The organism is Chitinophaga sedimenti (assembly GCF_023156195.1).
Classification (GTDB): Bacteria; Bacteroidota; Bacteroidia; order Chitinophagales; family Chitinophagaceae; genus Chitinophaga; species Chitinophaga sedimenti.
The window spans coordinates 4,415,313-4,526,528 of the sequence record NZ_JAKUKA010000001.1; the positions used below are offsets into that span (position 1 = coordinate 4,415,313).

The window sequence follows — 111,216 nt, forward strand, 5'->3', positions numbered from 1 at the left end:
GAAAGTTACATTGGGACCGATAAAAACGTTATCCTCGATCCTAATACCGTCCCAAACCTGCACGCCCGACTTAATTGTAACATTGTTTCCAATAACAACATCATTTTCAACGAAGCAGTTAAAGTTAATGTTACAATTCTCACCAATCGTTGCGCCTGCCAATACAACACAAAATTGCCAGATCATGGTTCCATCGCCGATATTGAGAGATTGCACATCTGCGGTAGGATGTATTTTTATAGCCATTTGTAATTTATGTTAAGCGCCTCGGTAAGTTTTAAATTCATCATAATCGCGGATATAGTCTGCTTCCTCATAAAGCTCTGAAGCCAACGCCAAACACACCGCCCCACTTGAGAAATTATGTATTTCACGCCATATTCCCTGCTTTATATGTAAAGCATAGTTAGGCCGGTTCAGAGCAATTGTTTTACGGGTAACCCCATCATCAATTAAAACATCAAAGCTTCCGCTAGCTGCAATTACGAATGTCTCCAGGTTACGGTGTGCGTGTCCGGCCCTACTTTCTCCACCAGGAACATCATACAGATAATATACCCGCTTTATCTGGAAGGGGATGTGAAATTCGTTTTCCACAACAGTTATATTACCCGCCCTGTTTCGAATTTTGGCAAGCTCCACTATTCCGCATTCAAACACGTTGTATTTCTCATGCATTTTTGTAATGTTTGAAAGATTCGTAGTCACGAATATAGTCGTCTTCGCTGAACGCAGTATTGCTCAGTACCATCGCAACGGAATTAGTTGAAAAATTTTCCATATGACGCCATAAGCCGTTAGGAATATAAAGCCCGTAGTAAGATCTATTAAGTGTCACTTTTTGTTTGGACCTTCCATCATCTACAATCACGTCAAAGCTTCCGCTTAATGCGATGATAAGTTCCTGCTGCATTTTAAATGCATGCCCTCCCCGGATCTCGCCGCCAGGCACGTCATAAATCCAATACACGCGATTGATCGCGAAGGGGAAATGCCTTTCGTTTTCTGCGAAAGATAAATTGCCGCGCAGATCCAGATGCTTGGGTAATTCGAGTATTTGAATATTGTTTATCTCCACAATTTATCTTTTTTACAACCTAGCATCTACCAAGTTTCTATCCAGGAATGCTTTTGTATCGAATACAATTGCCTTTTCTCCAAACTTCATTATAGCATAATCAAGGTTGCGAAACTCCTCATGGGACACAGCCAGTATTATCGCATCGTATTTATGTTCGATATCTGATATCATTTGAATACCATATTCTTCATGCACTTCATCAATATCTGCATGAGGATCATATACATCAACATGAAGGCCAAATTGTATTAACTCTCTATAAATGTCAACCACGCGTGAGTTTCTGATATCTGGACAGTTTTCTTTAAATGTTACACCCAGTATCAACGCCCGGGCGCCATCTATCTTATGCCCCTTTTTAATCATTAGCTTAACAAGCTTGTTGGCGACAAACATTCCCATGTTGTCATTAACACGCCTTCCAGACAATATAACCTGAGGATGATAGCCAAGTGACTCTGCCTTATGGGCTAAATAATACGGATCTACGCCAATGCAATGGCCACCTACAAGCCCGGGCTTAAATTTTAAAAAATTCCATTTGGTAGCTGCGGCCTCTATTACGTCGTTAGTATCTATATTCATCCGATCAAAGATCAGCGCCAACTCGTTCACGAAACTTATGTTAACATCCCTTTGCGCATTTTCGATCGCTTTAGATGCCTCGGCCACCTTTATACTTGGCGCTTTATGTGTGCCTGCAACGATGATGCTGCCGTAAATCCTGTCAACGAGATCAGCAATTGCCGGTGTTGAGCCCGAAGTGACCTTCCGAATTTTTGTAAGCGTATTAACTTTATCACCCGGGTTGATCCGTTCCGGAGAATAACCACAGAAAAAATCTACATTAAATTTCAAACCGGAGCTCTTTTCAAGTACAGGTACACAATCTTCTTCCGTACAACCTGGATATACAGTTGATTCATAAATGACCAAATCTCCTTCCTTAAGTATTTTACCCAACATCTCCGAAGCTCGAAGAAGAGGTTGCAAATCAGGGGCTTTAAATTGGTCTATAGGAGTAGGAACTGTTACAATAAATACATTATATGCGCTAAGTTCTGATATGTCATTAGAAAATCTTAACCGCCCATCGGATGTCCCATTCATAGCACATCGCAACTGTTCGATGTCAGCTTCTCTGGTATGATCTATCCCATCGGCGAGTTCAGATACTCGTGAGGAATTGATGTCGAACCCCAGCACGTCAAATTTCTTTGCAAATTCAATTGCCAGCGGCAAGCCTACATAGCCAAGTCCTATTACTGCTATTTTCAATTGAGCGCCCGTCATAGTTTTTAATTATATCATTAGTTGCCTGTAAAACCTTCTGATTGCTAAAGCAATCAGCACTAAAAACCCGCTAACATGCCTCCTGTGATTATACCTTTAACCTTGCCAAGCCGAATTTTTTTAAGCGGGAACACCGGAGTATCTATGATCTGAATAATTGGAGTTTCCTGAGCCATTGTCAATTTACTAAACTCAAGATTTTTAATTACCTCAGCGTACATTGTTTGCACTACCATTTTATCTCTTGTTTCCATCTCTAATGGAACTCTGGCCAAACTCCTGGCTGGATTTAAGTTTAAGTCTTGGGCTGCAGCGGTAGCATATGTTTTCCTGTTTAACAGCCTTTCCAGTGAATCTGCCTTAGTCTGTAAAACGTCGACATTCGCTTTGGAGCGCTGGGTTTTAGTTTTTGTATAAAAAGCGGTAGCAACATCTACCAAACGCTCGCAAAACAATTTTGCGAAGTAGGGATCTGCCGAAGTAACACTTACAGCAATAAAACTCAGTTTTTATCCGGCTTTCCGACATTCAGTTCGGTTTTAACCAATCGATCATAAATGAGGAGCATTATGCTGTCCTGATAAAACGTAAAAGAAGAACGCGCTACGTCAGGATTGTACGAAATCGTTGATAGTTCTCGTGAATCTTTCCATTGATCCCGAAAACCATTAGCAGTTAAGTAATAGTCAGCCAAACTTTGCTCCTTTCCTTTGATGTTTACTTTTGAAAGCAGCGCCTCTTCCACAATTAGTCTTGATTTTAAAAACGCAAGAATGTTATCTCCGGAGAATACACCACTACTCGCACCGCCTCCTAAATCAAAGCCCATTTGACTTGCAAGCCCCATAATATTTCCAAGGCCGGGACCTTTACTGTCTTCGAGCACAAATGTAAGTTCAGCGGCATATTTCGTGGGTTTAAGTATGGAATAGGACAAGCCGACTAAAGCTCCAACCAAACCGCCGATAAGGATAATTATCCAGTTACGCAAAAAATACCGGTACCAATCGATTAACATTTGAAATACGACTTTTACCGGAATTTCATTGCTATAAGGGGCCTTTTCCTGCAATTGCTCCATAATGTTTGAGCTTATTTTATCTTATCAAGAATTGTAACGATGATCAAGGCAAATGACGCTATTCCAGTGGTTAGTCCAACAACTTCAGCCCCAGTCAAGCCCTTGCCTTCCTTCTTTGTCGGCACATAAATTTCGGCGCCAGGCTTAACTTTGGGATAACTATTAAAAACAACACCCGTTTCGTACTTTTCACTTCTCCATTTGCGTAAACGACGTAACTTTTACGCCTAAGGCCCGAGCTTGTGAAACCACCCGCACCACGAACATAGTCTCTGAACGTGTAGTTCTTATCAAAGCGAACTTTCTTCGGAAAATATACTTCGCCAAACATTTGCACTGTCTGCATACGTTTCGGGATGCGTATCACATCACCCTCTTCTAAAAGCAGATCATATTTCGATCCGGGATTCTCCAAAACTCTTTCTAACTGTATGCCTAAAAGCTGCTCCTTTTTGGAAATCGTATTTTGAACTTTTGATATCGCGGTGGTATCCTTCAGCGAACTATAAAATAAGTCAAGTTTACTACTCAATAAAGCACTATCACCTTCGTTCAAAAAGGTTTTTCTCAGTAATACGGCACCTTCCGCGTAGGCCTCTTGCCGCAGCCCGCCTGCCCGTTTCAACAGGTCAGAGATCCGTTCAGCCCTTGAATTGATCGTATACCAGCCAGGGTATAGCACCTCTCCATCCAAATACACATTTCCCTGCTCATTATATATCGGTGATCTTCTAATCGTAACCTCATCAAACGGTTGTAATACAAAACCTGCGTTCTCAGATCGCAGGTCCGGCGTAATATCGAACTGTCTGATAATTGCCAACGTCGTATCCGTCCCGTTGTATGTTACGTTCCGCAGCCTACGCGATATTTCCACGTGCTGCAATGAAGCCGCATCTCTTAATCCGCCGGCCAATAAAATCAAGTCTTCCAGGTGCATACTATCTGCATAAGCAAAATATCCACCTTTGTTCACCTCACCGGAAATCTTCACCTGGTACGACTCTTTTAAATCCGCCTTGTTGAAGATAAACACGCTATCCTCCCGCTGCAGCACCTGTGATTGTGGCCCGCTCAGCACCTTCTCCACATCAAATGCCACATAAGCGGGCGAACGATCGGCCTGCAAACGCCGGATCAACCCCCGATTAAGCGCCGCCTCTTCACGTACCCCGTCCGCTTTTTTAATCAGGTCTGCCAGCGTCATGCCCTGCGTGAGAGCATAGTCTCCAGGATGAAAAACCGCACCAGAGATAGTAACCCGGTTCGTATAGGTATTCAAGATAGAATCCACATAAAAACGGTCACCGGATTTCAAAGAGAAGCTCCCAATCTGGGACGAAGGTACGGTCAATACCTCGCGTTCCTTTTTATTAATGCGTTGTACATTTATGTTATCGCGGTAAGCCAGATCAGTATAACCACCCGCAAAATCCAGGATCGTCTGCAACGTTTCGCCTTCTTTGGCTTCAAAAATAGCCGGGCGCTTTACCTGTCCGGCTAACTCCACGCGGGTAGTATAGGGGTTTACGCGTACAATGTCCTGGTCGCGCAATACCACATTATTAGTTAGGTCGCCTTTAGACAAAAAGTCGTAAAGATCAAAAGTGGCGATCAGCTTACCGTTACGGATTACCCGGATGTTACGGAACGAACCATTTTCAGTGGGGCCACCCGAAACATACAGCGCATTCGCCACCGTGGCCAGCGAAGGCAAGGTATAAGTAGCCGGCGCCATCACCTCACCGATCAGCAATACTTTAATAGAACGGATATTACCCAGGGATATGCTTACAAAGGTATTACCCGATCGGATACCGCCGTAGATAGTGGCCAGCTGTTTGGTAATGCGTTCTCTCGCTTCGTCCATCGACAGGCCATTTACGAATACCGGCCCGAGGTTAGGGATTCGGATGTACCCCTCTGGCGTTACCTTCAGCCGATGCTGCACTTCCGAGTAGCCATACACATCAATCAGTATTTCATCGCCCGCAGCCAGCTGGTAATTGCCTGGCGTAGCCATACGGAGATTGGGTTCGAATGAAAGATTTTTATTGGAGAACAATTCTGAACCAAATATGCGGCGACGACGTTGCAATGCTTTTAATTCGTCGTGAGTCATCGGCGTGCTGGTAGCTTCATCCACTGTACGCGTATCGGAATCTGTGACGGTATTGTCGGATTTTGTAGTAGTTGTCAATTCCTTTTCGAGGTTGAGCGCCACGATCCTTTGTTTCAGTTTCTGCACCTCAGAGGCAGGAATTCCCTTCTGCTGTGCATACGCATCAATCTGCGAAATGTCCATTTTGTTCCGCTTCATCTCCGCCACAATCTGCCGCACCTGGTCGTCGCTCAGATTTTCGACTTTCATCTGCTTCATGGCTTCAGACGACATAGTGGATACACGGGCGTTAACACACAGGGTAACAAGCACGAACAATTGAAGCAACAAAAGTTTTTTAATCATAAGACGTATAACTTCTCGAATTTTGGAAACACATTTCCGCCCCAATTGGGATTGGGGTAGTAAAAATGCAGGCAAATTTATTAAAAATAGCAGATAAATGTCAGGAGATTGAAAATCAATTCTTCTTCTACACTCAAAACGACCTGAACAAGAAACATGTTATATTTAATACGATATGTACAGCAAAATAAATGAGCACAATAAACACCTACCGCAGATAAACATTATTACCAGCCCCCAAACGCTTGTTACAACATCTAACATTGGATAATACTAGTTTCGCTCTAAAACAGCACAAACCCCGCCAATCCTTGTCAAAATCGAAACTCCCCGAACCATCCGCCCCCAATTCCCGTATATTCATATAACAAAATCACCACGCATCTGTATAAATCTTAATTCATATCCCAAAATAGTTAAACAACTTAAAGATGCGCCCGCTGCTACAATAGCACATTTGTACTTTTTAGTTGTCATTTTTACAGTTGATTTCTAGCACTTTAAACGTCTTTTGCACCTTTGTGTGATACAAAAAAAAGCCGTCTGTTTTCTTGGGCCGTAACGCTTTTTTGTTTAAATTAGTATTGTAACCATTTAAACACTATCTATATGTCATCCGCTGAATTTAACACCCTATTACTCAGCAATGCTGATTTCCTCAAACCATTCGCGATTACCCTCACAAAGGACGCGGAATCAGCCAAAGACCTGTACCAGGAAACCATGTTCCGGGCCATTTCCAACCAGGAAAAATACCACGCCGGAACAAACATCAGGGCCTGGCTGTACACCATCATGAGGAACATATTCATCAACAATTACCGGCGAAAGAGTAAACAACACCTCTGCTTCGACAATTCCGGGAACGACTTCCTCCTCAACTCGCACCAGGCCATTATCTGCAACCAGGCCGAGTCGGGGCTCCGGGTTAAGGACATCCAACTTGCCGTTCACCAGCTGCCGGTCATCTTCAAAAAGCCCTTTTTATTGTTTCTCGACGGGTTTAAGTATTTCGAAATCGCAGATATCCTGCACGAACCCCTCGGAACAATTAAAAGCCGCATCCACTTCGCCCGGAAGATGTTGAAAGCGCAGGTGATGCACCACTAACACCCAAATAAACAAACCACCGTATCTTATCTATTCTTCAAGTACCGTTAATTAACCCAGACAACTGTAGATCATTTTTACGTAACACCCGAAAAACAATCGTATTTCTTCATCAAAAACACGTCACTACTGCTGCCAACCAGCAGGAAATGCTTTTATCAAACAGGAATAAGCGTAACTTAGGCTTTGTTAAACTTAACCCGTAACCGCCTATGTTAAGCGATACGATCGCCGCCGCCGTTGTTTTAGTTAATGAAAACGACGAGCCGGTAGGTACCATGGAAAAGCTGGAAGCCCACCAACGAGGTTTGCTGCACCGCGCCTTCTCTGTTTTCGTGTTTAACCAACGCGGAGAAATGCTGCTGCAACAACGTGCCGCCGGCAAATACCACTCTCAGGCTTGTGGACCAACACCTGCTGCAGCCATCCTGCGCCCGGCGAAAGGGTAGATGCGGCCGCACACCGCCGGCTGGTAGAAGAAATGGGATTCGACTGCCCCCTGCAGGCAGCCTTTAATTTTACGTACCGTGCCGAATTTGACAACGGGCTCATAGAACATGAATTCGATCATGTATTCGTTGGCCGCTGGGAGGGAGAAATTACGCCCAACCCCGAAGAAGTAGGCAGCTATCGCTATATAACGCTTACGGACATCCGCAGATGGATGGCGGAGCGCCCGGAAGATTTTACGCCCTGGTTTAAGATCGCCCTGCCGGAAGTAGAAAAGTACTTCCAGCGCTTGTAAAGTTTTTTTAAGTCATCTTTTATTCTTCTTTTCAGCCGCAGTTGTGTCACTCACTTCAGCCGCATCACTTTACCCGTCACAACACACATTAACATTTTCTGTATCAACCCTTTCGTAAATTAAGGATTCAACAAACCGAATATACGAATGGGTATCATGAACTCCGTTATCAAGTTCACGGGACCGCTGGACGACGTTATCGCCTACAACGTAAGAGGCAAAATACGCATGCGCCGACGGCCCAAAAAGGTACGCCAGACCGGCGCCACCAAACGCGCCGCCCGCGACTTCGGCGCCGCCAGTCATGCCGCCGCCGTTATCCGCAAAGGCGTAAATGCCGAAGTACAATTGTACCGCGATCACACCTTCCTCAACCGCCTGAACAAGGCCATGGTCGGCGTCGTTAAGTCGGACCTCGTCCGCAACGCGGGCCGCAGGCAGGTGACCACCGGCAACCTCCATGCGCTCGAACACTTCCGCATCAACCAGCATTGCGGCGTAAGCTGCCACTACACCGTACAACGCCTGTACGACGGAAATTTGCAGGTAACACTCAGCAACTTGCTGTCACAGTTCAATTCCAAAGTGCGGCACATGCAGTTCCGCGCGTTCGCGCTCTTCCCGGACATAGAACGTGGCCAGTGTGCCGCCGCCACCAGCGAAATCGTTACCCTCAGCTTCGAGCAGGCCAGCGATATCACTGCTTTCTGTCTTACCATCCCCGTTGCGCACAACGGCGCCGCCATCGTAGTACTCGAGGCCATCGCCTGCGTAGAAGACTGTGGCAAACTGCGCCACATGGGATATCGCGATTACAACGCCGCGGATATCATCGCCATCGTGCCCGCCGCTAAAAAACAAACCGGCAAGCCCTCACAGCCGCCGGCATCCAACGAATCCCTTCCACCGTCCGCTCCCGGCAATACGGCAAAAGGCGCTAATCCCGGCTAGTTTAATAGCTGTTGATCATGGTCGCCTATAACGTACAGGCGGCCCGCCCCCTTATGCCCATACCCCTCAAAATGCCTCCTTTCGCTTACTTTTTACCTTCCACACCGCCCATCAACCCTAAAAACACCTGCTAATCGCGACAAATTTGTGCGCGCGCACCTGATCGTCGGCATTTTTGCACAAATCCGCATCAACACCGGATCTAGTCCACCTTAAGTCCACCTTATCTCCAAATACAGCGGTCTTATAGCTGCTATATATCCGCCTTTATCTGGTGCTTAGCCCGATGTTAGCTGCTGTTTAATGCAGTCTGGCTCCGATACGGGATGGCGTCGCTACTTGTTATTCACGCTCCGGCGAGCTGGCGTCGCCGCGAGCACCTCGTCCCTCCATACCAATACCAACTGCCACCCCGACAAACAAAAAAGGCCGCCCAAACAGGCGGCCCTCCTTATTATTGGTACTTACTCCCCATCAGCCATCCTCACAATAGTCGGCTGAAAACGGGCGAGGACTTTCACCAGGTCGGTTTGCGCCCCCATTACTTCATTAATGTTTTTATACGCCATCGGCGCTTCGTCCAGGCCTCCGCCAATCAGCGTTACGCCATGGTCTCGCAGCATTTTATCCATCGCGCTCCGTGTTACGGACTGCATCGCCGCGCTCCGCGACATCGCTCTACCGGCACCATGCGATGCGGAATCCAGCGAAGCGGCTTCACCGCGACCACGCACAATGTAACCCGGTGCGGTCATAGAACCCGGAATGATCCCCAGCACGCCTCTACCGGCTGGTGTAGCGCCTTTACGGTGCACGATCATCTCCTTACCATTATGCTTTTCCTTCCACGCAAAGTTGTGGTGATTTTCCACCCGGGCCAGTATTTCGGCGCCCATGGCTTTAACCAACCGTTCGTGAATCAGATGATGACAGGCCGAAGCATAATCTCCCGCCAGGTTCATCGACAACCAGTATTCCTGTCCTGCTTCGGTATCCATATCCAACCACGCCAGGTGCTGTACTTCCCGCGGCAGCGGACACAGTTCCTTCGCCAGCCTGGTATAATGGCCCGCAATCTGCGCGCCCATTCCACGGGATCCGGAGTGGGTTAAGATCGCCGTGTAGTCACCTACCGGCAGGTTCCATTCGTTGTTAGGATCAGTGATCTGCACCACTCCCCATTCCACGAAGTGGTTCCCGGAACCGGAGGTTCCCAGTTGTCCCACCGCTTTATCGTGCAGGAACTTCAACAGCGGCAGTTCCCGGAACTCTTTACGTTCTAACACCGCGGCATCGGGCGTATGTTTCCAGGCAGCACCGGCGCCGAATTTGGTATTATCGGTCAGCACTTTCACATACTTCTGGTACTCGGCCTGCTGTTGTTTCACCGGCAGGTCCGGGATGGACAAGCACATCCGGCAACCAATGTCCACCCCAACCCCATAAGGGATCACGGCGTTTTCAGTAGCCAGTACGCCACCGATCGGCAAACCATAACCATGGTGCGCATCCGGCATCAGTGCACCGGCAACCGCCACGGGCAGCCGTACCGCCTGTTCCATCTGGCGGATGGCGGCAGAATCAATAAATTGCGCGCCATATACGGCGTATTGTATACCGGTATCACGCAGTTCCCGGGCTTCTTCCTCTTTCTTTTCTACCAGGCGTGCTGCGATCTTCCCTAATATTTCATCTTGTTCGTAAGCCTCCGGTTCGGCCAGTACTTTGGACAGTACCGCCAATGCATCTTCCATGGTGGAATGCTTGTAATGCGATTCCATTACCCCAATGGCGATGCTGATCACGGGGCTTTCGGGATAACCAATGTTACGGAGGTCTTTACCTCTCAGTTTTAATTTTGCCATTCGATATTTATTGATGAACACGCGGCAATTGGCTTTACCGGTGTGTTAAATGTAAGGTGATTTGAAGGGCGGGTACGGGCAACAAAAAGGCCCGGCTTTTTATCGCCGGGCCGTTATATGTAGTCGTTCACTATTATTTATAGAAACGCGCATAACCTGCCCGGGACCCGCCTGTCGTCAATACGGCGCGAAGTCATGTTTATGTTAATCCGGGTCATAGTTATTTGTTTTAAAGTTTGATAAGTAAGCACACACGGGCGCTGAATTGCAATCACAACCCGTGTATACGTTTATGTTAGGAAGCCAGTGCCTCAGCTTCTGACTCCTCAAATTGTGCTTCCAGCTTCTGCATCTGGCGGATGTGACGCTGGATATGCTTGGTGAGGAAATAGATGTACTGGTATATATCCAGTTTGCCGAGATTATTCACACTCATATTGATGCTGACCAGCCTTCCTTCCCCGTTTTTCAGCAGGGAGAGGTTGTACATGCACTGGGCATATTGCTGTTTCAGCAGCGCGCGTACTTCGGACATCGCTTTCAGACCGGTCGGCTCCATATGCTCGGGCCGTACCCAGTTGAAGCTGCCGTCGCCAATTTCGTCGAGTTCGCGGAACTTTTCTTCGTAGTTGGCAGGGGGCATCACGATCAGGCCATTTACACGGCGATCCAGTGCGCGACGGGTGCTTTTGTTAATAATCAGGAGCAAAAAATAGTTGGCTAAACTGATGTGCTCCAGTACTTCCCTGGCATTCCAGTGGTCTAACGTGGGTTTGAAGTGCAGCAGGGAATGATCCTGATCGAACCAGCGATCAATCTCCCTAAAGTTTTCAACCAGGGCCTCTCTTACAAGTTGTACTACATTTCTCATGGGCTCAAGTTTTTGGGGGCAAGCCACTTCTTAAAAATTAAAGCGCGTACCGGTTAATATATAATTACTGTTCCATCCTATGTTTTCGTGTCGGCCTCTAAAAGAAAAAACCCGGCCAACTTTTTCAGCGGACCGGGCATCTATAATGAAAAACCTTTGTTTACATCATAATATACCTCACCCGCCCGGTTTTTTGAATAAAAACCTGCATCCATGTCTTTCGACAAGCGTTCTGCGACAGTGAATAAATCAACTCCTTTTGCATCATCACGTATAAAAAAGAGGTCCCACATTCCTGCGGGACCTCTTTGTTATATCTTCAAGTAATTTTTTTACTACTTAGTATTATAACATGCCCGCTTCCCCGCCGCCAGCTTTGCTTGCGTGCGTGAATCGATCTGCTTCATATATTGACAATTGTGTAACACTTCTTTTTACTGCTATTCTATTTAACTCTGCAACAAAGATAGCATCTTTTTTCTATGCTACACAATTTTTGCAAGTAAAAAAATCGTTAATTGAAAAAAATTTCTTAAACCGGCCGCTTACGCCCTTTTAAATAGCCCTTAAAACAATTTCAACTGCACCTGCGGCCGCTCAAACGCCGATGTATTAAACTCAAACTTCTCCAGGTTCAACCCAAGCTTCTTCGTATGTATCCGGAACTGCTGGCTGATCATCTCCGAAATATTGCCACTGCCCTTCATCCTGCGGCCCCATTCACTGTCGTTTACTTTCCCCGTGCAGTCCTTCCACCATATGCCATACTTTATCCGCCCGGTCGGGGAAGTTTTTATACAGCCAATCATTAAAAATCAGTTTAACAGCATCGTTCAGCCGCGCCACCGTGTAACCCGCATACTTAGCGCCGTTCTGCGCCGCCATTTCCAGTATCTGCGGCATTTCATGATCGTTCAGCCCGGGAATTAACGGCGCGGTCATTACGCCCACGGGAATACCAGGTCACAGAGGTCCTTTATTACTTTTAAACGTTGTAATCCGGTAGCCGTACGCGGCTCCATCTTCAGGCGCAGATCTTCCTGCAGTGTGGTCACGGAAATGAATACACACACGAGGTTTTGTTCGGCCAGCCGTTGCAGTATATATTTATCGCGCAGCACCAGTGCATTCTTTGTGATAATGCCTACAGGCTGCTTATACTCCAGAGCTATCTCCAGCAGCTGCCGCGTTATCCACATCTTACGTTCCAGCGGCTGGTAGCAATCCGTATTACCGGAAAGCGACAACGGCTTGCACGACCAGTTCTTGTTATCCGGGAACTTCTTCAGCAACTCCGGCGCATTTCTCTTTACTATAATCTTGCGCTCGAAATCAAGCCCGGCACTAAAGCCCCAGTACTGGTGCGAGTTACGCGCATAACAGTAAACACATCCGTGTTCACAGCCCTGGTAAGGATTAATGGAATACCACATCCCCACATCCGGACTATCCACCTTATTTACCAGCGTTTTGGCATGTTCTTCAAATATTTGCGTAGGCACATCGGCCTGCCACCACTCATCTATGCCCTCTGCATGCTCCTGCTGGTAATCTCCTTTCAGGAAACGGTTTTTCGGATTAATCTGCGCGCCTCTTCCTTTGTAATATGGGTTCTCGGAAGGATTATCGTTGAACGGCAAAGTCATTTTTACTGCTAATAATTTTAGTAAAACTAACTAATTTTATTAGTATGTAAAAATTAATTTTCCGTTTAAATGATTTCCATTTGCTGCATCAGGAACGTGGCATTTTTATTCCGCGCCACCCCTTCGCGCATGCGGTAATCAAAGTGCAGATCGCCGTTTTCAAGGCTGCTTTCGAAACAGAAGTTGCGGATAAATCCCGGATGTTGCTGCTCCAGCGCGCCCAGCTCCAGGTCGTGTGTAGCAATCATGCCCAGGCAGTTGTAGGAAAGGAAATGTTTGATCAGTCTCAGCGAACCGGTGAGTTTATCTTCAGAGTTCGTTCCCTTTAAAATTTCATCCAGGATGATAAATGCACGCTCCCCGGTTTTCAGTATTTGTATGATATGTTGCAGGCGTAATAATTCCGCCTGGAAGTAGGAGGTATGCCGCGCAATGGAATCTTTAATGCGCATCGATGTCATAATACGGGCCGGCGTACAGGTGAAGCTACCCGCGCAGACCGGCGTACCCTGCATGGCCAGCAGAAGGTTTACGCCCACGCTGCGCAGGAAAGTACTTTTGCCCGACATGTTAGACCCTGTAATGATCAGGAACTGCGCCCCTTCGCCGATCTTCACCTCATTGGTCACACATTCGGAAGCCGGTATCAATGGGTGCCCGATCGCAGTGCCACTCACCGTCGCAGCACCATCTTCCACATGCGGGTAGATGTAAGACGGATGGTTATAAGCAAAAGTGGCAAAGCTGTTCAGCGATTCAAGACGGGCAATTACCTCCAGCCAGGAAGGCATGCGCAGTTTGTATCTTTCTTTCCAGTTTTCGAGCGCAAACGCGCAATGGATATCGTACAAAAACAAGAGGTTCACCACCACCGCTATCAGTACATTTAATCGCTGGTCAAGGAGGTTGCCCGTCCGCGCCAGCTGCCGCAATGCCACATCCGCCTCGTCCGCCGTGTGCTTGTACTGCTTCAGCAAAGCCGACTGCCACGGCGCTTCCCGCACCTGCTCCAACATATTCGCAAATTTGTGCAACACCCGTTCTTTACTACCCAGGTGTATATACATCTCATTCACCTTTTTCACATGTGTAGCCAGCATTGCGGCATTCACCAACAGCAACAGCGATACGGGAAAATAATTCCCGCTCATTGCCCAATACACGATCGCCGCCAGCATCAACACCGGTAATACCAGACTCGCCACACGCAGCCAGCGCTTACCTACGAATTGAGAGGGCATATCGAACCAGCGTTGCAGCCCCCGCACATCTTCCGGCTTTTCCTGCGCCATGATAGCTTGTGCGGTATAGAGCTGCCTGAGGTCCAGTTGCGGCGCCAGCTCCTTCACCGCCTCCTGCAGCTCGTGAACGGCTGCCGCCTGCTGTACCGGGTGCTTCAATGCCATGGCCAGCGCACGTTCGCCCATCAGCGTACCGGTACGGTTAATATGTTGAAACAGCGACGATGGTCCAAATACGTCCAGGTCGCCCGCAAAATCATGTTGATCATCTATAAATGCCGAGCCGTCCGGGAAACCCGCAGTATTCGTGGTCGCCAGCGCCAGTTCTTTTTCGTTCAGGTCGAGCAGGGTACGGGCCAGCAACAGCTTATCCTGTGTACGCTGATACCGCACCAGGGAATACACGAAAACGACGATGAAGCCGAATATGACCAGCAGCCAGGGGGTAGAAAAATCAGTCGTAAAGTATTCGTATCCTGCGCCAACCGCCAGCAGGAAACACGCCAGGCGCACGAAACTCAGTAGCCGCAGCTGTTTTTCCTGTTGTTTAATGGCCTGGGCCAGTTGCTGTGTCTTTTGTTGATAGGTATGTGCTGGGTTCATAATTTCCGGTCTCCTTGTAACAGCAAATTAAGGGAATTACGGTCATAAAAAAACCACCGGACGTCCAGGGGCGCCGGTGGTAACCAAATCCAAATACAAGAAAGGAACTTAGTTCACAATGTTTTTACCATCTATTTCTTTGCCGTAACGATCTTTGGTAGCGCGGGCAGCCTGCGACAGCACCCTTATCAGCTGGTAAGACGTTAACGGCCGGTCTTTATACACACCCAACGTTTCATCGCCCACCACCGGGGTAGTACAGGCGACGACCATCCATGCCCGTTTCGATGAAAGCCAGCTGCAGTCCCGGCACGCTGATCAGCCCGAAACTTTGCCCCTGGCTTAGTTTACGTGCATTGTTCACGACTGCGGCATGCCCCTGGTCAAATCCCGCGATCTGCCAGCGCTCACCCATACCTGTTATTTTAACGGTCGATTTTACCGCCCCCTGTACCGCCAGCGGGTACACCAGTTCCTGCTGTCCCACTTCCTCATAACGGGAAAGTGGATTAAGTGTATCTACCGCGGCAGCACTGTCGGCCGCCAGCAGTTTATCGAAACTCAGTACCTGCACCTTTACCGGCTCTTCGGCCTTCGCTTCTTTAGCTTCCGCTACGGTAGCAAAGCCAAAGGTTTTAACGTGCGCGTCGGTGAGTTGCTGCAGGTCTCGCAATGCTGCATCCAGCGCTTTTTGTGGAGAATTCATAACGATGGTAGTATCATTCGGACCGCCATTACCGCCCGAACGCCCGCCGGTACAGGCCAGCAAACATAGCAGGAACGCGGCCGGCGATAAACGATATATTGTCTGAAGTTTCATGATCGTGCGTTTTAAGGGGTTTAACGGAATTTAAAATCAAACATGGTGCGCCAGTGGTCGGTGCTGCCCGAATTAGCGTACTCCTGGTAGGTAATCGACCTGTCCGTGCCTTCACACGGCGCCCAGGGATCGCGGAGAAACAGGTAGTTGCTGCTGCCGATGGTAGCATAACCATAAATCACCAGCACGTGCCCCACACCGCCTGTTTTAGGCCCGTAAGCGTAGGCCAGCGGTTGTTTGCGGCAGTAAATATATTTGGTCAGACTATCCCAGGGTAAAGGCGTGGTTGATTCCCTGAAGTTAAAGCCGCTTTCGGAGAACATCGTCCAGCCGGGCATGTTGCAGGCGGCGTTTTTCGGGCAATTGCCGCTACAGCAATCCGTTCTGCCGAAACGTTGATTGGCCAGGTCGCACTGTTGTACGCCATGTCCGAAAAGTGGTGATCATTTGTGTAGTGGCGGCCCAACACCAGTTATTGGTTTGCTGCGAGATCAGCGGTACGGCCTGGGATCCAACATTGGCCGGCTTGCAACACGCGGCCAAATAAAGGCAGCTCCCGAGTAGCAGGGAAATCTGCCAATGAAATTGTTTTTTCATTGAGGTTTGCTTTTTGAGGTTACAGATAAATAATAAACGTGGTTATGCGACTCGACGACTATCATAAAGATAAGTCCTTATTTAATACTGCGAGCAAAGTGCGTTGTCACGCAGAAATTTAAAAAGCCCGGGCATTACACCTGCGGGCTTTCTAACTCGATAGTAAAAATTACATATTCCTCCGGTACTTTCCGCCCACTTCATACAGCGCATGCGTGATCTGTCCCAGCGTACAATACTTCACGGTTTCCATCAACTCCGCGAACAAGTTCTCGTTACGGATCGCCGCTTCCTGCAAGCGTTTTAGCATCATCGCGCTCTTGTCTGCATGACGTGCTTTGAACGCATCGCCCGCATGGATCTGGAACTCTTTTTCCTCCGTGGTCGAACGGATCACTTCCGCCGGAATAATGGTCGGCGAACCGTTTTTATTCAGGAAAGTATTTACGCCGATGATCGGGTATTCGCCGGTGTGTTTCAGCGATTCGTAGTACAGACTTTCTTCCCGGATCTTGTTGCGCTGGTACATGCGTTCCATGGAGCCCAGCACGCCGCCACGTTCAGTGATACGGTTAAACTCCAGCATCACGGCCTCTTCCACCAGGTCGGTCAGTTCTTCGAGGAAGAAGCTGCCCTGGTTCGGGTTCTCGTTTTTAGCAGTACCCAGCTCGCGATTGATGATCAGCTGGATCGCCATCGCGCGGCGTACGCTTTCTTCCGTGGGCGTAGTAATAGCCTCGTCGTAAGCGTTCGTGTGCAGCGAGTTGCAGTTATCATAAATCGCGTACAGCGCCTGCAACGTGGTGCGGATATCATTAAAGTCAATTTCCTGTGTGCAGGCTGCGGCCGGAAGTCTGAATGTGGTACTTCAGCTTCTGCGAACGATCGTTGCCTTTGTATTTATACTTGATGGCTTTTGCCCAGATCCTGCGCGCCACACGGCCGATCACCGCATATTCCGGGTCCATGCCGTTGCTGAAAAAGAACGACAGATTCGGTGCAAAGTCATCGATATTCATACCGCGGCTCAGGTAATATTCCACGTATGTAAAGCCGTTCGCGAGGGTAAACGCCAGTTGTGTGATGGGATTGGCGCCGGCTTCCGCGATGTGGTAGCCTGAAATACTCACCGAGTAAAAGTTTCTTACTTTCTGGTGGATGAAAAATTCCTGCACATCGCCCATCAGCTTCAAGGCAAACTCCGTGGAAAAGATGCAGGTATTCTGCGCCTGGTCTTCTTTCAGAATATCTGCCTGCACCGTACCGCGCACGGTGCTGAGCGCATGCGCTTTTATCCTTTCGTACACTTCCGGTTCCAGCACATCACTGCCCGAAACACCCAGCAGCGCAAGGCCTAAACCATTGTTGCCGTGCGGCAGGTCGCCATTATACACCGGCAACGGATGGTCTTTAAATTTATGTTCAAGGATGCCGCGCACCTTTTCCTGCAATCCTTCTTTTTCGATGTACTGCTCGCATTGCTGGTCAATAGCGGCATTCATGAAAAAGGCGAGCAGTATCGGGGCGGGACCGTTAATCGTCATGGATACCGAGGTTTTCGGATCGCAGAGATCGAAGCCGCTGTACAGCTTCTTGGCATCATCTACCGTTGCGATGCTCACGCCGGAGTTGCCGATCTTGCCGTAAATATCCGGGCGCTCTGCGGGGTCCTCGCCGTACAGGGTAACGCTGTCAAATGCAGTAGACAACCGTTTCGCCGGTTGCTCCACCGATACGTAGTGAAAACGTTTATTTGTACGCTCCGGGCCACCTTCGCCCGCAAACATACGCGTAGGGTCTTCGCCTTCGCGTTTAAGCGGAAACACACCTGCTGCGTAAGGGAATTCGCCGGGCAGGTTTTCGGTGAGCTGCCAGCGTAAAATATCTCCCCAATCAGAAAACTTAGGCAAACTCAATTTCGGTATGCGCGACTGCGACAGGCTGGTAGTGAACAACGGCAGCTTGATCACCTTATCCCTTACCTGGAAGGCGTAATGATCGGCCGTATACTTTTGCACGAGTTCATCCCAACCGGTAATCAGTTTTTACATTCAGGATTCAATTGTTCCTGCAGATGTGCGTTCACGGCTTTCAATGCTTCGTTATCCTGCATTTCCGGCAGGGCCAGCACGCCTTCCGTTTTATACCACTGGCTTGCGATGGCGCATTGTTCTTTCACCCACTTGCCGTAATCTTCGATCGTACTTACAATTTCGGCGAGATAACGCACCCGAGAAGGGGGAATGATCGCATCTTCCAGGTTGCCGCTCCCCGTGCCTTCTTTGTGGGCATCGGAGAAACGGAGGCCACATTTATCTTCCACCACTTTCATCAAAATGTCGAACAGGCGGTTGCAACCGGCGTTATTGAATTTTGAGGCAATGGTGCCTACAACGGGCAGTTCATCGTCTTTCGCGTTCCACAGGCTGTGGTTGCGTTTATATTGTTTGCGCACGTCGTGAAGGGCATCCAGCGCGCCGGCTTTATCAAATTTGTTGATGGTAATCACATCGGCATAATCCAGCATGTTGATTTTCTCGAGCTGCGATGCGGCGCCGTATTCAGGCGTCATTACGTACAACGACAAATCACAATAGTCAACGATCGCGGTATCGCTCTGCCCGATGCCCGATGTTTCCAGGATAATAAAATCGAAGCCCGCCAGTTTGCAGATGTCGATCGCCTCCTGTATATGTTCGCTGATCGCCTTATCGCTTTCGCGGGTGGCCAGTGAGCGCATATAAGCACGCGGATGATGAATGCTGTTCATGCGGATACGGTCGCCCAGCAAAGCGCCGCCGGTTTTTTTCTTCGATGGATCAACAGAAATAACCGCGATGGTTTTATCATCGTAATGATATAAGAAGCGCCGCACCAGTTCATCGGTCACACTACTTTTACCGGCGCCGCCGGTGCCGGTAATACCCAATACCGCTACCGGGTGCGCATTTTCCGCTTCCTCTTCCTCTACACCCGCAGCTGCCAGTTTTTGCTGTAATTGCGGAATACGCTGGCCATGTTCAGCCTGCGTAATAGCCCGCGCGATCAGCGGCGCATCAGCCGTTTCAATGTTGCGGTTTATGGCAGGCAACAAAAAGTCGCACTGTTTGATCAGGTCCTCGATCATGCCTTCCAGCCCCATCTGCCGTCCATCGTCCGGTGAATAAATGCGGGAAATGCCATAGGCATGCATTTCTTCAATTTCCGTTGGCAGAATGGTACCGCCGCCGCCACCGAATATCTTAATATGTCCGCAGCCTTTCTGCTGCAGCAAATCATACATGTATTTAAAAAACTCCACGTGTCCGCCCTGGTAAGAAGTGACCGCAATCCCCTGCGCATCTTCCTGGATGGCACAGTCCACGATTTCCGCTGCGGAGCGGTTATGCCCGAGGTGAATTACCTCCGCGCCCTTCGACTGCATAATGCGCCGCATGATGTTAATCGCCGCATCGTGCCCGTCGAAAAGAGAGGCCGCTGTTACAATACGAACTTTATTGATTGGTGTATATGACATAATAACGTGTTTCGCAACATTGCAAGTTACGAAAATAAGCTCCTGTGCGGGTATAAATGCAATTAAGGCGCAGATTTAGAATAGATTGAAGTCACCGGAAGCATTGTTGGACAAATCAAAAAATTTCACGGTAACCGCTGAACAGGCACAAACAAAAATCCCCTGCGTTGACAAAAACGCAGGGGATCATACAAATAGAAAGCAGTAATGAAAATTAGTGAAACTCAAATTTCACAACGTGGAACTTACAATAACTTAAAAGAAATAAAGTGGAATTTATAAAAGTAATGTGCTGATATAAAAAGCTTGTTTTTATATGCTATATGTTAACGTACCTTCTAGCAATTTAAATTCTGGTTACTTGATTTGCCGCTACTACTACTGTCTTCTGCTGGTCGAAAATATCCGCCGTATTTGTGTGTGCGTATATTTAACACAATCTTAATTCTTTTTTCCATACCGTCAAACTTTTTTCAATAATTACTGAAAATTCTATAAAAATCATCTCAACTGATACTTTCATAGCACCCGGTATATTTCAGAATTCTCAATACAGTAAAGCGTTTTAAAGGAAAAAAGGCAATGATGCATCTTTATCATAAATGTTAAAAAAACATTAGGACAAAAAAGGCATTTTGGGTGATTTTTCGTTCAACCAGACTAAACGGAAGGCCCTTTTTAGGGTGTTTTGATTACACTTATTAAAAACCGAGGGTCTTTTTGTCCTTTGATCGTACTTCCCGGCATCGAACCGATAGAGGCGGGCGGGTCGGTGTGGAACGCTGTCTTCTTCTTCGTTTAAGTCGATAAGGATATCCATGTTGAAGAACTTCTTCCGGAAGTTGCGGCGGTCGAGTTTTACGTCCAAAATGGTTTCGTAAAGGTGCTGCAATGTGCGCAGGGAGAACTTATCGGGCAGCAGGTCCATACCAATGGGACGGTCGATCACCTTGTGCTGCAGGCGCCGGTAACAGGCATCCAGAATGTCTTTATGATAAGGCAATAACGGCGGCAGGCGCTTCAGCGGAAACCACCTGAGCGGATTGTCGAATGGGGCGTGCGCGGCGTTGACGAGACTGTAATAAGCTACAGATACGAGGCTGCCTACCGGCGAACGGTGCATGGTACCAAAGGCGTGCACCTGCTCCAGGTCCAGGCCGCTCAATCCTTCATGTGGACTTAACACCCGCCAGGCAGCCGCTTCCAGCGTTTCTGCGGGCATTACCGTGTCGCCGGGCAACATCCAGCAACCCTGGTGCTCTGGCTCCAATGATGGTAACAATAATACTTTCAGCGTTTCATCCTCCCAACCAAAAATCACGCAGTCAACGGAAACCGCCATTTTAAAGTGCTCTCGTAGCTCCCCTTTGGGGGATTTTCTGCGGTGTATGTGTTCATAATCGTGGAATGTTCAACGGATAATCTCCATCCGGGGCAATAACAATAACAAACAAAAGGTAATTAATTTTTCACAGACAAAAGGGGGACATTTTTACACTTATTCGTTTGTCCCAAATACTTTTTCCCGGCCACAAATGTGCTTAATACACGCACTTTCAATATGTCCATCACCGGCACCCGCATCAGGTCGTGGTCTAATATGATAAAGTCGGCCCGCTTGCCGTTTTCCAGGCTGCCTTTCTCCGACTCTTCAAACGCAGCCTTCGCCGCCCATACGGTCATGCCCCGCAATGCCTGCTCGCGCGAAAGGGCGTTTTCCGGCTGAAAGCCGCCCCGGGATAATTATTCGCATCCACACGTCCCACGGCGGCTAAAAAGGTCTTCAAGGGGCTGATATCTTCCACCGGGAAATCTGTGCCCAGCGGCAGCCAGCCATTTTGCTCCAGTAGTTGTTGATAGGCATAAGCTGTTTTCACCCGTACAGATCCCAGCCTGTCGCCTGCCCAATACATATCGGATGTGGCATGCGTGGGTTGCACCGAAGGCACCACACTGCAATTGCCGAACATGCCGAAGTCGGCACTGTCTACCACTTGCGCGTGTTCTATACGCCAGCGTTTATCGTTTTTGCCTTTCAGTACCTGCGCATAAATGCGGAGTATTTCGCGGTTGGCAGAATCGCCAATGGCATGGGTGCACATCTGTATTTTGGTGTTGGCCATCTCGGCGGCCTTCTCCGCGAAGTAGTCTTTATCTTTCAAGAGAAATCCCTTCCAGCCCGCTTTATCGGCATAGTCGTGCAACAGGCAGGCGCCACGGGAACCGAGCGCACCATCCGCATAATACTTCATACCGCCGATGTTGATGCGATCGGTTTTGTACACGCCCCGCTTTTTCAGCCAGCTCCAGTTGTGATCGTTATCACTGAGCATGACGTATACGGGAAGAAACAGTTTAGCGGCACGTTGCAGGCTGTCGAGCAGCAGGGCTTCACGCAATTCCAGGCCGCAATCGGATACGCCGGTAAGTCCCGCTGCGAAGCAGTTCTGTTCGGCCTGCCGCCAGCTTTTTCGTATTGTTCAATCGTCGGCGTCGGAATTTTTGCCCATACCAGGTCAACCGCATTATCCACGAGTATTCCCGTTAGTTTGCCTGCTTTGGTTTCGATGATGCCGCCCTGCAACGTTTGTCCCGCTTTTACATCCGCTGCGTCCAGCGCTGCCTGGTTCGCAATCGCGGCATGCCCGTCAATGCGCGAAAGTATTACCGGCGTGTTGGGAAAGGCGCTGTCCAGCTTCGCTTTATCGGGAAAGTTTTTGACGGCCCAGTCGTTCTGGTCCCAGCCACGGCCCGTTATCCGGGAGTTTGGGTTGGCGGCGGCGAACGCGATCACTTTGTTCACCACCTCCTGCCAGCTGCCGGTACCTTGCAGCTGTACCTGCTGCAGGCTCAGCGCGTAACCGGTAAAGTGCGAATGCGCATCGATAAAGCCCGGGTACACGAACTTTCCGCCGGCATCTTTTGTTTCAAAGGCGTCGTAATGCTTTATCAGGTCGGCACTTTTGCCCACCGCCACGATGTGCCCATCGTTGACAGCCGGGCTTCGGCCACCGCAAATGAATCGTTAACGGTGTAAACGACAGCGTTGTGCAGCAGCAGATCTACTTTGGGTTTGGATTGGCAGGCGGCGAATATCAGGCAGCATAACAGCGGGCAGAGGCGTTGCGTCATAACATAATTTTAGGGCGATAACTAATGTAAAGTTTAAATTTACGCCACAGATCTCATCTATGTACACGAAAGAAACGGAAATAAATTTAGTGCAGCAGGCAAAAGAGCTGCTTAGCCTGTTACCCGAAGAGGGACTGATCAACAAGAGCGCCACGGACACCGTGGAGGAACTACGCCGCGTGATCCGCTATAACGACTACCGCTACTACATCCAGGACGATCCCGTGTTGTCCGACTTTGAATACGACCAGCTGTTCGCCTGGTTGAAAAAGCTTGAAAGGACTTACCCGGAGCTGGTAACGGCCGACTCACCCACTGCCCGCGTGGCACAGGGATTGTCGAAAAACTTCCCAACGGTACAGCACCTGGTTCCGATGCTGAGCCTCGAGAACTCGTACAATGAAGACGATCTCACCGATTGGGACCGTAAAACCCGCGAGCTGACCGGCCTCTCTGAGATCGAGTATTGCATCGAGCCGAAGTTCGACGGGGCGAGTATTTCACTGATTTACGAAAACGACCTGCTCACGCGTGGCGCTACCCGCGGCGATGGCGTAGCGGGCGACGATATTACCACCAACATCCGCCAGATCCGTACGATCCCCTTGTCGGCGCCGTTTTCGAGCTACGGCATCCAGCAGATAGAGATCAGGGGCGAGGTGCTCATCAACAAAAACACCTTTAAGAAATTCAACGACCAGCGCATTGCCGAAAACCTGCCGCCACTGGCCAATCCGCGCAACGCGGCCTCGGGCTCGCTGCGCATGGTAGATCCGAACGAAGTGGCCAAACGCGGGCTGGAAGCGTTTCTGTATCACATGAGTTACCATGTGATGTTGGACGGTCAAACCGAACCCGAAATTCTGCAAACGCATAGCGGAACGCTGGACCTGCTGTACACGCTCGGTTTCCGCAGTCCGGCGAAAGAGAAGATCGTGGTCAAAGGCGTGAAAGCAGTAATCGATTACGTGCATGAATTTGAAGCGCGCCGTGACGAACTGCCGTATGAGATCGACGGCATGGTGATCAAAGTAAATAATTATGAGTTGCAGGATAAGATGGGGATGACCACCCACCACCCCCGCTGGGCCATGGCGTTTAAGTTCAAAGCCAGGCAGGCGACCAGCAAACTGCGCAACGTAGAGTTCCAGGTGGGGCGCACCGGCAGCATTACTCCGGTGGCCAAAATCGATCCCGTTCCCATCGGTGGGGTGATGGTAGGTTCCATGTCGCTCTTTAACGAAGATGTAATCCGCGAAAAGGATTTAAAAATAGGGGACACTGTTCTTGTAGAGCGCGCCGGCGATGTGATCCCTTACATCGTGAAGTCCATGGCCGATTTGCGCAATGGCTCCGAAAAGGATATCATCTTCCCGAAAACCTGCCCCGTTTGTTCACACGAACTGTATAAGCCCGAAGGTGAAAGCGTTTGGCGCTGCAACAACATCAACTGCGAAGCACAGGTGGTGGAGCGCATCATTCACTTCGTGAGCAAAGATGCCATGGACATCCGCAGCTTCGGCGAAAGCAACGTGCGTAAATTCTACGGCCTCGGCATCCTTAAAGATGTGCCGGGGGTATATGAAATGGACTTCTCCCAGATTGAGCAGATGGAAGGCTTCGGCGCAAAATCCATCACCAATCTTAAAACCGCGATAGAAAACTCTAAAACACAACCGCTCCACCGCTTAATATTCGGGCTGGGCATTCGTTACGTCGGCGAAACCACTGCTAAAACACTGGCCCATGCGGTAAAAGATCTTATCGACCTGAAAGATTATACCGAAGAACAGCTGCTGGCGCTGGAAGATATCGGACCCAAAGTAGCGGGCTCTATCCGCCAGTTTTTCAGCGATGAGGGCAACGTGCAGATGTTAGAGAAACTGCGCAGTCTCGGGGTAAACCTGCAAAATACGCAGGGCAGCCTGTCTGCCGAAGGCACCCTAAGCGGACAAACCTTCCTGTTCACCGGCACCCTCGCTAAACTGAAACGCAGCGATGCTGAAGCCATGGTGGAACAGCACGGTGGTAAATTATTGAGCGGCGTAAGCAGCAAACTTAATTACCTCGTAGTAGGCGAAGATGCCGGCAGCAAACTGGAGAAAGCGAAAAAGATCACCTCCATCAAAATATTAACGGAAGACGAGTTCATTAAACTGGTAGAAAGCTGATGCAACTGAGCGACGAACATTATATGCAGCAGGCGCTGAAAGAAGCGCGCCTGGCGGGCGAAGATGGCGAAGTGCCCATTGGCGCCGTAGTAGTCATGAACGGGCAGATCATCGGGCGCGGGCACAACCAGGTAGAGCGTTTGAACGATTGTACCGCGCATGCGGAAATGATCGCCATCACAGCTGCGTTCAATACCCTTGGCAGTAAATACCTGATGGAAGCCACCATTTATGTAACGCTGGAACCCTGCGTGATGTGCTCCGGCGCATTATACTGGAGCAAAATCGGCCGCGTGGTGTATGGTGCGCAGGACGATAAAAATGGCTACCGGCGGGTAACGGGAGACAAATCGCCCTTTCATCCCAAAACAAAAATTGAATACGGGTTGATGGCAGACGATTGCTTAAAACTGGTGAAGGATTTCTTCGCGGCCAAAAGATAAAACAAAAAGGACCGGCGCTTGCCGGTCCTTTTTGTTTATGCCATTTGTTTGTTTTCCATCAACTTATTCAGACTCATTAACTGCTTCATCGTTTTGTCCATGCCTTCGGACGAACCATCGAGGAAGATCACGTTGCCTTTGGAGTTTTCCGAGAAGTGTTTAATGGCTTCGGTCCACATAGAAAAGAGGATCACCGACGTGTCGAGGTTGGCCTGCTGCATTTCTTTCGCCGCCATAGACATACCTTTGGCCACTTCTTCGCGGAACAGTGCTACACCCTGCCCCCGCAGCTGCGCCGCCTGCCTTTCTGCTTCCGCGGCGATTTTGATCGCGTTACCATCTGCTTCGGCCGCCTTGGTTTTAGTGATAAGCAGCGCCTGGCCTTCGTTTTCGGCCGCGGCTTTCAGGTTGTTAGAGGCCACCACCTGCGCCATGGAGCGGATGATCGCATCATCAAAAGTAATATCGTTCATCTGGAGGTCCTGCAGGTGAAAGCCCCACTCTTCCAGTATCTGGTCGATCTGTTCCTTTACGTGCTCGGTAATATCGCGGCGCAGGCCCGGGACTTCGCTCTGCCTTTTAGTGGCCACAAAACCACGGATAGACCCTTCGATGGTACGCACCAGGGCCTGCATGAAACTGCGCTCGTCCATGAACTTGAAGGCCACGTTTTTAATCGTTTGTTCCTCCTGGTTCAGTACAGAATACAGCAACATGGCTTTAAAATACACGTTCGCCTGGTCCACGGTAATGGCCGGAACTCCAGTTCAACGGAGCGGTTCTGGATCGAGATGCGCTTAAATACCTTTTCGATGAGGGGAATCTTAAAATTCAACCCGGGGAACAGGATGCGGTTATACTTACCAAAAATGGTCGTAACGCCAATGGTTCCCTGCTGCACCGTTACGAAGCAGGTAAACAAGATGAGCACAACCAGGGCGATAATGACAGGTAACAGGATATTATCCATAGCTTGAGATGATTTTAACTACAGTATAAATGTAATATAAAATCAATCACAATCTGTCAAATCGGTAAACAGGGGTTTTGCGGGGGATGGGGCGCTTACATCGGTTGCCATGTGCCGGACTTCAAACAAGTTTGTTGGGTTAACAAACAATGAATGAAAGTCCGGTCTCTTTAATGGCAAAGCAGTACTGCTGTACTACTGTATCTTCTGGCATTTTCTTAAGTATATGAATGCATCGTCTAACTCGATCTGTTTTAATTGATAAGCCAGGCGGGTCTTCAAATCCTCCGTTTCTTCCTTGATTTTTTTGTACTGGTCTTTTAAGGCCTCATATCTTGCTATAATCTCTTCGGATGTGGCATTTTCTTCGAGATCCAGGATAAAATAGGCTTGTTCGTCGGTTATCATAGTGATAAGTAAAGTTATTACTAAGCTATCTAAAATGAACTCCTCAATATCGCGTACTAAATTACTTGAGATTAACACGCCAGGAAATACCCAAGCTTGGGTATTTTTCAGGGCTTTATGTTAAGAAAAATATAAATAATATCGGCCTTCAAATCCAATGTCAGGTTGCGTTTACGGGAGCTTTATGTTAAAAAAATAATACAAAAATATTGATTAAGGGGCAATTGAGGCTATTACTGGATACCTGTTTGTTTGGCCAGGGCCACCAGTTCTGATGTATTTCTCACCTTTAGTTTTAACCTTATATTTTTCCGGTGTGTCTCTACCGTATAGCGGCTCAGGCTTAATTTTTCCGCTATCTCTTTATTGTTGAAGCCTTGCGCGGCCAGGGTAAAAATTACCTTTTCCCTGTTCGTCAATTTATTAATTACGTCTTCGTTGCGACGCCGCAGTACATCCCGCAAGGCTTCGCTGATCTGGCTGCTGGTATCAGTTGCCAGCGAAAAATCAAGGAAGGTGCAGATGACGTCTACCACGTTGCCCTGTTCATCGAAAGTGTATGGCTGGCCGAGACCTACCACCCAAAACCAATAATCGGTGTCTTTCTTTTTAACACGCAATACACCTCCGAACAGGTTTTTATTTTCCCGGAAAGACTGGATGGAAACGGCAGTGATCATAGCATCGTCGGGGTGCATAATACTGGGGAAAAAACTGGGGCCTAATGATTTGATTTCATCGAGGCTGTAACCGATTGTGTCTTCCATCGTTTTGTTACACCACGTAACAGACTGCTGGTCAATATTCGAAATATACACCATTGCAGGCATCTGCTGAACAATGGATTGATACTGCTGTAACTGGCTGCCTAGTCGAGCATTCTCCGATAGCTGCGCATCTGGAGAGTCGCGGTGTGCTGTGCCCCTGGTCCTGCATATTTTATCTTTTAAACAAACAATAGTGAAACTAACGGTTTACGACTATACGAATATAGTAAAAAGTAATTTAACCGTTGTAACACTTATATGTAAATATAACACTAATGTAATGCGAGCCAGTCTCACTCCTCGTATAGGGGTCCCTCCTTCTTGCTGTTCTGATTTCGGACGTTAACAGAGGGGTTACATATTTACTAATTTAATACAAAAATGCTTACGATGCGTTAAACCTTTTGTCATTTATGCTATTAGGTACTAAATTTGATGACTTTTAAGACTTAATCGATTATTATTTAACCAATAAAAATTGGATCATGGCATTTACACTCCCAAGCTTACCGTATGCTTTCGATGCGCTGGAGCCGCACTTTGATAAACAAACAATGGAAATCCACCATGGCAAGCACCATCAGGCTTATGTAGATAACCTGAATAAAGCGGTGGCGGGTACCGAAAATGAAAATAAATCGCTGGAAGAACTGGTGGCTAATGCTGGTAAAATCAGCCCTGCTGTACGTAACAACGGCGGCGGTCACTGGAACCACAGCTTCTTCTGGACCAGCCTCGCACCTAATGCAGGCGGCGCTCCCTCCGGCAAACTGGCCGACGCTATCAACAGTGCTTTCGGTTCTTTCGACGCGTTCAAAGAGAAATTTAACGCTGCCGGCATGACCCGTTTCGGTTCTGGCTGGGCATGGTTGCTGGCGAAAGACGGCAAACTGGAAATCAGCTCTACGCCTAACCAGGACAACCTGATGATGGATGTTGCCGAAGTAAAAGGCACTCCGCTGTTGGGCGTGGACGTTTGGGAACATGCTTATTACCTGAAATACCAGAACCGTCGCGCCGAATACCTGACCGCTTTCTGGAACCTGGTAAAATGGGATGAAATTGCAAAACGTTTCGACGCTGCTAAATAAGGCTCATCTTATTTGAAAGAAAGGGAGAAGCGATGTGCTTCTCCCTTTTTTATGCTGCTACTACAGTTCTTTTATTTTTACATTTTTGAACCAGATTTCGCTGCCGTGGTCCTGTAAGGCAATGTGCCCTTTCTTGGCCATACCGTATCCCTTCGCATCCTTCCATTTGCCCGTAGCTTTCGCCTTGTTCCAATCATCGCTCCACATCTCGGTTTCAGCGGTTTTCTGCCCGTTTAGCCAATGCTCCACATGCCCTTTGTTCACGACAATTTTAGTGTGGTTCCATTCGCCGATGGGCTTCGCAGCCATTACCAGCGGCGGGTTCATGGCGTAGTTAGCGCCCGTTTTCTGCCAGTCTTCCAGCTTCTCCGGGAAGTTGTTATCGTCGATGATCTGGTACTCGGGGCCGCTCAGGTAGGGCGCGTCAAACTCCTCGGTAACGAGGTACAATATGCCGCTGTTGCCCTGTGGCGCCAGTTTCCAGTCTGCTTCAAATTCAAAGTTGCCGTACTCGCCGGTGGTGATCAGGTCGCCACGCAGATCGCTTTTATCGGTGCTGCTGCCTTTGCAGTGCATCGTGCCGCTATCGGCCGACCAGGTATTGGAAGTACGGTCTTTATACACCCGCCATCCGTCAAGCGAGCTGCCGTTAAACAGCAGCTTCCAGCCCTGCGCAGTTTCGTCGGCCGTAAGGGTATTGTCTGCCGAAGGCGCCGTTGTAGCGGTGGTGTCACCCGTAGTGGTCACGGAATCTTTGTTATTGGTGTTGCCGGCATTACCGCAGGCCATAAATGTTACGGCTGCTGCCGCGATTACAATCTGTTTCATATTTTATTTTGATACGGTTTTCAGGTTTTTCGGATCCCAATAAATGATTTTGTTGGAGAAGTAACTGTCGTTACACAGCAGTGCAGGAGCAGCTGCACGGTAGCCAAACAGTGCATCTTCGCTCACTTTGCCGCCTGTACGCATCGCGTTAAACAGGTTGTAGAAGTGATCGAAGTGCGCGCCTTTGTAACCTTCTTCCGCAGCATATTCCAGCTTGTCGGGGTCCAGCATCTGTTTGCGTTCGTACACGTACTGTTTGCCATTTTGCTGGCCCTGTTTCGTTTGTAGCAACGGATCGTCCGATGCGGCATATGTTTTATTGCGATACAGCGTTACTTTATCCCACTCTACCGTCATAGAACCTTCACTGCCCACCATACGCAGGTAGTTGGTACCACCGGTACCGTCCACGAAGTTTACGCGCAGCGACAGGTTAAAGGCAGGATGGATATTGGTTTCAGGATAGTCGAACATACCAAGCATAATGTCCGGTACTTCGCGGCCATCTTTCCAGTAACGCAGACCGCCCGTTGCCATGATCTTTTCCGGGCCCATAGAACCGGTTACCAGGTGCAGGCTGGAAAACAGGTGTACGAACAGGTCGCCGGATACGCCGGTACCATAATCGCGGTAGTTACGCCAGCGGAAAAAGCGCAATGGATCAAACTTACGTTTAGTGGTATTAGAAAGATAAGTATCCCAGCCTACTGTTTTTTCTGAAGCATCTGCAGGAATAGGGTATTGCCATGCGCCGAAGGGCGACATACGCGCCCAGAAGCCTTCTGCATAGTTTAATTGTCCTATGGCGCCTTCTTTCAGCAGCTGACGGGCTTTTTCGTTACCCAGTGAGCTTACGCCCCGGCTGCCTACCTGGAATACTACTTTGTTTTTGTTTTGTGCTTCCACAACGGCAGGACCTTCGCTCACGTCATGCACCATCGGCTTTTCGCAATACACGGATTTGCCTTTGTTCATGGCCGCAACAGAAATGTCTTTGTGCCAGTGGTCAGGTGTAGCAATAATCACCGCGTCGATGTCTTTACGCTCAAGGATTTCGCGGTAGTCGCGGGTGGTGTAAATGTCTGCACCGTATTTTTTTTTCGCATCCGCCAGGCGGCCGTCATACAGGTCGCAGGCGGCGACGAGTTTTACGCCGGGTACGGTAATAGCCGTATTAGCATCGGCAGTACCCATACCACCGGCGCCGATCAGCGCAATCTGGATGTTATCGTTCGGACTATAGTGTCCTTTTTCGCGCGACAGCAGCATGAGGTTGCGCTGCCTGTCGGCCGCTGTAATGATGTTCGGGAGCAAAGTAGCGCCCACCATGCTTTTGGCTAGTTTGGTAATAAAGCCGCGGCGTGAGTTCCCTTCGGAGTTCATAGACATAATTCGTTAGCTTTTTCGTGAGTAATGGTTCATGACGTAGGGTTTAAATTACCGCAAACGTTCTGTAAATCATAATTTAATTACGTGCGGGAGGGGAGATAGCCCCTAAACGGAGCCGCCGGAGCGGCATAAAAAAAAGCCCCGCATCCTCAGATGCAGGGCTTCCATAAAGTGTATAATTTACTTCTTTGCCAACGTCAGCAACGCATGGTATTTCGCCGGCTGTTGCAGCAACGACACCGCTTCCAGCACATCGTTATCCCAGGCCAGGCCCGTTTCAATACGGCCTCTCTGGAGGTAATAGCGATTCATGATTTCCTCCTCCAGCAACTGGCGGATCTCGGTTTTATTCTTGAGCAGGTCCTGCTTTTTATCGTGTTTCATTTTCGCCTGCAGCGCATCAAACTCTTTGGATACGGCATCGTAGTATTTCTCTTTACGGGCCGTGTTGCTGAAGTTCTCTAATGCTTCTTCACTGCGGGTTTTATAGCTGTAGTCCTTGCCATCGAGGTAACGTACAAAATCGTCGAACTCGGCTTCGGTGAGCTTAAACTCACTGATGGCGGGCGTTTTTGGATGCGCATAATAGTACTGCGTCGCATAATCGAAGATGTACTGTTTACGGAGCAGCGTAATCGCTACCTGGCTAATGGTTTCAGCTTCTGTTTTGTCATCGGGTTCAATGCCACCACCGTCTTTCACCGGTCGACCAGCCACGGTGGCAAAGGCTTTACGGAGACTGTCCGGCACAAATTCCGCCTCACCGTCCTCGTTGCGATGCGAGTAATCAATCGCCTGGATACAACGTCCGCTGGGCGTATAATACTTCGCAGTGGTCACTTTCAGCTTAGCGTTGTAAGGCAGCGGGCGCGTGGTTTGCACCAGGCCTTTTCCGTAGGAACGCTGTCCTACCACTACGCCGCGGTCCAGGTCCTGCACGGCGCCGGCCACTATTTCGGAAGCCGAAGCGGAGGTGCGGCTGGTGAGTACTACCAGGGGCAGTTGTATGTCGGAAGGCGCCTGCGTGGTGCGGTATTCGCGGTCCCAGCTTTTTACCTTGCCTTTGGTGCTGACGATCAGTTTATTTTTATCGATGAAGATATTCGACACCGCTACGGCTTCCTCCAGCAGGCCGCCGGGATTGCCGCGCAGATCCAGGATCACGCCTTTCATCGTTGGGTTGTTCTGCTTTAATTTTTCGAAGGCTTCCTGTACGAGGTGACCGCTGTTCTCCGTGAACTGTGTCATCTTGATATAACCGATACCGGGTTTTACGATCCCGGAGAAGCTCACCGGGCGTACCGCAATTTCTTCCCGGTTAATTTTCACCGTTTTCTGCGTATTGGTCAGCGGATGACGTACGGTCATTTCCAGGGGTGTACCCGCCGCGCCTTTCAGGATGCGGCTGATGTTTTCCTGCTCCCAGCCTTTGACGCTTTTCCCGTCGAGGGAAAGGATCACGTCGCCGGCGTGGATGCCTGCGCGGTGCATCGGACTGCCCTCGTACACATCGGTAATGGCGGTAGAGTCGCCCCGGGTAAAGATGGAGATGCCTACGCCGCCGTATTTGCCGGTAGCCATGAACTTCAGGTCGTCCAGGTTTTCTTCGGAAACGAAATCGGTGTACGGGTCCGTTTCCTCCAACATGGCCTCTATGCCTCTTTGCATGAGTTTTTCGGCCGGCAGGTCATCTACGTAGTACGTATTCAGCTCGCGGTAGAAAGCCGCGAAAATATCGAGGTTTTTAGCGATCTGGAAGTATTTGTCGTTATCGGAGAAGGCGGTAATGCCGATACTCACGACCAGGAGGGTGATAGCGACGCGTTTATGGAGCTTCCTCATAGGTGTAATTTATGTATAACGATTTCAAAATCAAGGAACGGGATCGTAACCATGGCCGCCCCAGGGATTGCACGAGAGGATGCGGCGAATAGTAAGATAAGCTCCTTTAAAAATACCATATTTCCGGAATGCCTCCAGGCCGTACTGCGAACAGGTGGGCGTGTAGCGGCATTTGTTTGCCCCTAATAACGGGGAAATGCCCCATTGGTATATTTTGATGAGAAAAATAAACGGGTAACTCAGCAAAATCAGGAAACGCCTCATAGTCCGGATCATTAGTTGGTAAAGGCCGGGGAATTACTTTCCGTCGGCCGCAATTTCTTTCTGCAAGCGATTTAAAATTACCGAAAATTTATGGCGCAGGGTGGCCAGGTCGGCTATTTTTTTATCGGTATAGATGAAAAAGACGGCTACCTGTTTATCCCGGGCTTTAACGGCGTCGTACAGCGCCTGCTTTTGCATGCGGTAACATTCGCGGCTCAGGCGTTTAATGCGGTTACGGTCTACCGCATGGGGAAAATTGCGGCTGGACACGGTAAAGCCTGCCTGTACGGGGTACTTGTTTACAGGCAGCTGCGTGGGCATATAAATCACGCGGTATGGAAAAACAGAAAACGCTTTTCCGTTTCGAAAAAGCGTTTCAATCAGTTTCCTGCTCTTTAACCTTTCTTCCTTGTTAAAAGAATAAGTTCTTATGATACAGTGGTATTTATCTCAAATAGATTACTTCAGCTTGCGCTCGTCGGAAACTGTCAGTTTCTTTCTACCTTTAGCCCTGCGAGACGCCAATACTTTACGGCCGTTAGCAGTTTCCATTCTCTTTCTGAAACCGTGAACGCTCTTTCTGCGTCTATTATGCGGTTGAAAAGTACGTTTCATCTTAAATTTTTTGTTTTTTTCCTGTACTAATTAACCCATCCAACCGGACAGGATACTATCACCCCGTTTTAAAACGGAAGGCAAAGGTAGGAGAAATTATTCGAAATATCAATGCCCTTTGCCTTAAAAAATGAAAAAGGGAAACGAACCGGGGCCGTTTCCCTTTTTCCTCCGCCGGAGCGGTAATTATTTGATACCCAGTTTCGTTTTTACCAGTGCCAGGATGTCGTCGCCAGCGGGGGTAACGAGTAAAGTACCCTGGTAAGTGTCGATTACGTAGGTGTAACCTTTTTCTTTCGCAACGTCTTCGATCGCTTTTTTAGCTTTATCGATAACTGGTTTCATCAGCTGAGATTGTTTCATTTCGATCTGCTGAGAAGCGCTCTGCTGGAAAGCCTGTATGTTACGCTGCATGTCCTGCAGTTGTTTTTGCTTCATTTCGATCATGTTCGGGCTCATCGTAGGAGCTTTGGTGTCCAGCTCTTTTGCCTGCGTCTGCAGTTCGTCCTGCATCGATTTGAAGTCACGGTCCAGCGTGTCAGCATAAGCCTGGATTTTAGTCTGGGCTGTTTTAGCTTCCGGCATGGCTTCTACCAGCTGCTGGGAGTTGATGTGTGCTACTTTAGATTGAGCGCTTGCGTTGATGCTGAACAGACCTGCAACGGCTACAGCCAGGATCACTATATATTTCTTCATGGTATAAAGTTTTTTGGTATAGGTTGATTATTTAATTCCGAGTTTTGCTTTAACAGGCGCCATCAGGTCGTCTGCTGCCGGGTAAACCAGCAAAATGCCTTCTGAGTTATCGATTACATAACCGTAACCCTTTTCTTTCGCCACGTCGTCGATCGCTTTCCTGGCTTTATCAAGAACCGGTTTTAATAATTCCTGTTTTTTAGTGTTGATTTTCTGGTCTGCACCGGCATTGAATTCTCGGATTCTGGCCTGAGTAGACTGAATTTCTTTGATCTTCGCCTGTTTGGTGGCTTCGGTGAGTTTAGCCGCGGTTGAGTCGAAGGCAGACATCTGTTTGTTATACTCTTCCACCAGCGCGCGCTGTTCTTTGTCCAGCCCTGCTGCAAATTGCTCCAGCTGTTCCGATGCGCCCTTCGCCTCCGGCATCAGCTGCAGCAACTCCGACGCATTGATATGCGCGATTTTGCTTTGCGCCGACGCTTTTACGCTGACCATAGCGGAAAACGCAACCAGTGCAATAATTACGTACTTCTTCATGATGTTCACTTAGTTGTTGTTTTAGATAAAAATTGGTTTATAAGGTTACTTTTTTACGCCAAGGGTCTTCAATATATCCTCGCTTTTGTCCAGTTTCGGATCAGAGAAAATAACGGTTATCCCGGCCGATTTATCCAGTACGAAGTCGTACATCCCGGAAGCCGCCATCTTTTGTACGGCATTGTAAATCCTGTCCTGGATCGGTTTTACCAGTTCTTCTCTTTTCTTAAAGAGATCACCCTCGTAACCAAAACGTTTTTTCTGCAACTCCTTCGCGTCTTTTTCCCTTGCCACTATTTCATCTTCCCTTTTGCGTTTCAGCTCCTCTGTCAGCATCACCTGCTCGGCCTGGTAAGATTTGTACATCTTATCTACGTCCCGGAACTTCGCATCTATCTCTTTCTGCCACTGATCTGCAATGGCGTCCAGTTTTGTTTGCGCTTCCTTGTAATCGGGGATACTTTCAAGGATGTATTTCGTATCTATCACACAGTAACGCTGCGCTGTTGCGCCAATTACAGTGGTCAGCAATATGGCAGCTGTGATAAGTAGTTTTTTCATTTTACGTTATTTGAGGGTCGAAATTGCAAATACCATGCCCTAAGCTGTTCTCGCGCGCCTGTCGTCTGTCTGGCCGGGATTTGCAATATATAATAATTTGAAAAAATCAGCATTCCCTTTTTCGTCCATCTCTGTTATTCCGGTTCGAAGCCCAGCATGAAGGTAAATTTAGCTGCATCTTTCAAACCACCGCCCGGTTTCAACCTGTCAAGACCAATACCGTAATCGAAACCTAACAGGCCGAACATCGGCAGGTAGAAGCGTGCGCCCAAACCTACAGACCTGCGCAGGCGGAACGGGTTATAGTCTTTAAAGTCGCGGTAACCATTGGCTGCCTCCGGGAACGCCAGACCAAAGATCGTGGAGCTCGGGTTCAGGCTGAACGGATAACGTACTTCCATCACATATTTGTTGAAGATGGTAAAGCCCTGGTAACCTATCGGCTGACCGCTTTCCGGGTTCAGTTTCGGGTTGGAGGTGTAGTACAAAGGATAACCACGCTGCGAAATGATATCACGGTCATATACCGCGAAGTTACTCAAACCATCACCACCCAGTTCAAAACGTCCGAACGGCGAAAGTGTTGTGCGGTCGTTGTAGCTGCCGATGTAACCAAACTTGGTCGCTACTTTCAGTACCAGCGATTTGTTGTCGCTGCCAACCGGTTTGGTCAAAGGCACATACCATTCCGCGTTAAAGCGATATTTCTGGTACTCGATAAATTTAAACTGGTCCTGTACCGGTTCGGCCTTGTAATTCCTTTCCGGGTTGAACGTAGAGTACGGCGGTGTAAACTGACCATACAACATGAAGCTGGAACCACTGCGCGGGAAAATCTGCTGGTCAACCGAAGAACGCGCCAATGTCAGGCGGAAGCTAAGGTTGTTCGAAATACCGCTGTCGAAGCCAGAAATGTTAAAGTAGTTGAATTTGTTCAGTTTATAACGCTGGTAGTTGATGGAATACATCAGGGAGAAATAGTCATCCGGCCATTTCAGCTGTTTACCCAGCGAGATAGAACCGCCCATTACACGGAAGTAAGCACCCGCGTTGGTAACGGTCTGACCATAATACTCGGCGTACGCGTTCGGGTTCTGGTAAGTACTGTAGAAGCTTACAGAGAACGGGTTACGTTTTTGCCGCCCAGCCAGGGTTCTGTGAACGAGAAGTTATAGGAACGGTATGCTTTACCATTGGAGGAGATGCGAACAGACAGTTTCTGGCCGTCGCCGCTCGGTAAAGGATCCCAGGTTTCTTTTCTGAAGATGTTTTTAATAGAGAAGTTATTGAAGGTAACACCTGTGGTACCGGTCAAACCGATGTAACCACCCCATCCTGCAGACAGCTCCAACTGGTCGTTGGCTCTTTCTACTACGGTGTAATCAATATCCACTGTACCACGGCTTGCGTCCGGCACCGGCGTAATACCGATTTTCTCAGGATCGAAGAAGCCAAGGGTAGAGATCTCACGTTGAGAACGGATCAGGTTTGCGCGGCTGAAGTCGTCACCGGGGAAGGTGCGCAGCTCGCGGATCACCACGTGATCGTTCGTTTTTTCGTTACCTGCCAGGGTAATGGCGTTGATCGTCGCTTTCGGTCCTTCCACCATACGGATCTCGTAGTCGATGGTATCGCCGCGGATGCCGATTTCAACCGGGTCAATACGGAAGAACAGGTAACCGAAGTCCATGTAGTACCCGGTGATGTCGCCGCCTTCGGGGCTCATTTGTTTACCGAGGCGTTTTTCGAGCAGTTCCGGGTTATATACGTCGCCTTTTTTGATTGCGAGGATGCGTGCCAGAACGGAGTCGCTGTACACGGTATTACCTTTCCAGCCAATGTTACCGAAGTAGTATTTTTACCTTCTTCCACCTCAATATCGATGTTGAGGTTATTGCGGTAGGAAGGATAAGTAGTATCGCGTACGATCACCGCATCGCGGTAACCCTGGGCATTGTAGTACGCGATCAGCTTTTCTTTATCTTCAAAATATTTACCGTCGTTGAACTTCGAGTTGGCGAATACGTGAAAGCGGAAGTAAGGGTCCAGCGCCTCCGGGGTGCGGGTGGCAGAAAGGAAACCCATTTCTTTCCAGTAGTCGGATTTCTCTTTTACGCTGTCAACATATACTGTTTTATCATCGGGGTGCAGGGTGAGCCGGCTCATCTCCTTGGTACCCTTCATTTTCTTTTTCAGTTTATTGTCTGCCAGGTTGTAGTTACCCACGAAGTTGATGGAGTTCACCCGCACTTTACCACCTTTGCTCACGTAGAAGAGCACTTTTGCGCTGTTCTGCTGGCGGGGATCGTTTTGCTCCTCTACCCGGGTTACTACGTTACGGAAACCTTTGTCCGCATAGTAGTTATGTATCTGGGTAACGGCGTTCTGCTTGAGTGCTTCGGTTACCACGCTTCCTTTACGGAGGCCGATTTTGGTAACCAGTTCATCCTTTTCAGACTTTTTGATGCCGATGAACTCCCGGTACTCATACGGGGCTTTTCGGTCAGTTCTATTTCGAGCCAGATTTTATTGGCTTCTATTTTAGTAATGTAGATGGCAATGTTGGAGAAGAAGCGCTGCGACCAGAGGGTAGCAATTGTTTTCGAAAGTGATCACCCGGCAGGATCACTTTGTCGCCCACATTGAGGCCAGACAGCGAGATGAGCAGCTGTTTGTCCAGGAATTGCGTGCCGGAAATGGCGATGTCGGCTATTTCGTACTGTTGTGGATTGTCCAGGTCCAGTGGCACGGCTTCTGGTTGTTTGGTTGGGAGGGTGTCTTTCTGCTGGGCAGACACACTCATTCCTGCACTGCAACATAACACTATGGCCAGTAAGCTTTTAGGAAACAATTTCTTCATTCTGCTGTATTTGGTCGCTTGTTTTGCCAAAACGACGTTCTCTGGTTTGAAAATTTAAGATGGCTTCGTATAGGTTCTCTTTTCTAAAGTCCGGCCAGCGCGTATTGGTGAAATACAGCTCTGCGTAAGCCAACTGGTAAAGTAAGAAGTTACTGATACGGCATTCTCCACTTGTCCTTATCATTAATTCGGGGTCCGGGATTTTGCGGTGCACAGGTATTTTTCCCAGACCTCTGGTGTTACGTCCTCAGGTTGTAATTTGCCATCGCGGGTATCTTTCGCGATGTTGCGGGCCGCGCGTACAATTTCCCACCGGGAGCTGTAGCTAAGCGCCATTACCAGGTTTAACCCGGTATTGTTCTCTGTAATCGTCATGGCCTCCTCCATCTCCAGGCGTGCATTGCCAGGTAGCATTTCCATATCACCGATTACGTGCAACCGGATGTTATTTTTGGAAAGCGTGGCCACCTCCTTGCGGATAGTGCTGACGAGCAGTTCCATGATGCCATTCACTTCATAAGCCGGGCGGTCCCAGTTCTCGGTAGAAAAAGCATATAAGGTAAGATATCCTACCCCTAATTCTGCACAGGCTTCTACGATATTCCGCACACTTTCCACTCCCTCGTGATGCCCATACAACCGGTCCTGTCCGCGTTCTTTAGCCCATCGGCCGTTGCCGTCCATAATGACGGCGATGTGACGCGGCATACGCTGCAGGTCTAATTGATCCTTCAAACTCATGTATGTAGGCGTGTTAATACAGATTTACTAAAAGTGTGCAAAGATACAAAAATACCCTTATGGAGCTACCCGCCAAGAGAGGCAGGTTGTTTTAACGTAGTTTTAACGGAAAGCCGCTAAAACGTTAAAAAAACTTTATCTACATAATGCGCAAAGGCCCAGTGGATGGGCCTATCAGAATTTGCATTTATAGGAAGTGAAGAGGATGCCAAAAGTAATTTCAACCGAGGCAAAATGATCCCTGTCGCGGCTATTTCCACGCTGCCTGCCGGCTACCCCGATCGTTTGACCAACGGCCGAGGAACGGTCCTGTAAGATCGCCGCCATCGTCGGCTGCCCGTCGGGCCCCAGGGGGAAGTTATCCACGCCGATGTAAGTGGTGCTCACATCATCCAGGTAATCGGTGCCGGTGAAGCGGTACAATACTTCCACGCCCAGGTTCATGCGGCTGTTGATGCTGTATTTTACGCCGCCGCCGATCAGCCACGCATAGTTGATCAGGCTGTATGTTTTACGGTCCGGGTACGCTGCCAGTCCCCGGCCTTCGGTACGCATCGGTTCCAGGAAATACTTCTGCCCCTGGTACATGGCGTACGGGTTAAAGTGAAAAATCGACATACCGCCTGTAAAATAGGGGGTAAAGCGGTATTCCTCGCTCCCGGGTTCAAAACGGAAAAAGTTAAAGTCGCCCTGTAAAGCCAGTTCGTAGATGTCCGAATTAAAACTCAGGTTGCGGCTTTTCTGGAATTCGTTGGTATTGTACACGTCGGAGTAGCCCAGTTGCGAAAAGCGGAAGTGCGCCCTGGCGCCTACATAATCGTTGAAGTATTTGCGGTAGTAGATACCTACGGTCGGCTTAATGGCATTGAGTGCATACCGGGTGTTGAGGTCCCCGAAATAGTGGGCGCCGCCGGCTGTAAAGCCCAGCTCCCCGGTATATTGCAATTCTTTCTGCGCGCTGGCAGTTGCTCCCGTGAGGCACAAAAAAGCGATGCCCAGCCCAAAGGCCTTTAAACACTGCAAATAGTTGATTGGATGACGCATAAACAAGACTAAAAACGTAAAATACAGCTTTTTGGTATGGAACAAAGCGGCGTTTACTTCCCGCGGTTACGGGTATCGATACCCCAAAGCAATTTATTGCGCAGGGTATGCAGGAAGTTGGCCTCGTTCATCCGCAGCAGCTTCATGGGGAAAGCCTCCTTTTTCACGGCCAGTTGCACACGGTTATCGATAATCTCCATCCGTGAGTCCAGCGTGCAGATAAACTGGTCGCTCCGGCCTTCAATTTCAAAAGAAAGTACTGGTCGTCCGGAATAACGAGCGGACGAACATTCAGGTTGTGCGGGGCAACCGGGGTAATTACAAAGTTACTCGCCTCGGGAAACACAATAGGGCCGCCGCAACTGAGCGAGTAACCGGTAGAGCCGGTAGGCGTGGCCACAATAAGGCCATCTGCCCAATAGGTATTGAGAAACTCGCCGTTCAGGTAGGTATGCACCTTCACCATCGCGGACGTATCTTTTTATGGATCGTGAATTCGTTCAGGGCATAAGGCACGTCGCCGAACAGGGGCACACTGGCATCCGGTGAATGAGGCTACGTTCGTCCACCACGTAACTGCGCGCCACCAGGGCGCGTACCAGCTGGTGAATATCTTCGCGGCCGGTCGTGGCCAAAAAGCCGAGGCGGCCGAAGTTCACGCCCAGTACGGGAATATCTTTGTCGCGCACGAATGTAACGGTATCCAGCAGGGTACCGTCGCCACCCAGACTGATCAGACATTCCACTTTGGCGGTGAGGCCCGCGCCGTCGGAGAATGTTTCCACTTCCCGGCTCAGTTCCAGGCGTAGCCGTAATTCCTTGTAAAAAGGTTCATAGATCACGGGGTAATTTCCTGTCGCAGCAATTCATTGAGCAACAGCCTGATATCATCTATGTCATCTTCATTGAATCCCCTGCTGTAAATAGCGATCTGCATGCGCAAAAATTAGTTGACGTTAACGGTTACATGTCCAGCTTAGCGTGTAAAAATAGTCCTTTTTCGCCGAACTGGTTAACGCTGTATTCGAAGCGGATGGCGGTATCGTAAAACGACACGATTTCCAGTCCGGCGCCGCCGCTGTATAACATCCGGTTGTTAAGGAAGCCATCGCCCGGGAATTTGCTGTAGGTATAACCCGCATCGGCATACGCTTTCGCGAAAATGCGGACGGGCACCTGGCTGAACTTCCGCGGCACCACGGGCAGGCGGAAACTGGTGGCGAGCAGCTGCTGGCGTAACGTAGATTTAACGATCGCGAAGCTGGTACCATCCACTACATAGTATTCATATCCTCTTAAATAATCATCATTATAGCCCATTGCCTTTTGGGCTACATAGGGCTGTTCGGCACTGAACTTAGCCTGTGCCCGCAAACCCAATGCCCCGTAGGTTTTAGGCGCCAGCTGCCAGTATTTCGCTACCCGTAAACGGATGCGCAGGTTGTTGATATCGTCGAGCGGCGGAATGCCTGTTTTTTCCAGCTCCCCTGTATGGATATACCTTTCAGCGGAAACTGCCAGCTGTCGGCATCCCGGTAACTCACCCGGTACAGGAAGGTCAGGAAACGTGCACGGGTGCGGCCATCACCAGGTATTGCGGGTTGCGGATCGCAACAGAGTCGTCTACATTCTCGTCGTTATATGTGAGGTAAGCCTGGTGGCGGGTATTGATCGCTTTGCGATAGGTATAACTGATGCCGGCTGAAAAATTGCGGCGCAGGAAATCGTCGCGGCGGTAGAAGTGTTGTTTGTTATCGGCAGTGCTATCGTTTACCTCCCGGTTACGGCTATAGGAAAATACGAAACCGAGGCCGTGACGATATTTCTTATCAACATAAGGAAGTTCGTAAGCCAGCACCGCACGCTGGGTGTACCCTATCTGCAACTCGGCCTTCATTTCGTCGGCGCGGCCGGTAAGGTTATCCTGGAAAGCTTTTACACCGATGTTCACGCGGTCTATGCTACCCTTTTGCTCCACCAGCCACTGGTTAAAGTTGCGATCGGCGAGTTTAAAGATGGGGAACGCGAAGGTGTACCATCGTTCCCAGACCTCAAACTCGATGTCGGCCTCGTTTCCAACCCAGTTTTTAACATTGGAGGTTACGTTCAGGAACAGGGAGGTGTTGAGTAGTTGCTTGCGCCTGGCTTCGAGGGTGGCGGATAATTCTTTTAGTTTGATGGTGTCGCCTGGTACGGTACCGAGCTCGCGGAGGATGATGGAGTTGCGTGTTTTCTTATTCCCTGAAACGATGATGTGGCGTACTACGATGTAGCCTTCGTCACTCACCACCTGCAACGGTTGTGCCGTTTGCCCCCAAACCGGTGCGATCGCCAGTGTGAGCAGGCAGGGAATAAGCAATTGCAGGCGTCTGTACATCAGGTTACATGCTCAGGTAGGTCATGAGCAATTCGTAATTTTTCTTTACGAGGTCTTCTTCCAGTTCTTCACTGAACGTGTATTTGATCACGTAGTTAAAGCGTTCGAAGGTGGCTACGAGCCCCTGTAAATCCTGCCGGTTGGTTTTCAGGAGCACTTCCAGTTTACCGGTGGCGGGATTGGTGATGGTGTTTACGGAGAGCAGGGTCACGTCGTTGGACTCAGCGATACGCGCGATTTCAGCAAGACTGTAATCGCGCGGACCTACTTCCAGCACCACGAGGCCGCCGGGTTCCTTAACACCGTTATACATGGCCAGTACGGCCAGCAGATTATCTTTCGTGATCACGCCCGGTACTCGTTGTCGCGGTTTACAACAGGCAGGGCAGATAATTTGAAGTCGTGAAAAAGCTTGAGGGCTTCGTAAAAATGAGCGCCTTCCAGGATGGCGGGCTTAAACAGCTCGCCGGTGGCCTGTTGCAGCAACATGTCCGGGTCTTCCCAGTCAATAACATCATCTTCCTCCAATAACCCCACGTACTTGTTCTCCATGACCATTGGCAGTTGCGACAGATGATATTCATTCATCAGGCGCAAAGCCTTGGCTCCGGTATCCATCGGATGCAATACCGGTATTACAGATGATATGAGTTCCTGGGCCAGCATAATGTTCATTTGGATTGTACTGCAATAATAACAAAGAATATTCCAAACGCAGACACTACCAGGCAAAAATTACGGCAGATGGCAAGAAATGGCATAGCGGTAAAATTGTGCAGGCGCACAGCGAAGGGACATAGACCCCGCGGTAAAATAACGGTCAGGTCTCCGGGCTTATTGTTTGAGCTTAGCCAGGAAGGTTTCCATAATGGCGTTGAATTCCGCCGGTTGTTCCATCATGGGCGCGTGGCCGCATTTGTCAACAAAGTGCAGTTCTGAATTCGGGATGAGTTTTTGAATTCCTCGCCAACCATCGGTGGGGTGATGGTATCGTTTTGTCCCCAGATCAGGCAGGTAGGCACCGTAATATCCATCAACTCATCGCCAAGATTGTGACGGATGGCGGATTTGGCCAGTGCGATGATCTTGATCACTTTCAGGCGGTTGTTCACGATATCGAACACCTCGTCTACCAGTTCTTTGGTGGCTATGTTCGGATCGTAGAAGGTCAGTTCGGTTTTCTTTTTGATATATTCATAATCACCTCTCTTCGGATATGTTTCGCCCATGCCGTTTTCGAAAAGGCCGGAGCTGCCGGTGAGGATGAGTGATTTTACGTTTTCCTGGTGTTTCAGGATATAAACCAGCGCAATGTGTCCACCCAGGGAGTTACCCAGCAGGTGAATATTTTGATAGTTCCGGGTTTCGATAAATTTATGCACATACTTGGCCAGCCCGCCTACAGAAGTATCGAGAATATTGAGGTCCCATAACGGCAGCAAAGGCACTACCACTTTGTGAGTTTTCCTGAAATGTTCTACCAGGTCCATGAAATTACTCAATGCGCCAAATAGCCCGTGCAGTAATATCAGTGGTTCCCCTTCTCCTTCCTCCACGAATTTAAACTTACCCTCTGTTTTGATTTCGTAATGCATCGCCTAAGCTTAAAAGTCAATTTTGCGCTAAAATAATTCTTTTTCTTAATTCAAATAATCTTTGAAGCGAGCAATCTACGTATTTGATTGGGTTGCTGCCTGTTCAAAGAAGTTTTCCAGGTCGCTGAAAATGTCCCGGAAGAAAGGCAATACCTTTCCTATATGCTCTACCACCCACGGCCCAATCTTTTCTATATAGGGGTACACCGCCGATTGTAGCTTTATTTCGGGGCTCAGCCAGTATAACTGGTTGGCTATCCACAGCATTACGCTGTAAATTATAATAAATATCGTACTGTAAAGTAATATCCCTCCAAGTTTATTGACCCAACCCAGCAAAGCCAGTTCCACCATCTTTTCGAGCAGGTTGGCGCCCAGCCTTATGAGCAGCACCACGCCGAGAAAAAGTATCAGGAACGACAGTACCGGCAGCCAGCGACCGTGAAAGTTCGCATGTTCCTGCAGGTAAACGGAGAGCGTTGAAGACAATTTCAGCGCCGCCGCCAGTCCTATCATGCAGGCCACGAACGAAAACACGGCTACAATCAGCCCCCTGGTAAAGCCCCTGTATATGGCAAATACCAAGATAATAGCGAAGATGATGTCTATCGCCATCGCCTATTTCGCTAATAATTCTTTTACCAGCCCGGAAATCATTTTACCGTCGGCTTTACCCGCCAGCTGTTTGGTGGCCACGCCCATTACCTTACCCATATCGCCGGGACCGGCAGCACCTACCTGTGCGATAATACCTGTTAGTATTTCGCGAACTTCGGCTTCGTCCAGCTGCTTGGGCAGGAAGCGTTCAATCACCTGCAATTCTTCTTCTTCCTTTACAGCGAGGTCCTCACGGTTTTGCTGACGGAAAATATCGAGGGAGTCTTTTCTTTGTTTGGCAAGTTTCTGCAGGATCTTCTGCTCATCCGCTTCGGAGATTTCACCATTGGCCCCTTCGGCGGTTTTAGCCACCAGGATGGCGGCTTTGATGGCGCGGAGGCTGCGCAGGTCTACTTCATTCCTGGCCAGCATCGCCGTTTTGATGGCGTCGTTTATAGTTTGTTCTAACGGCATAATCGTTGTTTTAAGCTACGCTTGGTTAACCTGGTTGTTGAAAGTTACGTAAGATGCAATATTTTTCGTTATTGCTTCGCCTGTTCCTTCAGTTTTTCTTCGAACTTTTTGTTGAAGTCTGGGCAAACTTACGCAGGTCGTTGCTCATGTCGTGGTAAGGCGTAGCACGCTGGAAAGTGTCGGCCATGGTCATCAGCGTCTGGAAAAAGAAATCAGCCATCTCGTCGACCATCATCTGTTTTGTCCACAGGTCGATGCGCATCGCTGTTTTTTCATCGCCGTCCCAAAAAGCGAGCATCATTGCTTTGGCCTTTCTCATACGCTCGGCGGAACTGTCCGTTGCGTCCCACTCGATCGACTCGGGCACTTTCTGGTCATCCAACCCTACATTTATCTGAATAGTAGATACTTTACTCATCTGGTGTTTAAATTTTGAACGGCAAAAATAGTGTTAATTGTTGATCGCCGGCGCTTCCTCCGACATCAGTCGCCAAACCGAGGACGCAAACTGCTGCCAGCCCACGTTGGGATCTGGGGCCGGAATCTTTGCCAGCAGCCTGTTCCGCAACATTTCATCTTTATAAATCGCTCCCATCTTTTCTGCCAGTTCGTCGATGTTTCCTGGTTCCGCATACAGCGCTGCCTCTCCACCGGCATCTTCACCGGTGCCGCCGCTCAGGGCTACTACCGGCACCTGCGCCGCCTGGGCCGCGAGCACGGGAAAGGCTACACCTTCGAGCGTGGCTACGTGCACCAGCGCATACGAAGAGGCGATCAGCCGTGCCAAACGATGTGCGGTAGCGTCTTTCACCCATATTACGTCATCGCGGAAGCGGTAGCTAGCCAACGAATCGGCCAGGGAGGCGCCTTCGCGCGTAGCACGACCGGCGATCACCAGTTTTAAATTACTGTGCAGGCGACCTTTCAACTTGGAAAAGGCCTTTAAAAGGGGCAGGATATTGTTATCGGGATGAAAAGCGCCCACCACGGCAAAGTACTCCACCCCGTTGGTGAGTTCGCGTTTAAACTCCTCGCGCTCGTCCCACTCTACCGGTCGAATGGCCGTCAGCGGCCCCGGGGCCATCACCTGCACCCGGTCTTCCATGGCCGGGAAAATATCCAGCACCTGGCGTTTCATCCAACTGGAAAGCACGATCACACCGCGGTAATTGCCCATGTATTTCTGCGCATCCTTGCTCAGCAGCGGGTTACGTTTGTGCGCCAGCATCAGCCAGGCCGGTACGCCGGCTTTCGTAGGCAACACATCGTCGATTACCAGCACCCGGTCCGCCTCGTATTTTTTCACCAGCGAGGGCCATGTATAGTTTCGCCACCACCATTGCCCCACGGCGCCGGAACCGGCTACTTTCTCCACCACGGTAGCATTGGCCGGTAAAGGCAGCTTTTTATTATAGGGCCGGTCCACCACCAGGAAAAACCGGTCGTCCGCATGCTGGCCGCAAAGCGCGTACAGGAAATCCCAGTACACATGCCCGGTATCGGCCGGACTATCAGTCAACAGGCCGGAAGCCTGAATAATTATACGCATAATGGTTGCAAACCTACTGAAAAATGCAGGAAGATGGGACAGGCTTCGCCCTGCTTATCAACCGCCGTCGGTCAATTACTGCCGCGGTTTATTCCTCTCAACTGCACAGGAAGAAGATTAATATACTATTAAAACAAAAATCCCCCGTCAGAAGGCGGAGGGATTTCGAGTATACAGTTTAATTTGGCAAGTATTAATTTTTGTTGAACACCGTAAAAGTGATCTCCTTTTTGTTCGTGGGTTTAGACACGGACGTTACGATCACGGTTACGGTCACTTCGTTCTGGCTGGGCAGGCTGGTTACCGCCGCATCCGTTGTAGCGGCAGAACTTACGGACGCATTAGCCTGTGGCACTACCGTGTTGCTGAACTTCACGGTGGCCGTTACACCAATGCTCACCCCTTTCGGCGGCATTTTGCTCATTACTTTTACCTGGAATGGGAAGTTGGTACCCTGCGCCGGGTTTACGGTGGGGGCAATACCGCGTTCACCAATTCTACCTTCAGATCTTCTTCAGCAGGTTCCGCAGTGCCGCCACTTCCTTTTTACCTTTTTTACAGGCGGTAAAAGCAAGGGCAAACACACATAACAGGGCAATGAGGTAAGGCTTAACTCGCATATGTTCAGTTGGAATAATAGTTTAAAATTAAAATAATTATTAATAAATCAAAATTAAAATTACGGGGCAAAGCTAGGCTAATTTCCCTTTAACATCCATCGCGTCGCGTAGGCCATTGCCTAACAGGTTGAAGGCCAGCACCAGTATCATGATGGCTACCCCGGGAGCGAGCGCCAACAAAGGGTTATGGGTAATAATGAAGTTATAGTTCTCTTTGATCATCAGTCCCCAGGATGGCTGTGGCGGCTGTACGCCCCCCCCCCAGGAAGCTAAGACCCGCTTCCACTACGATGGCCGTGGCAAAATTACTGGCAGCCACTACCATCACGGGCCCCGAGGATGTTAGGTAAAATATGTTTCAGGATCGTGCGCAAATGGCTGTATCCCAAAGCCCTTGTGGCTTCGACGAACTGCAGCTCCCGTAATCCCAGCACCTGTCCGCGGATGATACGCGCCACGCTCACCCACATGGTTAAGCCTACGGCGATAAATACCTGCCAGAAACCCTTGCCCAGGGCCAGGGTGATGGCGAATACGAGCAGGAGTGTCGGTACCGACCAGATCACGTTGATGAGCCACATAATCAACTCATCTACCCATCCCCTGAAATAACCGGCCACAGCGCCCAGGAAAATACCGATGGATAGTGATATAACCACTGCAATACAGCCTACGCTGAGACTTACGCGGATGCCGACCAGCAGGCGGCTGAGAATGTCGCGGCCAAACTTGTCGGTACCCAGCCAGTACGTGCGCTCCACGATCCGCGGGTCGGCGGTCATATGCCGTTCTTCCGCCGTGGTCGCTTCATCCACGTATTTTTGGATGATCACCGTATCGCCCTGCACGGTATAGGATCGTAAGGGAATAAAAGTGTATTGTGACGCCTGTCCGTACAACATCCGGTTAAAAAAACCCGCCCGCTCCACGGTCTGCGGTTTACTTACCGCCAGCATCTTTATCCGGAACCCCGGCTTTTGACCGCTCACCTCCAGCACCATTTCATTCGCATAAGGCGAGTGGTCGGGCGCCATGAAATAGGCAAAAATACCGGTTAGTATGGCCAGCCCGATGACAATCAGGCCGCCCATAGCGCCCTTGTTGCGCTTTAACCGGCGCCAGGCCTGTTGCGAAAAAGAGGAAGAATCGGACATAGTTTGCAAGTTTAACTAATGCCCGTCAGAATTTATAATTTTTAACTGCGGCGAACTTTCGTGTGATAAAGCAGGCGCATCTGCCCGGGCGTCGAAACATTTGACAGAAGATTAACAAATAACGGCAGCGGCTATACGGCGGTGCCACGGTAAAGCGTCTTCGATATGCCACTGCAAACTCTTTGCAGTGGCTGTTCTGCCAAACTGCATCATTGGGGCGGCACACAAAAATTGTATGTGTTATTCTCATTAAATGATCTAAATTGATTATTGCACAAACACTGCTAAAACAACTTAGAGAACGAATAAAGACACCGCTATTTACCCTATACAAAAAAGACATCACAAAGACACAGCATGATTTGCAAACAGTAACCAGGAAAGAAGACTTAAGACACAGCTTTACCATTTAGTACATCTTAACAAAGACACACAATGACTCGCTTTTTATAAACTAAAAAGGGACAGTGACCTTTTTGTGCAATTCTTATTCGTTAACCATTAATTATTAATGCTATGCCAGTAATTCAATTACCGCAGATTTACTGCCCGTTTCCCAGTGCCATTAACCGTTTTGCCGATGAAGCCGACAACCACGATACACAGTGGGTGCAACAGTTCGGCCTCGTGCAAACAGAGAAGGCAAAAGAACGTTTCAGAAGGGCCAAATTCGCAGCCCTTTCATCGAGAGCATTTCCCTCCGCAGGCCGCAAAGAATTGTTTATTGCGGCAGAATTCAACACCTGGCTTTTTTGCTGGATGACAAAAACGATGAGTCCATGTTCGGGAAAATGGATTTCCTGGAGATGATCTACTCCGCCGTGATGGCCATTCTCGACAATCGCATGGTGATTGCTCCCAAAAAGTAACCGCGCTCACAGAAAGTTTCGCGGATTTATGGTCAAGGATGAAAAAGATCAGCACGCCCGCCTGGCAACGCCGCTTCGTGCAAAGCATGCAGGATTACCGGATGCCTGCATCTGGGAAGCCGGCAACCGCATCAGGCAGGAAAGTCCATCTGTAAAGGATTATATCGAAAAAGGCCGTACACCGGCGCCTTGTTTGCCGACTTAGAGTTAATCGAAATTGTAGAAAAAATTTATTTGCCCGAGCGGGTATACCAGCACGAAACCGTGAAACAGCTATCGCTGGCCTGTAACAACGTGGTATGCTGGGCTAACGACATCTTTTCTTTCGACAAGGAAAGACGTCATGGTGATGTACACAATCTCGTGCTGGTGCTGAAAGAAGAACGTGATCTTTCACTCGCCGAAGCGCTGGACGAAACCGCGCGGATGCACGATGCGGAAGTAGAGCGTTTCATCAAACTCTCCAACAACCTTCCTTATTTTTCAGAGATCATTAACAGTGAACTGGAAAGATATGTGGCGATCCTGCGCGCATGGATGCGCGCCAATATGGACTGGAGCTTTTCGGATACGGCCCGTTACCAGGTGAACGTAACCGAATCCGCAACAGGCAAATGGACGTTCTCTGAAAAGATCTAACCCCAAAACAAAGCCGGTGGCTGCGGCGCACAAAACGTAGCTGCCGGCTGATTTTTTATTTTACGGTACGTCCTTTCCATTTGTAAGAACCGAATTTACCCAGCCATCCCGCGGCAATGACGTAAAGAATATGAAACGGTTGCCCCGGTATAAACGATGGCAACAAAGAAGTCTTGTGAAAGAATTTGGCGACCGGACCGAGGAACAACATCTCCACTGCAATTTTATATACCATCAGCCACAATAACCAATACCACAGCTGCGGTTGAAATATCGCCGTTATCGCCAGTACCACCAACCCCAGGTTCCAGAAATACACCAGCGCCAGCACGCGCGTGATGCGTTTATCTTCATATTTATCAGCCTTGGATGACCAACGAATACGCTGGTTCATGAAGGAAGAAAAATCGTTTACCGGTAACGTACGCACGATCGCTTCTTCACTTTTGATATACAACACACCATCAGGGTAAGCGTGATAAATTTTGTACATCAGCAACATGTCATCGCCCGATGCGATCATGTCGATGCCCATAAATCCACCTACTTCGAAGAATGCCTGCTTCTCGTACGCGAGGTTGGCCCCGTTGCATCGTGCCGCTTTTCAGATAGGCCATGGCACCGGTAATGCCCTGCATGGTCATGAAGTCGAGTGACTGACAGTGCTTGAAAAAATTATCTTCTTTATAAAAGCTCACCGGTGCTGCAATAAACTTGGGGTGAGATGTTTCGTAACAGCGTACAAATGTTTCGATCCATTTTTCGCCCATCACACAATCGGCGTCGGTGGTCATGATCAGATCGCCCCCGGCCTGTTCTATGGCCAGTTCTATCGCTTTTTCTTATAGGAATTAAAGCGCTGTTCTTTATTCAGGTGATCGGACAGGCGCAGCAATTTTACATTGGGAGATGGAAATTGCAATACTACATCAGCTGTACCATCTTCCGAAAAATCATCTATTACAATTACTTCAAAAAGATGGGAAGGATACGTTTGCCGTTTAAGCGCTTCGAGTAACGGCGGCAGATTATCGGCTTCGTCGCGTGCCGGTATAATAACGGAAACCCGCGTGGTTCCCGGGGTGGGATGATCCGATGGTGTGAAGATGGCGAGGCGTCGCCAGCCATACAAATAAGTAATCATCAACATCCCGTACAGCACAGCCAGGGCCAGTAATGTTATTAAAAGCGCGTTCATCTTTCGGTCTGAATATTATTTTTTATAATGGCGCCCAGCGTTTCGGATAGTAACTGGTGTCCTTTGTTTAATACAACAATATGGCAGGGAAAACTACCGTCCGCAAAGCCGTAGCCCAGCGAAGGCGGTATTACACGATCATACTTCCCGAACAGCATCAATGTTTGAATATGATATTTCGCCATCAGTGTTTTGCATTTCTTTTTCTGCGGCATCATACGCCGCATAGCGGTCCATACCATGTACACAAGTTCCCGTTTCTGCAGCTGGTCCATGCTGTGAAAGGCAAATTTATACACGCTCTGGTTGATCAACCTTAGTTTATTGGTAAGGGTCAGCAGCCGGAAGAAGAAGGCAGGGTGATACGTGGTATGTTTAAAGATCCGGTTTCCCCAGCGCGTTTGCGTAACGAACAGGTGCCAGGGATTGTTTTTCAGTCCATCGGGCGCAATCAGTACCAGTTTGTTGATGCGATCCGCCATTTTCTCTACAATGCACAGCGCCAGTCTTCCTCCCATACTATAACCCAGCAGGGAGAATTTTTGTTTGCCGCGATCGTGTAATATTTTGATGACAAGTTTTTCCAGGTCGTCTTTGTCCATATCGCGCTGCTCGCGCCAGGTGGTTTCGCCATGGAACGGCATATTAATGGCCAGGATCGTAAAATCTTTGCCCAGCTCCTGCTCCAGCACCGCAAAATGTGTGGCGCTTTCCCCGAAACCATGCAGGCATATCAACAATTCCCCGCCGCTTCCGTAAGATTCGGTGTGAAATTTACTGTGTTCGTATGGCAGGAAAGATGAAGACATTGTTAAAATGAGTTCGCAATTTTAAACAACTTTTGTCATTTGGTACAATCTAAGTAAATTAGAAGAAGACAAAAATCATGTAAGATGGATACCGCGGTTACCAGCAAAGCAGCTTTAAAAGGCGCTGAATTTCTCGTTAAGGAAAGCATTCCACAAGACGTTTTTATCCCGGAAGATTTTTCAGAAGAACAACAGATGATTAAGGAAATGGCGGAACAGTTTGTCGCTAAGGAGGTTACGCCTGTGCTGGACCGCCTGGACAAACTGGAAGAAGGTTTAATGCCTTCACTGTTGGACAAAGCGGGTGAGCAGGGTTTACTGGGCGCGGCATTCCCCGAGGAACTGGGCGGCCTGGGTAAAGATTTTGTCACCGCTACGCTCATTAACGAAGCGCTGGGCGCGGGTCACTCTTTTCTGTAGCCATGGCGGCACACACCGGCATTGGTTCATTACCCATCCTGTACTTCGGCAATGAGGCCCAAAAACAAAAATACATTCCCAAACTGGCCAGCGGCGAAATGAAAGGCGCCTACGCCCTCACCGAACCCAACTCCGGATCCGACGCACTCAGCGCCAAAACCACCGCGAAGCTGTCGGCCGACGGGAAGTTTTATATCCTGAACGGACAAAAATGCTGGATCACCAATTCGGGTTTTGCAGATGTGTTTACCGTTTTTGCTAAGATAGACGGGGAGAAGTTTACCGGTTTTATCGTGGACAAAGACACCCCCGGCTTTACCCCTGGGCGCGGAAGAACATAAGATGGGCATCAAAGGCTCCTCTACCCGCCAGATCTATTTCCAGGACGCGCAGGTACCTGTTGAAAATGTACTCGGAGAAATTGGCAAAGGCCACCTCATCGCTTTCAACATCCTGAACATCGGCCGCCTGAAATTGTGTGCGGCAGCACTGGGCGGCACCAAACAAAGCATTACTATTTCTCTTCAATACGCAGCCACCCGCGAACAGTTTAAACAACCGATCGCCAATTTCGGCGCCATCAAACATAAGCTGGGCGAAATGGCCATCCGCACCTGGGCCTGCGAATCTGCGCTGTACCGCAGCGCACAACTGATCGATCATAAAGAAAAAGAACTGCTGGAGGCCGGCAAACCTTTTAACGAAGCGCTGCTCGGCGCGGCAGAAGAGTATGCCGTAGAGTGCGCCATGTTGAAGGTGAATGGCTCCGAGGTACTGGACTTCGTGGTGGATGAAGGGGTACAGATTCACGGCGGCAACGGCTTCAGCGACGAGTACGTAATTTCCAAAGCGTACCGCGACAGCCGCATCAACCGCATCTTTGAAGGTACTAACGAAATTAACCGCCTGCTCACCATGGACATGACGCTGAAACGCGCCATGAAAGGAAAAATTGACCTGATGACGCCTGCCATGAACGTGATGAAGGAACTGATGAGCATACCGGACTTTGGCAGCGATGACGAAAGCGAATTCTCCAAAGAGCTGAAGCTGATCGCCAGTTTCAAAAAAGCAATACTGCTGGCTGCCGGCGCCGCCGCGCAAAAGCTGGCCATGAAATTGGAAAGCGAGCAGGAAATATTGATGAACGTGGCCGATATGGCGTTGAAACCTTTGTGGCGGAAAGCGCCCTGTTGCGCCTCATCAAATTGCATACACAAAAAGGTGCGGACGCCGTAGCCCTGCAAACCGACATGGTACGCACCTACTTGTACGACGCCGCCGAACGTATTCATAAATCCGGCAAAGACGCCATCAACGGCTTTGCAGAAGGTGATGAACAACGCATGATGCTGCTGGGACTGAAGCGTTTCACCAAGGCAGAACCGTTCAACACAAAAGATGCCCGCCGCAGGATCGCAGATAAGATGCTGGCGGACAATAAGTATAGTTTCTAACTGGTCAACAACAATACCACAAAGAAGCGTTGCGCAGTACTGAAGCGCAACGCTTCGCTATTTCCCGCCCAAGTAGTAATCATTGTAAAACACGCAGCGCACCTTTATTTTTAGAGATCAGAAAAAAATGCTCATGATGAAAACGACAGGCGGCCTGCTGTTACTGGTATTTGCCGCCACACAGGGCTATGCGCAGGCCTTTATACGGATGACGCAGCCCGCCAGGGAGAGCAACGCCGTAACCACTCCGCGGCAGTATTTAGTTGGGAGCACATGTAAGGGCTGCACCCTCACTTTAAACGATACCACCGCCGTAGTGTATGGCACCGGCGCGTTCGCACTGCCGGTAAACCTGCGCCAGGGCGCCAACAGTTATAAACTTAAAGCCGTTGGTCCCGATGGTAAAATGGTAGAGAAAACCATCAACTTTACTTATTCGATACCCGAACCACCACAACCGGTAACCAACTTCAGCATCGCAAACGTGGAAACCTTTCCGGAAGGCAACCAGACAGTACAGCCCGGCGATCAGATCCGCATCCGGATGAAAGCATTTCCGGGATGTGTGGCAAAGGTCGGCGAGACGTTGTTATACGAGCAGCCGGGCGGTTTGCCCGGCATTTACCAGGGCGTTTATACGGTAAAACCCAACGACCCAATGATCACGGGCGCCGGTTTGCGCGCCACCATCCGTAAAGACGGACAGAACGAGCCGTCCCACCAGCGGCATTTTCACCATGGCGCCCTCCATTCCGCTGATCGTAAAAACAGTGGGCGATATGCCATACCTCGAGTTTGGCCTGGGCGACGATCGCCTCGGCGGCGCACGTATGGGCGTACTGGATACCGCGGTGTTGCTGAATGTAACCGGCAAAGTGGGCAACGATTACCGGGTACAGCTGGCGAAGAACCTTACTGCTTTTATACCTGCGGGACAAACGGCAGTAATGCCTGCCGGCACCTTTCCGCCTTCCTCTTTAACCAGCAGCTGGCGGGTTTGGGGAGATGAAAAATATGATTACGTGAGCATTGGCCTTTCTGCCAAACTACCGTACCGCAGCTCACAGCAGATCAATCCCGGGCGGATCGTGCTGGACATATTCGGCGCTACCGCCAACACGAACTGGATTTCGCAGCTGCAAAGCGTTAAAGAGATCAAAAATGCGTATTACGAGCAGGTGTCGGACGATATTTTCAGGGTAACGATCGACCTGGTGCATCAGCAGCACTGGGGCTATTCGGTATATTATAATGGCAATAACCTGGTGGTGCGCGTGAAACGTCAGCCGGCATCGCCCAGCCTAAGAGGGTTAACTATTTCGGTAGATGCGGGGCATGGCGGGAGTAATCCCGGCGCGGGCGGACCTACCGGCTCCTCCGAAAAAGAAATGACGTTGCTGATCGCCCGCGAGCTACAGGACCAACTGGTAGACGAAGGTTGTAAAGTGATCATGACACGGATGACCGATTCGTACGTCGACAATACCTACCGCATCTTATCCAACCGCGCCAAGGACCCTGACCTGCTGGTAAGCATTCACCTGAACTCTGCCGGCAACCCGATCGATGTGCAAGGGACGAGCACGTTTTATAAACACATTGGCTTCCGGCCGTTGAGCCAGGCGATTTATAAGCGCATGCTGGAATTAGGCCTGAAGGAATATGGCAATGTGGGCAATTTCAACTTTGCGCTGAACGTGCCTACGGAGTTCCCGAACGTGCTGGTGGAAACATTGTTTTTGAGTAACCCGGCAGACGAAGCCCCGGTGCTGAACCCGGCATTCAGGAAACAGATGGCGGCCAAAATCGTACTGGGACTCAAGGACTTTATGGCGGCAGCCGTGAAGTAGCGGGGGCGGGAGCTAAAATATCCTACTGTTTTAGTAGATTAATAAGTATATTTGCGCAATTAAGTAATTTACGCGCGAAAAATCATCTTATGAGTGAGTTGGTAAAGGAATTTAATGACTACCGGGAGAAAATGAACGAGGTCATACTCGGCAAGCAGAATAAAGTGATTAACCGCCTTTTCAACCTGGACACCAACACCTATGCGGAAGGCGCATTGAGCACCAAAGTAAAGGAGATGCTGGGACTGGTAGCCTCTATGGTATTGCGGTGCGACGACTGCATCAAGTACCACCTGGGCAAGGCGCATGAGCAGGGTGTAACCACCGAGGAGATGTACGAGATATTCGCGGTGGCTAACATTGTGGGTGGCACTATTGTGATACCACACACAAGACGGGCGGCAGAGTATTGGGAAGAGTTACAGGGCGCCAACTAGTATTGTGATTTGCGATAACCGAACAGCAGCACTATATTTGTCCTCTTTTTCGGGGTTTTGTAGCCCCTGATTCTTACGACCATCTCAATTATTCGCCTGTGCGCCAGGTATTTATGATTACTGCCACCTTGGGTGAGGCGGGAATCGTAACTTTGTAACAAACTATTCATAAACACGATAAAATGTCAACAGCAATTGTTACTCCGCAACCGTTAACGGCCAAGGATTTCGCTACGGACCAGGAAGTTCGCTGGTGCCCGGGCTGCGGAGACTATTCCATATTAAAACAGGTGCAGACCATCATGCCGGGTCTGGGCATTCCCAAAGAGAATATTGTGATTGTTTCAGGCATTGGCTGTTCTTCCCGTTTTCCATACTACATGAACACCTATGGCATGCACTCGATCCATGGCCGCGCCACTGCGATCGCTTCCGGATTGAAGGCTGCCCGCCCCGAACTGAGCGTTTGGATCGTTACCGGCGACGGCGACGGCCTCTCTATCGGTGGTAACCACACGATTCACCTGTTGCGCCGTAACTTCGATGTAAACGTAATGCTGTTTAACAACCAGATTTACGGGTTAACGAAAGGCCAATACTCTCCTACTTCGGAAACCAATAAGGTGACCAAATCCACGCCTTTCGGCAGCATCGACCATCCGTTTAACCCGCTGGCACTAGCCCTGGGTGCGGACGCTACCTTTATTGCCCGCAGCATGGACCGTGATCCCAAACACCTGCAGGAGCTGCTGAAACGCAGCCATGCCCATAAAGGCGCATCCTTCCGGAGATTTACCAGAACTGTAACATCTTTAACGATGGCGCATTCGAGGTATTCACCGAAAAAGGCAGCAAAGCCCGTGAAACCGTGTTCGTAGAACAAGGCCAGCCGCTGGTATTTGGCGCTGCTAAGGACAAGGGTGTTAAACTGGACGGCCTGCGCCCGGTGGTGGTAGACCTGAACGATGGCCTACACAGTGCCAGCGACCTCTGGGTTCACGACGAAAACGACTTCTACAAAGCCCAGATACTGACCCGCATGTTCGACGATCCGCGCATCGAAGGGCACCTTCCACGTCCGTTTGGCGTGTTTTACCAGGCATTCCGCCCCACTTATGAAGATATCATGGGTGCGCAGCTCGAGGAAGCACTGAGCAAACGTGGCCCCGGCGACCTGGATAAATTGCTGGCAGGCAACGAAACCTGGACGATCAAATAAGCCTATTATCAGTATTGATAGGAAGACCGGCCGTTTGGCCGGTCTTTTTTGTGTGGTATAGCGATCCCGGCTTTAGGGTTTATGAATACTAGGTTCATCTTTCGTTAATCCTTCGTTTATAGTAGGTTCAAAATAGGTTTGCGAACCTATCTCGAACCTAGGATGAACCTAGCTTGAACCTAGGATGAACCTAGGATGCCATAACGATGCTACAGACTGTCTAGTCCTGAAATAGGTTGTCACCCATGTTAAATAATCCGGATGAAGGTTTACACCTGTTGTTGTTAATCCGTATAAGTGTCACGTTCTAAAATAGGTTGTCACCCATGTTAAATAATCCGGACGAAGACTTCACACCAGCAAAAGTTTGCCGGAAAAACTTGTCAATGGGCGGGGGCTGCCCGGACAGGACTGCAGGAAATGATAAGGGCTGCCCGTACGGCAGCCCTTTATAAAAAGCTGATAGCAGTAATATAAGTTGAAGTGAGTGACACAACTGCGGCTGAGCAGCGCGTTGCGGCTGGCGGCCCCTAATGTCCGAGCGCCTTATCGAAAACCACCTTGTAGAACAGCACGAGCCCGAAAATGATCATGCATACACCGGAAACCCGGTTGAGCCACATAACCGTGGTAAGGGTAAGTTTGTGGCGGATTTTGTCGGCTACGAATACCTTGAAGATATCGAAAGATAGTACCATGGCCCGCCGCCACGCCATAGGTAACCCAGCGGTGGCTGGCCGGCAGGGCGCTGTTGGCGATACACACGGGGAGCCAGAATACGATCACACCCGGGTTCAGGGTGTTCATGAGAAAGCCGGCCGTCCAGATTTTGGCGTAGTCGCTGGTGCGGAACATTTCCGGGCGCTCGTCGCCGGTGACGATCTTCACCTTTTTAAACAGCAATCCGTACAGCCCCATACACATGAGCAGGATGCCGCCGACGATGCCTATCTGTTTGCTGTACGCTTCCATCCCGGAAATGAAGGAAGTGGCAATATTGCCGGCCACTACAAACAGGATATCGCTGATACTTACACCTAAAGCGAAGCTGATGCCCGCCTTAAACCCGTTATTGATACTGTATTTGATGATGGCGAAGATGACCGGCCCCACAGATACCGATAACACGAGTCCTAACCCCAATCCCTGAACAATGGCTGTAATCATGTGGAATACGCCGTTTTTTAGATTTTATTCTTGCCCCTTCCACGAATTTTTCCCAGTCTTTCAGCTTATCGCCTTTTAATACGCGCGGGAACTTGTTCATGGCGCCCTCCTTTCCTTTGTTGCGGAGGTAGTCGATGAACACGTCGTTGGGCATGATTTCCACAAATATTTCTTTGAGTGCGGCGGTTCTTTCCACTGCGTAGTCGTCGTTTACTTCGCTCAGCGTCTGGTCGATAATTTCGCGGATTTTAGCCGCATCGGCGCCAACGGCATCGGTGCCGATGTACCAGCGGTGTGCGAACAGGTTCTCGTAACTGAAGCCTGCCACGGTGAATTCGCGGATGTTGATGCCGAGCTTTTTCTGTACGGTATCGATGGCTTTGTTCATGTTATCGACGCTCATGTGTTCGCCACACAGGCTGAGGAACTGTTTGGTGCGGCCCACGATTACAATTTCGTGCTCCTTTACCGAGGTGAACTTTACCACGTCGCCAATGATATAACGCCACGCACCCGCACAGGTGCTGAGCATTACGGCGTATTCTGGTCTTCCACCACTTCGTGCACCATATAGGATTTCGGGTTCGGCTTCACCTCACCGTCTGCATCGAAGTTTTCTTCATTAAAAGGAATGAATTCGTAGAAGATACCCGCATTAAGCACCAGTTTGATGCCTTTGGTGCCGAGGACGCGCCTGGAAGCCAAAGGAACCCTCCGAAGCCATATAAGTTTCGATAAAGGTGATGGGCTTGCCCAGCAGCTTCTGGAAACTTTCGCGGTAAGGCTCGAACGATACGCCGCCATGGATATAAATGGCGAGGTTCGGCCAGATTTCGTGTATATGTTTTACGTTATGGTACTTGATAATTTCCTCTAGTACGATCTGGACCCAGGCCGGCACACCGCACACGGTGCCCACATCCCATTGGGGGCTTTGCGGACGATGAGTTTGATACGTTGTTCCCAATTCGGCTTTTTAGAGATTTTACCGCCGGGTTTATAGAACCTGCGGAACCACTTCGGGATATTTTGCCCGGATGCCGCTCATATCGCCTTCGTAGTAATCGCCTTTCTCGAACAGGGAGGTGGTGCCCCCAAGCATGAGAATGCCTTTTTCGAAGGATTTAGGCGGAACATTAAAGTTCGCCATGGAATATAACTGCTTCACGCCCACCTTTTTACGGTTTTGAGCATGGCGCGGGTTACCGGAATATGTTTGCTGGCAGATTCTGAAGTACCGGAACTGAGGGCGAAGTACTTGATTTTTTCCGGCCAGGATACGTTGGGCTCACCCTCCAGGCATTTATGCCACCACTCCGCGTGCATCTTGTTATAGTTGTGCACGGGAATGCGGCCACGGTACTGGGCTACCCAGTTCGGACTGTCCAGGATGTCCCGGAAGCGGTAATGCTCGCCGAACTGCGTGTGTTTAGCTTTTTCCAGCAGCCGGTGGAGGGTCTGCATCTGATATTGACGGGGAGTTCCCAGTTTAAAGGTGAACTGCTTGCGTATTCTGAGTGAACGTGATATAAGATTACCAATAATGGCCATTAACTATCCTCTTAAGTTTGAAATGCAAATTTATACCATTTATCACCTTCGGCAATGACCTTTTCGTAACAGGGGCCGAGGAAGGATTTTTCCAAAATCCCATTACCTTTGCTACATGTTAAAAGCAACGTTACTCAAAGCTACACAAGCCGGTGCAAAAGTTTTAAAGGAATATTTTAACGGTACGTTCGAAATTTCCAGCAAAAGTACGGCCAACGATCTGGTGACCGAGGCCGATAAAAAAGCGGAAGCAGCCATATTGGCCGTTATCCGCGACGAATACCCCGATCATTATATTCTCAGCGAGGAAACCGGGGAAATTGCTTCCAACTCCAATACTAAATGGATCATTGACCCCATCGACGGAACAGTGAACTTCGCCCATAATATCCCGCTTTGCTGCGTGTCTATCGGGGTGGAGCAGGACGGAGAAATGATCCTGGGTGCGGTTTACAACCCGATTATTAACGAGTTCTTCTTTGCCCAGAAAGGTTTTGGGGCCACGTTAAACGATCAGAAAATTTCCGTGTCAAAGAAAACGGACATGTCTAAAGCCTGCCTGGTAACAGGCTTCCCTTATAACTGGGAGGAGATGCCCAACGACCCGATGCAGGTATTTGAGCGTTTTGTGAAGCAGGGACAACCCGTACGCCGCCTCGGTTCTGCCGCCATTGACCTGTGCTGGGTAGCTGCAGGCAGGTTCGACGGGTTTTGGGAACACAACCTGAACGCCTGGGACAGCGCCGCCGGTTCGCTTATCGTAACGGAAGCGGGCGGTAAAGTCACCGATTTTAAAGGCAATGCTTACAAACCGGAACAACGGAGGGTACTCGCCACCAACGGGCACATCCACAACGACCTGCTACAAGTGATCAACAACGGTTAAGCCGTTTTACCATACACCGCTGCCGGCCGTAGCAAAAGTTGCGGCCATTATACACATGGAAGAAAGAACTGAAATAGAATCCCTGGGGGAATTTGGTCTCATCGACCACCTTACCCGCAATATTGAGATCCACAACGCCAGCACTATCACGGGCGTAGGCGACGATGCCGCCGTGATCGATCATTTTGGTAAACAAACCGTCATCAGCACCGATGTACTGGTCGAAAACATTCATTTCGACCTGATGTATACGCCCCTGAAACACCTGGGCTATAAGTCGGTGGTAGTGAACCTGTCCGACATCTGCGCCATGAACGCCATCCCCACCCATGTGACGGTGAGCATCGCGTTCTCTAACCGCTTTTCACTCGAAGCACTGGACGAGTTCTACGAAGGTGTATACGCAGCCTGCGAGCGCTACAAAGTAGACCTCATCGGTGGCGACACGAGCTCTTCGCAAAAGGGCTTTTTCATCAGCGTAACCGCTGTTGGCGAAGTAGCACCGGATAAGTTCGTGAAACGCTCCACCGCGCAAAAGGGCGACCTGATCTGCGTGAGCGGCGACCTCGGCGGCGCATACCTGGGTTTAACCATTTTGGAAAGAAAAGAAAATCTTCCTGGAAAATCCTAAAATACAGCCGGACCTCGAAAACCAGACCTACATCATTGGCCGCCAGCTGAAGCCCGAAGCCCGCCTGGACATTATCCAGTACCTGGCCGAAAAGGAGGTAGTGCCTACTGCCATGATGGACGTAAGCGACGGTCTGAGCTCAGAAATATTACACATCTGTAAACAGAGCAACCTGGGCGCGGTGCTGTACGAAGAAAAACTCCCCATCCACAGCGACAGCAAATTGATGGGCATGGAGTTCGGCCTCGACCCTACCGCCTGCGCACTGAGCGGCGGCGAAGATTACGAGCTGCTGTTCACCATCAAACAGGAAGATTATGAAAAGCTGACTTTATCCGAGGAAATTAGTGTGATCGGTTATATGAAGGACCTGGATGAAGGAGTGAACATCATTACGCGCGGCGGGAACATACACCCGATTACGGCGCAGGGATGGAATGCTTTTAAATAGCTTATAAAGGAAGGGCCGGTATCACTACCAGCCCTTTTATATTCACTCCAAAATTTACTTCCCTTCCGCCGGCACCATCAGCACCGCATCCGCAGCCACACTGCCATCCGCACCCTGGGCACTGATCTCGATATAATTCGATTTGCCTTTCGCGAAGGTATGCGTGCCTACCTCCACCCATTCACCGGATGTTTGCCCCTCGATGTGCACATCGCTTTTGTTGATTACGCCTTTTTTAAGACCGCCGCGACCTGCAATCGTATAAGCGGTGACGTTAGCGTTCTTTTCCATCTTCGGATAATAGATAAACACGCGATAAGCGCCCTCTTTCGGCACCTCGGGTATAAACCTTACGCTGCCTTTGCCGGAGGTATTCAGCAATGCATCTGGGCCGTAAGCACCATAAGGATGTGCGCTCGTCCAGTCGCCGGTTATTTTAATGTTGTCTTTATTATCGATGAAAATATCCGCTCTTGACCCATCTGATAGCGGATTCAGTTCCACGCTGCGGCGGATCCTGGCGGCATCGACCTGCTGCACCGCAATACGACGATCAATAGCTTCACAGGCCGCCAGTGCAGATGATTGCGCCAGGCACATGAATACCGGTTCCATGCGAATAGAGCCGTAGGCGATGTGTGTAGCCGATAAACACACAGGCACCAGCAGGTTGCTACAATCCTCCTGTTTAGGTATCAGCGAGCGATATGAAATAGGATAAGGAGGAAACCCGCCTTCTTCCACATTGCCCTCGTTCTTCACCATCCTTTTACCATTTTTAATGTGCACGAAGCGTTGCGTGTTGTGCGAATCCATTGTATAAGCGGCCATCCCGATGCCATCAGGCACCACTTCCTTACCTACGCAGTTATCCTGCTTCATCACGTAGGCGCCTTTCATGCGGCGTGCCTCACGGATGTACAGCTGGGGCGACCAGCCTCCATTGTCGGTATATTCATCTTTCGGATAACCATACTTATTCATCTGGTTGCGCATGTTTTCCGGCACGCGCGGATCGCTGGCAAAAAGTAAAGCAGTCCTTTGGTGTAGTCTTCATGCGCTTTAATAATTTTTGCACGTGTAGCATAATCACCCTCGGGATAGTCGTAGTTCATACCGATCATATCGGTCGAAAAACCGTTGCGGTTATTGATGTCCGTTTTCTTATTGGGCATGCCGCTGATAATGAAGTAGTCGTTCAGCTGGCGGCGCTGTGGTTGCGCAACGATCAGCCTGGCGAGCAGTTCATATCTTGTTACATCATAGTTTTCCGGCTGCGTGATCGGGATGCGGTTCGCCTCGTCGGTCGTCAGACAAATACGGTAGTTGTATGCCTGCACCTTTTTATCGCCGCTGCCGGTGGGCGCCAGCGGTTCGTCGCTGATGCCCCAGAGCAGGCCGCTGCCCGCATCGCCCGGCACTTTGTAAGGATCCACGTTATCCGGTATCTGGTGCCCGTCCATTAACTGCACACCGTTAAACGTTTCGCCGTATTCGCTGTTGGCTTCGCGGCCAACGGAGTAAGGTACGCCGGCGCGGGCCATCAGGTCGCCTTCGTAGGTACAGTCAATGAATACCTTAGCCGCAATGACTTTGCTGCCACCGTTGACATCTTCTACCGTAATGGTCCGGATAGCACCATTTACCTTTTCTGCTTTGTTGATGCGATGCCCGTACCACACCGGCACGTTCGCTTTTTTAATGTAGTCGTTAAATACGGCCTCCGCTGCATGCGGTTCAAATATCCATTGCTCCAGCTTACCGTACACTTTGCCCAGCCTGCGATAGAAGTCGAGCCCCAGGCCACGTACCGCATATTTGTTACCAATATCAGTATATCCTAAACCGCCGGAACTGAGTCCACCTAAATGCTTGCCAGGCTCTACGAGCAATACCTTTTTACCCTGCATTTTTGCCGTGTAAGCCGCAATTACACCAGCGGAAGAACCGCCGTAAACGCAAATATCCGCCGAATAGTCCTGCGCTGCCGCGGGTGTGGAACACGCGAGGCAAAGCGCCACTGCCATTAATCTCATCATGATAATAATCTTTTAAGATTGGCGGGATAACTGATACCCTCTGTTCCGCCGCCGCCGTTTGTAATACTGTCGCCGAAGCACACAATTTTCGATGTAGGTAACCGATTATATTTAATGAAATCGTAGACCGTTACGCCGATCAGCCGGTACCCGTCGGCGGTGGGATGCACGCCATCGGTTTTATTGCTGTTGGCTTCGTTGGTGAGCAGGCAGTTCTTTCCTTTACCGATGTTGCCTACCTTTTCAAAAATATGTCCCAGCTCCAGGATAGAAGTTTTATGTTGCTTCGCCAGTTCGCGGATGGTGTTGTTCACCGCGGCACGGCGACCGCCTGGCCCTTCGGCACCATAGTGGGCCTGGGGATGGCGGGTAAACAGGTATTCCTCGATATAAGGAAGTATGGTCATCAATATGACTTTACTTCTGGTGGCCTTGATGGCGGTAATAATGTCGGACATGTTTTTACGGTACTCCGGCAGCGGAATGTACTTCACGCTGTTCATGTCGTTGGTGCCGCACATGAGTACCGTAAGGGCCGGCTTATGGTCCAGGCAGTCCTTTTGCATGCGTTTGAGCAGGTCAGCGGTATTATTACCACCTACGCCTGCATTAATGATCTCTGAACCGGTTTCAGGCCGCTGTGCATGCGCCTCCGGTATGGGCAGGGCCAATGCGGCCGCGCCCAGCAATGACGTGGATAAGAAATTTCTTCGTTGCACTTCGTATCAAGCGTTAAAAGTTAACAGACACCCGCGCGGCCGAAAAAGTATCGATCGCAGCAGATAATGGCTTATACAAAGTATGATATTCCAGGGTATTATTCAAGGGAATGACGTCCAGCAGTGTAGTCTTTTCCGTGACCGGTACAAACCGGGTTTTATCGGTTCCATCGGGCTGCTTATAATACATTTTTATCCCAACTGCCCGGGGATCCGCATCCTGCCAGTCGAGCTTGAGCGTGTTATTTACTTTGGTTTTTGTTTTGATGAGCCTGTTCAATAACGTGCTTTCATAAAAATCGCCGTAAACATCCCCGTTAATGGTCGTTTTAATGGAGGCGTCACCACGGTTATTGTAGTTGTACACCTGGAAAGTATACGGCCCTTCATTCATCTTGTCCAGCATCAGGCGGATAGTATCTACGCCGTTGGTGCGTTTTACCAGCACATTTGTAGAATCTTTCCGGTTATTCCAGTATACGCGCGCAGAAGTGATGGTGGCGTCGGTGGTGAGCAGCCATACCAGCTCAATACGCTCGCGACCCGGATATACCTTTAACGAATCTGCTTTGCCGGCGTAGACAATTTCTCCGCCGGGTGCATAATCCTTATACTTTTCGTCTGTTTTTTCGCAGGCCAGGCATAGCGTCAGCAGTGCCATGGCCAGGTATAATAAGCTTTTCATTTTTTCATTTTTAGGTAGATGTGATTACTGTACTTCGCCAAAGAGCGTAGCTTCCGCCATCCACATGTAATCGGAGTTACCCCATGTTTGCAGCAATTTGATGCGGATGTACCGTACAGCCGGTATATCAAGCGGCATTTTGAATTCATGTCCGGCCTGGGCCTTTAAGATATCATCGTTACTCAGTGTACCAATTGGTAAACCCGATGGCTTTATCACTTCGCATTCCGAGAGTCTTATCCAACCGGTGAAACTACCGTCGGCAGCGGGTTCATTCGTACCCCAGATCTCAAACATGCGTGGATCGCCGGCTGAATACAGCAAATTCTGCTCGTCGTTTACACCTCTTGGAATATATTGGAAGCGACTCAGCTTGGCTTTCACGCCCAGATCGAAGGTAATTCGATGCGGCATACCCGATCCATTGGCCGTACGCAGCCAGGAAGAAATACTGCTGCTGCCGCCGTTGATCACATTATTCCATAAATTAGACATGGGCATATTACTGTGCAGGTTGGCATCGCCCGCCAGCTTCATCGCCTTAAACAGCGATTTATTCAGCTGTTGTTCAAACATCGGCGTCAGTTGCTTCCACACCGTGTCGGAAAGGTTGGTCCAGCGATCGCGCACATATAAACCAAACCAGCGGGGCTTTGCATCAAAGCCACGGGCAGGGAAAGTACCTTTCTTCTGGCTCGTGTAATACATATCCGCGGGTACCACATCTCCCTGCTCATTCTTTGTCAATACTCCGATCACAATATTAGCAGAATCTTCGTTTAAGAACGATACGGAAATACCGCCAAAATCAGCGAAGAAGTCGAGCGAAGCAAAGGTTTTATACACAGGCGGCAACAGCGGCTTTACCTTTACCACTACCGGTTCGGAGCGCACTTCTGAACGACTGATAGAGTACAGCTTTACTTCTCTTTCGGTGGTATCGCCAAAACCATCGAGCGTTAATGTGTTATTATAGTAGGTGGCGATCGCCTCCATTTTTTCCCTTTCCGGATCTCGTATTCGGCTTTCACATAAAACAACTCGGGATCTTTAGGCAGCGCGTAGGTGAGTACCACCTTACCCGCCAGCCCGGTTGATTTAACATCGCTGACCAACTGCGGTGCTTTTCCGCCACTGTTCAGCGGTTCCAGCATTTCTTCCTTGCAGCCGAAGAATACGACAGTAAACAATATCAGCCAGTATTTATATTGCATCTTGCTAAAATTAAAAGTGAATAAATTTACCAACCCGGCGATTGTACCAGCTGGTTGTTCACGATCAGATCGTTTTCCATAATGGGCCACAGGTAATCACGCTTGCGGAAGGTCTGGTTGTATAACAGCCTGGGCTGATAATACTCATCCGCCGTTTTACCGGTATAGTTCCATCCGCGCACCGGTTCGTTCATCACCGTTTCCGCTTCTTTCCAACGGCGCAGGTCCCAGAAGCGGGCGCCTTCAAAGGCCATTTCTATCAATCTTTCCTGGTGAATAATTTTCCGCATACCGGGTTTCGTAGTATAAGCAGTGGGGTTGGACGAGAACTGTGTCCATGACTCCGCTACCGATTTCAGTCCGGCTCTTGCCCGCACCAGGTCTATCCACTTCATCGCTTCCGCGTCCGGGCCTGTACTTTCGTTTAATGCTTCCGCATATAAAAGGTACAGGTCGGACAAACGGATAATGGGCCAGGGATAGGACTGTATGGTAACTTCTGTAGCGCTGGACACCGATGCCGGGTTTACCAGCTTTTAGGCCAGTAGCCGGTCATGGAATATGCCCAGGCGTGGTTGTTAGAGATCTGGCCGAGTTTGGCCTCCACATACACATTATCAGAATCGGAGAAACGGCTGTTGCCGTACCAGCGGCTGCCATCGAAGCCGAGGTCTGCATAGTAACGAATTTCGCGGTCGAAGTTCAGTGCGGCCGTTACGTACGAAGGTTTCAACATCAACCTGTCTGCATTGGTGGCAGTACGCTGCGAATAACGCGCGTTGTAATCCCAGGTAATATCTTCATTAATGGGTACGCCGTTCTTTGTGTAAAACTGCTCGGCGATTTTCAGCGGCACCCCAAAAGAGGAGAGCGCGCCACCCTGTTTATCGCCGGTATACAACTTGGGCAGCGATTCCTGTTGCAGGTTACCTGCGCGATTATTGGTGCTGGCCCAGATAATTTCCGAATTCCACTTCATACATACGGCATTGCGTATGCTCATTTCCGTTACCGTCTGATCCGATACTTTAAATGGAATGAACGCCGGGTTCTGATAATACAGCTTCATGCCTGCGGCATGGCATTGCTCAATAGCAACGCGGCATGCTTCTGCAGCGCGCGCCCACTTAGCGGGATCTACGGTACGGGAATACAGGTGTTCGCCTTTCTTGTTTACAATCTCTGCATAGTCGCTGTTGCCGTTAAAGAGCGGAGAGGCGCCGGTAACGAGCAATTGTGCTTTTACGCTGAGCGCGATGGACTTGGTTGCGCGACCGAGTTCTGTTGCTTCGTTCGCGATCAGGTCTGGCAAATCAACCGCCGCTTCATCCAGCAACGCCGCAATATAATTCACACAGGAATCTACCGGCGACTGCCATACTTTCACTTCGGCAGGACCACTTGAAATGGGTATATTTTTATCAACCAATGGAATCGGGCCGTACATGCGGAACAGGAAGAAATGATAATACGCCTTCAGGAATTTCGCTTCGGCCTTCCAGCGTGTTTTTTCATAATCGTCCATGTCCGGCACCTTATCAATATTTTCGATGAACGTGTTACAATCGCGGATCGCCACGAACATACCACGGCCGCCGCGGGTGCCGCCCCAGTAGTTCGAATATGGATCTACGATGTTCTGAAACCCGCGCGCGATCTGCCACGCCGGCATCGATACGTTTACGTTGTAATCATTTCCCCACAACTCATCTCCTCCTAAAAAAGTAAGATAGTTGTACGACTCCGTAAAACGCGGCTGGTAGCTGTAGAGCGTAAACAAGTACTGTTCCGCCTTAGCCCGCATACGGAACACGTAGTCTACGGTCGCCACGTTATCGGGCACAATGTCAAGATAGTGACAGGAAAAAGCGATCGGCCAGCACAGCAGCACCAGTGATAGCTTTACATTCTGAATGAGTTTCTTTAGCATATTCGTAAGTGCTGAAGGTTAAAAAGAAATTTGTGCGCCGATGTTCACCACTCTTTGCACAGGATATCCCAGTCCGTTACCGCCCATTTCCACATCCCAGAGTTTAAAACGGCTGAGCGAAAACAGGTTGATACCACTGGCATAGAAACGTGCTTTTTCCACTTTGATACGACGCGTAGTTGCCTGTGGCAGCGTGTAACCCAGTTCGGCCGTTTTCAGGCGCAGGAAAGCACCATCGCGCATAAACCACGTACTGCTCACCTGGTTATTGTTGATGTTCCGGTTGCTCAGGCGCGGCCAGATGGCGTACAAATCCCGGTTATCTTCCGACCAGTGATTATCTGCATATACTTTCAACAATGCACGATCGTTTACGAAAGGCGCTGTAGCGGAAGGATTGATCCAGAACGATTCGCGCGCAAGCCCGGAAGAAGGCCGACATATCGAAGCTTTTATATCCGAGTGAAAAGCCAAATCCATACACTACTTCCGGTGTGGTCGGATAACCGATAGCCACCATGTCGCGGGTAGAGATAATGCCATCACCGTTTACATCATGGTACTTGATATCGCCCGCGGTGTATTCGCCAAAGCTCTGTTGTGGTGAGTTCAGCACTTCTTTGTCATCGGCAAAAAGGCGTTCGGCAATGTAACCACGCACCTGTGATAAAGGATGACCTACCATCGACAGGTATCTTTCATCATAGTCAGGCTCTTCGTACACCTCAAATTTGCTGGTAGAATAGGTGAAGTTACCACGCGCCTGAATCCACAGGTGGCGGGAGAAGTTATGGCTGTAATCGATCGACAGGTCCATACCCTTACCGCTGGCCTCACCAATGTTCGCTTTCACATCTGAATTGGCCAGCACGCCCATGGTTACAGGAATGGAGGCGCGCGTCATGAGGATGTTGCGACGATATTCGCTGTATACATCCAGCAATACGTTGAAGTTATTATTTAACCCGATTTCCAGGCCCCAGTTGGTCTTGGTAGCTGTTTCCCAGGTGATGTTGTTGTTACCGTAACGATTTACGTTAATACCGGGACGGCTATACGTGTAATCTGTACCAAACGCAGACGAACGGCCATTGTCACTCATATTCACATCAGACAGGTAGAAGAAACGGTCTGATGGCGCACCGATCGCATCATTACCTACCAGGCCATACGTATAACGCAGTTTCAGGTTATGTAAGATGTGCTGGTAAGGCTTCAGGAATTTTTCGTTGGAGATGATCCAGGCGCCGCCCACAGACGGGAAGAAACCAAAGCGTTTATCCTTGTAAAAACGCTCGGAACCATTGTAACCAAAATCAAACTCCACGAAGTAACGATTATCGTACGAATACGTATAGCGGCCCGACAAACCAATGTTGCGGTGCGGCAGCGATAACTGCAGCGAGCCGGCATTTTTGCAGTATCTGGTTATTCATGAGGAATACCAGCATCGCGCTAATGTTATGCTTTTCGCCTATCGTCTTGTTGTAGTTTGCCGTAGTCTGTATATACGTGGTGGCATTAATATCCTTATTGCCTTCATCGTAGTTCAGATATTCGGTACCGGTATTCGGATTGATCAAGTTGAGCGTGTAGTTGTTCGTGTACTTATCATACTGCTCCACCTGGTACCAGAAAGGATTGTAGAAGCGGTATACATCAAAGAAAGAAGTGCGGGTGGTATTAAACAACGCATGCAGCGACAGCCCTTCTGTGATGAACGACAGGTTCTGCTTCACCTCGAACTGCGCCACGATGTTGGAGCGCGTGTATTCTTTATACCCCTTCACCATATCTGCATATGGGTTGATATAGTCGCCATTGCCATAGTTGCCGAACATGATATGTTCTGTGTAGGCATGCGCATCATCTTTCGGGAAGTAGGCCGGGAACAACACCGGGTTGGCAGACATTACGCGGTTGTACATATCGGTACCGCTGGTGAGCGGGCCGGTATAGTCGTCGAACGTGCCGTACAAACGCACACCTACTTCCGTAGATTTGGTCAGGTTGATGTTTACGTTCGAGCGCAGCGCGTATGTTTTTAAATTGATATTGTTGTTGAAGTTGTTGCGCTTGTCTACTTTTAAAATGCCATTGTCCTGGTTGAGCGTACCGGCCAGGTAGTAGCGGGCAATTTTACCGCCACCGGATACATTGAAGTTGGCGCGCTGGTTATTGGTATGTGTTTTAAACAGCTCCTCGCGCCAGTTGGTGGCCGGGTATACATACTTGTTGGTGCCGGCAATCGTATTATCGATCTTAGCCTCGGAATAAGGCAGTTTACCCAGCGGATCGCGGGTCAGTACCGCTTCGTTACCCAGGCGCATATAAGTGATCGGATCGGCGAGCTCCACGTTCCTGGTGGGGGCAGAGTAGGAATTTTCCAAACGCACGGAAACGCGCGCCTTGCCTTCCACACCCTCTTTCGTGGTAACGAGAATTACGCCGTTGGCACCCCGCGCGCCGTATAAAGCGGTGGATGTGGCATCTTTCAAAATAGAAAAGCTGGCGATATCATCCACCTGCATGCGTGCAAGGTCGGTAGTTGTTAATTCGATACCATCGATCAGGATCAGCGGATCTTTTTTATAACCAAAGGTGGTTACCCCGCGAATGAAGAAATCTGCGTTATCCGCACCCGGCTCGCCGCTACGCTGGTAGGCGATTACGCCGGCCATACGGCCTGCCAGTGCTGTGGTCAGGTTACTGGAGGGCACTTTTAACTCTTTCGGGTTGATGGTGGTTACAGCCCCTACTACTTCTTTTTTCTTCTGTTTACCAAAACCTACGATCACGGTCTCGTCCAGCTGGTTGCTGGCCACGCCCAGCTGCACATTGATGACATCGCGGCCATTTACCGCAATTTCCTGTCTGTCGTAACCGATCATACTGAACACAAGTGCACTGGCGCCTTCCGGCAAATCCAGCAGCACGTACTTGCCATTCAGGTCCGTGGTGGTACCTACGCTTGGTTTTTCTTTTACGGCGATGGTAACACCGGGTAAAGGTGAACCCAATGTATCCGTTACAATGCCGCGCACGTCTTTCCGCACGATCCTGGCCACCACTTCATCACCCCGGGTGGTAATGGCAATGAGGTTCCCGTCGAGCAGTTTATACTGCAAATCGGCCAGTGGCAGCACTCTTTCGAGTACGGCAAACACGTTTTCCTCCTTCACGCGCAAATCCACCTTTTTATCGGGTTGCAGTTTGCGTTCACTGAACAGGAAGTGATATTTTGTTTGTGCTTCAATAGCCATCAGTACTTTCCGGATATCGGCTTCGCGCAAGTCCATGGTGACTTTATCCTGCGAATGCACAGACGCGGAAAGGTGAAGGAAGGAAACAAGAATAAATACAAATGTCAGTTTCATAACGACAAGTACCTTTAGCAGCACATGCGGCGGTCCGAAAGCATGCACCAGATGCTTTTTTTTCATAACTTACGTAGAATTAGTAGTAAACAATAGGAAGCCGCGGTCGCTCAAAACTAAGGCCTCCTTACATGCTGATTGAACGGGGAATGCTGTCAACATTTCCCGTTTTTTTTATTTTGGTTGTTTTATTACGATCAGTTTTTGTTAGTAAATAATGATTGCGTCCTCTTCCTGCCGATAGTTAAATGACTCGGTAATCTGCAGGGCTTCTAATGCCTGCGACAATGTTTCTTTTTAAATATGCCGGTGAACCTCAGTTGTTCCAGCGTTCTATCGTCAAAACGAATGGTGACGTTGTACCATCGTTCCATGCGCGTGGCCAATGTGGCAAAGGTTTCGTCGCGGAACAGCAGTTTATTGTCTACCCAGGCGGTTTCTATGATGGCGCTGTCTTCCAGCGGATAATATGTAGGTGCGGAGATCAGCGGTTTGTCCGGTTGTTGTACCACGCTGCTGTCGCCAGCCGGTAATACCAGCTTCTCCGAAGGTTTCAGGCGGATTTTTTTATCTGGTTGTGCATTGAGCGTTACTTCCACTTCGCCGCTGATGAGCGTTGCTTCATAGGCGCCGTCGCCGGGATAGGATTTTATATTGAAACTTGTACCCAGTACGTGTACGAGCATACGGTCGGTATGCACTACGAATGGCCGCTGCGCATCATGCGCTACATCGAAGTAGGCTTCGCCGCTGAGATACACATCGCGGCTGTTTTCGGCAAATTTCGCGGGGTATTTGATTTCGCTGTCGGCATTGAGCCATACGGTGGTACCGTCGGCCAGTTTAATGAGAGAGCGGGTACCACGTTTATTGCGTTCAGTGCGGAGCTGATCGCTGGTATGGTTGTATTCCAGCAGCATCCAGGCGGTACCGGCAATAAGAATAACAGCGGCGGCGATTTTTAAAAAGGGACCGAGCCAGCGTCGTTTGGGAGCGGGTGTTTCCCAGTCGTTGGCGGCGCGCAGTTGTGCGGCCAGGCGTTCGAAGGCACGGGAGGTGTGAACGGGATCTTCCCCGGCTTCCTGGTTTTTCCAGAAGCGTTGCATCAGCTCCTGTCCCTTAGCCAGGCGAGGATCGGCCTTCAGCAAGGCTTCCAGCTCAAGGAGTTCATCCGTGGAAAGATCGCCGGAAAGCTTTTTAGATAACAGCCATATGTACCGTTCGGTGTGCATGTGCATAACGTGGAATTCGCGCTTATATATACAAGACACCGAAACGGAACGAACTTACGTATCCGTTCTAAAAAAAAATCTCAGGAAGCAGGACGGCGAGCAGACCGGCAACGGTTAGCGGATCGACAGAGCGGGTTTTTTCTCGGGAAGTGGAAAGGTAAGGTTCGAGAATGATTTGTAACTGCTTAACCGCCTGGAACAGTTGCGTTTCCACCGTGCGGTGGGAGATTTGCAGGATTTCGGCCACTTCTTTGGGCTTAAAGCCCTCTTCTTTTATTAAACGGAAGATGACGCGCCGCCTGGCAGGCAGCATTTCCACGGCTTCGTCGAGGCGCAGCAGCAGTTCGCGCCACTCGGTAGCGGTGCAGGGATCAAAGGTGTTGACGATATGGGCTTCGCCGGCTTCATCGGCCGGCACGATGTGGTAATTGGAAAACTGTCGCAGGTGGTTCAGCGACTGGTTGCGCACAGCGGTAAATAAATACTTGTCGATCTGGGCCACTTCAGCAAATTGCTGCCTGCCCGTCCACAGTTTCATAAACACGTCGGATACGACTTCTTCGGCCGCCTCGGTACTTTGCAGGTACTCGGCGGCGAACTTTACCAGTCGTGCATAGCACAACGTAAACAACTCCTCAAACGCTTTCTGGTCGCTTTGAGTACAGATGTTCTGCCATAAGGTAGAGAGATGGGCTTTATCAGTTTTCATCCGGGAAAATTGCTTTCGGTTCATTAGCACACTCAGGGCCAGGCAATCACTACAGCCAATCTTTTTATCACGTGAAATTCGTACCCAAAGTAATTTTTAATATTTGATTTCAATGCGGCGCAAAATTTTTGCAGGGGAAGAGGGAAAAGAAAGTACAAGCGTGCGACGCAACGGCAGACTGGTAGCGATTTTGCGCTGACCTCCCAGCAATAAAAAACCCGGCTAAAAATGCCGGGCTTTCGTTATGGTACGGTGATCCTGATCGTTTGACTGTTGTGCGTGGGCGGTAACCCCGGCACGTACACGCAGTATTTTAAGCGGTAACTCCCGGGCGTTTCGGGCGCTTTCACCTGTATGTCTACCGAGTCGCGTGTAAGCGCCTGCTCGAGCGAGAGACTGGTGCGCACGGTATCGAAATACTTTTCGGGCCCCATGATAGCGTACCCGAGCATGGCCGGACGCTCAGCCGGGAAAGGCAACGCCACCCGGTAGTCGGACTGCCAGCCAAGGCGGAACTGCAGCTGCTGGCCGGGCCTAGCGGTTACTTTGGTTTCCGCCTGCGCAAACTGCACCAGCGAGTATGACACGTACGGTGCAAAATCTTCGAAGTAGATTTTCCCCTTCGCGCTTTCGAAACTGTCTTTCGGCTGCTGGAAGTACGGACGGCTGCCGCCCGCCAGCAACACCGGTTTGTTCCAGATCGGCTCTTCGAGGTGCCAGTAATTATATTGGCTGCGTCGGTTGTTCACGCTGTTAAGGCTGTACGCCTCGCCGCCGGCGTAAAACATGTATTTGGAAGGCGCCTGATAACTGTTCAGGAACACCACGGGTTTATCGCCCGCCTGCTTTTTTATCGCCTGCGCCCATTCGGTATTATAATGCAGCTCGGGCCGCACGTGCACATCGGGCATAAAATCCCATATCATATATATACGGGTGGCCAGCACCAGGAGCAGCGAAATGGGCAATGTATATAGGAGCGGTTTCAGGCTAAGGCGGTTACGGATAATGGACTGGTGCGCCAGGATTACGAGCGGCGTAAAGACCATCACCGTCCAGTTAGCCTCTACGCGGCCTTTGGCGGTGCTAATAAGGAAAAACACCAATACGCCGGTAAGACAGAACTTCAGCGTGCGCTCAAACGTGCGCTGCACGGGGCTGCTGAACGCATAATATAATAACAGCCAGCCCATGAGCGGACCAAACATTAATACCTGCCCGACAATGTACTCCACGGTGAAGTTCAGCTGGTAGGTATCCGCGTTCCGTTCCACCAAATGATATTGCAGCGAAGGGAAGTGATGCGTGTACTGCCAGTAAATATGCGGCAGGAACAGGATAGTAGTGATGATGCAGGCGATGTAGTACTTGGTTACTTTCAGCAGGCTCACGTTACTCAGCACGGTGAAGAATACCAGTAATATGCCATGGTACTTACTGTAGAACATCAGCGCCATGCTGAGGCCCAGCAGGAAAGTGTTTTGCCAGTCCTGTTTCTCAAGAAAGTTTTTATAGATGCGGAAGTACAGTGTGGCGAAGAAGATCAGCGGCACATCTGGCACGGCGAGCATGCCACCCAGCTGCATTGCCCCCATGGCGCCCATAATAAGGTAGAATACGCGGTTGTTTTTAGGCCGCAGCATATCGTCTACCAGCATGAGGGTGAGCACGTTGAGGATCACCATGCCAATCCGTACACCGAGTTCGTTATGAAACACGGAATACCCCAGCTTGATAAGCAGCGCGATCATTGGCGGGTGATCAAAGTAGCCCCAGCTGAGGTGATTGCTGTACACCCAGTAGTAAGCTTCATCGTCCATCAGGCCTGTAAACAGTGCCTGCACAACGCCGAGGGCGAACCACAAAAAGTAAAAAAGCTTTTATACTTATCCCGTCTGATATAACTAGCGAAGGTCGACATAAGGGGCGAAGTTATGAAATCAGTGGGGCAGTATCAATTGTTTCAGGGCGAGTTGCTCGTCCAGCACCACGAAGGCGGCCTCGTAACCGGGAGCAATTACGCCCAGTGGCGTTTCGCGCTGCAACAGGCGGGCGGGGATCTCCGAAGCCATGCGTAATGCCTCCGGCAGGTCGATGCCCACTTTCTCACACAGTTCTGCACCGCTTTGAGCATGGTGAGGCAGGAGCCAGACAGGATGCCGTCCTGCGTTACGAAACGGTCGGGCTGACGAATATATTTGTAAGCACCTTCGAGATTTTCCTCTACCGCGTCGGTGATGAGGAACAGGCGTTCGCCCATTACCTTTTTGGCGATGCGGATGGCGTTAAAGTCTACGTGTACCCCATCGGCCACAATGCTGGCCAGCACTTTCGGATGATCGAAAATAGCGCCTACCATGCCTGGTTCGCGGTGCTGGAAACCCGACATGGCGTTAAACAGGTGTGTGGCCGCCGGGATGCCCGCTTCGAAAGCTGCGTAGCCTTCGGGATAAGTGGCATTGCTATGTCCGGCAGAAACAATGATGCCCGCGTACATCAACCTTTTTACCAGTTGCTGATCGCAGCGTTCCGGGGCCAGGGTCATCATTTTTACGATGCCGCTGCCCTCTTCGAGTATCCAGTCGATATCGGCGGCGGTGGGTATTTTAATATGTTCTTCTGCGTGAGCGCCTTTTTGATGGGGTTCATGAAAGGGCCTTCGAGATGGAGCCCCAGTAACCCCTGCCCGCCGGCCTCCCAGTAAGCTTTTACCGCATGGATAGCGCTGCGCATCAGTTCGGCGGAACTGGTGGGCACGGTGGCCATGAAGTAGGCGGCGCCGCCGCTCTTGCAGTATTCGTACAGGCTGGTAAGCGATGATATACTGGGGTGTACGGAAAATAGTTCGCCGTTGCCTCCATAAACCTGCATATCAATAAAAGCAGGCGCGATAATGTTGCCCTGAAGATCGGTGGTATCTTCCACACCGGCTTCGGCATCGGGCAGGATGTTAACGATTTTTCCGTTCCTGGTAAGGATGGTATGTCCTTTCAGCCAGCCGCCGGGGTGGCGATGGTTCCGTTTGTGTAGGCTTTCAGCATAATTATAGTACGATGAAACAGGGCCGGCCTCCTGGGCCAGCCCTGCTGTATTTAAAGTATCATGAATTTATCGGCGTCTTTCAGGAAGGGTAGTCGTCCCCTTACTTCGTCGAGGTGCTGGCGCGATAACGTATACGTAAACACGTCTTCGTCGTGCTCTTTGCGGTAAACGATTTCGCCCAACGGATCAATGAGGCTGCTGTCGCCGCTGTGGTAGATGTTATTGCCATCATTACCAACACGGTTTACGCCGATAACGTAACACTGGTTTTCAATGGCGCGTGCGTGCAGCAGCGTTTTCCAATGCACGTTGCGGCGCTCGGGCCAGTTGGCTACGTTGATCAGCACATCATATTCCGGTGCACCGTCGCCATTGATCGCGTTGCGCGCCCACACGGGGAAGCGCAGGTCGTAACACACGGCGAGATTAATTTTCCAGCCTTTCACCGAAGCGATGAGGCGTTTTTCGCCGGCCGTATAGTGGTTGTGTTCATCTGCAAAAGCAAAAAGATGACGTTTATCGTAAGTGCCATACACGCCGTTGGGCTGCATCCAGATCATGCGGTTCAGTATTCCCCGTTTTCTTCGATGATGAGGCTGCCCACGACGATGGCGTTCTTTTCCTTCGCCTTTCGTTTCATCCAGTTAACGGCATTGCCATCCATAGTTTCGGCGAGCTTTTCGGGCTGCATGCTGAAACCGGTGCTGAACATTTCCGGCAGAATAATTACCTCGGTACGTTCTTTAATGGCATCAATTTTCGCATCGAACATCGCCAGGTTGGCGGCTTTATCTTCCCACTGGAGATTGGCCTGAATAAGACTTACGGTAAGATCGGACATATGTTTCCCGTTGTTTTGCGGGTATACCAACAAAATTACGGAGGAGTGGGTTAGAAAATTTTAAATAATTATGGAATTATGGGGAAGATTTTGCGATTTGATTAATTATTGGCGGATAATCACTTAAGCGAAGACCGTATGCGCCAGCTACTTCGCCAATTTGTCCACTACCTCCCTGATCAATTCCTGCTCAAATCCCCGCTGCAATAAAAACTGCATCGTTTTATACTGCCGCTTCAGATACTGCTCGCTCTTCAAACTCTCATATTTCTTCTCCGCCAGTTTGTTCAGCACGGCCATATAATCCTCGTCGTCAATTTCCGTCATCGCTTTTTTGATGCAATAGGCGGATACCTGGCGCATTTTCAGTTCCTGCATAATCTTTCTCCGGCCCCACTGCTTCATGCGGAATTTGCCGCCGGCAAAGGCGCGGGCAAATCTTTCTTCATTCAGAAAGTTTTCCTCCACCAGTTGTGCAATCAGCTGATCGATGGATTCGCCCCTGAGGCCCAGCTCAAAACATTTGGAGCGCACCTCGGTGTGGGCGCGCTCCTGGTAGGCACAGTAATGCCTTAATTTCTGTAATTCCTGCTCGTGCATTAATCTCTTACGATACGCAGTTTAGCGTAGTTCAGCATGATTTTCTTTTCACCGCCGCCCGTAGGGAAGTTCACGGTGGCAATTCGGTTATTGCTGGCCCCTTCCATCGACATGATGGTACCGAAACCAAATTTCTGGTGTTCGATCTTCATGCCGGTTTCCATGGTTGCGGGATCGTCCGCCGTGAAGCCCGGTGTGGGTACGTGGGTAGACGCGGCCGCAGCGGGTTTCGGCATTGGCCTCGGGCCCGATGCGGGTGCGGAAGATTGTTGCTGACCGGGCGACTTTTTCTGCATACGGTCGAACATGTTACCGCCGCCTGCACGGGAAGTAGGTGCGCCACCGCCGAAGCTGTTGCGAACACCGCCGCCTGCATAGCTGCGATCTAAGTATTTTTCCGGCACCTCTTCCGGGAAGCGGCTCGGTTCATTTTGTTGCAATTGTCCGAAACGGTAACGGCTGTTTGCATACGTGAGCCACAGGCGGGATTTCGCGCGTGTAACAGCTACGTAGAACAGGCGGCGTTCCTCCTCCAGGTCTTCACGGGAGTTGATAGACAATCCGCTGGGGAACAGCGTTTCCTCCATACCTACAGTGAATACTACCGGGAACTCCAGGCCTTTCGCGCGTGGATCGTCATCAGTTTTACCACGTCGCTGTCCTCATCGTTACCCTGGTCGGCATCGGTAAGCAGGGTGATCTGCTGCAGGTAGGCACCCAGACTTTTTTCCAGCAGTTCGCCGTCTTCGGTCGGGGTTTCGGTAAACTCCTTGATAGAGTTCAACAACTCCTGCACGTTCTCGTAGCGGGCCAGGCCTTCGGTTGTTTTATCGTTGAACAGTTCTTTTACAATATTGGTGCTTTTGCCCACCTGAACGGCCACGTCGTAAGCGTTGCTCTTTTCCAGCATGGAGCGGAAGCTGCGGATCATCAGTACGAAGTTGTCGATCGCTTCCAGGGTACCGGCTTTAAAACCGAATTCCCGGGCGCGCTCCAGCACTTCCCACATGGTGATGTTGTTTTCGTTGCTCGCCAGCACCGCGCGGTCGATGCTCGTTTTACCAATACCGCGGATCGGGTAGTTGATAATACGTTTCAGGCTTTCCTCGTCGCGGGCATTGATGATGATGCGCAGGTAGGCCAGGAAATCCTTTACCTCCTTACGCTGGTAGAAGGAAATACCACCGAAAATGCGGTATGGAATGGCCAGGCGGCGCAAACTTTCCTCCATCGCACGGCTTTGAGCATTGGTGCGGTAAAGGATCGCGAAATCGCGGTTAGCATAGTGGTTGCGCAGTTTCTGCTCGGCCACGGTGTCTGCCACGTATTTACCTTCCTCGTTATCGGTCATGGTACGTACCAGGCGGATTTTCTCACCTTCGGTATTGTCCGTCCACAGGGTCTTTTCGATCTGCCCCTTGTTTTTGGAGATCACCTCGTTGGCCACGCTCAGGATGCTTTTAGTACAGCGATAGTTCTGCTCCAGCTTTACCACGTGTGCATCTGTATAATCTTTTTCAAACTGAAGAATGTTCTGGATGGTAGCCCCGCGGAACGAGTAAATACTCTGCGCATCGTCACCCACCACGCAAATATTTTCATGCACAGCGCCCAGCAGTTTGATGATCTCGTACTGCGCGGGGTTCGTATCCTGATACTCATCGATCATGATATACTTGAACTTGTGCTGGTATTTGGTGAGGGCTTCCGGAACGGTTTTCAGCAGCACGTAAAATTTGTACAGCAGGTCATCGAAGTCCATGGCGCCATTTTTAAAACAGCGTTTGGCGTACATGTCGTAAATTTTACCCGTCATCGGACGGTTTGCGCGCATGTCTTCCTGCGTGATATAATAATCATGCTGATAATTCTCCGGGCTCATCAGGCTGTTTTTGGCAGCGGAGATGCGGTTGTATACCAGGTTGGGTTTGTAGTGTTTATCGTCGAGGTTCAGCTCGTTGATGATGGTCTTCACCACCGATTTGGCGTCGTCCGCGTCGTAGATGGTGAAATCGCGGGGATAACCGATTTTGTCCGCGTCGGAACGCAACAGGCGGGCAAATACGGAGTGGAAGGTACCGATATAGAGGTTGCGGGCTTCATTGCCACCGAGGATTTTTTTCTACCCTCTCCTTCATTTCCTTTGCAGCCTTGTTGGTAAAGGTGAGCGAAAGTATGTTAAACGCGTCTACGCCATTCTTCATCAGATGGGCAATACGCGTAGTCAGCACTTTGGTTTTGCCGGAGCCGGCGCCGGCTACGATCATCAGGGGGCCGTTAATATGCACTACTGCTTCCCGCTGCCGTTCGTTCAGCTCATTTAAATAATTTGGATTCATTCCCGAGTCTGGTGTTAAATCGTAATAATAAACTTCTTTCTGAAGCGTGTAAAAGTACGATTTGATAGCGGGATGGAAAAATCCGTCAGCAATTATGCGGCTACTACTGTCTTTTAGCATGTTTACGCAGGCGCGAAGCGAGTGATATTAGCATAATTCCTATTATAACAGCATATACGCCGAACAGCCAGGTGAGCGAAATGGCCGCAGCAATCGGGTTCAACCAGAAAAGAATACCGAAAATGATGGAAATAAGGCCACCGAGGATGTACCAGCCTTCCCCGTTTATTTGTTTCCGGAGACGAATGGCGACGATCACCTCCATCAGCCCTACAAAAACGGCCCAGAAAGCCACGAGGTAAATGAGCGCGGTACCCAGCGCCAGGGGATTGTAAAAGTGAGGATGCCCAGTGCAATACCGCAGATGCCCGATAGCAGAAATACCCACCAGTTTTCATTGTATTTACGTGCGCCCAATGCCCCCACTACCGAAAATACGCCGTCGACAAAAAGGTAGGCGCCCATGAATACGATCAGCGTGGCGAACGTGACGGTTGGCCAGAACAAAGCCATCAACCCGAAAAAACAGCTAAAACACCTCTGAGCAGAAATACCCACCAATAGGCGGAAAAGTAGTTTTTCATATGCCACTAGTTTTAGGAACTAACACCCCCGTTCCTAAAAAGTTCGGGCCTACTTCAGTTTCTTCAACAACAAGGAGGCAGTGCCCGTAATATGCGCCTTCACGTGTTTTTCGGGGCCAGACAGCACCTCTTTCGTGGCTGTACGCCACACCAGGCCTTCCCTCTTTTTATCATAGATTTTTAATACCGCCACACGCTCCCTGTATGCCCTGCCGGGTACCGGATCGGCATAGTTGCTTTGCAGGTACGGTACCTCGCCGCGATTGTTCATGACGTTACTGGGAACATATGCCGTGCGGATAAAACTGCCCATTGAATAAGCGATAACAATATCGGCGCTGTCGGGAGATTCGCGCAGCCCGCAGAGCTGCAGTTGCCGCACCAGTTCCCACCGCAGCAGGTGGTTTTGCCCGCCATCCCGCTCCGACCGGCCACCGATCCATTCTTCGCGCAGCGAAAAAGTTTTGTAGTCCGACAATCTTACCGCGCCTTTGGGACGCACCCGCTCTTCCAACCGCAGGGTATTGCAGGCAGACAGTAACCACAGGCAGAGGGTATAAAAAACAATTCTCGTGGAGAGCATATCTTCCAATATAGAAAAAAGCCGGCACCTTTACAAGCTACTTCAGTTCCCTGAGCAACTCGCTTACTGCTTCTGCCACCTGTGCCTGCCGGCGCGCGGGTTTGGAGGAAATCACATCTTCCACTACACCGCGCCATACCATTTTGTTCTGTGCGCGGTCTACCAGGTGAATAGTGGCGGTTCCTTCCTTATACCGACCCACTTCTATCTGCTCACTTTTCCAGGAATACCGGCGCTGGCCGATGTAACGGGGCGCCTCGCGAAAATCGGTTTCGCGGGTCTGCACTTTTTCCTGTACAACGAGGCCGATGTTCACTTCCAGGTCTGGGTTGGCAGCCTGTTGCAGGCCGTGCTCCGTTAGCTGTTTCGCAATTTCGCGCTGCAACATGGTAATACCTTCGCGATAGGCCTGGCCGGATATGGTGGAGTCGCCGCCGGCTTCCACTTCATAGAAATTGAAAGTCTTGTATTGTGAGAGGGAAAAACCGTCGGCCGGTTCGCGGTTTAGCACCCGCGTGGTGTTACAGGCCAGGAAGAGCAGGGTTGCCAGGGGAAAGAACCATATTTTTCTCATGTTGATGGAATTAAGCAAGGGTGTACCGCAATAAGGATACCGCTTTATAACGCCAGAGGCCGGCCAATAGTTGTATAAAACGAAAAGGCCGGCCCTTCCGTGGCCAGCCCTTTCTGTATGATTACGGATATGGCAGCTATTTTCCCGCGAACAGCTGCTCCAGTTTTTCTGCAGTGCTTCTTCGCGTAAATCCTTTGCAATTACCTTACCGGAGGGATCCACCAGGAAGTTGGTAGGCACGGCACGGATGCCGTAGTCCGCCACAATATCGCTTTGCCAGCCTTTCAGGTCGCCTACGTGCGCCCAGGTCAGGCCGTCTTTCGCAATCGCCTGTACCCAGGCATCGTGTTTAGTGTCCAACGTTACGCCCAACACCTCGAAGCCTTTCGCGTGGTACTTGTTAAAAGCCGCCACCACGTTCGGATTTTCTTTACGGCAGGGTCCACACCAGCTGGCCCAGAAGTCGACGAGCACGTATTTACCGCGGTAGCTGGATAGCTTCACGATGTTACCAGCCGTATCGGCCAGTGCAAACTCCGGCGTGGCGCCAATGCCTGTCTTGGCAGCAATGCGCTGTATTTCAGCAATCTCTTTACCGTATACAGAATTGAGTGCCGCTGGTTTAAGCAATGGCATCAGTGCCTTTACTTTTTCCGGGGCCGGATAGTTGATATACCGGTCGATGATCAACCATGGTACAACCGGGGAAGAAGGGTAGTTGCGCGCCATGCGGAACACCGCGGTATCCATTTCGCCCTGCAGATCATCGAACAAACGACGTACGGCGGCAATGCCGGCAGTGTCCTGTACTTTTGTGGCGGAGTCCGGGCGTTTGTAATATCCGCCTGCCTTGGGGGTAATGGCGTTCCATGCATTGAACCATTCGCGCAGCTGCGGGTTGTACCGCGAGCCGGTAAACGTTACGTCCTTGAACAGCGTATCCGTTTTCATCGTCAGTACGCCATTGTCGGAAAAGAAGCTGTACCCACGGCGCTGACCGGCCACGTTCACGTAGTAGATTTCACCGGGATTGGTGCCTTTGTACGTAAACTTACCGTTCTTCACCATTACCGAATCGGTTACGTTCTTTTTGCCTTCGGCATGCGCGATATAGAGTTTCCCGGACTTCATGCCCTTTACTTCTCCATTCAGCACGAAGCCTGTTTTTTTCTGCGCATACACTGCGGAACTAACCAGCAGCAAAAACGCCATCATCTTTTTCATGTAGTGTATGATTTTGTATTAAGGTATTTTCAGTGCGATATCCACAATACGGCCAAAGCCCTCGTACTTCACGCGATAGCTGGTAAAATCACCTACGGTATTCAGGTCAAAGAAGTACACGCGGCCCTGCGTGCCATCCCAGGTGATGGCCAGCAGTTCGGAACCGGTTACCTGGTTACGTTTGTACTTCAGCTGCGTTACTGTTTCGCCGGCCGGGAAGGTAAACTTTTGTATCGTACTATTGGAAGTTGTTTCGTAGCGGTTGATCGTACCACCCACCGCATAATAAATGTGCGGTGTTAAGGTAGAGGATGCGATGCCTGTCATATTCAGAATGCCCGGCGCATTCATCTGCACTTTCTGCAACGACAGGTCCTGCGTCTGGTTCGCCGCCACTACCAGCTTAAAGCGCAGCAGCCATGGGTTGCTCGCGGCATCTTTCATCACTGCATTGTACTCACGTGTTACGTTTGCCGTATCCATGTACAGCATTTCCATGCCAATGTTGTTCATATCGAACAGCGCACCGGGCACCGTGGGGAAAGTTTGCAATTTGCTGGTACCGATGTTGAAGAAACGCTGACCGATCTGATCGTATGCCACCGCGGTGTAAGTGGTACCACCCGCTACAAACGGCGCTGCACGGTAGTTGTAATCACCAGCCGGTGTTGTAAGCTGCTGACCGAACTTCTTCGTACCCGGGAAACCACCTACCATGTTCGAATGTATTTTTCCATCGTTGATGATGATGCCCTGGGAAGGACTTGTGGTATTGTTCATGGCCCAGAACAAACGCTGGGGCTTAATGACAGATGGCGGAGAGAAAAACAGGTAAGAGAAATCCCACAGCTTTACCATCGTCTGGTAATTCAGTTCTACGGCACCATTCTCTGACAGTAAATGTATCTCCTTCGATTCGGTAGAATAACCATCTGTTACCGAGTAGATGGTCATATCCAGCTTCACCGGCTTACCAATAGGCGCACCTGCGTTTAACAGGCTGTAAACGTTACGCTCTACCACACCACCCGGCATGATCATAGACAGATCGCCGCCGGTCGGTTTATCTTCGAGCACCATCCAGCCCGTAGCGTATTTATTCACCACGGTTAAACCGTAAAAGTAAGCGGAGCTTACGCCCGTACGTTTATCAGTAACCCGGTAGGTGAGCCTGTAATTCTGACCCAGCGTGAACGGTGGTGCCGACACCACTATGCGCAGGTTCTTTTGGGTGGAGATCACCGTTTTAGGCAGGGCATAAGAAGAAGCAGGCGAGTTGTCATACACCATCCACTCATAACTTAAGCTGTCCTCGTTCGTGGCGATGCTCTGCGAAACAACCGGTGTAATTTTCAGCGAATCGCCGATCGTAATGGCCAATGCGGTTTTTGATGTATCCGTAATCGTAATCCGGTTCACATCAATATAATCATAATTGCCTTTGTCTTTGTAACAACCGGCCACCAATAGCGCCAGCGAAACACCCGACAATATATACTTCAATTTCATGTTTTACTTTTTTACGGTTAAGGGAAGGTTACGCGTTCGCCTTTTTCATCCATCATCGGGCCATTGGCCTGCTCATAATTGTACAGCGCCAGTTTCACCGACTGAATATAGTATGCCAGGTCGCCCGGATAAATAGCACCGGTCCAGGTAGTACGGCCGGTAATCGCGATCATGAAGCGGAACTTCGTCTCGGAATACGTACCGAAGCTCACGGCCAGGCTGTTATCCCAGTTGCTCGGCTTCAGCAGCATATCGGTCACGGTCAATTTATAATGCCAGCGATCCAGTTTATTGGCAGCCGGATTCGGAACATCTGAATAGCCGGGCAGAAAATCGGCCGATGTATCGATCTCAAATACCACATGCAACGTACTGTCTTTCAAACCTGGCCTGCGATATAAAATAACCGGTACACGCACCTCGAATTCCCCCTTTGGCATAAACAGGTTCTTGATCTCATAATGATAACCTGCCTTCGCGGTGGAGCTGTCCAGCGCATGTACGGCTATTACACGATCACGATCGGCGGCGGAGCCTATCACACGGAAAGTAAGCCAGGCCGTGTCCTGTGTAATCGTATTGGAACCGGTCGCAAAAGAGTAAATAATGCTGTCCGGGTTGGTGATGAATTTCGTGAAATAGATCCTGGGATCTTCCTTGTACATCAGCCGGTCGTCTTTGCCGCAGGCCGTCAACAACACGGAACCCAGCAGCAGAGAACATATAAATAGTTGAAGCAGTCTTGTTTGCATATTGCGTGTTTAATTATTTACCAAATTCGATTTGCGTCAGCGGCAGCGGGAAAGTGTATTTATCCTGCGTCATGGTGCCGGCTACGCCATCGGGAACAGTGGCTGCATTTGTTCTTTTCAGGTAGAACCAGTACTGGCCTTCACCATAAAACTCTTTCCGGTATTCTTTGGCGATTTCCGCATTGAGTGTAGCGGAGCTGGTGAGAGCAGGCAAACCGCGCGCCACGCGCACCTGGTTGAGGAATACAAGTCCCTCGTCCGGTGTGGCAGCCGCTTCCGCAGCGATGTAGTACATCTCCGGCAAACGCATGATCGGCAACAGTCGTTGCTTCACATTCCTGTCGTTATCGGTATGGTATTTTTGTTATACACCTGGCCATTGGCGTTCGCAGAGGTCCACAGTGAACGGGAAGATGCGGGCAAACGCAGGTCGGTACCGTATCCCGGAACAGACGATTCGTACAATGCATTCACTTTCGTCAGCGTAGAAAACAGGTCGCGGTTATCATTTCTCACATCCGCCGCAGGCTTGAACAGGTCCTCAGAAACGCGCCTTAAACCAGATGCATAAATCGAAAAGATATGTTCCATGCTAAAGGTCATGTCCGATCCTTCGGTCGTGGCATCCACGTTCATTTCTGTTGCCAGGATGAAGCGGAATTTGCCGCTGCCGATCACTTCCTGTGCATATTTCAGGGCATTTATTTTATCTCCTTTATAAAGATATAAACGCGCCAATGCTGCTTTTACAGCCCAGTAGTTCAGGTGGTTCTGGCGGTACATCATAAATAACTCGAGGCTCACCGAACCCTGGTTCGATGCAATCTGGTCGATTTTGGTGTTTACCGACAACAGCTGTTCTGCCTCCAGCAGGTCTTTTTCCGCCTTGCCCACAATTACATCAATACTTTCTGTTTGTTGCGGATTGATGGTAAAAGCGTTCATGTAAGGAATACCTTTCGCGGCGGCATTTTGTCCGCCGAGATACGCCGGCGCAAACATGCGCAGCAGTTCAAAGTGCATAAAACCACGCATCGCCAGGCTTTCCCCTTTGATAATTTTGTAAGGCTCGTCGCCCAACATCGATTGTTTGCCTTCGATGTTTTTCAGAATATAGTTTGCCTGTGCGATCACCTGGTAACCACCACCCCAGATGCCTGCTACCGTAAATTCCGCGTTGAGGTACAGGCTGCCGGGGGCTACGGTATTGGTAAAAGTAGATCTTGCCCAGTTGTAGTAATATTGACCGGAGGCTTTGTTTTCATAGCGGCCCGCCAGTACATCGATGGCGCCGAAAGTAAGTGTGCGGCCGTAAAGCGAATCGCTCGTCGCCAGCTGGTACATGCCAAACAACGCGTCGGTGAATCCCTGCGCGGTGTTGAACTGATCGCCCTCGCGTACCTGCGTTTTCGGCGCCACATCCAGCCATTTGGAACAGGACGAGAGTGAAACCACAGCCACCAGGACCAACAGGAGCTTATTTTTTATGCTGAATTTCATATTCATCTATTTAAAAGACTAGAAAGTAGTTTGTAATTGAAGCGTGAACGTACGGCTGAACGGATACGTTAACCCGCGTTCCCTTTTGATGCTGGTAAAGCGGAACAGATCGCCCGTAAAAAGGTGATACGCGTGTTTTGCACGTGGAGCCTGTTGTTCAGCGCATCCGGCAAACGGTAGTAAGCCGACAGGCTTTCGCATACCAACTCGTTAAAGTCCTGCACGAAGCGGGAGGAAGCCAGTGTCGTACCACCGCTTACACCACCTGCGTTCACCAATCCTTTAAAGAACGTTTTATCGCCGGGTTTCCTCCAGCGTTCTTCCGCTACCCGGCTATCGACGTTGTACAGCTTGTACTCCACATTTTCTACACGATCGATCAGTGTCTGGTTGTACGCCTGCCCACCTACGCGAAAACGGAAAAACATATTCATACCAACACCGCTCAGCTCGAGGTTCGTACCAAACACGCCTTCCACTTTTGAACGGGAATCACCAACTATGATCTGGTCCAGCGGGTTATAGGTATTGGTGAGTTTACCGTCACGGGTTTCATAAATTTCAAGACCGGTCGAAGGATCGATACCCAGCGACTTTACCGCCCAGATGGCCGATGTGCTTTGCCCTTCCGCATAACGCATGATCGGCGTGGTCGATAACGTTTTGTCCGCCTTTTCGTTCATCGCTTTCAGCGTGTTAGACACTTTTTCGATAGTGCTCTTCACGTGGAAAGCATTCACGAAAACGGACCAGTTGTCGCGCGAACCGGGCTTATTGATTAAGTTGAAGCGGGTGTTCAATTCCCAGCCCTTGCTCAGCACATCGCCCATATTTTCCGCGTAGTTGCGGAAACCGGAAGACGGCGCCAGGGAAATGGTGGCGATACTGCCCTGCGTTCTTTCCACGAAGTAGTTAGCGGTAATGTCTACCAGCTTCTTAAACAGGGTGATATCCGCACCAACGTTACTTTTGCGGGTCTGCTGCCAGGACAACGCCGAGTTACCATAGCCTACGAGGTAAGTACCAATCACGCCACGGTATTCAGAGCCCGTGAAATACTGGCTGGTATTGATACCGAGGTAGCTCGGAAAGTTCTGTGAACCCGTATAACCATAAGAGTACCGCAGTTTCAGGCGGTCGACAACTTTCAGGTTTTTAATCTTGTCTTCATTATGAATATTCCAACCCGCGCCGGCAGACCAGAATGGTGCAAAACGGTTATCCGAACCAAATTGGGAGGAGCCGTCCAGGCGGTAAGAAAGGTCTAACAAATACCTGTTATCATAAGCGTAACTCACGTTGCTTAAGTAACCTGCCAGGCGAGAGCGGAACTCAGTACCATAAGGCTTTGTTCCTGAAGGATACTGGTTGCCGAGCGTAAACTGGTCCAGCGAAGGATTGGGAAAGCCCTGTACCCGCAGTTGCTCCGTACTGTATTGCACATCCTGTACGTTCATACCCAGCGTACCAAAAATGGTATGATCGCCGAAGTGTTTGTTCATATCGGCGGTGAGCATGCCTTCTGTAGTGGTACGCCTGCCATAACCTTTGTCGTAGGTGCCTTTTTCGAAAGTAGGCGTGGCTACGAAGGCGGTATGTTGTGCTGGTTTAAACACGTCCATTTCATCGCGCTGTTGCGTAAACGCCAGGCGTGTGGATATGCGCAGCCAGTTAGTCGCCTGCCATTGTGCAGAAAAGTTGTTGGTAACGTTCTGGTAGGTTTTGCGGTCAACGGTATTGAGTCCCGCGTTGTACAGCGGGTTCACTGCCCTGCCGGAGCCACGACCATCGAGGTTATCATACGTATCGAAGTTAGCCAGATAAGTACCACCATTATCTCTTACTTCTTCCAGGTAGATTTTCATACTACCGTCGGCATTGTACGGCGTCCAGTAAGGATTCAATCGTGTATATTGTACGAAAGAGCCATAGGGCGATTCGTTGCCGCGGTTATAGGATAAGCTCAGGTCATTCCTGAACTGGAAGTTTTTATAACGATAGCTTAAATAAGTGTTACCGGTAATCGTACGGCGGTCGGAACCTTTCATTACACCAAGGTTGTTGGCGTAGGTCATGCTTACACCGTACAGCGCGTCCTGCGCACCGCCTTCGAGGTAAACGTTATGCTTCTGACCAATGCCGCTGCGCAGCGGTTTGCTGAGCCAGTCGGTATTTACGCCGCTTGCAATGGCGGCGAGGCGTGCGCTGTAAAAGTATTTCAGCTGCTCATCAACATAGTTAAAACTGTTGTTGTACACCCCGGCTGCGCGCTCCAGTTCCAATTTTTCCTTTGCGTTCAGCAAGTCATAACCGGTTAAGTCCGGCGCTTCCACGAACATGCTGCCGTTATAAGTTACGCGCAGCTGCCCGCTCTGCGGACGAATCGTTTCAATGACGATAACACCGTTCGCCGCCCTGGAACCATAAATAGCCGTAGCGGCCGCATCTTTCAGGATGTCTACTTTGGCAATACGGTTAATGTCCGGTCGTTGATGCGCTGTAAGGTTGTTTCAAATCCATCAAGGATAAAGAGCGGTACGTTGGGTGAGTTATTATAGTTAAACACAGAAGCATTGCTGTTTGCGTCCACCAGGCTGTTACCGCCACGCAGCACTACTTCGGGGAGTGCGTTAGGGTTGGAGCCCAGCTGGATATTTTCGGGCATCTGGAATGAGGGATCCAGTGATTTCAAGGCGGTCAGCACATCGCTGTTGGTCACTTTATTCAGATCTTCTGCTGTAAAGAGGAAGCAGCACCAGTAAAGTTTTGCTTCGGGCGGGCGAAGATGCCCGTTACCACTACATCTTTAATGGATTGCTGGCTGGCATTCAGCTGAAAAGCATAACCACCTCCGGTATTAATCGGGGCAGTTACCCGGGTTTCATAACCCATAAAACTAATCTGCAGTTGAGTGCCCTGCGGTACAGAGAACGCAAAACTGCCGTTAACATCCGTTACCATGCCCGTTTTGGAACCTACCACCGCGATGGAAGCGCCGATCACCGGCTCCTTCGTTCTGGCGTCGGTCACACGGCCTTTTATTTCCAAAGGCTGTCCGGGAGTCGGTACCGGCCGTTTTACCGGCGTTATGGTAGCCGGTTTAAGAATAATCGTCTGCTTGTTGATGGTGTAAGTCACCGGTTGCTCGTCCAGCACCATTTGCAGCACCTCAGACAAAGGACGCTGCACTACATTTACCGTCACCGGTTTGGAGCCGGCAAGGGATGCATTGTCATACAAAAATGAATATCCGCTCTGCTGACGGATCTGGCGAAAAATTTCGGCAAGTTGCGCCTCTTTTGCATTCAACGTAATCAGTGGCTGCTTCTTTTGCGCAAAGCTGTTCACACCGATAAAAAGCAGCAGGCATAGGAGGGCTGAATGCTGCAGCAGGAGGACAAAGCTCCGCCCCGCCGCCCTTGCAGGCGGCTTCAGATAAGTAAATTTCATACTGGTAGTCCTTTAAATTGACATTAAAAGCAACAAAGCGCGTTCTTCGCGCAGAATAGTACCGTTACCGGTTATTTGGTTGATTCTCGTTTCACCTTTGTATTATGGCATAACCGCCACCGTAGCGTTTTCTATGCGGAAGTGCACAGCGTCCGTGAGTTCCAGCATTTTCAACACTTCGGATAAATTCTCGTTTCGTGCTATCTGACCTGTAAATAATTTCTTCTTTAAACCATTGGAAGTAAAGTCCACTTCCACGTTGTACCACCTGCTCAGCTGGCGCATAATGCCGTCGAGCGCTTCATTGTTAAATACAAACATGCCTTCTTTCCAGGCGGCCACGTCTTCTATAAACGGATCGTTGCTAACGAGGAGATTGCCCGCACCGGTTAAACGCGCCTGCTGTCCCGGTTTCATGACCGGCGTGGTATTACTGCCACTGCTCACTTTAACCGCACCTTTCAGCAAGGATGTTTTCACCCATTGCTCATTATCGTATGCCATCACATTAAATTCGGTGCCCAGTACCTGCACCTGCATGCCGTCTACCTGCACGAAAAAAGGCTGGTTCGCACGTTGCGCCACTTCGAAATACGCTTCACCATGCAATTCCACTTTACGTTCGTTACTTACGAACGCAGTTGGAAAGCGGAGGGAGGAACTTGCGTTCAGCCACACTTTGGTGCCGTCCGGCAATACTACTACGGTACTGCCCGCCACGCGGTGTTGAAATGGTGTTATAGGTAAACGGTCTTGGCACCTCACCTTCCGGCGCGCTGTTGTAGGCCAGCTGTGCCCCGTTATATTTGATGATCTGTGTAGCCCCCTGTGCAGCGAGTGCGCCGTTACGCAGGGTATCGAGCTCCATCACGCTGCCATCGCCTAATGTAAGGGTGGCTTTGTTGCCGCCGGGTTTAACATCCTGCTGAAAGCGTTCTTCCTGGCTGGCCATTACTGCGTGGGGAGTCGTTTGTGTATGCGGCCACAGGTAAATACCTGCGGTAACAACTGCTGCTATTGCAGCTGCGACGGACAATCCACGGATCACGCGGGCAGCGCCGACCGTACGCGCGTTTATCCGCTGCTTCATGCGGCGGTGTAGTGATGCTGCGTGTTCGGGAATTTCGTCTCCGGTGTTGGATTCATCATACCAGGCATGCAGTTCGGCTTGTTCCGCGCCGGTAGCCGTCCCTTCCAGGAACTTCTGCGCCAGTTGTTGTATGCGTTGCTTATCCGTCATTTGGTTGATTTTGGAAGGGCGTTTAGGTATATAGAGACTTGCCGGCGAGGTTTACCCTTAGTCGGATCAAAAAAGTTAAAAAAGAAGTGGAGGGCTTTGCCGAGGTTAACGCGGATGATGCGCAATGCTTTAGTGAGATGGGCTTCCGCCGTTTTTTGCGAGATGTTCAGTTCCCGGGCAACATCGCCCAGCGATTGGTCATACAGTTTGGTAGCGCGGAACACGATGCGGCATTTTTCGGGAAGATCGCCGCTCAGCTTGTCGACCATTTCGAGCAACAGTTTATGTTCCAGCGCTTCGCCAGCCATTATTGGCGCCGCCGCTGCCTTATCGTGCAACTCCCGGCGCTGCTGTTCCCTGCCAAGATGGCGGTATACACCATACCGCACCATGGCTGATAAATATTTAGATAACTCCGCGATCTCGAGGCTGTGGCGCTTCTGCCAGATGGTTACAAACACGTCCTGCACCACCTCTTCGGCAGCGGAGGTATTTTTCAGGTGATGCCAGGCGGCGGCGTATAGCCTGTCCCAGTAGCGTTCATATAACTCGGTGAACGCTTTCCTGTCATTTTCCCTGACCAGATCCAGTAAATGTGAATCTTCTAACAGACGCATAAACAAAAACTAAAGCAGCACGGTGTATATCGATAATTCTCTACAGAAATGGTTGATTCTTTGCACAAAATACACAAAAACAGCAACAAATGTTACAGTAAACAAAACGGGCCAGCGAATCCGCCGGCCCGTTTTCCTTTTATCATGATTATTTTTCGTTCCTGTCTACTTTCACCCGCTCATCGCGGTTCGCAATTTCCCAGGCGGTGTAAAATACCAGTTGAGCACGTTTCTGCAACATACCGAAGCTGATTTTATCCACGGTATCGGTCTCCTTGTGATAATCCGCATGTACGCCATTGAAGTAGAAAATGATCGGAATTTTAAACTGTGCAAACATGTAGTGGTCCGAACGGTAGTAAAAACGATTCGGATCGTTCGGGTCGTTGTAACGGTAATCCAGTTTCAACTTCGTTCTGCTGTTTGCCGCTTCGTTGATCGGGCGCAGATCGGAACTCAGTTTATCATCACCGATCACATACACGTAATTACTGTCCGATGCATGCTCCGGATCAATACGGCCGATCATATCGATGTTAAGGTCTGCCACAGTATTGGCCAGTGGGTAAACCGGGTTTTCAACATAAAATTTAGATCCGAGCAAGCCTTTTTCTTCGCCGCTCACGGTCATGAATACAATGCTTCTGCGCGGACCTTTACCCGCTTTTTTCGCCTTCGCGAATGCTTCGGCAATTTCCATTACAGCTACGGTACCGGAACCGTCATCGTCCGCCCCATAAAATATTTTACCGTCGTGTTTACCGAGGTGATCGTAGTGCGCGGTAATAAACAGCACCTCGTCTTTTTTATCTGTTCCTTCGAGGTAACCGAGTACGTTGCTTGACTTATTTTCGAGCAGGCCTTTTTTAAACGTCAGGTTAGCGGGACCGCTGCTCGCAGATGTATAGGGCCTGCCGCCTTTTACCGCCGCTACCATGCTATCCATTACCGCTTTACCGAAAATCGCCTGCGCCATATTCGGGGTAATGAGGTAACTGTTCGGGATGTACTCCATGGTTGTCATGGTACCACCTTTTACATACTGGCGGGAGCGGGTATACGCCGGCGCCATGTATTTCATTGCGGAGGTATCTGCCAGGCGCTGCGACACTACAAACAGTGCGCGGGCGCCATGGCCGCCGGCTGCACGGGCTTTGGCTTTAAGATCGGTGCCCGGGGTATTGCCTTTTGAATTGCTTAGCAACGGTTTGCCATCCGCATCGCGGGGCTCACCGTCCAGCACAACAACGATCTTGTTGTCCGGTCACCGAGGTTTTTATAGTCATCGTGTCCTTCCACAGCAATACCATAACCTGCAAATACGATGGAGGCGTTGGTAATGTCCCTGGTTGCCGGACTCGCGAACGTTCGTAATGTAATCTTTGGCGAAGATGAAGTTTTGTCCGCCTATGCTCAGCGTGCTGGATGTAACTGTATCCTGCACCAGCGAGAAGTACTGTTCCCATGCGCCGGCGGCACCGGGCTTCAGCCCCAGCTTTTTGAAGTGCGCGGCGATATACGCTGCGGCCACGCGTTGTCCCTTGGTTGCGGTTTCGCGACCTTCCGTCTGTTTGCCGGCAATGAAGTTCAGGTGTTTTTTAAGGTCGGCGGTGGTAATAGTTTTGCCGTATGCGTCGGCGCCTGGCTTCAGGGGGCGGACGATTGCGCACACGCGCTCAAACCGGCTCCCACGAGGCAGGCTATCAGGGTAAAAGTTCTCATATGCAGCGAAATTGGTTCTTAAAATGGATACCGGCAATAGCGATCAACTATTGCCGGCAAATAACTTGAAATAAAGGTAACACATCAACTATGCGCAGGCGATCTTGTTCACGCGGTTGGCATGGCGCCCGCCCTCAAACGGCGTTGCCATGAAGGTCTCTACCATTTGTTTGGCTACATCGGTGCTTACGAAACGAGCGGGAACGCTCAATACATTTGCATTGTTGTGGCCGCGCGCCAGGCGGGCCAGCTCTTCACCCCAGCAAATTGCGGCACGTACGCCCCGGTGTTTGTTGGCGGTGATAGCCACACCATTACCGCTGCCGCATACCGGGATGCCAAACGCCACTTCCCCGTTTTCCACCGCTACAGACAGTGGATGCGCATAATCGGGGTAGTCTACCGAATCCGGTGAATTTGTACCAAAATCTTTTATCTGAATACCTTTTCCTTCAAGGTAAGAAATGATCTCTTCCTTGTATTCATATCCCGCATGGTCGCTGCCAATGGCTACCGGTAAAGCAAGATCAAAAGTATTTTGTTCCATATCTCTTAAAATTAAAGCATTTTATTCAGGTGATGCGGCGCCTGTTAGGACCACTCTTCTTCTTTTTCCTCAGCCTGGCGTTTGCGGTACACACGGGCAGAAATCAGGATACTGATCTCATACAACATATATAGCGGAATAAACACCAGCAACTGGTCCAGTACATCGGGCGGTGTAATTACAGCGGCCAATACCAGCAGCACCACGATCGCGTGCCTGCGGTAAGTGCGTAAGAACGTGGGCCCCAGAATACCAACTTTCGCCAGGAAATATACCAGGATAGGCAGTTCGAACAATACGCCCATACCAAACACGATCTGCGACATCAAACCAAAATAGTCATCGAACAGGAACTGGTTATCAATCTGGTCGCTCACGTTGTAAGACGCCGGGAAGTTCACCGTAAACGGCGCCACCAGGAAATAGCTGAACAGCACACCGATAAAGAATTGCATCGACACCCACAGGATAATGCCCCTGGAGCCTTTCAATTCCCTTTCTTTCAACGCCGGCTTTACAAACTGCCAAAACTCCCAGAAAACGTACGGTAAAGCACCGACAACACCTACGATAATGGCTACCTTAAACTGCAGCATCACCATACCCGCCATCTGCGTGTTCAGGAACTTGAACTTGACAGGTTCCATACACAGCTTATCGCCCATACCCAGGGCATTGCCCAGGCTGCACAACCAGCGGTACGAAGGGAAGTTAGGTCTTGTAGGACCAAACACCACGTAATCCAGTATTTCCTTAGTATATATAAAACCAACTACAGCCAGGGCGATAATTGCAAACGCGGACCGGACAAGGTGCCAACGGAGTTCCTCCAGGTGATCAAAAACGACATCTCGGCCTTGTCCTCATTATTGCTGAATAACTTCTTTAACATGTTCTCCTATAGTAAAGGACACAAATATAGCGGATGGCTGCCAATATATTCTAAGAAAGAAACAGACGGAAAAAAGAAGCAGGGAATGGAAAGTGATGAGGTTGCAAAACCGATTCAGGAACGCGGGGAATTTGCGAGAGATAGGGACAAAAAAAAGAGCCAGCCCGAGAAGAATCAAGAGCCGGCCTTTCATCCATTGTTTGTTAACCCCAAAAAAGTTGAATTCGAGAATGTCTTTTATAGTTCTCTGAAATAATTACTTACACATTTATTTGGCAAGCTAAATTTCTGTAAGTAGTTACTGTCAGAGAGCGTTTAAATTTCTAAAACAAAAATAGAAAGAAATCTTGTATTATCAATGTTACAACAAAGTTTTTTACAACCTTTTAACAAAAATCAAATAGACGTGTTAGGAAAAACCAGTGGTTCATCTAATTCAGCGGTTAAATTACTACCACTTTTTAGAAAATCTAAAATCTTTTAGAAACATAACGATTTATATTAATTCTAAATTATAAATATTTCTATCTAATTGATAAAGAAATAATATAAAGTCGCGTTTTGTTAATCATACGCCTCATTCAAAGATCGTTTGCAAAGGGTGCAGCATTGTCGCATGTGCAAATTCATTGCCCCCAGGCTTATTTTGTATCATACTAAAAAAACAGCCGAAAAATTGTTGCTAAAATCATGGAAATCCTAGTTCAGGATCTTCATTTTCACCATTTCTATACGGGTGTCGGTCACATTTAGTACGTCAAATTCGTAATCGTCGATGATGATCCGCTCTTTTAGCTTCGGAATCGTTTCGTGATGGGTAATAATATATCCGCTCAACGTCTCGCTTTCATCCTCCGGAAAATCGAATCCGTATTTTTCATTCAGATAATCCAGCTCCAGGCGCCCGGAAAAAATGTATTCTTTTTCAGCGATCTGTTTTTCTACAAACTCCTCTACATCGTGTTCATCTTTGATGTCGCCGAAAATTTCTTCCAATACATCCTCGATGGTTACAATGCCCGCGGTGCCGCCAAATTCGTCGACCACCCAGGCAATGCTCCGTCTTTCTTTATTGAACTTGCTCAACAGGTCAATAGCGCTCATTGTTTCGGGCACGGCCAGTATCGGGTGAATCACCGAACGGATGTCCGACGGGTTCTTGAACATATCCAGCTGGTGCACATATCCTAAAATGCTGTCGATATTATTTTCGTAGATAATGATCTTGGAGAGTTTCGTCTCCATGAACTTCTTTTTCGCATCGGTAATGGGCGCGGTAATATCCAGCGCTTCAATTTCTTTACGCGGAATCAGGCAGCCGCGGATTTTTACGTGTACGAGTGACAGGGCATTTTCGAACAATTCGGTATTCAGGTCCCGGCCCTCGCCCATATGCTGCTGCGACTGGCGGATATAATGCTCCACGTCTACCCGGGCGAACGAACTGCGGTTGTCAGCAATACGCACGTTAAACAGGTATTTCAGGATCCATTCGGAAATAGATACGAACAGGTTGCCCGGGATGTACAGCGGTTTGGTGAGCAGCGAAATCGGCAGCGCGAAAAAGCCTAATAAGGCTTCGGGGCGGGAGCGGAAGATGCTGCGGGGAATAAAGAAGCCGAAAAACAGCAGGAGCAGCGTAGCGGCAATGATTTCCGTGAACAACAGGATGGGCGACAGGAAGGCCATTTGATCTTCCGGGATAAAGTGCGCCCAAACCAGGTCCAGCGCGCCGGAAAAAGCCATGCTGTAAATTACCGTGGTAATGGTCAGACCAATAAGACTGGTGGCGAGGATCCTCGCCGGGTTTTCGTTAAAACCCGCCAGTATTTTACCGGTGGCGCGGCCCTGCTTTCTGCGCAGCTCCACGCTCAGTTTATTAAGGTTGGCAAATGCGGTTTCCATACCGGCAAAAAAGCCGGCGAGTAAAATCAGGGCAACTAGTAATACTATATTATAAATATCCATCTTAACAAAGATAAAGGATTCCTGTTATTTGTACGTCGCTGTAAAACTTGAAGAATATAAGTCGCTGGCGTCAAAAAACATACCGGAGGCAGCAACCGCTTCCTACCCCCGCAGAAAGCCTTCTACGATATCTTTTACCTCTTTGAAAGCCACATCCGGTGCTCATTGATCACAATCCAGTCAAATTCGTGGGCAAATGACAACTCGTAGCGGGCTTTCCCCAGTCGTTCGTCGAGCGACGCCTGTGTTTCGGAGCCGCGGCCGCTCAGTCGCTCGCGCAGTGCATCGATCGAAGGCGGCTGGATAAAAATGGTAAGCACATGGCCATGGTATTTTTCTTTGATCGACAGGGCGCCTTTCACGTCGATGTCTACCATCGGCACGCGACCTTCGCGCCAGATACGTTCCAATTCACTTTTGAGGGTGCCGTAGTATTTTCCGGCGTAGACCATTTCGTGTTCGGCAAACGCATCTTCCTCTATTTTCTGCTGAAAATCTTCGGGTGTTAAGAAATAATAGTCACGGCCGTGCACTTCGCCCTCGCGGGCCAGGCGGGTGGCGGCAGAAACAGAAAAGGCCAGTTGCGGCATTTCGCCCAACAGCTTTTTAACAATGGTGGTTTTTCCTGCGCCGGAGGGGGCGGTAATAATGATAATCTTTCCTGCTTCCATCCCGCAAAAATATAGCAGAAAACAAAAAAGGAGAAAAGTAATTGCTACTCTTCTCCTTTTATCCATATAATTATTTAGTTAGATACGTTTGATATCGGCGCCTAATGCAGTCAAGCGCGCATCAATGTATTGATATCCGCGATCGATCTGGTCAATGTTGTGGATGGTGCTTTTGCCTTCGGCGCTAAGGGCGGCGATGAGCAGGGAAACACCCGCACGGATATCAGGTGATGACATGGTGATACCACGCAGTTTATGCTGGCGGCCAAGACCAATTACCGCGGCGCGATGCGGATCGCACAGGATGATCTGTGCCCCCATGTCTATCAGTTTATCTACGAAGAACAGGCGGCTTTCGAACATTTTCTGGTGGATCATCACGCTTCCTTTTGCCTGGGTAGCTACGACCAGCACAATACTGAGCAGATCGGGCGTAAAGCCCGGCCAGGGGTGATCGGAAATAGTGAGGATGGAACCGTCGATGAACGTCTGGATCTCGTAGGAGTCCTGCTGCGGGATATAAATATCGTCGCCACGGAATTCCATCTGAATGCCCAGTTGCTGGAACTTTTCGGGAATGATACCCAGGTTTTCGATACCTGCGTTTTTGATCGTGATTTCACTCTGGGTCATGGCGGCGAGGCCAATGAACGAGCCGATCTCGATCATATCGGGCAACATGGCATGCTCGGTACCTTTCAGGCTGGTAACGCCTTCTATGATGAGCATGTTGGAGCCGATGCCGCTGATTTTTGCGCCCATACGGTTCAGCATTTTGGACAGCTGCTGCAGGTAAGGCTCACAGGCGGCATTATATATAGTAGTAGTACCGCTGGCCATTACCGCTGCCATCAGGATATTGGCGGTACCGGTTACAGAGGGCTCGTCCAGCAACATAAAAGTGCCTTTGAGACCGTCTGTTTCCAGGCGGAAGTAGTTATCGTCGTTATCGTATACGAATTTTACACCCAGTTTTTCGAAACCGATGATGTGCGTATCGAGACGGCGGCGGCCAATCTTATCGCCACCGGGCTTCGGAATGTACGCCCTGCCAAAGCGCGCCAGGAGCGGACCGGCAATCATCACGGAACCACGCAGGCGGCCGGATTTCTTTTTAAACTCCGGGCTTTGCAAATAGGGTATGTCAATGTTGTCTGCCTGAAACTCGCATTTATCGCGACTGATACGGTTAACCTTAACGCCCATGTCTCCCAGCAACTCAATCAGCAGGTTGACGTCTACAATGTCGGGGATATTACTGATAGTAACTTTTTCGGGTGTCAGCAAAACGGCGCTGATAATCTGTAATGCTTCGTTTTTAGCGCCCTGGGGAATGATCTCCCCTTTTAAGCGGTTGCCACCCCGAACTTCAAAAGCGTTGCTACTCACTTGTTCCTATTTTTGTATTTATTGTTGTTGTTGTGTTTATTGCCCTGCTTATTTCCGCCCTGGTTATTGTTGTTGTTCGAGAACTGCTTTGAATAGTTCTTTTACGTTTCCCGGAATTGCCGCTGTTGCTGGCAGACTGTGCCCGGAAGGCTGCCTGTTGCTCGTTGGCGCTTGCGCTGAAATTATCGGAAGATGATTTGGAAGCGCCACCCGGATGGTATTCCAGCTGACCTTTGGATATATTATGCAACTCTGTACGGATCGCATCGTCGTGTACACTTTCTTTGTGCCAGTTGCTGTATGCCAGTTTCATGTAGTTGGCCACCGTTTGGGTAAAGCCTTCTTTCTTCTCCGGATTTTCTTCCCTGATCGCTTTGTCCATCACCATTTCCAGGTTTTTACCGAAGTGACGGTTCCGCGGGTATTTTTAGGATAACCGAGGCGCTCCGGCTTGCGGCGCAGCGTTTCGCGGGTGGGAATAGGATAAGGCGATTCTACGTCCAATTTAAAATCGGAAATCAGGAACAGGTGGTCCCAGAGTTTATGACGAAAATCTTCTACGTTACGTAAATGAGGGTTGAGTGTACCCATCAGCTCTATCAACGCCATGGCGTTAGCCTGACGATGATCAGCGTCCTCAATGGTTAACAGGTACTGTACCATTTTCTGGATGTTGCGGCCATACTCTTTCATAATCATATGGCTTCTGGTGGTATTATATTCCATCACGCACTTTTATAAATAAGTAAAATGTGTTTTGCTAATAACGGCATCCTAAACGCGTTGGAACGCAGGAGGTTTCTTTGTTCTTAGGGAGCGGAAGGCCGTAAGTGTAAGTTTAAATTGCGGTAAACCTATATACTTTGCAAACGTAACGAAAAATACCCATAAAAACCGAAATTCCAAATTACCCGGTTGGCGAAAAGCCTTTATAGGGTTAATTTTAACAAATGGAATTATCATTGAAAGGAAAAACCGCCGTGATCTGCGGCGGCTCGCAGGGCCTGGGACTGGCATCTGCAAGAGAACTGGCCTTGCTGGGCGCTAATTGCATCCTCATCAGCCGCAATGAAAACTCACTGTTGGATGCCCTGCAAACACTTGACCAAAACCAGGGACAACAACACAGTTACGCTACGGCCGATTTTACCCAACCCGAAAGCGTGCGCACGGCGATCAGCAACATCACTTCGCAACAAGCCGTAAACATATTGGTGAACAACACCGGCGGACCGGCCGGTGGCCCCATTACAGACGCGGAACCGGAAGCATTTGCCAAAGCATTTGCCATGCATGTGGTATGCAACCAGATTCTAGTACAGGCCGTGTTGCCCGGTATGAAAAGCAGCGGGTACGGCCGCATCATCCAGATTATATCCACTTCTGTTAAAGCACCGATCAAAGGATTGGGCGTATCCAACACCACCCGCGCGGCGGTGGCGGGCTGGTCCAAAACACTGGCGGGAGAACTGGCGCCGTTCGGGATTACGGTGAACAATGTATTGCCCGGTTCTATGACCACCGACCGGTTGTTCTCGTTGTTCGAAACGAACGCCCAACGCCGAGGGGTAGATCGATCCGTGATCGAGGCGGAATGGAAAGCAGAGATTCCTATGCAGCGCTTTGGCGATCCGGCGGAATTTGGCGCGGCAGTAGCATTTTTAGCATCGCCGGCGGCGGCCTACATTACCGGGGTTAGCCTGCCTGTAGATGGAGGTCGTATACCGAGTTTATAGGATATGCACCGGATACAAGGCAAATATCCCACCAGTATAGGGGCAGGTAAGGCGTACTTAATGCGGACTTGAGGTGGACTTAATGCGGACTTGCCACTCATATCGTACTGGCAGTCAATTAGTTACCGATATCCCACATGATAAAATACGTTGATTATCAATACCTTGGATGCTTTTGCAGTACATGACACGGCCGTTGGCTGATGTTAATTTAACCATCATAGAAGGGCACCGTACACTGAGCGACGAAATTAGAAAGGCGGCCTTAACCCGGGCCGCCCTTTTTAATACATTCATTTTGATGGTTGGTAATGCTGATCGTTATATGTCTACCATTTTGCCCCAATTGGCGATTTCTTCTTCTGTCCATACGTCCGGGAAAAACACGATGCGCTTGTTTTTGGGAGGCAGGTACTGTTGCCAGTTAGTGCCGCCTGTAGCCGCGATTTCCTTTGGTTCTTTGTGCAGGTAGCGCACGGCGGATTTGTAGTGCATGAGTGGCCAGCGCACGTTGATGTTGAGATCGTATTCCTTTACCAGCGGCGCCAGGCGCCCGGGCATCGGCGGGTAATGAATAATACCGGTCGGCCACAGTGCGGCCTTTGTACTCGGTGGCCAGTTTCAGGAACTGGTCCATATACTTGCGTTCGAACTGGCGGAGGGTGAGTGTTTTTTTACCGGTAGCCAGCTCGGTAGCACCGCCACGCCAGTAAATTTTGTCGAGCACCGAGGGCAGATCGTCTGCCACCAGGCCTTCGCGATGCGGTTCGTACACCAGTTGCTTCAGCGGCGCGGAAGTAATTTCGATCATGCGGAACTGCCCGCTCTGGAAGCCACTTGCGGGCAAGAGGGCCATGCGGAACTGCAGGAACTGATCTTTGTCCATGCCATCGACCATGATCTCGAATGAACGGATGAGGTTGCGGAAGTAGTTATTCACGCGCCTGATCTGTGTTTCGAAGGTTTTCTCATCGGTGCTTTCGGTAGTACAAACCTGTGCAATGGCCTGCAGGCTGAGCTTAAAGTAAAGCTCGGTGATCTGGTGGTAAATAATAAAGATGTTTTCGTCCGGTATCGGTGTACGCGGATGTTGCAGATTCAGCAGCACATCGAGGCCGATGTAATCCCAGTAAGTGAGGTAATCTGCATACAGCAGCCCATCAAGGTAGGATGATAAATCCTGGCCCATGGCGGCATACTTTTCTTCGAGAAGTTTGATCTTCTCTGCAATTTCTGTTGTAACCATGCGGCAAGAATAAGCAATTACCCTACATTTACCAGTGGCCTTGCCACCGGTAAAATTCAGTTCCATAACGGGTAATCAGGGTTATTCTACAACGTTGATCGTACGGGTAAAGCTTTCTTCGAGGGAGATGAAAGTTTCGGTGCGTTCGATGCCTTTAATTTTCTGCAATTCGTCGTGCAGTACATGGCGAAGTCCGGAGATGTCTTTACAGATAATTTCCGCGAACATGGAATAGCTGCCGGTGGTGTAGTTCAGTCGTACGATTTCGGGGATTTTGCGCAATTCTTTGGCCACGGAGTCATACAAAGAGCTTTTTTCAAGGAAAATTCCAATAAAAGCGATGACATCGTAGCCAATCATTTTTAAATCTACGTGTAATTTAGTACCTTTAACTATACCCAGCTCTTGCAGTTTCTTCATCCTCACGTGGATAGTGCCTCCGGAAACGAACAGTTTCTTCCCCAGGTCAGCATAGGAGATTTCAGCGTTGTACATCATCTCGCTGATAATCTGTAAATCCAGTTTGTCAATATTCAAATTGTGGCTCATTTTGACAACTTGTTTTTGAATGTTTTAAAACTCTCTGCAAATATTTAAAAAATTTCGAAATTTCCAAAATTATTCTTGAAAAATTTGCAAAAAAGATACCCTGTCTTTAGATTTGCATCATATTACTACGGTAAAAGAGATGCAAAAGGCATTTCCCTTGTGGTAAATTTTGTGGGATGATGAAATTGGCAGACATGCCCTCTTGTCTCGGGGGTGAGGATCACGGAATAAACACAGCATAATGGGTTGACCACTAATCTTATTTGTGCTGCGGCTAACTGCCTCGTGGAGGTTCGACTCCTTCTCCTACAGCTTAATTGAAATTGTTATGAAAGCGCCCGGAATCAAACATGGGCGCTTTTTTTTGTGTGTGTCTGAAAATGAAAACCGACTTAGCGTAGAGCAGACACAACAACCTTTACTATTTTATCCAACCAAATAATTAAAACGCCCGGGAATGTCCCGGGCGTAGTTGTTTTATAAGGTATGGCTGCTTACTGTGTTAGCTTGCCTATGTATTTCAGTTCGTATATCTTGCCCAATCCATCGTCTTCGGGGTTCATCAGCACCAGGTGATCTTTGTATTTCTCCACGAACACCGCCGTTTTCTCATACGTTTCCGGATCCCTGAACTTTACCACATCGTCGCGGTGGATCATGTCTTCGGCAATGTATACATGCTTTCCCGCAGCAATGGTGCGCTCCGCTTCCTCCATACAACGGTCAAACGCCTGTTCCGGGGAGCAAATGCTGGCAGGACTTTCATACACAATGTAGGCGAGCATGCTGCCCGAGCCCAGCGACAGTACCAGTCGCCCGGCTGCGCATGCTGCTTCAGCCATTCGGCGCGGTTAACGATGTAGTCGCTATTTTCCGAACGGATGAGCAGATAACCGCCGATCAGGTTATGAAAAGCGAGTACGCCTACCGTAAGCCAGGGCAGGAAGGTCAGTTTTTATTGAATAAGGGCGCTACCAGCGCGGAATTGAACAGGAGTACAATCGGAACGAGCAACATCGTCCACGGTTCGGGCGAGTTAGGATCGAGGTAGAGTAATACAAGGCCGTACACGGCCATCCAGGCGACGAGCAGCCAGTTTTCCGAACGGAAATCTTTGCGGCTGGCATGGCGGACACCTTTGATCACGAGCCAGAGTACCAGCGCGCCGGTGAGCACCAGCGTGGCGCAGGCCACGTAATTGAGTACGCCGTTCATATTGGCCGCGTACACCTCCTCCACGATCATATTGGCCGGGAAGCGCGCGCGGATGAAGGTCTCAACGGTATCGATGCCGTACAGGAAACCGGTGGACACCACATTACTAATTAATACAAACACGGTTACGAAGATGGAGCCGTACGACTGCGAAGCCCCATCCATCAGGAAAGCCACGAAGGTTTGCTGCGGCGTAAGGAGCTGATAAGTAATATAATAACCGCCAATCACCACTACAACACCAGCGATGCCATATATAAAGGCGGCGATCCAATGTCTTCTTAGAAAGAAAGCAAAAGGAAAACAGAAGAACAGCGGGATGGCATTCGGTTTGTACACCAACACCCCGATACCGGCAATGGCACCTGCGAGCACCGCAAGGAACAGGGGGCTGATCTTTCTTTCTGATAAAATAAGATATAGCACCCCGATGCAGAACACGTTGGAAATGGCATACACCTCGGCTTCCACCGAGTAACGCCAGTAGCCGTACGCGAACAACAATAACGCACAGCCACAAAGGGCGGCACCGCGACCGAGCTTTAACACCCGCTCCCGGAAGCGGTAACAGAGCAAAAGGGTTAGGGCGCTACAGGCGGCGCTGAGCGCACACATGATCCAGTAAGGATCCGCCAGTTCGCCGGTAAGCTGCCATACCAGTTTGGCCAGGGGCAGAAAGAACAGGTAGCGCGGCTGGAACAGGTGAGCATAACCGGAGCTGCGTACCAGGTATGCATAGTGAAAACCGTCATCGGCCTCACTGCGGTTGCCTGGAAAGCTGAGGATGAAGAATAACGTTAATGCGACGAACGCAATGCTGCCATAGACAAGGGATGATCTGTTGGGGTTCGTTTTTGCTATCATAAATATGTTTTGTCACATGATTTGCTGCCTAAAATTAAGACCCTGTTTTTAAAAAAGGAAACGAAAGAGGAGCAACGCGGGCTTTTGCTTACTTTTGCAGGGCATGGGACAAAAAAATTACAACGTTTCGCAGATATAGAAACTTTCCCGAACGTGCTGATCTACCCGGAAGGCATGCAGGGAAAATGGAAAGAACATTTTGGCAACGACCAGCCTATTACGCTGGAACTGGCTTGCGGTAAAGGCGATTATGCATTGGGGCTGGGCCGCATGTTCCCGGAGCGTAATTTCATTGGGGTTGATTTGAAAGGCAACCGCATTTGGAGGGGCGCTAAAACTGCGCTGGACGAACAACTGGCTAACGTAGGCTTTTTGCGTACGCAGATCGATCATCTGCAGAATTATTTTGCAGCCGGCGAAGTAGCCGAGATATGGATCACTTTTCCGGATCCGTTCCTGCGGGCGTCCAAAGCAAAAAAGCGGCTGACGCATCCGAAGTTTCGGCTATTTACCAGCCGTTACTGCAACCGGGCGCCACCATCAACCTAAAAACAGACTCGGCAGAACTTTATAATTTCACTAAAATAGTCATTGACGCAGTGGGGTGCGGACTGCAGGAAGATGTGGCGGATGTATACGCAAATCCGCATAGCATTCCGCCGGTGCTTAAAATACAGACCTTTTATGAAGGTATGCACCTGGCCGACCGTCGCACGATCCGCTACCTCAGGTTTACCCTGCCGGAGCAACCTATTGACTGGCGCGCTATAAACCTGCCCGATGAAAACACAGCTGATAGAGAACATTGATTTCTATTACAACGAGCAGGGATTAATGGTGCTGACCGAAAAATTCCACCTCGACAGAGGCCGGTGTTGCGGAAACGGCTGCAAACATTGTCCGTACGATTATGAAAACGTACCCGAACCAAAAAAGCCAGGCTCCTCGCCCAGCGCGACGAAGAGCAAACGAAGCCCTGAAGAGGTGAAGGAACCGCCTTCCTTTTACGAGAAGGTGTATGCCATCGTGCGAAAGATTCCCAAAGGCCGGGCCACTACATATGGCGCCATCGCCGAAGCATCCGGCATCCGTCTTTCTGCCCGCATGGTTGGCTGGGCGATGGGCAGCGCGGGCCGTGTAAAACCGACCGTTCCCGCCCACCGCGTGGTAAACCGGAACGGGATGCTCAGCGGCAAACAAGCATTTGAAACACCCACGATGATGCAGGAGTTATTAGAAAGTGAAGGCATCATTGTGAAGAACGATACGATACAGGACTTTAAAAACATTTTCTGGGATCCCGGAGGTAATAAACCACCGGCCGCTGTAAAGCCACCCCGGAAAGGCACTACGACACAACAGACAACAACAGTGAAAAAAGCAAAAAACAGTAACAGCATGTCCGTACTCAAACTGAAACTTGACCAGGACCAGTTGGTGGAAGACTTTTTCGATGAGACCTTTCTCGTTGGCATCGCCTCCTCTGCACGAGACTACCAGTTGTGCTGGCAGCTGAACCGCCAGCTGCACTTCGATTTCCGCGTGAACAACTCATTAGAAATTAAACTCACCAAAGGTCCCCGCTCTTTCTATTTTCCTGTTTTCGATTTCATGGAGCCTACCAAAACCGTGGAACACTACCTTTATAACAATCATTGTAAAGGAGAATTCCTGTTGCCGGAGCTCAAACACATCCATTACATCTGGTTGATCAAAGGCAATTATTATCAGCAGGATGACATTAAAAAATTAATCGAGTTGCTGCGCTATGTAGAGATGGTACAATTAGTATCTTTATTAGACGCAAGAGATATTAAGAATAAGATGAATTTAATTTTTTGATGAATACTTTTCGCCGTTAGCGTTTTTCGAATGTTCAGGATTGCCTGTAAGCCGTACGTTTTAGTAATGAACCCCGGAATCTATCTAAATCCTAAATCATTTTTACTATGTGGCAGGAAAAAGATAAGCAGCTTTACCGCTCTTTTCAGTTTAAGGATTTTAAAGAAGCATTCGGCTTCATGACCAAAGTGGCATTGATAGCCGAAAAGATGGACCACCACCCGAATTGGACGAATGTATATAACAAGGTAGAAATCTTCCTTTGTACACATGAGGCAGGCGATACCGTTACCGATAAAGACCATCAACTGGCGAAAGCAATTGATGGGCTGTTGTAATCCATTAATTTTCCAGATCAGTGACGCGACTCTTTTTAACGCTTCTTTTGTTCTGTAGCACCTTTACTACCAACGCAGGCACAACTTTAGAAGACTACTCCGCCGGCTACAACGCACCCCGGCAGGGTTTGGACTTGCGCCCGCACCTGGGTGTGCTGCGGGCAGGAAGCGACCGCTATACCATACAGGAAGTGCTGCAACTGCCCTTCCATATAGACACCAGCGTATTTCACGCTGGCCGCACGCTTAATAACGGCGTTAACAGCTTATGGCTGAAACTGACTGTCCGCAACAATACCGCGAACGACAGTTCCGCTGTACTCTTTGCCGGCTGGCATGACTATATGTACTGGTACGAACCGGGCAGCAACGGTCAGTACCGCCTGCACACGCAAACCGGCCTTATGACCGATAATGCCGGCGTAGAGCGTTGGGACCACTATGCTTTTCCCGTGGAAGTCCCCGCCGGGCAAACCAAAACGTACTACCTCCACATCAGCAATAGTTATTACCGCGAAAATGCCCTACAACCATTGCTGTTCAATCAATTTGAATACTATGACTTCAGGCATGTGACTTCCAATTATTACAAACAGGAAGCACTGATCATACAAATCATTATCGGGATGCTGCTCGTTTTCCTCAGCATCACCGTTATCAATTACACCCAGCTGCCCGATCGTTCGTCGCTGTACTTTGCAGGTTACATTCTTGGCCTCATCGTGTACTTTGCACTGCGGCTCGACGCAAAACCCTACCAGCTTTCGTTTTCGCACCACTGGCCCAAATTGAAGTACTATTGGGACATCCCCGCGCTGTTTTTCTGTTTTTACGTGATGTACTTTATGTTCGGCAACGTATTCCTCAGCCTGCGCGAGCGCTATCCTTTAATGGAAAAGATTTTCCGCTGGTCAGCCTGGGTTTCGTCCGTGTTGATGCTGTTGTCTGTTTACTGCATTTACCGCGCCTGGTATGATATTCCGGGTAAAATGTATACCTACTTCTACTTTGGCACGCTCGCCCCACTGGGAGCCGGACTAGTGGCCCTGGCGCAACGTTCGCGACACCATCCGCTGATCCGCTTTTTCCTTTTTGGATCGATAGCGATTTATGTACTGTCGTTTTGTGCGTTCGTATTTAACCGGGAGCCGGTGGGTTTAACCGCCATCCCGGAACTGGTAACGCCATCGGGTATGCTGGTAGTCGGCGTGTTATTGCAGGCGCTGTTTTTTGCGGCGGGACTCAGTTACCGGAACAAACTCGTTCACCAGGAAAAAACAAAAACACAGGAACTGCTCATTAAACAACTGAATAAAAATAAAGAGCTGCAACGCAAGTTGAATGAGCAACTGGAAGAACTGGTAAAAGAACAGACCACTGAAATCCTTCGTAAAAAGCAGGAGCTGGAAGAGCAGCGCAAACTGCAGCTCGAAATCGAATATGGAAAGAAGTTATCGGAAATAGAACTGAAGGCGATCCGCGCGCAGATCAATCCCCATTTTATTTTCAATTGTCTTAATTCGATCCAGCTGTTCGTGATGCAACGCGACTATGAATATGCGCAAAAGTATTTGTCGGACTTTTCATACCTCATCCGTAAAACACTGGACTTCTCCCGGCGCAATTTTATTTCGCTTTCTGACGAGATCACCTATCTAAATACTTATCTTGGACTTGAAAAGATGCGTTTTGAGCACAAAATGGAATATGAGATCGTTGTAGATCCCACCATTCCCACCGGTGAACTGGAAGTGCCTGCGATGTTGCTGCAGCCATATGTCGAGAACGCCGTGAAACATGGCATGAACAATGAGGCGCATACTACTGGCAAACTCACTATCCGCTTTAACCAGGATGATGAAGAAGAAATGCTGGAATGTGTGATCGAAGACAATGGCATCGGTATAGAAAGATCAAAAGCCCTGCGGCAACTGCCGCCACATCATCAGTCATCAGGTATGGAAATTAGTTTGAACCGCGCAGAGTTGCTGAACAAAATGTACAATACCGAAATCCAGATTGAAATTATTGATAAAACATTGAGCCAGTATCCGGAAAGTGGCACCATCGTGCGCATCCTGATACCCCAGTTATAACAATGATCCGCGCCGTTATCATAGACGATGAAAGGAACAGCAGGGACATTATTACCCTCATGCTGGAAAAATACTGCCCCGGCGTATCGCCGGTGGGCACGGCAGCCAATTGCCGCGATGGTATCGCACAAATTAAAGAGCAACGTCCGCAATTGGTTTTCCTTGACCTTGAAATGCCGGATGGCACCGGCTTCGACGTACTCAACGGCACATACGACGAATCGTTTGAAGCGATTTTCGTAACCGCTTTCGAGAAACGTTTTTACATACCATCCGATTTTCAGAAGTAGAATTAATCCTGAAACCAATTGACCGGGAAAGCCTGGTCGGTTGTGTGGAAAAAGTATCACATCGCATTTTGGGCAATGCATCCAAACAGCGCTATGACGTGCTGCTCGACAATTTTTCAAAGGAAGATAATGACGACAAAAATATCATTATCCCATCGCCCGAAGGCGCCATGCCCGTGATTCCCGTCAGCCTGATCGATTACCTCGAGGGCGCCGGCGACAAGGTGATTTTTCACCTGCAGGATGATACGGTGCTGCCTTCTACCCACACCTTTCGTTTTTATGCGGAATTGTTTAACGCCATGAAGTTTTACCAGGTAAATAATCAACAAATTGTACAACTTTCGCACATTACGGCACTGGATAACGACAACAACCTCGTACTGCTGAAAAGTGGAGCCGCAGTGGAAGTGACCGAACGGCGCAAAAAGGAACTGCTCGCCCTCTGGAAATAATATCGCAATTACTTTGGCAAAGAATTTGGATACCTGTTGATATAAAACGATCAACATGAAAAACCTGCGTAACAGCTGCCTGCTCCTGCTGGCTGCGGGCTGCTTCATAGCTACATCATGCGTAGCGCCAAAAGCGCCGCCACGGCCTCCGAGACCTCCGAAGCCGCCAAGACCTCCACATCCTGCGATGATACATCCGCCGGCGCCTGTGCAAGCCGACTATGTATATGTAGCGTAACCACTTTATCGATATATATTGAAACAGCATCCTGTTATCGGGGTGCTGTTTTTTGTTGGTTATACCGCAATAAAAAACCCGCCTCCTTACGGAAGCGGGTCTCGTTTATCCAGAACATTCAAATTATCTGTTCATCGAAAT

At 49.6% G+C, this 111,216-nt stretch carries 136 protein-coding genes and 9 pseudogenes (2 of these 145 running past the window's edge); 29 read left to right on the forward strand and 116 right to left on the reverse strand.

Annotation, left to right across the window (positions count from 1 at the left end; all coding sequences use genetic code 11):
- From MKQ70_RS25150 to MKQ70_RS25180, 7 genes are all read right to left on the reverse strand, one after another.
- On the reverse strand, positions 1–246 hold the 5' portion of the coding sequence (locus tag MKQ70_RS25150) for an acyltransferase (protein WP_248075152.1). The gene continues 327 nt to the left of window position 1, outside the view; 246 of the gene's 573 nt are visible here — the first part of the coding sequence; the start codon lies at positions 244–246; its stop codon lies off the left edge, out of view.
- Between the two features lie 12 nt (positions 247–258).
- Positions 259–678: a sugar 3,4-ketoisomerase gene (locus MKQ70_RS25155; RefSeq protein WP_248075154.1), complete on the reverse strand. Its 420-nt coding sequence runs from the start codon at positions 676–678 to the stop codon at positions 259–261.
- Positions 671–1,078 (reverse strand): sugar 3,4-ketoisomerase, encoded by a 408-nt coding sequence (locus MKQ70_RS25160; protein WP_248075155.1) that lies wholly within the window; start codon positions 1,076–1,078, stop codon positions 671–673. The genes MKQ70_RS25155 and MKQ70_RS25160 overlap by 8 nt, the downstream gene beginning before the upstream one ends.
- A gap of 12 nt (positions 1,079–1,090) precedes the next feature.
- Positions 1,091–2,374: a nucleotide sugar dehydrogenase gene (locus MKQ70_RS25165; RefSeq protein WP_248075157.1), complete on the reverse strand. Its 1,284-nt coding sequence runs from the start codon at positions 2,372–2,374 to the stop codon at positions 1,091–1,093.
- 59 nt (positions 2,375–2,433) lie between these two features.
- Positions 2,434–2,814 (reverse strand): hypothetical protein, encoded by a 381-nt coding sequence (locus tag MKQ70_RS25170; RefSeq protein ID WP_248075159.1) that lies wholly within the window; start codon positions 2,812–2,814, stop codon positions 2,434–2,436.
- Positions 2,815–2,876: 62 nt separating this feature from the next.
- Entirely contained in the window at positions 2,877–3,455 is a 579-nt protein-coding gene (locus tag MKQ70_RS25175; protein WP_248075161.1) for a hypothetical protein, read from the reverse strand.
- A gap of 94 nt (positions 3,456–3,549) precedes the next feature.
- The gene (locus MKQ70_RS25180; protein ID WP_248075163.1) at positions 3,550–5,922 is read right to left on the reverse strand and encodes an SLBB domain-containing protein; all 2,373 of its coding nucleotides are present in this window, start codon (positions 5,920–5,922) and stop codon (positions 3,550–3,552) included.
- Positions 5,923–6,531: 609 nt separating this feature from the next.
- On the opposite strand from MKQ70_RS25180, the gene MKQ70_RS25185 reads away from it, so the two are divergent.
- The 4 genes from MKQ70_RS25185 (at position 6,532) to MKQ70_RS25200 (ending at position 8,728) form a co-directional block, all read left to right on the forward strand.
- Positions 6,532–7,032 (forward strand): RNA polymerase sigma factor, encoded by a 501-nt coding sequence (locus tag MKQ70_RS25185; RefSeq protein ID WP_248075165.1) that lies wholly within the window; start codon positions 6,532–6,534, stop codon positions 7,030–7,032.
- A gap of 212 nt (positions 7,033–7,244) precedes the next feature.
- A complete protein-coding gene (locus tag MKQ70_RS25190; RefSeq protein ID WP_248075167.1) occupies positions 7,245–7,481 on the forward strand; it encodes an NUDIX hydrolase in 237 nt (78 codons plus the stop codon).
- The gene (locus MKQ70_RS25195) at positions 7,433–7,777 is read left to right on the forward strand and encodes an isopentenyl-diphosphate Delta-isomerase (protein WP_282456702.1); all 345 of its coding nucleotides are present in this window, start codon (positions 7,433–7,435) and stop codon (positions 7,775–7,777) included. Before MKQ70_RS25190 ends, MKQ70_RS25195 begins: the two co-directional genes overlap by 49 nt.
- Before the next feature lie 147 nt (positions 7,778–7,924).
- Positions 7,925–8,728 carry a hypothetical protein gene (locus tag MKQ70_RS25200; protein WP_248075169.1) on the forward strand — a complete coding sequence of 268 codons (804 nt, stop codon included), beginning with the start codon at positions 7,925–7,927 and terminating at the stop codon, positions 8,726–8,728.
- Positions 8,729–9,192: 464 nt separating this feature from the next.
- Here the strand turns inward: MKQ70_RS25200 and MKQ70_RS25205 are convergent, their stop codons facing one another.
- From MKQ70_RS25205 to MKQ70_RS25270, 16 genes and pseudogenes are all read right to left on the reverse strand, one after another.
- Positions 9,193–10,593, reverse strand: a complete 1,401-nt coding sequence (locus MKQ70_RS25205) for an RtcB family protein (protein WP_248075172.1) — start codon at positions 10,591–10,593, stop codon at positions 9,193–9,195.
- A gap of 295 nt (positions 10,594–10,888) precedes the next feature.
- Positions 10,889–11,464 carry a DinB family protein gene (locus MKQ70_RS25210; protein ID WP_248075174.1) on the reverse strand — a complete coding sequence of 192 codons (576 nt, stop codon included), beginning with the start codon at positions 11,462–11,464 and terminating at the stop codon, positions 10,889–10,891.
- A 566-nt stretch (positions 11,465–12,030) separates the two neighbouring features.
- Positions 12,031–12,171: a hypothetical protein gene (locus MKQ70_RS25215; RefSeq protein WP_248075176.1), complete on the reverse strand. Its 141-nt coding sequence runs from the start codon at positions 12,169–12,171 to the stop codon at positions 12,031–12,033.
- A gap of 13 nt (positions 12,172–12,184) precedes the next feature.
- Positions 12,185–12,406: a hypothetical protein gene (locus tag MKQ70_RS25220; protein ID WP_248075178.1), complete on the reverse strand. Its 222-nt coding sequence runs from the start codon at positions 12,404–12,406 to the stop codon at positions 12,185–12,187.
- Entirely contained in the window at positions 12,406–13,110 is a 705-nt protein-coding gene (locus MKQ70_RS25225; RefSeq protein ID WP_248075181.1) for a radical SAM protein, read from the reverse strand. The genes MKQ70_RS25220 and MKQ70_RS25225 overlap by 1 nt, the downstream gene beginning before the upstream one ends.
- A gap of 65 nt (positions 13,111–13,175) precedes the next feature.
- Positions 13,176–14,954, reverse strand: a complete 1,779-nt coding sequence (locus tag MKQ70_RS25230) for a MutS-related protein (RefSeq protein WP_248075183.1) — start codon at positions 14,952–14,954, stop codon at positions 13,176–13,178.
- 108 nt (positions 14,955–15,062) lie between these two features.
- On the reverse strand, positions 15,063–15,227 hold the full coding sequence (locus MKQ70_RS25235; protein ID WP_248075184.1) for a hypothetical protein: 165 nt from the start codon (positions 15,225–15,227) through the stop codon (positions 15,063–15,065).
- Positions 15,190–15,774 carry a hypothetical protein gene (locus tag MKQ70_RS25240; RefSeq protein WP_248075186.1) on the reverse strand — a complete coding sequence of 195 codons (585 nt, stop codon included), beginning with the start codon at positions 15,772–15,774 and terminating at the stop codon, positions 15,190–15,192. The genes MKQ70_RS25235 and MKQ70_RS25240 overlap by 38 nt, the downstream gene beginning before the upstream one ends.
- A gap of 20 nt (positions 15,775–15,794) precedes the next feature.
- Positions 15,795–16,112 carry a hypothetical protein gene (locus MKQ70_RS25245; protein ID WP_248075189.1) on the reverse strand — a complete coding sequence of 106 codons (318 nt, stop codon included), beginning with the start codon at positions 16,110–16,112 and terminating at the stop codon, positions 15,795–15,797.
- Positions 16,113–16,143: 31 nt separating this feature from the next.
- On the reverse strand, positions 16,144–16,371 hold the full coding sequence (locus tag MKQ70_RS42680) for a papain-like cysteine protease family protein (protein WP_372490033.1): 228 nt from the start codon (positions 16,369–16,371) through the stop codon (positions 16,144–16,146).
- Between the two features lie 169 nt (positions 16,372–16,540).
- A pseudogene (locus MKQ70_RS42685) lies at positions 16,541–19,888 on the reverse strand (methylmalonyl-CoA mutase family protein).
- Between the two features lie 616 nt (positions 19,889–20,504).
- Positions 20,505–21,230, reverse strand: a complete 726-nt coding sequence (locus tag MKQ70_RS25260) for an NUDIX hydrolase (protein ID WP_248075198.1) — start codon at positions 21,228–21,230, stop codon at positions 20,505–20,507.
- Positions 21,231–21,349: 119 nt separating this feature from the next.
- Positions 21,350–21,571, reverse strand: a complete 222-nt coding sequence (locus MKQ70_RS39480; RefSeq protein WP_282456703.1) for an amidohydrolase family protein — start codon at positions 21,569–21,571, stop codon at positions 21,350–21,352.
- On the reverse strand, positions 21,568–22,287 hold the full coding sequence (locus MKQ70_RS39485; RefSeq protein WP_282456704.1) for an amidohydrolase family protein: 720 nt from the start codon (positions 22,285–22,287) through the stop codon (positions 21,568–21,570). Before MKQ70_RS39485 ends, MKQ70_RS39480 begins: the two co-directional genes overlap by 4 nt.
- On the reverse strand, positions 22,185–22,865 hold the full coding sequence (locus tag MKQ70_RS39490; RefSeq protein ID WP_308199169.1) for an amidohydrolase family protein: 681 nt from the start codon (positions 22,863–22,865) through the stop codon (positions 22,185–22,187). Before MKQ70_RS39490 ends, MKQ70_RS39485 begins: the two co-directional genes overlap by 103 nt.
- Positions 22,838–23,020, reverse strand: a complete 183-nt coding sequence (locus tag MKQ70_RS25270; RefSeq protein ID WP_248075200.1) for a hypothetical protein — start codon at positions 23,018–23,020, stop codon at positions 22,838–22,840. The genes MKQ70_RS39490 and MKQ70_RS25270 overlap by 28 nt, the downstream gene beginning before the upstream one ends.
- A 59-nt stretch (positions 23,021–23,079) precedes the next feature.
- On the opposite strand from MKQ70_RS25270, the gene ligA reads away from it, so the two are divergent.
- Together ligA and MKQ70_RS25280 are read left to right on the forward strand one after the other, a co-directional pair.
- On the forward strand, positions 23,080–25,191 hold the full coding sequence (ligA, locus tag MKQ70_RS25275) for an NAD-dependent DNA ligase LigA (RefSeq protein WP_248075202.1): 2,112 nt from the start codon (positions 23,080–23,082) through the stop codon (positions 25,189–25,191).
- A complete protein-coding gene (locus tag MKQ70_RS25280; protein WP_308199170.1) occupies positions 25,191–25,634 on the forward strand; it encodes a nucleoside deaminase in 444 nt (147 codons plus the stop codon). The genes ligA and MKQ70_RS25280 overlap by 1 nt, the downstream gene beginning before the upstream one ends.
- Positions 25,635–25,669: 35 nt before the next feature.
- On the opposite strand, the pseudogene MKQ70_RS25285 reads toward MKQ70_RS25280, so the two are convergent.
- The 3 genes and pseudogenes from MKQ70_RS25285 to MKQ70_RS41500 form a co-directional block, all read right to left on the reverse strand.
- Positions 25,670–26,604: pseudogene (locus tag MKQ70_RS25285) on the reverse strand (SPFH domain-containing protein).
- A 195-nt stretch (positions 26,605–26,799) separates the two neighbouring features.
- A complete protein-coding gene (locus MKQ70_RS25290; RefSeq protein WP_248075204.1) occupies positions 26,800–27,012 on the reverse strand; it encodes a hypothetical protein in 213 nt (70 codons plus the stop codon).
- A 233-nt stretch (positions 27,013–27,245) separates the two neighbouring features.
- Entirely contained in the window at positions 27,246–27,971 is a 726-nt protein-coding gene (locus MKQ70_RS41500) for a LuxR C-terminal-related transcriptional regulator (RefSeq protein WP_308199535.1), read from the reverse strand.
- A 293-nt stretch (positions 27,972–28,264) separates the two neighbouring features.
- Here MKQ70_RS41500 and MKQ70_RS25300 point away from each other — a divergent pair, with 293 nt between their 5' ends.
- Positions 28,265–28,870, forward strand: a complete 606-nt coding sequence (locus MKQ70_RS25300) for a superoxide dismutase (protein WP_248075208.1) — start codon at positions 28,265–28,267, stop codon at positions 28,868–28,870.
- Between the two features lie 60 nt (positions 28,871–28,930).
- Here MKQ70_RS25300 and MKQ70_RS25305 read toward each other — a convergent pair whose 3' ends face one another.
- The 29 genes and pseudogenes from MKQ70_RS25305 to MKQ70_RS25450 all read right to left on the reverse strand — a co-directional run bounded on the left by MKQ70_RS25305 (position 28,931) and on the right by MKQ70_RS25450 (position 48,613).
- Positions 28,931–29,698 (reverse strand): 3-keto-disaccharide hydrolase, encoded by a 768-nt coding sequence (locus tag MKQ70_RS25305; protein ID WP_248075210.1) that lies wholly within the window; start codon positions 29,696–29,698, stop codon positions 28,931–28,933.
- Between the two features lie 3 nt (positions 29,699–29,701).
- Positions 29,702–31,087 carry a Gfo/Idh/MocA family protein gene (locus MKQ70_RS25310; protein WP_248075212.1) on the reverse strand — a complete coding sequence of 462 codons (1,386 nt, stop codon included), beginning with the start codon at positions 31,085–31,087 and terminating at the stop codon, positions 29,702–29,704.
- A gap of 180 nt (positions 31,088–31,267) precedes the next feature.
- The gene (locus MKQ70_RS25315; protein ID WP_248075214.1) at positions 31,268–32,929 is read right to left on the reverse strand and encodes a S41 family peptidase; all 1,662 of its coding nucleotides are present in this window, start codon (positions 32,927–32,929) and stop codon (positions 31,268–31,270) included.
- Positions 32,930–32,959: 30 nt separating this feature from the next.
- Positions 32,960–33,193 (reverse strand): membrane protein insertion efficiency factor YidD, encoded by a 234-nt coding sequence (gene yidD / locus MKQ70_RS25320; protein ID WP_248075216.1) that lies wholly within the window; start codon positions 33,191–33,193, stop codon positions 32,960–32,962.
- A gap of 33 nt (positions 33,194–33,226) precedes the next feature.
- A complete protein-coding gene (locus tag MKQ70_RS25325) occupies positions 33,227–33,628 on the reverse strand; it encodes a ribonuclease P protein component (RefSeq protein ID WP_308199536.1) in 402 nt (133 codons plus the stop codon).
- Positions 33,629–33,652: 24 nt separating this feature from the next.
- On the reverse strand, positions 33,653–33,808 hold the full coding sequence (rpmH, locus tag MKQ70_RS25330) for a 50S ribosomal protein L34 (protein WP_012788729.1): 156 nt from the start codon (positions 33,806–33,808) through the stop codon (positions 33,653–33,655).
- A gap of 186 nt (positions 33,809–33,994) precedes the next feature.
- Positions 33,995–34,504, reverse strand: a complete 510-nt coding sequence (locus MKQ70_RS25335) for an OmpH/Skp family outer membrane protein (protein ID WP_248075218.1) — start codon at positions 34,502–34,504, stop codon at positions 33,995–33,997.
- Positions 34,505–34,531: 27 nt separating this feature from the next.
- A complete protein-coding gene (locus MKQ70_RS25340) occupies positions 34,532–35,041 on the reverse strand; it encodes an OmpH/Skp family outer membrane protein (protein ID WP_248075220.1) in 510 nt (169 codons plus the stop codon).
- A 45-nt stretch (positions 35,042–35,086) separates the two neighbouring features.
- Positions 35,087–35,602, reverse strand: a complete 516-nt coding sequence (locus MKQ70_RS25345) for an OmpH/Skp family outer membrane protein (protein ID WP_248075222.1) — start codon at positions 35,600–35,602, stop codon at positions 35,087–35,089.
- Positions 35,603–35,736: 134 nt separating this feature from the next.
- Positions 35,737–36,753: a BamA/TamA family outer membrane protein gene (locus MKQ70_RS25350; RefSeq protein ID WP_248081643.1), complete on the reverse strand. Its 1,017-nt coding sequence runs from the start codon at positions 36,751–36,753 to the stop codon at positions 35,737–35,739.
- Entirely contained in the window at positions 36,717–37,421 is a 705-nt protein-coding gene (locus tag MKQ70_RS25355) for a POTRA domain-containing protein (RefSeq protein WP_248075224.1), read from the reverse strand. Before MKQ70_RS25355 ends, MKQ70_RS25350 begins: the two co-directional genes overlap by 37 nt.
- Entirely contained in the window at positions 37,325–38,125 is an 801-nt protein-coding gene (locus MKQ70_RS25360) for a POTRA domain-containing protein (protein WP_308199538.1), read from the reverse strand. Before MKQ70_RS25360 ends, MKQ70_RS25355 begins: the two co-directional genes overlap by 97 nt.
- Positions 38,126–38,138: 13 nt before the next feature.
- On the reverse strand, positions 38,139–38,462 hold the full coding sequence (locus MKQ70_RS25365; protein WP_248075226.1) for a hypothetical protein: 324 nt from the start codon (positions 38,460–38,462) through the stop codon (positions 38,139–38,141).
- Positions 38,443–39,203: pseudogene (gene uppS / locus MKQ70_RS25375) on the reverse strand (undecaprenyl pyrophosphate synthase). Before uppS ends, MKQ70_RS25365 begins: the two are co-directional and overlap by 20 nt.
- Before the next feature lie 174 nt (positions 39,204–39,377).
- A complete protein-coding gene (locus MKQ70_RS25380) occupies positions 39,378–40,247 on the reverse strand; it encodes a DUF6089 family protein (protein ID WP_248075230.1) in 870 nt (289 codons plus the stop codon).
- 163 nt (positions 40,248–40,410) lie between these two features.
- The gene (locus MKQ70_RS25385) at positions 40,411–40,713 is read right to left on the reverse strand and encodes a diacylglycerol kinase catalytic domain-containing protein (RefSeq protein ID WP_248075233.1); all 303 of its coding nucleotides are present in this window, start codon (positions 40,711–40,713) and stop codon (positions 40,411–40,413) included.
- Between the two features lie 34 nt (positions 40,714–40,747).
- Positions 40,748–41,089 carry an NAD(+)/NADH kinase gene (locus MKQ70_RS41505; RefSeq protein ID WP_248075235.1) on the reverse strand — a complete coding sequence of 114 codons (342 nt, stop codon included), beginning with the start codon at positions 41,087–41,089 and terminating at the stop codon, positions 40,748–40,750.
- A 121-nt stretch (positions 41,090–41,210) separates the two neighbouring features.
- Entirely contained in the window at positions 41,211–41,627 is a 417-nt protein-coding gene (locus MKQ70_RS25395; protein ID WP_248075237.1) for a hypothetical protein, read from the reverse strand.
- A 178-nt stretch (positions 41,628–41,805) separates the two neighbouring features.
- Complete coding sequence (locus tag MKQ70_RS25400; RefSeq protein ID WP_248075239.1) at positions 41,806–42,624, reverse strand: POTRA domain-containing protein; 819 nt, start codon at positions 42,622–42,624, stop codon at positions 41,806–41,808.
- A 4-nt stretch (positions 42,625–42,628) separates the two neighbouring features.
- Entirely contained in the window at positions 42,629–42,973 is a 345-nt protein-coding gene (locus MKQ70_RS25405) for a hypothetical protein (RefSeq protein ID WP_248075241.1), read from the reverse strand.
- Entirely contained in the window at positions 42,970–43,299 is a 330-nt protein-coding gene (locus MKQ70_RS25410) for a CBS domain-containing protein (RefSeq protein ID WP_308199175.1), read from the reverse strand. The genes MKQ70_RS25405 and MKQ70_RS25410 overlap by 4 nt, the downstream gene beginning before the upstream one ends.
- 221 nt (positions 43,300–43,520) lie before the next feature.
- Positions 43,521–44,219, reverse strand: a complete 699-nt coding sequence (locus tag MKQ70_RS25415) for an alpha/beta fold hydrolase (RefSeq protein ID WP_248075245.1) — start codon at positions 44,217–44,219, stop codon at positions 43,521–43,523.
- Positions 44,220–44,294: 75 nt separating this feature from the next.
- The gene (locus MKQ70_RS25420; RefSeq protein ID WP_248075247.1) at positions 44,295–44,834 is read right to left on the reverse strand and encodes a CvpA family protein; all 540 of its coding nucleotides are present in this window, start codon (positions 44,832–44,834) and stop codon (positions 44,295–44,297) included.
- 3 nt (positions 44,835–44,837) lie between these two features.
- Positions 44,838–45,290 (reverse strand): GatB/YqeY domain-containing protein, encoded by a 453-nt coding sequence (locus tag MKQ70_RS25425; protein ID WP_248075249.1) that lies wholly within the window; start codon positions 45,288–45,290, stop codon positions 44,838–44,840.
- Between the two features lie 88 nt (positions 45,291–45,378).
- Positions 45,379–45,708 (reverse strand): gliding motility protein GldC, encoded by a 330-nt coding sequence (gene gldC / locus MKQ70_RS25430; protein ID WP_248075251.1) that lies wholly within the window; start codon positions 45,706–45,708, stop codon positions 45,379–45,381.
- Positions 45,709–45,741: 33 nt separating this feature from the next.
- Positions 45,742–46,839 (reverse strand): glycosyltransferase, encoded by a 1,098-nt coding sequence (locus MKQ70_RS25435; protein WP_248075253.1) that lies wholly within the window; start codon positions 46,837–46,839, stop codon positions 45,742–45,744.
- A 193-nt stretch (positions 46,840–47,032) separates the two neighbouring features.
- Positions 47,033–47,263 (reverse strand): hypothetical protein, encoded by a 231-nt coding sequence (locus tag MKQ70_RS25440; protein ID WP_248075254.1) that lies wholly within the window; start codon positions 47,261–47,263, stop codon positions 47,033–47,035.
- Positions 47,264–47,531: 268 nt separating this feature from the next.
- Positions 47,532–47,681: a hypothetical protein gene (locus MKQ70_RS25445; RefSeq protein ID WP_248075255.1), complete on the reverse strand. Its 150-nt coding sequence runs from the start codon at positions 47,679–47,681 to the stop codon at positions 47,532–47,534.
- 83 nt (positions 47,682–47,764) lie between these two features.
- Complete coding sequence (locus tag MKQ70_RS25450; RefSeq protein WP_248075256.1) at positions 47,765–48,613, reverse strand: ABC transporter permease; 849 nt, start codon at positions 48,611–48,613, stop codon at positions 47,765–47,767.
- Between the two features lie 904 nt (positions 48,614–49,517).
- Between MKQ70_RS25450 and MKQ70_RS25455 the strand changes: the two are divergent.
- Positions 49,518–49,637: pseudogene (locus MKQ70_RS25455) on the forward strand (hypothetical protein); the annotation flags it as partial.
- Between the two features lie 34 nt (positions 49,638–49,671).
- Positions 49,672–50,121, forward strand: a complete 450-nt coding sequence (locus tag MKQ70_RS25460; protein WP_372490034.1) for a terpene synthase family protein — start codon at positions 49,672–49,674, stop codon at positions 50,119–50,121.
- Positions 50,122–50,176: 55 nt separating this feature from the next.
- Here MKQ70_RS25460 and MKQ70_RS25465 read toward each other — a convergent pair whose 3' ends face one another.
- The 4 genes from MKQ70_RS25465 to MKQ70_RS25480 are packed head-to-tail and all read right to left on the reverse strand — an operon-like array spanning position 50,177 to position 52,128.
- Positions 50,177–50,656, reverse strand: a complete 480-nt coding sequence (locus MKQ70_RS25465; protein WP_248075259.1) for a glycosyltransferase family protein — start codon at positions 50,654–50,656, stop codon at positions 50,177–50,179.
- Positions 50,625–50,915 (reverse strand): glycosyltransferase family protein, encoded by a 291-nt coding sequence (locus MKQ70_RS25470; RefSeq protein ID WP_248075260.1) that lies wholly within the window; start codon positions 50,913–50,915, stop codon positions 50,625–50,627. The genes MKQ70_RS25465 and MKQ70_RS25470 overlap by 32 nt, the downstream gene beginning before the upstream one ends.
- Positions 50,916–50,950: 35 nt before the next feature.
- Entirely contained in the window at positions 50,951–51,319 is a 369-nt protein-coding gene (locus MKQ70_RS25475) for a glycosyltransferase (protein ID WP_248075261.1), read from the reverse strand.
- A complete protein-coding gene (locus tag MKQ70_RS25480) occupies positions 51,316–52,128 on the reverse strand; it encodes an alpha/beta hydrolase (protein WP_248075263.1) in 813 nt (270 codons plus the stop codon). Before MKQ70_RS25480 ends, MKQ70_RS25475 begins: the two co-directional genes overlap by 4 nt.
- 207 nt (positions 52,129–52,335) lie before the next feature.
- Here MKQ70_RS25480 and MKQ70_RS25485 point away from each other — a divergent pair.
- The 8 genes and pseudogenes from MKQ70_RS25485 to MKQ70_RS25525 form a co-directional block, all read left to right on the forward strand.
- A pseudogene (locus MKQ70_RS25485) lies at positions 52,336–52,586 on the forward strand (acyl-CoA dehydrogenase family protein); the annotation flags it as partial.
- A 60-nt stretch (positions 52,587–52,646) separates the two neighbouring features.
- Positions 52,647–52,889 carry an acyl-CoA dehydrogenase family protein gene (locus MKQ70_RS25490; RefSeq protein ID WP_248081649.1) on the forward strand — a complete coding sequence of 81 codons (243 nt, stop codon included), beginning with the start codon at positions 52,647–52,649 and terminating at the stop codon, positions 52,887–52,889.
- Between the two features lies 1 nt (position 52,890).
- Positions 52,891–54,005: pseudogene (locus MKQ70_RS25495) on the forward strand (acyl-CoA dehydrogenase family protein).
- 133 nt (positions 54,006–54,138) lie between these two features.
- Positions 54,139–55,014, forward strand: coding sequence for a hypothetical protein (locus MKQ70_RS25505; protein ID WP_248075269.1), 876 nt, complete (start codon positions 54,139–54,141; stop codon positions 55,012–55,014).
- Positions 54,953–55,855, forward strand: a complete 903-nt coding sequence (locus MKQ70_RS25510) for an N-acetylmuramoyl-L-alanine amidase (RefSeq protein ID WP_248081651.1) — start codon at positions 54,953–54,955, stop codon at positions 55,853–55,855. The genes MKQ70_RS25505 and MKQ70_RS25510 overlap by 62 nt, the downstream gene beginning before the upstream one ends.
- Positions 55,856–55,944: 89 nt before the next feature.
- Entirely contained in the window at positions 55,945–56,292 is a 348-nt protein-coding gene (locus MKQ70_RS25515; protein WP_248075271.1) for a carboxymuconolactone decarboxylase family protein, read from the forward strand.
- Positions 56,293–56,474: 182 nt separating this feature from the next.
- Positions 56,475–57,170, forward strand: a complete 696-nt coding sequence (locus tag MKQ70_RS25520) for a 2-oxoacid:ferredoxin oxidoreductase subunit beta (protein ID WP_248075273.1) — start codon at positions 56,475–56,477, stop codon at positions 57,168–57,170.
- Positions 57,161–57,511, forward strand: a complete 351-nt coding sequence (locus MKQ70_RS25525) for a hypothetical protein (protein ID WP_248075275.1) — start codon at positions 57,161–57,163, stop codon at positions 57,509–57,511. The genes MKQ70_RS25520 and MKQ70_RS25525 overlap by 10 nt, the downstream gene beginning before the upstream one ends.
- A 546-nt stretch (positions 57,512–58,057) precedes the next feature.
- Here the strand turns inward: MKQ70_RS25525 and MKQ70_RS25530 are convergent.
- Genes MKQ70_RS25530 through MKQ70_RS25545 form a run of 6 tightly spaced genes read right to left on the reverse strand, consistent with a single transcriptional unit; the run spans position 58,058 to position 60,142 of the window.
- A complete protein-coding gene (locus MKQ70_RS25530) occupies positions 58,058–58,624 on the reverse strand; it encodes a LysE family translocator (RefSeq protein ID WP_248075277.1) in 567 nt (188 codons plus the stop codon).
- Positions 58,581–59,210: a GH3 domain-containing protein gene (locus MKQ70_RS43365; protein ID WP_443657649.1), complete on the reverse strand. Its 630-nt coding sequence runs from the start codon at positions 59,208–59,210 to the stop codon at positions 58,581–58,583. Before MKQ70_RS43365 ends, MKQ70_RS25530 begins: the two co-directional genes overlap by 44 nt.
- Positions 59,210–59,341, reverse strand: a complete 132-nt coding sequence (locus MKQ70_RS43370; protein ID WP_443657650.1) for a hypothetical protein — start codon at positions 59,339–59,341, stop codon at positions 59,210–59,212. The genes MKQ70_RS43365 and MKQ70_RS43370 overlap by 1 nt, the downstream gene beginning before the upstream one ends.
- Positions 59,334–59,645, reverse strand: coding sequence for a GH3 family acyl-acid amido synthetase (locus MKQ70_RS43375; RefSeq protein WP_443657652.1), 312 nt, complete (start codon positions 59,643–59,645; stop codon positions 59,334–59,336). Before MKQ70_RS43375 ends, MKQ70_RS43370 begins: the two co-directional genes overlap by 8 nt.
- A 30-nt stretch (positions 59,646–59,675) precedes the next feature.
- Complete coding sequence (locus MKQ70_RS25540) at positions 59,676–59,846, reverse strand: hypothetical protein (protein ID WP_248075279.1); 171 nt, start codon at positions 59,844–59,846, stop codon at positions 59,676–59,678.
- Positions 59,843–60,142, reverse strand: a complete 300-nt coding sequence (locus MKQ70_RS25545) for a GH3 family acyl-acid amido synthetase (RefSeq protein WP_248075281.1) — start codon at positions 60,140–60,142, stop codon at positions 59,843–59,845. Before MKQ70_RS25545 ends, MKQ70_RS25540 begins: the two co-directional genes overlap by 4 nt.
- Before the next feature lie 202 nt (positions 60,143–60,344).
- On the opposite strand from MKQ70_RS25545, the gene MKQ70_RS25550 reads away from it, so the two are divergent.
- The 3 genes from MKQ70_RS25550 (at position 60,345) to MKQ70_RS25560 (ending at position 62,197) form a co-directional block, all read left to right on the forward strand.
- Positions 60,345–61,115 (forward strand): inositol monophosphatase family protein, encoded by a 771-nt coding sequence (locus MKQ70_RS25550; RefSeq protein WP_248075283.1) that lies wholly within the window; start codon positions 60,345–60,347, stop codon positions 61,113–61,115.
- A gap of 55 nt (positions 61,116–61,170) precedes the next feature.
- Positions 61,171–61,746, forward strand: coding sequence for a thiamine-phosphate kinase (thiL, locus tag MKQ70_RS25555; RefSeq protein ID WP_248075284.1), 576 nt, complete (start codon positions 61,171–61,173; stop codon positions 61,744–61,746).
- 82 nt (positions 61,747–61,828) lie between these two features.
- Positions 61,829–62,197: a thiamine-phosphate kinase gene (locus MKQ70_RS25560; RefSeq protein ID WP_248081653.1), complete on the forward strand. Its 369-nt coding sequence runs from the start codon at positions 61,829–61,831 to the stop codon at positions 62,195–62,197.
- 54 nt (positions 62,198–62,251) lie between these two features.
- Here MKQ70_RS25560 and MKQ70_RS25565 read toward each other — a convergent pair whose 3' ends face one another.
- From MKQ70_RS25565 to tatC, 40 genes and pseudogenes are all read right to left on the reverse strand, one after another.
- A complete protein-coding gene (locus MKQ70_RS25565; protein ID WP_248075286.1) occupies positions 62,252–63,193 on the reverse strand; it encodes an FAD-dependent oxidoreductase in 942 nt (313 codons plus the stop codon).
- Entirely contained in the window at positions 63,178–64,236 is a 1,059-nt protein-coding gene (locus MKQ70_RS25570; protein WP_248075288.1) for an FAD-dependent oxidoreductase, read from the reverse strand. Before MKQ70_RS25570 ends, MKQ70_RS25565 begins: the two co-directional genes overlap by 16 nt.
- Positions 64,233–64,955, reverse strand: a complete 723-nt coding sequence (locus MKQ70_RS25575; RefSeq protein WP_248075290.1) for an SGNH/GDSL hydrolase family protein — start codon at positions 64,953–64,955, stop codon at positions 64,233–64,235. The genes MKQ70_RS25570 and MKQ70_RS25575 overlap by 4 nt, the downstream gene beginning before the upstream one ends.
- A 13-nt stretch (positions 64,956–64,968) precedes the next feature.
- Positions 64,969–65,640, reverse strand: coding sequence for a DUF4998 domain-containing protein (locus MKQ70_RS25580; protein ID WP_248075292.1), 672 nt, complete (start codon positions 65,638–65,640; stop codon positions 64,969–64,971).
- Between the two features lie 24 nt (positions 65,641–65,664).
- On the reverse strand, positions 65,665–66,216 hold the full coding sequence (locus MKQ70_RS42690; protein ID WP_372490144.1) for a DUF5000 domain-containing lipoprotein: 552 nt from the start codon (positions 66,214–66,216) through the stop codon (positions 65,665–65,667).
- Positions 66,202–66,854 (reverse strand): annotated as a pseudogene (locus MKQ70_RS42695) (DUF5126 domain-containing protein); the annotation flags it as partial. The gene MKQ70_RS42690 and the pseudogene MKQ70_RS42695, both read right to left, overlap by 15 nt.
- 26 nt (positions 66,855–66,880) lie before the next feature.
- Positions 66,881–67,369 carry a RagB/SusD family nutrient uptake outer membrane protein gene (locus MKQ70_RS25595; RefSeq protein ID WP_248075297.1) on the reverse strand — a complete coding sequence of 163 codons (489 nt, stop codon included), beginning with the start codon at positions 67,367–67,369 and terminating at the stop codon, positions 66,881–66,883.
- 11 nt (positions 67,370–67,380) lie between these two features.
- Positions 67,381–68,784, reverse strand: a complete 1,404-nt coding sequence (locus MKQ70_RS25600; RefSeq protein WP_248075299.1) for a RagB/SusD family nutrient uptake outer membrane protein — start codon at positions 68,782–68,784, stop codon at positions 67,381–67,383.
- A gap of 18 nt (positions 68,785–68,802) precedes the next feature.
- Positions 68,803–69,144, reverse strand: coding sequence for a hypothetical protein (locus MKQ70_RS25605; protein ID WP_248075301.1), 342 nt, complete (start codon positions 69,142–69,144; stop codon positions 68,803–68,805).
- Complete coding sequence (locus MKQ70_RS25610; RefSeq protein WP_248075303.1) at positions 69,122–70,153, reverse strand: SusC/RagA family TonB-linked outer membrane protein; 1,032 nt, start codon at positions 70,151–70,153, stop codon at positions 69,122–69,124. Before MKQ70_RS25610 ends, MKQ70_RS25605 begins: the two co-directional genes overlap by 23 nt.
- Positions 70,122–72,227, reverse strand: a complete 2,106-nt coding sequence (locus MKQ70_RS25615) for a SusC/RagA family TonB-linked outer membrane protein (RefSeq protein ID WP_248075305.1) — start codon at positions 72,225–72,227, stop codon at positions 70,122–70,124. Before MKQ70_RS25615 ends, MKQ70_RS25610 begins: the two co-directional genes overlap by 32 nt.
- A 206-nt stretch (positions 72,228–72,433) precedes the next feature.
- Positions 72,434–73,399 (reverse strand): FecR family protein, encoded by a 966-nt coding sequence (locus MKQ70_RS25620; protein ID WP_248075307.1) that lies wholly within the window; start codon positions 73,397–73,399, stop codon positions 72,434–72,436.
- A 61-nt stretch (positions 73,400–73,460) separates the two neighbouring features.
- Positions 73,461–74,102: an RNA polymerase sigma-70 factor gene (locus MKQ70_RS25625; protein ID WP_248075309.1), complete on the reverse strand. Its 642-nt coding sequence runs from the start codon at positions 74,100–74,102 to the stop codon at positions 73,461–73,463.
- 242 nt (positions 74,103–74,344) lie between these two features.
- The gene (locus MKQ70_RS25630; RefSeq protein WP_248075311.1) at positions 74,345–75,967 is read right to left on the reverse strand and encodes an ArnT family glycosyltransferase; all 1,623 of its coding nucleotides are present in this window, start codon (positions 75,965–75,967) and stop codon (positions 74,345–74,347) included.
- A 75-nt stretch (positions 75,968–76,042) separates the two neighbouring features.
- A complete protein-coding gene (locus MKQ70_RS25635; protein ID WP_248075312.1) occupies positions 76,043–76,174 on the reverse strand; it encodes an amidohydrolase family protein in 132 nt (43 codons plus the stop codon).
- On the reverse strand, positions 76,120–76,713 hold the full coding sequence (locus MKQ70_RS25640) for an amidohydrolase family protein (RefSeq protein WP_372490145.1): 594 nt from the start codon (positions 76,711–76,713) through the stop codon (positions 76,120–76,122). Before MKQ70_RS25640 ends, MKQ70_RS25635 begins: the two co-directional genes overlap by 55 nt.
- On the reverse strand, positions 76,653–77,027 hold the full coding sequence (locus MKQ70_RS41510; protein ID WP_248075313.1) for a hypothetical protein: 375 nt from the start codon (positions 77,025–77,027) through the stop codon (positions 76,653–76,655). The genes MKQ70_RS25640 and MKQ70_RS41510 overlap by 61 nt, the downstream gene beginning before the upstream one ends.
- A 167-nt stretch (positions 77,028–77,194) precedes the next feature.
- Positions 77,195–77,985, reverse strand: a pseudogene (locus MKQ70_RS42700) (amidohydrolase).
- Positions 77,986–78,132: 147 nt separating this feature from the next.
- The gene (locus tag MKQ70_RS25655; protein ID WP_248075314.1) at positions 78,133–78,585 is read right to left on the reverse strand and encodes a regulatory protein RecX; all 453 of its coding nucleotides are present in this window, start codon (positions 78,583–78,585) and stop codon (positions 78,133–78,135) included.
- Positions 78,585–78,893 carry a hypothetical protein gene (locus MKQ70_RS42705; protein ID WP_372490146.1) on the reverse strand — a complete coding sequence of 103 codons (309 nt, stop codon included), beginning with the start codon at positions 78,891–78,893 and terminating at the stop codon, positions 78,585–78,587. Before MKQ70_RS42705 ends, MKQ70_RS25655 begins: the two co-directional genes overlap by 1 nt.
- Positions 78,894–79,106: 213 nt before the next feature.
- Positions 79,107–80,701 (reverse strand): annotated as a pseudogene (locus MKQ70_RS25665) (ATP-dependent helicase); the annotation flags it as partial.
- Positions 80,685–80,924, reverse strand: coding sequence for a UvrD-helicase domain-containing protein (locus MKQ70_RS39515; RefSeq protein WP_282456709.1), 240 nt, complete (start codon positions 80,922–80,924; stop codon positions 80,685–80,687). The pseudogene MKQ70_RS25665 and the gene MKQ70_RS39515, both read right to left, overlap by 17 nt.
- A 103-nt stretch (positions 80,925–81,027) precedes the next feature.
- Entirely contained in the window at positions 81,028–81,372 is a 345-nt protein-coding gene (locus tag MKQ70_RS25670; protein WP_248075316.1) for an HdeD family acid-resistance protein, read from the reverse strand.
- Positions 81,255–81,497, reverse strand: coding sequence for a DUF308 domain-containing protein (locus MKQ70_RS42710; protein WP_372490035.1), 243 nt, complete (start codon positions 81,495–81,497; stop codon positions 81,255–81,257). Before MKQ70_RS42710 ends, MKQ70_RS25670 begins: the two co-directional genes overlap by 118 nt.
- A 120-nt stretch (positions 81,498–81,617) precedes the next feature.
- The gene (locus MKQ70_RS25675; RefSeq protein WP_248075317.1) at positions 81,618–82,151 is read right to left on the reverse strand and encodes a DUF4136 domain-containing protein; all 534 of its coding nucleotides are present in this window, start codon (positions 82,149–82,151) and stop codon (positions 81,618–81,620) included.
- 37 nt (positions 82,152–82,188) lie between these two features.
- Complete coding sequence (locus MKQ70_RS25680) at positions 82,189–83,949, reverse strand: DUF4136 domain-containing protein (RefSeq protein ID WP_248075318.1); 1,761 nt, start codon at positions 83,947–83,949, stop codon at positions 82,189–82,191.
- Positions 83,950–83,967: 18 nt separating this feature from the next.
- Entirely contained in the window at positions 83,968–85,458 is a 1,491-nt protein-coding gene (locus MKQ70_RS25685) for a PKD-like family lipoprotein (protein ID WP_248075320.1), read from the reverse strand.
- Between the two features lie 17 nt (positions 85,459–85,475).
- Positions 85,476–86,210, reverse strand: coding sequence for a DUF4843 domain-containing protein (locus MKQ70_RS25690; RefSeq protein WP_248075322.1), 735 nt, complete (start codon positions 86,208–86,210; stop codon positions 85,476–85,478).
- Between the two features lie 13 nt (positions 86,211–86,223).
- Positions 86,224–86,544 carry a RagB/SusD family nutrient uptake outer membrane protein gene (locus MKQ70_RS25695; protein ID WP_248075324.1) on the reverse strand — a complete coding sequence of 107 codons (321 nt, stop codon included), beginning with the start codon at positions 86,542–86,544 and terminating at the stop codon, positions 86,224–86,226.
- Entirely contained in the window at positions 86,541–87,710 is a 1,170-nt protein-coding gene (locus MKQ70_RS25700) for a RagB/SusD family nutrient uptake outer membrane protein (protein WP_248075326.1), read from the reverse strand. The genes MKQ70_RS25695 and MKQ70_RS25700 overlap by 4 nt, the downstream gene beginning before the upstream one ends.
- Positions 87,711–87,778: 68 nt before the next feature.
- Positions 87,779–90,190 carry a SusC/RagA family TonB-linked outer membrane protein gene (locus tag MKQ70_RS25705; protein WP_308199539.1) on the reverse strand — a complete coding sequence of 804 codons (2,412 nt, stop codon included), beginning with the start codon at positions 90,188–90,190 and terminating at the stop codon, positions 87,779–87,781.
- Positions 90,169–90,429, reverse strand: a complete 261-nt coding sequence (locus tag MKQ70_RS25710; protein ID WP_248075328.1) for a hypothetical protein — start codon at positions 90,427–90,429, stop codon at positions 90,169–90,171. The genes MKQ70_RS25705 and MKQ70_RS25710 overlap by 22 nt, the downstream gene beginning before the upstream one ends.
- A 5-nt stretch (positions 90,430–90,434) precedes the next feature.
- Positions 90,435–91,160 (reverse strand): STN domain-containing protein, encoded by a 726-nt coding sequence (locus tag MKQ70_RS25715; RefSeq protein ID WP_248075330.1) that lies wholly within the window; start codon positions 91,158–91,160, stop codon positions 90,435–90,437.
- A gap of 102 nt (positions 91,161–91,262) precedes the next feature.
- Positions 91,263–91,880, reverse strand: a complete 618-nt coding sequence (locus MKQ70_RS25720; RefSeq protein ID WP_248075332.1) for a FecR family protein — start codon at positions 91,878–91,880, stop codon at positions 91,263–91,265.
- Positions 91,786–92,400, reverse strand: a complete 615-nt coding sequence (locus MKQ70_RS25725; RefSeq protein WP_248075335.1) for a hypothetical protein — start codon at positions 92,398–92,400, stop codon at positions 91,786–91,788. The genes MKQ70_RS25720 and MKQ70_RS25725 overlap by 95 nt, the downstream gene beginning before the upstream one ends.
- Complete coding sequence (locus tag MKQ70_RS25730) at positions 92,397–93,017, reverse strand: RNA polymerase sigma factor (RefSeq protein ID WP_248075336.1); 621 nt, start codon at positions 93,015–93,017, stop codon at positions 92,397–92,399. The genes MKQ70_RS25725 and MKQ70_RS25730 overlap by 4 nt, the downstream gene beginning before the upstream one ends.
- A gap of 148 nt (positions 93,018–93,165) precedes the next feature.
- Positions 93,166–94,260 carry a M28 family peptidase gene (locus MKQ70_RS25735; protein WP_248075338.1) on the reverse strand — a complete coding sequence of 365 codons (1,095 nt, stop codon included), beginning with the start codon at positions 94,258–94,260 and terminating at the stop codon, positions 93,166–93,168.
- A gap of 39 nt (positions 94,261–94,299) precedes the next feature.
- A complete protein-coding gene (locus MKQ70_RS25740; RefSeq protein WP_248075340.1) occupies positions 94,300–94,689 on the reverse strand; it encodes a hypothetical protein in 390 nt (129 codons plus the stop codon).
- 138 nt (positions 94,690–94,827) lie between these two features.
- Entirely contained in the window at positions 94,828–95,286 is a 459-nt protein-coding gene (gene rpiB / locus MKQ70_RS25745; protein ID WP_248075342.1) for a ribose 5-phosphate isomerase B, read from the reverse strand.
- Between the two features lie 44 nt (positions 95,287–95,330).
- The gene (tatC, locus tag MKQ70_RS25750) at positions 95,331–96,119 is read right to left on the reverse strand and encodes a twin-arginine translocase subunit TatC (RefSeq protein ID WP_308199540.1); all 789 of its coding nucleotides are present in this window, start codon (positions 96,117–96,119) and stop codon (positions 95,331–95,333) included.
- Here tatC and MKQ70_RS25755 point away from each other — a divergent pair.
- Positions 96,099–96,434 carry a hypothetical protein gene (locus tag MKQ70_RS25755; protein WP_248075343.1) on the forward strand — a complete coding sequence of 112 codons (336 nt, stop codon included), beginning with the start codon at positions 96,099–96,101 and terminating at the stop codon, positions 96,432–96,434. The genes tatC and MKQ70_RS25755 overlap by 21 nt on opposite strands.
- Positions 96,435–96,877: 443 nt before the next feature.
- On the opposite strand, the gene MKQ70_RS25760 is transcribed toward MKQ70_RS25755, so the two are convergent.
- The 5 genes from MKQ70_RS25760 to MKQ70_RS42720 all read right to left on the reverse strand — a co-directional run bounded on the left by MKQ70_RS25760 (position 96,878) and on the right by MKQ70_RS42720 (position 100,899).
- On the reverse strand, positions 96,878–98,146 hold the full coding sequence (locus MKQ70_RS25760) for a hemolysin family protein (RefSeq protein WP_248075345.1): 1,269 nt from the start codon (positions 98,144–98,146) through the stop codon (positions 96,878–96,880).
- Between the two features lie 134 nt (positions 98,147–98,280).
- Positions 98,281–98,817 (reverse strand): guanylate kinase, encoded by a 537-nt coding sequence (gene gmk / locus MKQ70_RS25765; protein WP_248075347.1) that lies wholly within the window; start codon positions 98,815–98,817, stop codon positions 98,281–98,283.
- A 78-nt stretch (positions 98,818–98,895) separates the two neighbouring features.
- On the reverse strand, positions 98,896–100,206 hold the full coding sequence (murA, locus tag MKQ70_RS25770; protein ID WP_248075349.1) for a UDP-N-acetylglucosamine 1-carboxyvinyltransferase: 1,311 nt from the start codon (positions 100,204–100,206) through the stop codon (positions 98,896–98,898).
- Positions 100,199–100,594, reverse strand: a complete 396-nt coding sequence (locus MKQ70_RS42715) for a DUF4290 domain-containing protein (RefSeq protein WP_282456710.1) — start codon at positions 100,592–100,594, stop codon at positions 100,199–100,201. Before MKQ70_RS42715 ends, murA begins: the two co-directional genes overlap by 8 nt.
- Positions 100,588–100,899 carry a DUF4290 domain-containing protein gene (locus tag MKQ70_RS42720; protein ID WP_282456711.1) on the reverse strand — a complete coding sequence of 104 codons (312 nt, stop codon included), beginning with the start codon at positions 100,897–100,899 and terminating at the stop codon, positions 100,588–100,590. Before MKQ70_RS42720 ends, MKQ70_RS42715 begins: the two co-directional genes overlap by 7 nt.
- Before the next feature lie 257 nt (positions 100,900–101,156).
- Here MKQ70_RS42720 and MKQ70_RS25780 point away from each other — a divergent pair, with 257 nt between their 5' ends.
- On the forward strand, positions 101,157–101,942 hold the full coding sequence (locus MKQ70_RS25780; RefSeq protein WP_248075351.1) for an SDR family oxidoreductase: 786 nt from the start codon (positions 101,157–101,159) through the stop codon (positions 101,940–101,942).
- Between the two features lie 321 nt (positions 101,943–102,263).
- Here MKQ70_RS25780 and MKQ70_RS25785 read toward each other — a convergent pair whose 3' ends face one another.
- The 5 genes from MKQ70_RS25785 to MKQ70_RS25805 all read right to left on the reverse strand — a co-directional run bounded on the left by MKQ70_RS25785 (position 102,264) and on the right by MKQ70_RS25805 (position 105,816).
- Positions 102,264–102,419, reverse strand: a complete 156-nt coding sequence (locus MKQ70_RS25785) for a hypothetical protein (RefSeq protein WP_248075353.1) — start codon at positions 102,417–102,419, stop codon at positions 102,264–102,266.
- Positions 102,367–103,254, reverse strand: coding sequence for a tryptophan 2,3-dioxygenase family protein (locus tag MKQ70_RS25790; RefSeq protein WP_248075355.1), 888 nt, complete (start codon positions 103,252–103,254; stop codon positions 102,367–102,369). The genes MKQ70_RS25785 and MKQ70_RS25790 overlap by 53 nt, the downstream gene beginning before the upstream one ends.
- Before the next feature lie 15 nt (positions 103,255–103,269).
- Positions 103,270–103,737, reverse strand: coding sequence for an Lrp/AsnC ligand binding domain-containing protein (locus MKQ70_RS25795; protein WP_248075357.1), 468 nt, complete (start codon positions 103,735–103,737; stop codon positions 103,270–103,272).
- Positions 103,738–104,231: 494 nt separating this feature from the next.
- On the reverse strand, positions 104,232–104,579 hold the full coding sequence (locus MKQ70_RS25800) for a hypothetical protein (RefSeq protein WP_248075359.1): 348 nt from the start codon (positions 104,577–104,579) through the stop codon (positions 104,232–104,234).
- A gap of 106 nt (positions 104,580–104,685) precedes the next feature.
- Positions 104,686–105,816 (reverse strand): protein O-mannosyl-transferase family, encoded by a 1,131-nt coding sequence (locus MKQ70_RS25805; RefSeq protein ID WP_248075361.1) that lies wholly within the window; start codon positions 105,814–105,816, stop codon positions 104,686–104,688.
- Positions 105,817–105,969: 153 nt separating this feature from the next.
- Here MKQ70_RS25805 and trmB point away from each other — a divergent pair, with 153 nt between their 5' ends.
- The 7 genes from trmB to MKQ70_RS25840 all read left to right on the forward strand — a co-directional run bounded on the left by trmB (position 105,970) and on the right by MKQ70_RS25840 (position 110,837).
- The gene (trmB, locus tag MKQ70_RS25810; protein ID WP_248075363.1) at positions 105,970–106,365 is read left to right on the forward strand and encodes a tRNA (guanosine(46)-N7)-methyltransferase TrmB; all 396 of its coding nucleotides are present in this window, start codon (positions 105,970–105,972) and stop codon (positions 106,363–106,365) included.
- Positions 106,366–106,415: 50 nt separating this feature from the next.
- Positions 106,416–106,625, forward strand: a complete 210-nt coding sequence (locus MKQ70_RS25815) for a hypothetical protein (protein WP_248075365.1) — start codon at positions 106,416–106,418, stop codon at positions 106,623–106,625.
- Entirely contained in the window at positions 106,597–107,658 is a 1,062-nt protein-coding gene (locus MKQ70_RS25820; RefSeq protein ID WP_248075367.1) for an IPExxxVDY family protein, read from the forward strand. The genes MKQ70_RS25815 and MKQ70_RS25820 overlap by 29 nt, the downstream gene beginning before the upstream one ends.
- Positions 107,659–107,765: 107 nt before the next feature.
- On the forward strand, positions 107,766–107,996 hold the full coding sequence (locus MKQ70_RS25825) for a 4a-hydroxytetrahydrobiopterin dehydratase (protein WP_248075368.1): 231 nt from the start codon (positions 107,766–107,768) through the stop codon (positions 107,994–107,996).
- Between the two features lie 20 nt (positions 107,997–108,016).
- On the forward strand, positions 108,017–110,092 hold the full coding sequence (locus MKQ70_RS25830) for a histidine kinase (RefSeq protein ID WP_248075369.1): 2,076 nt from the start codon (positions 108,017–108,019) through the stop codon (positions 110,090–110,092).
- Positions 110,093–110,094: 2 nt separating this feature from the next.
- A complete protein-coding gene (locus MKQ70_RS25835; RefSeq protein ID WP_248075371.1) occupies positions 110,095–110,382 on the forward strand; it encodes a LytR/AlgR family response regulator transcription factor in 288 nt (95 codons plus the stop codon).
- Positions 110,383–110,426: 44 nt separating this feature from the next.
- Positions 110,427–110,837 carry a LytTR family transcriptional regulator DNA-binding domain-containing protein gene (locus MKQ70_RS25840; RefSeq protein ID WP_248075374.1) on the forward strand — a complete coding sequence of 137 codons (411 nt, stop codon included), beginning with the start codon at positions 110,427–110,429 and terminating at the stop codon, positions 110,835–110,837.
- Positions 110,838–111,198: 361 nt separating this feature from the next.
- Here MKQ70_RS25840 and MKQ70_RS43380 read toward each other — a convergent pair whose 3' ends face one another.
- A protein-coding gene (locus MKQ70_RS43380; RefSeq protein WP_282456712.1) for a transcription termination factor Rho crosses the window boundary here: on the reverse strand, positions 111,199–111,216 show its end. Its footprint extends 483 nt past the window's final position; 18 of the gene's 501 nt are visible here — the last part of the coding sequence; its start codon lies off the right edge, out of view; the stop codon is at positions 111,199–111,201.

What these genes read in the sequence shown, in the direction of transcription:
- MKQ70_RS25290 (WP_248075204.1), bottom strand. Translation starts at nt 27,012, where the DNA reads ATGATAACCGACGAACAAGCCTATTTTATCCTGGATCTCGAAGAAAAT.
- MKQ70_RS25545 (WP_248075281.1), bottom strand. Translation starts at nt 60,142, where the DNA reads ATGCAGACCCTCCACCGGCTGCTGGAAAAAGCTAAACACACGCAGTTC.
- MKQ70_RS25790 (WP_248075355.1), bottom strand. Translation starts at nt 103,254, where the DNA reads ATGGAACTGAATTTTACCGGTGGCAAGGCCACTGGTAAATGTAGGGTA.
- MKQ70_RS42690 (WP_372490144.1), bottom strand. Translation starts at nt 66,216, where the DNA reads ATGTTTGAACAACAGCTGAATAAATCGCTGTTTAAGGCGATGAAGCTG.
- MKQ70_RS25520 (WP_248075273.1), top strand. Translation starts at nt 56,475, where the DNA reads ATGTCAACAGCAATTGTTACTCCGCAACCGTTAACGGCCAAGGATTTC.
- MKQ70_RS42680 (WP_372490033.1), bottom strand. Translation starts at nt 16,371, where the DNA reads ATGAAAAAACAATTTCATTGGCAGATTTCCCTGCTACTCGGGAGCTGC.
- MKQ70_RS25315 (WP_248075214.1), bottom strand. Translation starts at nt 32,929, where the DNA reads ATGAGGAAGCTCCATAAACGCGTCGCTATCACCCTCCTGGTCGTGAGT.
- MKQ70_RS25220 (WP_248075178.1), bottom strand. Translation starts at nt 12,406, where the DNA reads ATGACCGCGCCGTTAATTCCCGGGCTGAACGATCATGAAATGCCGCAG.
- MKQ70_RS43365 (WP_443657649.1), bottom strand. Translation starts at nt 59,210, where the DNA reads ATGCTCAGCACCTGTGCGGGTGCGTGGCGTTATATCATTGGCGACGTG.
- MKQ70_RS25385 (WP_248075233.1), bottom strand. Translation starts at nt 40,713, where the DNA reads ATGGTGAAGGTGCATACCTACCTGAACGGCGAGTTTCTCAATACCTAT.
- MKQ70_RS25340 (WP_248075220.1), bottom strand. Translation starts at nt 35,041, where the DNA reads ATGAAGAAGTACGTAATTATTGCACTGGTTGCGTTTTCCGCTATGGTC.
- MKQ70_RS25565 (WP_248075286.1), bottom strand. Translation starts at nt 63,193, where the DNA reads ATGCGCAACCAGATGAATAAGTATGGTTATCCGAAAGATGAATATACC.
- MKQ70_RS25305 (WP_248075210.1), bottom strand. Translation starts at nt 29,698, where the DNA reads ATGAAACAGATTGTAATCGCGGCAGCAGCCGTAACATTTATGGCCTGC.
- MKQ70_RS25795 (WP_248075357.1), bottom strand. Translation starts at nt 103,737, where the DNA reads ATGAGCCACAATTTGAATATTGACAAACTGGATTTACAGATTATCAGC.
- MKQ70_RS25165 (WP_248075157.1), bottom strand. Translation starts at nt 2,374, where the DNA reads ATGACGGGCGCTCAATTGAAAATAGCAGTAATAGGACTTGGCTATGTA.
- MKQ70_RS25760 (WP_248075345.1), bottom strand. Translation starts at nt 98,146, where the DNA reads ATGGATATTTATAATATAGTATTACTAGTTGCCCTGATTTTACTCGCC.
- MKQ70_RS25490 (WP_248081649.1), top strand. Translation starts at nt 52,647, where the DNA reads ATGAAAGGCGCCTACGCCCTCACCGAACCCAACTCCGGATCCGACGCA.
- MKQ70_RS25620 (WP_248075307.1), bottom strand. Translation starts at nt 73,399, where the DNA reads ATGCACATGCACACCGAACGGTACATATGGCTGTTATCTAAAAAGCTT.
- MKQ70_RS25470 (WP_248075260.1), bottom strand. Translation starts at nt 50,915, where the DNA reads ATGACCACCGACGCCGATTGTGTGATGGGCGAAAAATGGATCGAAACA.
- MKQ70_RS42715 (WP_282456710.1), bottom strand. Translation starts at nt 100,594, where the DNA reads ATGGTGATGGACAAAGCGATCAGGGAAGAAAATCCGGAGAAGAAAGAA.
- MKQ70_RS25700 (WP_248075326.1), bottom strand. Translation starts at nt 87,710, where the DNA reads ATGAAATTCAGCATAAAAAATAAGCTCCTGTTGGTCCTGGTGGCTGTG.
- thiL (WP_248075284.1), top strand. Translation starts at nt 61,171, where the DNA reads ATGGAAGAAAGAACTGAAATAGAATCCCTGGGGGAATTTGGTCTCATC.
- MKQ70_RS25225 (WP_248075181.1), bottom strand. Translation starts at nt 13,110, where the DNA reads ATGACTTTGCCGTTCAACGATAATCCTTCCGAGAACCCATATTACAAA.
- rpmH (WP_012788729.1), bottom strand. Translation starts at nt 33,808, where the DNA reads ATGAAACGTACTTTTCAACCGCATAATAGACGCAGAAAGAGCGTTCAC.
- MKQ70_RS25835 (WP_248075371.1), top strand. Translation starts at nt 110,095, where the DNA reads ATGATCCGCGCCGTTATCATAGACGATGAAAGGAACAGCAGGGACATT.
- MKQ70_RS25480 (WP_248075263.1), bottom strand. Translation starts at nt 52,128, where the DNA reads ATGTCTTCATCTTTCCTGCCATACGAACACAGTAAATTTCACACCGAA.
- MKQ70_RS25200 (WP_248075169.1), top strand. Translation starts at nt 7,925, where the DNA reads ATGGGTATCATGAACTCCGTTATCAAGTTCACGGGACCGCTGGACGAC.
- MKQ70_RS25515 (WP_248075271.1), top strand. Translation starts at nt 55,945, where the DNA reads ATGAGTGAGTTGGTAAAGGAATTTAATGACTACCGGGAGAAAATGAAC.
- MKQ70_RS25505 (WP_248075269.1), top strand. Translation starts at nt 54,139, where the DNA reads ATGATGAAAACGACAGGCGGCCTGCTGTTACTGGTATTTGCCGCCACA.
- MKQ70_RS25550 (WP_248075283.1), top strand. Translation starts at nt 60,345, where the DNA reads ATGTTAAAAGCAACGTTACTCAAAGCTACACAAGCCGGTGCAAAAGTT.
- MKQ70_RS25155 (WP_248075154.1), bottom strand. Translation starts at nt 678, where the DNA reads ATGCATGAGAAATACAACGTGTTTGAATGCGGAATAGTGGAGCTTGCC.
- MKQ70_RS25440 (WP_248075254.1), bottom strand. Translation starts at nt 47,263, where the DNA reads ATGAGCAAAATGCCGCCGAAAGGGGTGAGCATTGGTGTAACGGCCACC.
- rpiB (WP_248075342.1), bottom strand. Translation starts at nt 95,286, where the DNA reads ATGGAACAAAATACTTTTGATCTTGCTTTACCGGTAGCCATTGGCAGC.
- MKQ70_RS25825 (WP_248075368.1), top strand. Translation starts at nt 107,766, where the DNA reads ATGTGGCAGGAAAAAGATAAGCAGCTTTACCGCTCTTTTCAGTTTAAG.
- MKQ70_RS25280 (WP_308199170.1), top strand. Translation starts at nt 25,191, where the DNA reads ATGCAACTGAGCGACGAACATTATATGCAGCAGGCGCTGAAAGAAGCG.
- MKQ70_RS42720 (WP_282456711.1), bottom strand. Translation starts at nt 100,899, where the DNA reads ATGAAAGAGTATGGCCGCAACATCCAGAAAATGGTACAGTACCTGTTA.
- MKQ70_RS25380 (WP_248075230.1), bottom strand. Translation starts at nt 40,247, where the DNA reads ATGCGTCATCCAATCAACTATTTGCAGTGTTTAAAGGCCTTTGGGCTG.
- MKQ70_RS25805 (WP_248075361.1), bottom strand. Translation starts at nt 105,816, where the DNA reads ATGATAGCAAAAACGAACCCCAACAGATCATCCCTTGTCTATGGCAGC.
- MKQ70_RS25685 (WP_248075320.1), bottom strand. Translation starts at nt 85,458, where the DNA reads ATGAAATTGAAGTATATATTGTCGGGTGTTTCGCTGGCGCTATTGGTG.
- MKQ70_RS25335 (WP_248075218.1), bottom strand. Translation starts at nt 34,504, where the DNA reads ATGAAGAAATATATAGTGATCCTGGCTGTAGCCGTTGCAGGTCTGTTC.
- gmk (WP_248075347.1), bottom strand. Translation starts at nt 98,817, where the DNA reads ATGGAAGCAGGAAAGATTATCATTATTACCGCCCCCTCCGGCGCAGGA.
- ligA (WP_248075202.1), top strand. Translation starts at nt 23,080, where the DNA reads ATGTACACGAAAGAAACGGAAATAAATTTAGTGCAGCAGGCAAAAGAG.
- MKQ70_RS25300 (WP_248075208.1), top strand. Translation starts at nt 28,265, where the DNA reads ATGGCATTTACACTCCCAAGCTTACCGTATGCTTTCGATGCGCTGGAG.
- MKQ70_RS25820 (WP_248075367.1), top strand. Translation starts at nt 106,597, where the DNA reads ATGAAAACACAGCTGATAGAGAACATTGATTTCTATTACAACGAGCAG.
- MKQ70_RS25310 (WP_248075212.1), bottom strand. Translation starts at nt 31,087, where the DNA reads ATGTCTATGAACTCCGAAGGGAACTCACGCCGCGGCTTTATTACCAAA.
- MKQ70_RS25600 (WP_248075299.1), bottom strand. Translation starts at nt 68,784, where the DNA reads ATGCTAAAGAAACTCATTCAGAATGTAAAGCTATCACTGGTGCTGCTG.
- MKQ70_RS25365 (WP_248075226.1), bottom strand. Translation starts at nt 38,462, where the DNA reads ATGAAGAAATTGTTTCCTAAAAGCTTACTGGCCATAGTGTTATGTTGC.
- MKQ70_RS25190 (WP_248075167.1), top strand. Translation starts at nt 7,245, where the DNA reads ATGTTAAGCGATACGATCGCCGCCGCCGTTGTTTTAGTTAATGAAAAC.
- MKQ70_RS25400 (WP_248075239.1), bottom strand. Translation starts at nt 42,624, where the DNA reads ATGTACAGACGCCTGCAATTGCTTATTCCCTGCCTGCTCACACTGGCG.
- MKQ70_RS39515 (WP_282456709.1), bottom strand. Translation starts at nt 80,924, where the DNA reads ATGAATCCAAATTATTTAAATGAGCTGAACGAACGGCAGCGGGAAGCA.
- MKQ70_RS25245 (WP_248075189.1), bottom strand. Translation starts at nt 16,112, where the DNA reads ATGCCCGGCTGGACGATGTTCTCCGAAAGCGGCTTTAACTTCAGGGAA.
- MKQ70_RS25180 (WP_248075163.1), bottom strand. Translation starts at nt 5,922, where the DNA reads ATGATTAAAAAACTTTTGTTGCTTCAATTGTTCGTGCTTGTTACCCTG.
- MKQ70_RS25580 (WP_248075292.1), bottom strand. Translation starts at nt 65,640, where the DNA reads ATGAAAAGCTTATTATACCTGGCCATGGCACTGCTGACGCTATGCCTG.
- MKQ70_RS25800 (WP_248075359.1), bottom strand. Translation starts at nt 104,579, where the DNA reads ATGGCTGAAGCAGCATGCGCAGCCGGGCGACTGGTACTGTCGCTGGGC.
- MKQ70_RS25730 (WP_248075336.1), bottom strand. Translation starts at nt 93,017, where the DNA reads ATGCGTCTGTTAGAAGATTCACATTTACTGGATCTGGTCAGGGAAAAT.
- MKQ70_RS25205 (WP_248075172.1), bottom strand. Translation starts at nt 10,593, where the DNA reads ATGGCAAAATTAAAACTGAGAGGTAAAGACCTCCGTAACATTGGTTAT.
- MKQ70_RS25570 (WP_248075288.1), bottom strand. Translation starts at nt 64,236, where the DNA reads ATGATGAGATTAATGGCAGTGGCGCTTTGCCTCGCGTGTTCCACACCC.
- MKQ70_RS25615 (WP_248075305.1), bottom strand. Translation starts at nt 72,227, where the DNA reads ATGAAAAAAAAGCATCTGGTGCATGCTTTCGGACCGCCGCATGTGCTG.
- MKQ70_RS25175 (WP_248075161.1), bottom strand. Translation starts at nt 3,455, where the DNA reads ATGGAGCAATTGCAGGAAAAGGCCCCTTATAGCAATGAAATTCCGGTA.
- yidD (WP_248075216.1), bottom strand. Translation starts at nt 33,193, where the DNA reads ATGAGGCGTTTCCTGATTTTGCTGAGTTACCCGTTTATTTTTCTCATC.
- MKQ70_RS42705 (WP_372490146.1), bottom strand. Translation starts at nt 78,893, where the DNA reads ATGTTCGACCGTATGCAGAAAAAGTCGCCCGGTCAGCAACAATCTTCC.
- MKQ70_RS25425 (WP_248075249.1), bottom strand. Translation starts at nt 45,290, where the DNA reads ATGCCGTTAGAACAAACTATAAACGACGCCATCAAAACGGCGATGCTG.
- MKQ70_RS25445 (WP_248075255.1), bottom strand. Translation starts at nt 47,681, where the DNA reads ATGATCAAAGAGAACTATAACTTCATTATTACCCATAACCCTTTGTTG.
- MKQ70_RS25420 (WP_248075247.1), bottom strand. Translation starts at nt 44,834, where the DNA reads ATGGCGATAGACATCATCTTCGCTATTATCTTGGTATTTGCCATATAC.
- gldC (WP_248075251.1), bottom strand. Translation starts at nt 45,708, where the DNA reads ATGAGTAAAGTATCTACTATTCAGATAAATGTAGGGTTGGATGACCAG.
- MKQ70_RS25185 (WP_248075165.1), top strand. Translation starts at nt 6,532, where the DNA reads ATGTCATCCGCTGAATTTAACACCCTATTACTCAGCAATGCTGATTTC.
- MKQ70_RS25260 (WP_248075198.1), bottom strand. Translation starts at nt 21,230, where the DNA reads ATGGCGGTTTCCGTTGACTGCGTGATTTTTGGTTGGGAGGATGAAACG.
- MKQ70_RS25680 (WP_248075318.1), bottom strand. Translation starts at nt 83,949, where the DNA reads ATGAAAAAGATGATGGCGTTTTTGCTGCTGGTTAGTTCCGCAGTGTAT.
- MKQ70_RS25450 (WP_248075256.1), bottom strand. Translation starts at nt 48,613, where the DNA reads ATGTCCGATTCTTCCTCTTTTTCGCAACAGGCCTGGCGCCGGTTAAAG.
- MKQ70_RS25240 (WP_248075186.1), bottom strand. Translation starts at nt 15,774, where the DNA reads ATGAAACTTCAGACAATATATCGTTTATCGCCGGCCGCGTTCCTGCTA.
- MKQ70_RS25210 (WP_248075174.1), bottom strand. Translation starts at nt 11,464, where the DNA reads ATGAGAAATGTAGTACAACTTGTAAGAGAGGCCCTGGTTGAAAACTTT.
- MKQ70_RS25465 (WP_248075259.1), bottom strand. Translation starts at nt 50,656, where the DNA reads ATGGGCATCGACATGATCGCATCGGGCGATGACATGTTGCTGATGTAC.
- MKQ70_RS25780 (WP_248075351.1), top strand. Translation starts at nt 101,157, where the DNA reads ATGGAATTATCATTGAAAGGAAAAACCGCCGTGATCTGCGGCGGCTCG.
- MKQ70_RS25715 (WP_248075330.1), bottom strand. Translation starts at nt 91,160, where the DNA reads ATGAAATTTACTTATCTGAAGCCGCCTGCAAGGGCGGCGGGGCGGAGC.
- MKQ70_RS25435 (WP_248075253.1), bottom strand. Translation starts at nt 46,839, where the DNA reads ATGCGTATAATTATTCAGGCTTCCGGCCTGTTGACTGATAGTCCGGCC.
- MKQ70_RS25510 (WP_248081651.1), top strand. Translation starts at nt 54,953, where the DNA reads ATGCCTGCCGGCACCTTTCCGCCTTCCTCTTTAACCAGCAGCTGGCGG.
- MKQ70_RS42710 (WP_372490035.1), bottom strand. Translation starts at nt 81,497, where the DNA reads ATGGCTTTGTTCTGGCCAACCGTCACGTTCGCCACGCTGATCGTATTC.
- MKQ70_RS25230 (WP_248075183.1), bottom strand. Translation starts at nt 14,954, where the DNA reads ATGAACCCAGCACATACCTATCAACAAAAGACACAGCAACTGGCCCAG.
- MKQ70_RS25345 (WP_248075222.1), bottom strand. Translation starts at nt 35,602, where the DNA reads ATGAAAAAACTACTTATCACAGCTGCCATATTGCTGACCACTGTAATT.
- MKQ70_RS25635 (WP_248075312.1), bottom strand. Translation starts at nt 76,174, where the DNA reads ATGGCTTCGGAGATCCCCGCCCGCCTGTTGCAGCGCGAAACGCCACTG.
- MKQ70_RS25690 (WP_248075322.1), bottom strand. Translation starts at nt 86,210, where the DNA reads ATGCAAACAAGACTGCTTCAACTATTTATATGTTCTCTGCTGCTGGGT.
- MKQ70_RS25235 (WP_248075184.1), bottom strand. Translation starts at nt 15,227, where the DNA reads ATGGTCGTCGCCTGTACTACCCCGGTGGTGGGCGATGAAACGTTGGGT.
- MKQ70_RS25625 (WP_248075309.1), bottom strand. Translation starts at nt 74,102, where the DNA reads ATGAAAACTGATAAAGCCCATCTCTCTACCTTATGGCAGAACATCTGT.
- MKQ70_RS39480 (WP_282456703.1), bottom strand. Translation starts at nt 21,571, where the DNA reads ATGACCGTATGGGCGGCGAAGGCTGCGTTTGAAGAGTCGGAGAAAGGC.
- MKQ70_RS25270 (WP_248075200.1), bottom strand. Translation starts at nt 23,020, where the DNA reads ATGACGCAACGCCTCTGCCCGCTGTTATGCTGCCTGATATTCGCCGCC.
- MKQ70_RS25675 (WP_248075317.1), bottom strand. Translation starts at nt 82,151, where the DNA reads ATGCTCTCCACGAGAATTGTTTTTTATACCCTCTGCCTGTGGTTACTG.
- MKQ70_RS25415 (WP_248075245.1), bottom strand. Translation starts at nt 44,219, where the DNA reads ATGCATTACGAAATCAAAACAGAGGGTAAGTTTAAATTCGTGGAGGAA.
- MKQ70_RS25725 (WP_248075335.1), bottom strand. Translation starts at nt 92,400, where the DNA reads ATGACGGATAAGCAACGCATACAACAACTGGCGCAGAAGTTCCTGGAA.
- MKQ70_RS25410 (WP_308199175.1), bottom strand. Translation starts at nt 43,299, where the DNA reads ATGAACATTATGCTGGCCCAGGAACTCATATCATCTGTAATACCGGTA.
- MKQ70_RS25215 (WP_248075176.1), bottom strand. Translation starts at nt 12,171, where the DNA reads ATGAAGGGCAGTGGCAATATTTCGGAGATGATCAGCCAGCAGTTCCGG.
- MKQ70_RS25655 (WP_248075314.1), bottom strand. Translation starts at nt 78,585, where the DNA reads ATGCACGAGCAGGAATTACAGAAATTAAGGCATTACTGTGCCTACCAG.
- MKQ70_RS25475 (WP_248075261.1), bottom strand. Translation starts at nt 51,319, where the DNA reads ATGAACGCGCTTTTAATAACATTACTGGCCCTGGCTGTGCTGTACGGG.